Source organism: Burkholderia sp. KJ006 (assembly GCF_000262695.1).
GTDB lineage: Bacteria > Pseudomonadota > Gammaproteobacteria > Burkholderiales > Burkholderiaceae > Burkholderia > Burkholderia vietnamiensis.
Genome location: NC_017920.1, coordinates 2,051,314 through 2,166,656 on the forward strand (window position 1 = coordinate 2,051,314; position 115,343 = coordinate 2,166,656).

Here is a 115,343-nt window from a genome sequence, read left to right on the forward strand (position 1 = left end):
GCAGGTGCGCGCGGAAACCGACTATCAGGTCGAGGTCCAGATGGAAAGCGGCGCGACCCGCACGTTCACGTACCACAACCCGCCGCCGTTCGGCCAGGGCCAGCGCGTGCGGATCGAGAACGGTACGCTGGTGGGCGCGTAACGTCGGCACGTAACGCGGCACGGTCACCCGCGCCGTCGCGCTGAAACGAAAAAAGGCTCGTGAGGATTCACGAGCCTTTTTGCATGGGCGGGCTACGGTGTAACGACTCAGTCTTCGTCGTCGAAGTCGGATTCGTCGATCCAGTGCGCCTGGATCGCTTCGAGAATCTTCTCGCCGGAGTGTGCCGGGTCGTCCGAGAAGCCGTCGAGCTCGATCACCCATTGGCGCAACTCGACGAAGTTGATCCGCTGCGGATCGACGTCCGGATGCTTGTCTGCCAGCGCGATTGCGATTTCGCGCGAATCGGTCCATTTCATCGCCTGCCCTCCCGTATGCGCTGCCGCGGCGACGCGTCAGTGATTTTCCTTCGCGTGGTTGATCGAGTACTTCGGAATCTCGACCACCAGATCCGAATCTTCCGTCACGATCGCCTGGCACGACAGACGCGACGTCGGCTCGAGGCCCCAGGCCTTGTCGAGCAGGTCGTCCTCGTCCTCGTCGGACGGCTCGAGCGCGTTGAAGCCCTCGCGGATCACCACGTGACAGGTCGTGCATGCACACGACTTCTCGCATGCATGCTCGATCTCGATCCCGTTGTCGAGCAGGTTGTCGCAAATACTCTTGCCGGGCGTCGCGTCGATGACCGCGCCGTCCGGGCACAGTTCGACGTGAGGCAGCACCACCAGTTGAGGCATGTCGGTTCCGTCAGTCAAGGTGCGGCGGCTCGCGCCGCACGGTTCAATATCGCACCGGCCGTCGCCGGGCCGGTGCGGTTCGTTCAGATCTCGTCGAGCCGCCGGCCGGACAACGCACGCTTGATGCTCTTGTCCATGCGGCGCGCCGCGAATTCGTCGGTGCCGTCGGCGAGCGCCTTGGTCGCGGTTTCGATCGCGTGGGCGTCGTCGCCCGCGGCGATCGTGCGCAGCGCCGCGACGAGCGCGTCGACCTGCTCGCGCTCGTCCGCGTCGAGCAATTCGCCGTCGGCCGCGAGCGCCGCCTGCGTCGCCTCGATCATCCGCTCGGCCTCGACCTGCGCTTCGCGCAGCGCGCGCGCACGCATGTCGATCTCGGCGGTCTTGAAGCTGTCCTCGAGCATCTTGGCGATATCGTCGTCGGCGAGGCCGTACGATGGCTTTACGACGACCGACGCCTCGACGCCCGACAGCTGTTCGCGCGCGAACACCGACAGCAGGCCGTCCGCGTCGACCTGATAGGTCACGCGGATGCGCGCCGCACCGGCCGTCATCGGCGGGATGCCGCGCAGCTCGAAACGCGCGAGCGACCGGCAGTCGGCGACGAGTTCGCGCTCGCCCTGCACGACGTGGATCGCCATCGCGGTCTGGCCGTCCTTGAAGGTCGTGAATTCCTGCGCGCGCGCGATCGGAATCGTCGAATTGCGCGGAATGATCTTCTCGACGAGCCCGCCCATCGTCTCGACGCCGAGCGACAGCGGGATCACATCGAGCAGCAGCCAGTCGTCGCCGTTGCCTCGATTGCCGGCCAGCAGATCGGCCTGAATCGCCGCGCCGAGCGCGACGACCTGATCGGGATCGAGGTTGACGAGCGGCGGCTGGCCGAAAAACTGCTCCACGGCCGCGCGGATCACCGGCATGCGCGTCGCGCCGCCGACCAGCACGACGCCCTTGATGTCGGCCGGGCTCACCTGCGCGTCGCGCAGCGCCTTGCGGGTCGGCGTCAGCGTGCGCTGCACCAGCGGCTCGACCAGCGCGGCGAACGTGTCGTGCGAAATCGTCTGCACGAGATGCGCGCCGCTCGACAGCGTCACATCGAGCGACGCGTGCGGCGCCGACGACAACGCCTCCTTCACCACCCGCACGCGATCGAGCAGCAGCCGCACGTCCTCGGGCGCGAGCGTGTGCGCGTCGATGCCGGCCTGCGCGAGCACGTGGCCGAACAGCGCGTGATCGAAATCGTCGCCGCCGAGCGCGGAATCGCCGCCCGCGGCGAGCACTTCGAACACGCCCTTGGTCAGCTTCAGGATCGACAGGTCGAACGTGCCGCCGCCCAGGTCGTACACCGCATAGAGGCCTTCCGACCCATTGTCGAGGCCGTAGGCGATCGCGGCCGCGGTCGGTTCGTTCAGCAGGCGCAGCACGTTCAGGCCGGCGAGGCGCGCGGCGTCCTTGGTCGCCTGGCGCTGCGCGTCGTCGAAATACGCGGGCACCGTGATGACCGCGCCGACCAGCTCGTCGCCGAGCGTGTCCTCGGCCCGGTAGCGCAGCGTCGCGAGAATCTCGGCCGACACTTCGACCGGGCTCTTCACGCCGTCGATCGTGCGGATCTGCACCATCCCCGGTGCGTCGACGAATTCATACGGCGCGTTCGCCCCGCCTTCGACCTCGGCCTTGCCGCGGCCCATGAAGCGCTTGACCGACACGATGGTGTTGCGCGGATCGGTCGCGGCCTGCTCCTTCGCTTCGTAGCCGATGCGGCGGCCGCCCTTCTCCAGGTAGCGCACCACCGACGGCAGCAGGACGCGGCCCGCTTCGTCCGGCAGCACTTCGGGCACGCTGTTGCGCACGGCGGCGACGAGCGAATTCGTCGTGCCGAGATCGATGCCGACGGCAAGCCGCCGCTGGTGCGGCGCCGGCGCCATACCCGGTTCGGAAATTTGCAGTAAAGCCATCTTGGTTCGTTCGGGCGCTCGGCCCGTTTGCTGCGCGTGCCGCGAGGCACGCGGTTAAGTTTCGAGACGCTCGATCTGCGCGCCGACTTCCGACGCGACCCGTTCGATGAACATCAGCTGGCGCACGGCCTCGGCGGCGGCCTGGTCGGCGCCGCTGTCGAGCAGCGTACCCAGGCGCTCGATGCGCACGCGCTTTTCGTCGCGCAACTCGGCGAGCAGCACGTCGAGCGCGTCGACGTTGCGCGCGGCCGCGGCATCCTCGATGCCTTCGCGCCATTCCATCTGCTGCATCAGGAACGCCGGCTCCATCGCGGTGTTGTTTTCCGCGCCGATGTCGACGCCGCGCAGCGACAGCAGATAGCTCGCGCGCTGCAGCGGATCGCGCAGCGTGCGGTACGCCTCGTTCGCACGGGTCGCCCATTGCATCGCGATGCGCTTTTGCGCGTCGCCCGCCGCTGCAAAGCGGTCCGGATGCACCTGCGTCTGCACCGTGCGATACGCGTCGTCGAGCGCCGCGTCGTCGAGCGCGAATTGCGCCGGCAGGTGAAACAGGTCGAAGTGGCTGTCTTTCAGCGAAACCATCGTCGCGTTCAATTCCGGTTCGTTGCGCGGCGAACGCCGCACATTAAAAAGGCGGCTCGTGCCGCCTCTTGCCCGCATTGCGCGGAAACCCGCGTCACACGCGGAACGATTCGCCGCACCCGCACTCGTCCTTCACGTTCGGGTTGTTGAACTTGAACCCTTCGTTCAGACCTTCGCGCGCGAAGTCGAGCTCGGTGCCGTCGATGTACGCGAGGCTCTTCGGATCGACGACGACCTTCACGCCATGGCTCTCGAACACCTGATCCTCGGGGGCCAGCTCGTCGACATACTCGAGCTTGTACGCGAGCCCCGAGCACCCGGTCGTGCGAACGCCAAGCCGCAGGCCAACACCCTTGCCGCGCCGGACGAGGTATTTCTGGACGTGCTGTGCTGCTTTTTCGGTCAGTGTAATTGCCATGATGTCCTTGCCGCGGTGCGCGGCCAGCGCGCACCCGGTTCCTTCACAAGCCGCTCGTTGCCGCTCAGGCTGCTGCCTGATCGCCTTCCTTGGTGTCGTGGCGCTTCTTGTAGTCGGCCACGGCTGCCTTGATCGCGTCTTCCGCGAGGATCGAGCAGTGAATCTTCACCGGCGGCAGCGCCAGTTCTTCGGCGATCTGCGTGTTCTTGATCGAGAGCGCCTCGTCGAGCGTCTTGCCCTTCACCCATTCGGTCACGAGCGAGCTCGATGCGATGGCCGAACCGCAACCGTAGGTCTTGAACTTCGCGTCTTCGATCACGCCGTCCGCGCCGACGCGGATCTGCAGCTTCATCACGTCGCCGCAGGCGGGCGCGCCGACCATGCCGGTGCCGACCGCGTCGTCGTCTTTCGCGAACGAACCGACGTTACGCGGGTTTTCGTAGTGATCCAGAACCTTGTTGCTGTATGACATGACTCAGACTCCTTGACTCGTTACGTCTGCGTGCGTAAATCCGCGCGCGAATGTATGCAATGCGGTGTTCAGTGTGCAGCCCATTCGATCGTCGACAGATCGATGCCTTCCTGGTGCATTTCCCAGAGCGGCGACAGCTCGCGCAGCTTCGCGATCTTGCTGTTCAGCAGATCGATCACGAAGTCGACCTCCTCTTCCGTCGTGAAGCGGCCGACCGTGAAGCGGATCGAGCTGTGCGCGAGTTCGTCGTTGCGGCCGAGCGCACGCAGCACGTACGACGGCTCGAGCGACGCCGACGTGCACGCCGAGCCCGACGACACCGCGACGTCCTTGATCGCCATGATCAGCGACTCGCCTTCGACGAAGTTGAAGCTGATGTTCAGGTTGTGCGGCACACGGTGCTCCATGTCGCCGTTCACGTAGGTTTCCTCGATCTGCGACAGGCCGCGCAGCAGCTTGTCGCGCAGCATCCGGATGCGCTCGTTCTCGGTCGCCATTTCTTCGCGCGCGATGCGGAACGCTTCGCCCATGCCGACGATCTGGTGCGTCGCCAGCGTGCCCGAACGCATGCCGCGCTCGTGGCCGCCGCCGTGCATCTGCGCTTCGATGCGCACGCGCGGCTTGCGGCGCACGTACAGCGCACCGATGCCCTTCGGGCCGTAGGTCTTGTGCGCCGAGAACGACATCAGGTCGACCTTCAGCTTCGCGAGGTCGATCTCGACCTTGCCGGTCGACTGCGCGGCGTCGACGTGGAACACGATGCCCTTCTCGCGGCAGATCTCACCGATCGTCGCGATGTCCTGGATCACGCCGATCTCGTTGTTCACGTGCATCACCGACACGAGGATCGTGTCCGGGCGCAGCGCGGCCTTGAACACGTCGAGGTCGAGCAGCCCGTCTTCCTTCACGTCGAGATAGGTGACGTCGAAGCCCTCGCGCTCGAGTTCGCGGCAGGTGTCGAGCACGGCCTTGTGCTCGGTCTTCACCGTGATGATGTGCTTGCCCTTGCCCTTGTAGAAGTGCGCGGCGCCCTTGATCGCGAGGTTGTCCGACTCCGTGGCGCCCGACGTCCAGATGATCTCGCGCGGGTCCGCATTCACGAGCGCAGCCACCTGCTCGCGCGCTTCCTCGACCGCGTGCTCCGCGTCCCAGCCGTAGGCGTGGCTGCGCGACGCCGGGTTGCCGAACCGCTCGCGCAGGTACGGCACCATCTTGTCGACCACGCGCGGATCGACCGGCGTCGTCGCGCTGTAATCCATGTAGATGGGCAGGTGGAGGGTCTGTTGGGTCATCTGTCGCTCCGGGGATTCTGTGCAGGGACTATGTGCGTTATGGGTGTGCGGGGTGCGCGGTGGTGTACAACGCTCACGAACTCGCGATGTTGAACACCGAATTCGGGCCGAGCGGCATCGTGCGAACCGGCTCGGCCGGCGCGGCGGCCGGCTCGGGCGTACGCCGGTCGCGCAGCACGGCCGGCGCGCCCTCGCGGGCGCGCTGCTGATCGACGAGATCCTGCAGCGAAACCGAATCGAGGTACTCGACCATCTTCTGGTTCAGCGTCGACCACAGCTCGTGCGTCATGCAATGACCGTCGGGCTGCTTCGAGCCGTCGCACGCGCCCTTGCCGCCGCATTGCGTCGCGTCGAGCGGTTCGTCGACCGCGATGATGATGTCGGCGACGGTGACGTCCTGCGCGCGGCGCGCGAGGTTGTAGCCGCCGCCCGGGCCGCGCACGGATTCGACGATTTCATGCCTGCGCAGCTTGCCGAACAGCTGTTCGAGATACGAGAGCGAAATCCGCTGGCGCTGGCTGATGCCTGCAAGCGTCACCGGGCCCTGCTCCTGGCGCAGTGCCAAGTCAATCATCGCCGTGACGGCGAAACGGCCTTTGGTGGTGAGTCTCATGGTGTCTAGGGGACTGCAATCTTGACGATTTTGGTCAAGTATAAATATTTGACGTTTTTAGTCAAGTATCCATGTCTTCGAAAGGGTATTCGCAGAACGCTGAATACGGGTCGCGCTTCAGCGTGCGACGTCGCGACGCAGCGTGTCGAGCAGGCCCGCGCAGGCGTGTTCGACCTGATCGAGCACCTGTTCGAAGCCGTGTGCGCCGCCGAAGTAAGGATCGGCCACTTCGGTGGCGGTCGCGCCCGGCGCGAATTCCATCAGCAGCCGCACCTTGTCGCGATGCCGGGGCGGGCAGCGCCGGCGCAGTTCCGCGAAATTGGCTTCGTCCATCGCGAGCAGCAGGTCGAACGCTTCGAAGTCGGCCGCACTCACCTGCCGCGCGCGCAACGTCGAAAGATCGTAGCCGCGCGTGCGGGCGGCCGCCTGTGCGCGCGTGTCGGGCGGCTCGCCGACGTGCCAGTCGCCGGTGCCGGCCGAATCGACCGCGATCCGATCAGCCAGCCCGGCCGCGTCGATCTGATGACGCATCACGCCTTCCGCGGTGGGCGAACGGCAGATATTGCCCAGACAAACGAAACAGATCGCAACGCGGGTCATCGCACTATCGGAAAGCCGCGGCAAGCCGCGTCGGAGAGGAACGCGCCATTATACAAAGGCGCACGAAATCGCGCCGCGGCGCAAAGCGCCGGCCGCCTGTCCTACAGCGCCTTCGGCGCGGCGAGCATCGCGTCGCCGGACGCGCCCGAGATCGGCTTCGCGGCGTCGTCGACCAGGCCGAACGACACGGCGCGCGCGAGTTCCGCCGACGCCTGATGCACGGCGAGCGGGCCCCGCGACGGTTCGTCGCTCATTGCGTGCAGATAGGCGGCCGCGGCGAGCGGAACGACGATTGCCAGCGGCCAGTACATCGATATTGTCTTTCTCATGATGCGGCTCCTTGACCTGATGTCCCGAAACCCGGTTTCGGTGACGATTAGCAAGATTCTATAGACCGCATCTATCAAGATAAATATGCGAATAGCGAACGCACTGTTGTCGCTCGATGAACAGTCCTCAGCCGAGATGGCTTTGCGACGCGGCGTACAGTTCGCGGAACGTGCGGCCGGTCGGCGTCGGCATGTCGCGGGTGTCCATCCAGCCGCCCATCATCGGCAGGCGGCGCAGCGTCCCGCCGCTGCCGCCCAGGCGCTCGAGGATGCGCACCGCGAGCTTGGTCGTCAGCGCGTACAACATCGGGCGCCGCGCGAAGAAGCCCCACGCGGCGAGCCCCGCGCGCTCGCGCCACGGCCGCAGATGGCGCTCCACCTGCTTCTCGCGCAACGTGCGCAGCAGGTGCGACAGCGGGATGCCGGCCGGGCACACGCTGTCGCATTCGCCGCACAGCGTCGCGGCCTGCGGCAGGTCGAGCGCGCGATCGATGCCGACGTAGCTCGGCGTCAGCACCGAGCCCATCGGGCCCGGATAGACCCAGCCGTACGCGTGGCCGCCGACCTTCTGGTAGACCGGACAGTGGTTCATGCACGCGCCGCAGCGGATGCAGCGCAGCATCTCCTGGAATTCGCCGCCGATCAGCCCCGTGCGGCCGCCGTCGACGAGCACCACGTAGTTGTGCTCGGGGCCGTCCTCGTCGCCGGGGCCGCGCGGGCCGGTGAGCAGCGAGAAATAGTTCGAGGTCTTCTGCCCGGTGGCCGAACGCGGCAGCAGGCGCATCGCGGTCGCGAGATCCTCGAGCGTCGGGAGCACCTTCTCGATGCCGGTCACCGCGACGTGCACGCGCGGCATCACCGTACACATCCCTTCGTTGCCTTCGTTCGTGACGACCGCGACCGAACCCGTCTCGGCGATCACGAAGTTGCCGCCCGTCACGCCCATGTCGGCCGACATGAAATGCGGACGCAGCACGTCGCGCGCCTCGCGCGTCATGTCGGTGATCTCGGTCAGCCGCTCGCGGTGATGCGTGCGCGCGAACAGGTCGGCGATCTCGTCCTTGTCCTTGTGGACGACGGGCGCGATGATGTGGCTCGGCGGCTCGTTGTCGTTGATCTGCAGGATGTATTCGCCGAGATCCGTCTCGATCGACTGCACGCCCATCTCGGCGAGCACCGCGTTCAGACGCATCTCCTCGGACACCATCGACTTCGTCTTGATGACCTTCTTGACGTCGTGCCGGCGCGCGATGTCGGCGACGAGCCGCGCGGCGTCCGCGGTCGTTTCGGCGTACAGCACCGTCGTGCCGCGCCGCGTCGCCTCGCGCTCGAACGCCTCGAGCCACACGTCGAGATTCTCGAGCGCACGATTGCGGCGCGTCTTCAGCGCGGCGCGTGTCGCCGGGAAGTCGATCGCGGTCATCGCGTCGGCGCGTGCCGACACGAATTTCGTCGACAGCTTCTTCAGGTTCTGCTGCAGACGCTGGTCGGCGAGTTTCTGGCCGGCGCGCGCCTTGAAATGCATCGATTGGACTTGCATCGCGGGATCGGGAAAAAGTGAGCGGAACCGGGCGTCAGACGTCGCCCGCCAGCACTTGCGCGATGTGCAGCACGCGCGTGTCGCGGTCGCCGGTGCGGCGCAACCGCCCTTCGATGTTCAGCATGCAGCCGAGATCGCCGAGCACGACCGCGCCGGCGCCGGACGCGCGCACGTTCGCGCATTTTTCGTCCGCGATGGCCGCCGAAATGTCGCCGTACTTGACCGAGAACGTGCCGCCGAATCCGCAGCAGTGCTCGCAGTCCTTCATCTCGTTGATCGCCACGCCGCGCTGCGCGAGCAGCGCGCGCGGCTGCGCCTTGACGCCGAGCTCGCGCAGGCCGGAGCACGAGTCGTGATAGGTGACGGGGCCGGTGAATTCGCCGGGCGCGAGCGTGACCTTCGCGACGTTCGCGAGAAAATCGGTGAGTTCGTAGACCTTCTGCTGGAGTCGCCCGTAGCGCGCCATCAGTTCGGGATCGTCGCGGAACAGGTCGCCGTAATGCGCGCGGATCATTCCGCCGCACGAACCCGACGGCGCGACCACGTAATCGAACTGCTCGAACTCGCGCAGCGTCTTCTCAGCGAGGTCGCGCGCGAGCGCGCGGTCGCCGGAGTTGTACGCCGGCTGCCCGCAGCAGGTTTGCGCAGGCGGCACGAACACCTCGTAGCCGGCTTCGCGAATCAGTTTCAGCGCCGAAAAACCGATTTCCGGACGCATCAGATCGACCAGACAGGTCACGAACAAACCGACTCGCATACATGCTCCTTCGAGAAAACGGGTCTCATTATCCGCCGTTTGGCCGGCAAGACCAACGCCGGCGCGCACGCCGTAACCGGCCCGCCGGAAACGAGGGGTTCCTCGAACGGCGTTCGCTTTTTTCACGATACGAGATACAATCGACGCAACCCGCTTGATGCGTCAACCGATTCTCCGCCGATTTTTCCGCCGATATGACCCAACCCACCCCGGATTCCAAAACCTCGATCCAGGTGATCGAACGGATGATGCGGCTGCTGGACGCGCTCGCCGCGCACAGCGACCCCGTCAGTCTGAAGGAACTCGCGCAACGCACGGAACTGCATCCGTCGACCGCGCACCGCATTCTCAACGACATGGTGACCTGCCGCCTCGTCGACCGCTCCGACCCCGGCACCTACCGGCTCGGCATGCGGCTGCTCGAGCTCGGCAACCTGGTGAAGGCGCGGCTGTCGGTACGCGACGCCGCGCTGATGCCGATGCGCGAGCTGCATCGCCTCACCGGCCAGACGGTGAACCTGTCGGTGCGCCAAGGCGACGAAATCGTCTACATCGAGCGCGCCTACTCGGAACGCTCGGGGATGCAGGTGGTCCGCGCGATCGGCGGCCGCGCGCCGCTGCACCTGACGTCGGTCGGCAAGCTGTTTCTCGCCGCCGACGAAACCGCGCGTGTGCGCGCCTATGCGACGCGCACCGGGCTGTCCGGCCACACGCAGAACAGCATTACCGACATCGCGAAGCTCGAACGCGAGCTGGCCATCGTGCGCCAGCAATCGTGCGCGCGCGACAACGAAGAGCTGGAACTCGGCGTGCGCTGCATCGCCGCGGGCATCTACGACGACTCGGGCAAGCTGGTGGCCGGCCTGTCGCTGTCGGCCCCGGCCGATCGCCTGCAGGACGCGTGGCTCGGCCAGTTGAGCCGCACCGCGCTGACGATCTCCGAGGCGCTCGGCTACCGCCCGGCGCCCGCGAAAGAGACGGAAGGACTGCAGCGGCAGGCGTAATCCGCGCCGCGCCGACGGCTGCAACGAAAAAGCCCCGCGATTGCATCGCGGGGCTTTTTCGTTGTTGGGACATCGGTGCGGCAGGCCGGCCGCCGCAGCGCGATCAGGTGCCGCCGTTCGGCGTATTGGCTGCCGTGAGCCGCTCGCCGCCGCCGGCGTCGAGCCAGTTGCGCAGGCGCGACGCGTCGGCAAAGCGCGAATACTTGCCGAACGAATCGAGCAGCACCATCACCATCGGGCGGCCGTGGATCGTCGCCTGCATCACCAGACACTCGCCGGCTTCGTTGATAAAGCCGGTCTTCTGCAGGCCGATGTCCCACGAGCCATTGCCGCGAATCAGCGCGTTCGTGCTGTTGTAGACCAGCGTGCGCTTGCCGGTGTTCACGTCGTACGTACGGTCGGTCGAGAACTGGCGGATCAGCGGATACTGGTACGCGGCGTTGACCATCTTGACGAGGTCGCGTGCGCTCGACACGTTCGAACTCGACAGGCCCGTCGAATTCTCGAAGTGCGTGTCGTTCATGCCGAGCGACTTCGCCTTCGCGTTCATCGCCGCGATGAACGCCGGGCGGCCGCCCGGGTAATAGCGCGACAGCGCCGCGGCGGCACGGTTCTCCGATGCCATCAACGCGATGTGCAGCATGTCCTCGCGCGACAGGACCGAGCCGACCGACAGGCGCGAGCCCGTGCCCTTCTCGTAGTCGCGGTCTTCGTCGGTGACCTCGATCTGGTCGGTCATCGGCGCCTTCGAGTCGAGCACGACCATCGCAGTCATCAGCTTCGAGATCGACGCGATCGGCACGACGGCGTGCGAATTCTTGTCGAACAGCGGCTCGCCGGTGTTCTGGTCGACGACGTACGCGACGCTCGAGCGCAGCGCGAGCGCGTCGGGCGTGTCGTGCAGGCCGAATGCCTGGCCGACCGTCGGACGGCGCGGCTGGAACGCGACCTTGCGCACCGCGCCGTGATGGCCGCGCACGTTGGCCGCGAGCGTCGCCCGCTTGCGCGTGGCGCGCGGCGCTTCGGCCGACGCGACGTTCGCGGATTTGGCGGAGGCGGCCTTCACCGTCTTCTTCTTCGCGGACGAAGCGGAAGCGGCTTTCTTGGCGGCCTGGTGGGTCTTCGCAGTGGCAGCGACGGCGTCAGCGGGCGCGACGGTCGCGGCAGTCGCGAGCAACGCGACGGCGACCGACACAGCCGTGCCGAGCGTCATGCTCTGCAACAATCTGCGCGGTGAAAACGATTCGGCTTTCATTGGGGTCTGGACAAAGCGGGCGGGAGGTTTCCGCAAGTGTAGTTAAAGCTGAAAAAAAGAGCAATATTAGGCACTTACCGATCGTCTTTAAACCGGAATGTAAGGGTCGACCATGATGCGTCGATCGATCCTCCCGCCCCCATCGAAAAAATTCATGGGCCGCGCTGCCCGACAGTACCCGCCTCCCGATAACCACACGGTTAATTGAGATAACGTCACTTTGGCGACAAATTAAAGCGGGGAAAGTACGGATCCGGCGCTCGGCGGGCCAATGGCATCGGTTTCAACCACGGCGGCGGCACGTCGCCATGGTACGCATCGAAACGACGCGCTTTTCGACCGGAACAGAAGCATAACGTTCCAGGTGCCTGTCAGGTTTACCTGTGCTTGCCGATGGTGCACTGCGCGCTGCCGGGGCAGGCCGCGCAACATGTGGGATTGCGACTGAAATCGGTTCCGGACGGGCGAGTTAACTCGTTGTTTTATAGATAATTTGTCCCCATTGTGCAATGCACAAAAAGTGCTTGACAAGACTTTTCTGTGCCCTAAAATAGGACTCATTGTTGCGTTGCACAAAGCACGTCAACACGAAGTTCCCCGTCGTAGTGCCCTTTATCCCTGCGATCGACGCGATCGCTTTTCAGGAGCTTGACATGTCCTTGCTGACCCCCGAGCAAATCGCCGCCGCACAGAAAGCCAATCTCGAAAGCCTGTTCGGTCTGACGACCAAGGCGTTCGAAGGCGTCGAAAAGCTGATCGAACTGAACCTGCAGGTCGTGAAGTCGACGCTGACGGAAAGCCAGGAAAACGCACAGCGCCTGCTGTCGGTTAAGGACGCGCAGGAGCTGATCGCGCTGCAGGCAAGCCTGTCGCAGCCGGTTGCCGAGAAGGTGCTGTCGTACAGCCGTCACCTGTATGAAATCGCGTCGGCTACGCAAGCCGAGTTCGCGAAGGTTGCCGAAGCGCAATTCGACGAGCAGAACAAGAAGGTCCAGGCGCTCGTCGACAACGTCGCGAAGAACGCGCCGGCCGGTTCGGAAACCGCGGTTGCCGCGCTGAAGTCGGCGCTGAACGCAGCAAACACCACGTACGAAACGGTCCAGAAGGCTGCGAAGCAAGCCGTCGAGATCGCCGAGACGAACTTCAACGCCGCTGCTGCAGTCGCGACGAAGGCTGCGACCGCCGCCGCATCGCGCCGTTCGAGCAAGCCGGCCGCGTAAGCGTCAGCTGCTCCGGGAAAGGCCGCGCACTGCGCGGCCTTTTTCATTTTCGGCAGCGGATTCGCGCGTGTGCCCGCGTTCGGCGTTGGCGTGACGCTGCGCCCGCACGAGACAGAACAAAACAAAACGCCGCCGCCCGGTACGACCGGACGGCGGCGTTTTTTCGCGACCGGCGCGAGGCCGGTCGTTAAGGCTGCGTCACTTCTTGCGTTGCGGCGGCAAATCCGTGCAGACGCCTTCATACAATTCGGCGGCCATGCCGACCGATTCGCCGAGCGTCGGGTGCGGGTGAATCGTCTTGCCGATGTCTTCCGCGTCCGCGCCCATTTCGACCGCGAGACACACTTCGCTGATGAGGTCGCCCGCGTTCAGGCCGACGATGCCGCCGCCGATCACGCGATGGGTTGCCTCGTCGAAGATCAGCTTCGTGAAGCCTTCGTCGCGGCCGTTCGCGATCGCGCGGCCCGACGCGGCCCACGGGAACACCGCCTTGCCGTACTTGATGCCTTCGGCCTTGCACTGATCTTCCGTCTTGCCGGCCCATGCCACTTCCGGATCGGTGTATGCCACCGACGGAATCTGCAGCGCGTCGAAGTACGCCTTTTCGCCGTGCGCGGCTTCGGCTGCGACGTGGCCTTCATGCACGGCCTTGTGCGCGAGCATCGGCTGCCCGACGATATCGCCGATCGCGAAGATGTGCGGCACGTTCGTGCGCATCTGCTTGTCGACGTCGATGAAGCCGCGCTCGGTGACCGCGACGCCCGCCTTGTCCGCGCCGATCTTCTTGCCGTTCGGGCTGCGGCCCACCGCGACGAGCACGAGGTCGTAGCGCTGCGCTTCCGCGGGCGCCTTCTCGCCTTCGAACTTCACGTAGATGCCGTCTTCCTTCGCTTGGGCGCCGACCGTCTTGGTCTTCAGCATCACGTTGCCGAAGCGCTTCGCGTTGAACTTTTCCCAGACCTTCACGAGATCGCGGTCGGCGCCCATCATCAGGCCGTCCATCATTTCGACGACGTCGATCTCGGCACCGAGCGTCGAGTACACCGTCGCCATTTCGAGGCCGATGATGCCGCCGCCGATCACGAGCATCCGCTTCGGCAGCTGGCGCAGCTCGAGTGCACCGGTCGAATCGACGACGCGCGGGTCTTCCGGCATGAAGGGCAGCTTCACCGCCTGCGAGCCGGCGGCGATGATGGCCTGCTTGAACTTGACGACCTTCTTGCCGTTGTCGCCCTGCACTTCCATGTGGAACGCGTCGACGAATGCGCCGATGCCGGTCACGACTTCGACCTTGCGCGCCTTCGCCATGCCGGCGAGGCCGGTGGTCAGTTTCTTGACGACGCCGCCCTTGAAGTCGCGCAGCTTGTCGAGGTCGACTTGGGGCTTGCCGAACGTGATGCCGTGCGACGCGAGCGCTGCGGCTTCCTCGACGACGAGCGCCGTGTGCAGCAGTGCTTTCGACGGGATGCAGCCGACGTTCAGGCATACGCCGCCGAGTGTCGAATAGCGTTCGACGAGTACCGTCTTCATGCCGAGGTCGGCGGCGCGGAATGCGGCCGAGTAGCCGCCGGGGCCGGCGCCGAGCACGAGCATGTCGCATTCGATGTCGGCTGAGCCGCCGTAGCTGCCGGCTTGCGGCGCGGGTGCCGAGGCGGCAGCGGCCGGAGCCGGCGCAGCCGCTGCGGGCTTCGGCGCGTCGGGTGCTTTCGCGGGTGCCGGCGCGGCTGCGCCTGCCGATGCTTCGACGAGTGCGATCACGGTGCCTTGCGAGACTTTGTCGCCGGCTTTGACTTTGATTTCCTTGACGGTGCCGGCGATGTCGCTGGGCACTTCCATGGATGCCTTATCGGATTCGAGCGTGAGGAGCGTTTGCTCTTTTTCGATCACGTCGCCGGGTTTGATGTTGACTTCGATGACATCGACGCCGCTGAAATCGCCGATATCTGGAACTTTGACTTCGATGAGACTCATGTACGTCCCCTTCTTGTTGGCTACGGAGAGAGGGAATGGAAACTCGCGCGACGAACCGGCCACGGCCTGACAAGAGAACGCGAACCTGGGCAGAACCACCTTTGCTGTCCGCCCAAGGACGCGCCTTTCTTTTGGTTACTTTTCTTTGGAAGACAAAGAAAAGTGACCGCCGCCCCGCGCAGGGGCGACGCCAGCAGACCGCATGCAAAACAGGTTCAACGACAGTACGGGGCGCACCGACAAAAACGAAAAACGCACGCCCCCGCGAGCCCCTCTTCTCATCAAAGAATGATGCGACGGAAATCCGCGAGCAACGCGCCGAGATACGCATTGAACCGCGCGGCTTCGGCGCCATCGATCACGCGATGGTCGTACGACAGGGAAAGCGGCAACGTCAACCGCGGCACGAACTGCTTGCCGTCCCACACCGGCTTCATCTGCCCGCGCGACAACCCGAGGATCGCCACTTCCGGCGCGTTGATGATCGGCGTGAAGTGCGTGCCGCCGATCCCGCCGAGCGACGAGATCGAGAAGCAGCCGCCCTGCATCTGGTCGGGCTTGAGCTTGCCGTCGCGCGCGGCCTTCGACAGCTCGGCCATTTCCTTCGCGATGTCGACGAGGCCCTTCTTGTCCGCATCGCGGATCACCGGCACGACGAGACCGTTGGGCGTGTCGGCCGCGAACCCGATGTGGTAGTACTGCTTGAACACCAGGTTGTCGCCGTCGAGGCTCGCGTTGAAGGTCGGGAATTTCTTCAGCGCGGCCACCACTGCCTTGATCACGAACGCGAGCATCGTGAACTTCACGCCCGCCTTCTCGTGCTCCTTGTTCAGCTGCACGCGCAGCGCTTCGAGCTCGGTGATGTCCGCTTCGTCGTTGTTCGTGACGTGCGGGATCATCACCCAGTTGCGATGCAGGTTCGCGCCCGAGATCTTCTTGATGCGCGACAGCGGCTTCGCCTCGAACGGGCCGAACTTCGCGAAGTCGACCTTCGGCCACGGCAGCAGGTTCAACTCGCCGCCGCCTGCCGGCGCGGCTGCCGCGCCCGGCGCCGCGCGCTGGCCCGACATCACGCCCTTCACGAAGCCCGTGATGTCGTCCTTGGTGATGCGCCCCTTCGGGCCGCTGCCCGGCACGCGCGCGACGTCGACGCCGAGCTCGCGCGCGAACTTGCGCACCGACGGCGACGCGTGGCTCGCGCGGTATTCGCCCGACGGGGCGGCAGCCGGCGCAGCAGCGGCCGGTGCCGATGCTGCCGGTGCGGGCGCAGGCGCTGCCGCCGGTGCCGGTGCAGCGGCGGCCGGAGCCGGCGCGCTCGCCGGCGCAACGGCCGGTGCAGCCGCACCTGCCGCTTCGAGCAGCACGATCAGCGTGCCTTCCGACACCGCATCGCCGACCTTGACCTTGATGTCCTTCACGACGCCAGCGGCCGGGCTCGGCACGTCCATCGTCGCCTTGTCCGACTCGAGCGTGACGAGCGACTGCTCTTTCTCGACGGTGTCGCCGATCTTCACGCCGATCTCGATCACCGGGACGTCCTTGTAGTCGCCGATGTCGGGCACCTTCACTTCGAGCGTACCGCCCGACGCAGCCGGCGCAGCAGCCGGCGCAGCAGCCGGTGCAGCGGCAGCGGGCGCAGCAGCCGGCGCCGGCGCGGCGGCCGCTGCCGCGGCGCCGTTCGCCTGCGCGGCCGCGCCGCCTTCGAGAAGGATGATCAGCGTGCCTTCCGACACGGCGTCGCCGACCTTGACCTTCACTTCCTTGACCGTGCCGGCTGCCGGGCTCGGCACGTCCATCGTCGCCTTGTCCGACTCGAGCGTGACGAGCGACTGCTCGGGCTCGACCGTGTCGCCCACCTTGACGAGCACCTCGATGACGGGCACGTCCTTGTAATCGCCGATATCCGGCACCTTCACTTCGATCGCTTGACTCATCTTTTTGTGTCTCCATGGCCGCGCGCGCCCCTCCCGGAAGCGGCGCGCGGCGTCACACGGCGCGTGTGCGTTAAACGGTCATCGGGTTGGGCTTCGACGGATCGAGGTTGTACTTGGCGATCGCGTCCGCGACCACCTTGCGCTCGATCGTGCCTTCGTCGGCAAGCGCGTTCAGCGCTGCGACGGCGACCCAGTAACGGTCGACTTCGAAGAAGTGACGCAGCTTCGCGCGGGTGTCCGAACGACCGAAGCCGTCGGTGCCCAGCACGACGAAGCGGCGATCGATCTGGCCGCGGATCTGGTCGACCAGCGCGCGCACGTAGTCGGTCGACGCGATGACCGGACCTTGCGTGTCCTTCAGGCACTTCTGCACGTGCGACAGGCGACGCTCCTCGGTCGGATGGAGCAGGTTCCAGCGCTCGACGTCGTGACCTTCACGCGCGAGTTCGGTGAAGCTCGGCACGCTCCACAGGTCGGCCGCGACGCCCCAGTCGTTCTTCAGCAGATCGGCGGCGGCGATCACTTCGTTGAAGATCGTGCCCGCGCCGAGCAGCTGCACGCGCGGCGCCTTCTTGTCGGCCTCGGCCTTGCGGAACGCGTACATGCCCTTGATGATGTCGGCCGCCACGTGCTCGCCCTGCGGAATCGCCGGGTGCTCGTAGTTCTCGTTCATCACCGTGACGTAGTAGTACACGTCTTCCTGTTCCTGCACCATGCGGCGCAGGCCGTCCTGGATGATCACCGCGAGTTCGTAGCCGAACGTCGGGTCGTAGCTCACGCAGTTCGGCACCGATGCGGCCCACAGCAGCGAGTGGCCGTCTTCGTGCTGCAGCCCTTCGCCGTTCAGCGTCGTGCGCCCGGCCGTGCCGCCGAGCAGGAAGCCGCGCGAGCGCATGTCGCCAGCCGCCCAGGCCAGATCGCCGATCCGCTGGAAGCCGAACATCGAATAGAAGATGTAGAACGGCACCATGATCTCGCCGTGCGTCGAATACGACGTCGCCGCCGCGATCCAGTCGCACATGCCGCCCGCTTCGTTGATGCCTTCCTGCAGGATCTGGCCGGTCTTCGATTCCTTGTAGAACATCAGCTGGTCGGAATCTTCCGGCACGTACTTCTGGCCGTCCTGGTTCCAGATGCCGATCTGGCGGAACAGCCCTTCCATGCCGAACGTACGCGACTCGTCCGGGACGATCGGCACGACGCGCTTGCCGAGCGCCTTGTCCTTCAGCAGGATATTCAGGATCCGCACGAACGCCATCGTCGTCGAGATCTCGCGGCCCTCGCCCGTGCCCTTGAGCAGCGGCTCGAACGCGTCGAGCGCCGGCACCGGCAGCGACGTCGCCTTCTGGCGGCGGTGCGGCAGATAGCCGCCGAGCTCCATGCGCTTCTGGCGCATGTATTCGAGTTCCTTCGAGCCTTCCTCGAACTTGATGTACGGCACGTCGGCGATCTGCTCGTCGGTGATCGGCAGGCGGAACTGATCGCGGAACTTCTTCAGTTGCTCGACCGGCAGCTTCTTCTGCTGGTGCGTGATGTTCATCGCCTGGCCCGACTCGCCCATCCCGTAGCCCTTGATGGTCTTCGCGAGGATGACGGTCGGCGCGCCCTGCGAGTTGCTCGCCTCGTGGAACGCCGCGTAGATTTTGTGCGGATCGTGACCGCCGCGGTTCAGCGCCCAGATGTCGTCGTCCGACCAGTCGGCGACGAGCGCCTTCAGCTCGGGCGTGTTGAAGAAGTGCTCGCGCACGTAGGCGCCCGACTCCGACTTGTACGTCTGGTATTCGCCGTCGACCGCTTCCATCATGCGGCGCATCAGCGCGCCCGTCTTGTCGCGCGCGAACAGCGCATCCCAGCGGCTGCCCCAGATCACCTTGATCACGTTCCAGCCGGCGCCGCGGAACTCCGATTCGAGCTCCTGGATGATCTTGCCGTTGCCACGCACCGGGCCGTCGAGGCGCTGCAGGTTGCAGTTGATCACGAACACGAGGTTGTCGAGCTTTTCGCGGCTCGCCATGCCGATTGCGCCGAGCGATTCCGGCTCGTCCGTCTCGCCGTCGCCGAGGAACGCCCAGACCTTGCGGCCGGCCGTCTGCGCGATGCCGCGCGATTCCAGGTACTTCATGAAGCGCGCCTGGTAGATCGCCATGATCGGGCCGAGGCCCATCGACACCGTCGGGAACTGCCAGAAGTCGGGCATCAGCCACGGGTGCGGGTACGACGAGATGCCGTTGCCGTCGACTTCCTGACGGAAGTTGTCGAGCTGTTCTTCCGACAGGCGGCCGAGCAGGAACGCGCGCGAGTATACGCCGGGCGACGAGTGGCCCTGGACGAACACGAGATCGCCGCCGTGCTGGTCGGACGCCGCGTGCCAGAAGTGGTTGTAGCCGACGTCATAGAGGGTCGCGGCCGATGCGAACGACGCGATGTGGCCGCCGACGTTCGTGTCCTTGCCTGCGCGCAGCACCATCGCCAGCGCGTTCCAGCGCGTGTACGAACGGATGCGGTGCTCGATGTCCTGGTCGCCCGGAATCTTCGCCTGGGCTTCGACCGGAATCGTGTTGATGTACGGGGTGTTCGCGGAGAACGGCAGGTGTTCGCCGTGCATGCGCGCGAATTCGATCTGCTTTTCGATCAGGTAGTGCGCGCGGCCGGTGCCCACGGAGGAGATCACGCCGTCGAGCGACTCGAGCCATTCGACGGTTTCTTGCGGATCGTCGTCACGCTCGGCGGCGACGTATTTCATCACTTCGTTCGGTACAGCGGACATTCTCGTCTCCTGGGTCCTGGAATGTGAGGATCGCTCTCGTGCAGACGACGCGTCGCGGCCGGCTGCGGGCAAGCTCGACGGATTGTAATGAGCGCCTACGGCCGCGCGCAACAAAATTTTCGAATTGTGAGATCTTTTCTCGTAATGCGGAATATTGTTGCGGCGCACCCATGCGTCGGGGCTCGGCGGCACGCGCGGCGCGCACAAATTCGTTTCCGCTCAACATATCCGGTATGGGTTTTCCATGTATTGCGCTGCGCTACAATCCTGCCATGTTGACCGATCGGCTTTTCGCACGCTCGGCGCGACCGTCGGGCCCGCCGGCGGAGTCGCAGCCGTCCCGCTGGCACCACGGACCGTGGTGGTCGAACTCCTATCTGCTGACGCCGCTGCTGTCGATCCTCGTGTTCCTCGTGGTGATGAGCCTGATTTTATGGAGCCTCAATCGCCGCGAACAGCAGCAGCAGGAAGACACGCTGTTCCGTAACGTCGCGTGGGCGCAGCAGCAGATCCGCCTGTCGATGACGGGCGCGCAGGAGCAGTTGCAGGCGCTGTCGCGCGATCTCGCATCCGGCCGCCTCGACCAGAACGCCTTCCAGATGGCCGTCGCGGACGTGATGCAGACCCATCCGGAAATCCTCTATCTGAACTGGTACACGGCGCCCGGCGTGCAGCGCTGGCCGACCGTGCATCCGCCGCTGCTCGGCCAGCGGCTCGCGAAGCCCGGCGACGCGCAGATGGAAGACGCCGTGCGCGGCGCCTACGACGAAGCGCGCAGCACGCGCCGCCAGGCCTATTCGCCGCTGATCTACGACGACTTCGGCAACGGCTTCATCACGCTGCAGACGCCCGTGATGCGCGGCGATCGCGAATACCTCGGCTCGATCGCCGCGGTGTTCTCGGTCGAAGGGATCCTGAAGCACGACATCCCGCAGGAGCTGTCGTCGAAGTACAAGATCTCGATCACCGACTCGAACAATCGCGAGCTGTCGTCGACGTCGACGCGCCCGCGCCTGCCGCGCGACTCCCACTACGACCTGCCGCTCGACCCGCCCGGCCAGGGGCTGACCGTGCGCGTGTACGCGTTCCCGCAGCTGACGAACCTCACCAACAACACGCTCGTGTGGCTCGTGGCCGGCCTGTCGTGCTTCGTGCTGTGGAGCCTCTGGAGCCTGTGGAAGCACACGCGGCAGCGCTTCGAGGCGCAGCAGGCGCTGTACGCGGAAGCGTTCTTCCGCCGCGCGATGGAGAACTCGGTGCTGATCGGCATGCGCGTGCTCGACATGCACGGCCGCATCACCCACGTGAACCCGGCGTTCTGCCGGATGACCGGCTGGGATGAAAGCGATCTGGTCGGCAAGGTCGCGCCGTTCCCGTACTGGCCGCGCGACGCCTACCCGGAAATGCAGCGCCAGCTCGACATGACGCTGCGCGGCAAGGCGCCGAGCTCGGGCTTCGAGCTGCGCGTGCGGCGCAAGAACGGCACGCTGTTCCATGCGCGCCTGTACGTGTCGCCGCTGATCGACAGCTCGGGCCGGCAGACCGGCTGGATGTCGTCGATGACCGACATCACCGAGCCGAAGCGCGCACGCGAGGAGCTCGCGGCCGCGCACGAACGCTTCACGACGGTGCTCGAAAGCCTCGACGCCGCCGTGTCGGTGCTGGCCGCGGACGAGGCCGAGCTGCTGTTCGCGAACCGCTACTACCGCCACCTGTTCGGCATTCGCCCGGACGGCCATCTCGAGCTGTCGGGCGGCGGCTTCGATCGCGCGCAGGCATCGTCCGACTCGATCGACATGGTCGACGCCTTCGCCGGCCTGCCGGCCGCCGCGCTGACCAACAGCACGGCCGACGCGCAGGAGGTCTACGTCGAGAGCATCCAGAAGTGGTTCGAGGTGCGCCGCCAATACATCCAGTGGGTCGACGGCCACCTCGCGCAGATGCAGATCGCGACCGACATCACGACCCGCAAGAAGGCGCAGGAACTCGCGCACCAGCAGGAAGAGAAACTGCAGTTCACGAGCCGATTGATGACGATGGGCGAAATGGCGTCGTCGATTGCTCACGAATTGAATCAGCCGCTCGCCGCGATCAACAACTATTGCTCGGGCACGCTCGCGCTCGTGAAGAGCGGCCGCAGCACGCCCGAGACGCTGCAGCCGGCGCTCGAGAAGACCGCGCAGCAGGCATTGCGCGCGGGGATGATCGTCAAGCGGATTCGCGAATTCGTGAAGCGCAGCGAGCCGAAGCGCCAGCCGGCGCGCGTCGCGGACATCGTCGCCGATGCGGTCGGGCTCGCCGAAATCGAGGCCAGGAAGCGCAGGATCCGGATCGTCACGGAAATCCTCGCAAGAATGCCTATTATTTATGTCGACCCCGTGCTGATCGAGCAGGTGCTCGTGAACCTGATGAAGAACGCGGCCGAGGCGATGGCCGACGTGAAGCCGGCGTCGGCGGACGGCGTGATTCGCGTCGTCGCCGACATCGACGCGGGCTTCGTCGACATCCGCGTGATCGATCAGGGCCCGGGCGTCGACGAAGCGACCGCCGAGCGCCTGTTCGAACCGTTTTACAGCACCAAGTCCGACGGCATGGGCATGGGGCTGAACATCTGCCGTTCGATCATCGAATCGCATCGGGGGCGTCTGTGGGTGGTCAACAATGTCGAACCGGACGGCCGCATTTCCGGCGCGACATTCCACTGCAGCCTGCCCATTGGGGAACCCGCTGATCTCGCCCAAGGGGGGCGCGAGTCATCGGCATCACATACCGTCACGGGAGAACTATGAATAGCCCTGTTACCACCACTCAGGAAACCGTCTTCGTCGTCGACGACGACGAGGCCGTACGGGACTCGTTGCGCTGGCTGCTGGAGGCGAACGGCTATCGCGTGCAGTGCTTCTCGAGCGCCGAGCAGTTCCTCGATGCATACCAGCCGGCGCAGCAGGCCGGCCAGATCGCATGCCTGATCCTCGACGTGCGGATGTCGGGCATGAGCGGCCTCGAGTTGCAGGAACGCCTGATCGCCGACAACGCCGCGCTGCCGATCATTTTCGTCACCGGTCACGGCGACGTGCCGATGGCCGTCTCGACGATGAAAAAGGGTGCGATGGACTTTATCGAGAAACCGTTCGACGAAGCCGAGCTGCGCAAGCTCGTCGAGCGGATGCTCGACAAGGCCCGAAGCGAAAGCAAGAGCGTGCAGGAACAGCGTGCCGCGAGCGAGCGCCTGTCGAAGCTGACGGCGCGTGAGCAGCAGGTGCTCGAGCGGATCATCGCCGGCCGCCTGAACAAGCAGATCGCCGACGATCTCGGCATCAGCATCAAGACGGTCGAAGCGCACCGCGCGAACATCATGGAGAAGCTCAACGTCAACACCGTGGCCGATCTGCTGCGCCTCGCGCTGTCGAAAAAGCAGGCCTGACGTTGCGCACGGCCGTCGGGCGCCCGCCCGGCCGCCTCGCCGTTCCCTCGCGCCGCGCGCTGCGCCCCACTCGCGCGGCACGGCCGGGCGCCTCCTCCCGGGGCGCCGGCCCCGCCGTCATGACGCTTTCCTTGTATTCACTGTCGGACGACGGCAGGCGAACGGTATAATTGCGTGCTTTGCTGCGGCGCTTCGCGCGCCGCACGACCGCATTCCAACTTCCCGGCAGGACCACCACCATGACAGCCCTCCTCATCGACGGCAACGCCCTCTCGAAGACCTTGCGCGCGCAGGCCGCCGAACGCGCCGCCGCCCTGACCGCACGCGGCCACCAGCCCGGTCTCGCGGTGATCCTCGTCGGCGCGAACCCGGCGAGCGAAGTCTACGTGCGCAACAAGATCAAGGCGTGCGAGGACAACGGCTTCTTCTCGCTGAAGGACGCCTACCCGGACACGCTGTCGGAGGCCGACCTGCTCGCGCGCATCGACGAGCTGAACCGCGACCCGAAGATCCACGGGATCCTCGTGCAACTGCCGCTGCCCGCGCATATCGACAGCCACAAGGTGATCGAGGCGATCGCGCCGGAGAAGGACGTCGACGGCTTTCACGTCGCGAACGCCGGCGCGCTGATGACCGGCAAGCCGCTGTTCCGCCCGTGCACGCCGTATGGCGTGATGAAGATGTTCGAGGCGCACGACATCCCGCTGCAAGGCGCGAACGCGGTCGTGATCGGCCGCTCGAACATCGTCGGCAAACCGATGGCGATGCTGCTGCTCGAAGCCGGCGCAACGGTGACGATCTGCCACAGCAAGACGCGTGACCTCGCCGCGCACACGCGGCAGGCCGACATCGTCGTCGCCGCGGTCGGCAAGCGCAACATCCTGACGGCCGACATGGTCAAGCCGGGCGCGACGGTGATCGACGTCGGCATGAACCGCGACGACGCAGGCAAGCTGTGCGGCGACGTCGACTTCGCCGGCGTGAAGGACGTGGCCGGCCACATCACGCCGGTGCCGGGCGGCGTCGGCCCGATGACCATCACGATGCTGCTGATCAACACGATCGAAGCCGCCGAGCGCGCAGCCACGGCCTGAGCGCCGCGCGCTCGCGCCCGCCCCTTCTGCCGCCGCGCATTCGCGCGCCGGCATCTCCCCGGCCGCGGCCATGCCCGCGGCCGTGTCAGCACCGCGCCGCCGCGCCCGCACCGCCGCCGCTCGTCGCGTGTCGTCACAATCCGACCCCGCGCCGCCGCCCGCACGCAATCGCATCGTTAGAAACTAACGATTGGAAACCGCGCCGTGCGCCCCAATAATGTCGGTATCGAGCGCCGCCGCAGCGCGCCCCACCCTTTTCACTCCGGTTCATCCGGCAACAGACAGGGAGTCTTAATGTCCGCCAGCGCCAATACCAATCCGCTCCTCGATTTCTCCGGCCTGCCCCGTTTCGGCGAGATCCGCCCGGAACACGTGACGCCCGCCCTCGACGTATTGCTGGCCGCCGCCAACCGCGCGGTCGACACCGCCAGCGCAAGCGAGACGCCGGCGACCTGGGCTGCGATCGTCGAGACGGTCGAGCAGGCGACGGAGCCGCTCGGGCGCGCGTGGGGCGTCGTCGGCCACCTGAACGCGGTCGCCGATACGCCCGAACTGCGCGCCGCGTACGGCGAAAATCTGCCGCGCGTGACCGAGTTCTGGTCGAGCGTCGGCCAGAACCTCGCGCTGTACGAAAAGTACAAGGCGATCGCGGCGGGCGCCGAATACGCGACGCTGTCCGCCGAACGCAAGAAGATCCTCGATAACGCGCTGCGCGATTTCCGCCTGTCGGGCGCCGAGCTGCCCGAAGATCAAAAACCGCGCTTCGCGGAACTGCAGGAGCAGCAGGCAGCGCTGTCGAAGGCGTTCTCCGATCATGTGCTCGACGCGACCAACGCGTATGCGTATTTCGCGCAGGACGAAGCCGAACTGGCCGGGCTGCCGGGCGACGCGATCGAGGCGGCCCGCGAAGCCGCGCAGAAGGACGGCAAGGAAGGCTGGAAATTCACGCTGCACTTCCCGTCGTACTTCCCGGTGCTGCAATACGCCGAGAACCGCGCGATGCGCGAAACGATGTACCGCGCCTATGCGACGCGCGCGTCGGAACTCGGGCCGCAGTACGGCGGCGGCAAGGCCGAGTGGGACAACACGGCGATCGTCGCCGACGAGCTGAAGCTGCGCCGCGAAGAAGCGCAGATGCTCGGCTACCGCAACTTCGCCGAAGTGTCGCTCGCGCCGAAGATGGCCGAATCGCCGCAGCAGGTGATCGCCTTCCTCGAGGATCTCGCAACGCGTGCGCGCCCGCACGCGGAGAAGGACTGGGACGAATTGCGCGCGTTCGCCGCGAAGGAGCTCGGGTTCACCGAGCTCGCGCCGTGGGACGTCGCGTTCGCGGCCGAGCGCCTGCGCCAGCAGCGCTACGCGTTCTCGGAGAACGAAGTCAAACAGTACTTCCCGGAACCGGCAGTGCTGAAGGGCCTTTTCACCGTCACCGAAACGCTGTTCGGCGTACGGATCAAGCCGGACGATGCGCCGGTCTGGCACAAGGACGTGCGCTTCTTCCGCGTCGAGAACCGCGACGGCTCGCTCGTCGCGCAGTTCTATCTCGACCTGTACGCACGCGAAGGCAAGCGCGGCGGCGCGTGGATGGATGACGCGCGTGCGCGCGCGAAGCGCGACGGCGCCGTGCAGACGCCGGTCGCGTACCTCACCTGCAACTTCTCGGCGCCCGTCGGCGGCAAGCCCGCGTGCTTCACGCACGACGAAGTGATCACGCTGTTCCACGAATTCGGCCACGGGCTGCATCACATGCTCACGCGCGTCGACGAGCTGGGCGTGTCGGGCATCAACGGCGTCGAATGGGACGCGGTCGAGCTGCCATCGCAGTTCATGGAGAACTTCTGCTGGGAATGGGACGTGCTGTCGTCGATGTCGTCGCACGTGGAAACCGGTGCCGCGCTGCCGCGCGAGCTGTTCGACAAGATGATCGCCGCGAAGAACTTCCAGAGCGGGCTCGGCACGCTGCGGCAGATCGTGTTCTCGATGTTCGACATGCTGCTGCACGTCGACTTCGACCCGGCCGGCGCGACCGGCGTGAACGCCTTCGCGCGCGAGATCAACGAGCGCTACCACGTGATCCCGCAGGCGGCCTTCTCGCGCTGGCCGAACACGTTCAGCCACATCTTTGCGGGCGGCTATGCGGCTGGCTACTACAGCTACAAGTGGGCCGAGGTGCTGTCGGCCGACGCGTATGCGGCGTTCGAGGAAGCAGCCGCCGAAAGCGGCAGCGTGCTCGACGCGACGACCGGCACGCGCTATCGCCGCGAGATCCTCGAAGTGGGCGGCAGCCGTCCGGCGATGGATTCGTTCAAGGCGTTCCGCGGCCGCGAGCCGGAAATCGACGCGCTGCTGCGTCACAACGGTATGGCAGCGCCCGCGCAGTGATCGCGCGTTGCCGGGCGGTTCGCCCGGCGACTTCGGCAGGCACCGCTTCGGCGGTGCTTTTTTTTATTGTGCGGGCGTTGGACCGGATGGCTCGGCGGCCGGGTTTGAACCGCTGGTCGGGGCGTCGGTTCGGGCGTTCGTTGAATGGTCGGCTGGGTCATTGGTTGACTCTGCAGTTGAGCCCTCGGCCGGATCCTCGATTGACGCGCCGGCTGCGTTCTCGGTCGGCTCCTCAGTTGACTCCTCGGCTGGGTCCTCGTTCGACTCCTCGGTCAACTCCTCAGCTGCCGCATCGGCGCCCCCCTCAACCGACTCATCCACTGCATCGCCGAACAGCGAGAACTGCCCATGGCGCTCGGCCGTGTTCTCGTCGATGCGCACGCCGACGCCTAATAACCGCACGGCCTGCGCGCGCCGCTGCAGCCCCTTCGCGAGCAACGCGACGGCCGTCTGCGCATTCGTCGCGTCGGCCACGCATTCGACCGTCGTGCGCTGGAAATCGGCGAAACGGATCTTCACGTACAGCTTGCGGATCGATCGCGCGGCGCCCGCGCGCGCAATGCGCGCATCGAGCTGCTCGACGAGACGGCGGATCTCCTGCGCGCATTGCTCGAGCGTCGTCAGGTCGGTCACATAGGTCGTCTCGACGCTGACCGACTTGCGCTCCTGATCGGCCTGCACCGGCCGCTCGTCGATGCCCCGCGCGAGCTGGTACAAACGCCGGCCGAACGCGCCGAACTCGCGATGCAGATCGATCAGCGACCAGTCGCGCAATTGCGCGCAGGTCTGGATGCCGAGCCGGTCGAGGCGCGTGGCCGTCACCTGCCCGACGCCGTGCAGCTTGCGCACCGGCAGCGCCGCGACGAACGCATCGACCTCGTGCGGGCGCACGACGAACAGCCCGTCGGGCTTGTTCCAGTCGGACGCGATCTTCGCGATGAACTTGTTCGGCGCGACGCCCGCCGACACCGTCACGCCGACCGTCTCGTACACGCGCTGACGGATCTCCCGCGCAATCAGCGTCGCGCTGCCGTGGCACAGCTCGGAGCCACTCACGTCGAGATACGCCTCGTCGAGCGACAGCGGCTCGACGTCGCGCGTGTAGTCGCGATAGATCGCCATGATCTGCTGCGACGCCGCGCGGTACTTGTCCATCGCGGACGGCAGGATCAGCAGGTCCGGGCACTTGCGCATCGCGAGCGCCGACGACATCGCCGAATGCACGCCGTAGCGCCGCGCCTCGTAGTTGCAGGTCGCGATCACGCCGCGCTGATCGGGCCGGCCGCCGACGGCGAGCGGCCGATTGCGCAGCGACGGATCGTCGCGCATCTCCACCGATGCGTAAAAGCAGTCGCAATCGCAATGGATGATCTTGCGCACGCGCGGCGGCGCGTCGCCAGGCGGCGGCAGGTGCGAATCGGCAGGCTCGGGAGTGGTCGGCTTCACGGTGCCGATACTGTACAAAAACACAGTGACCGTTTCAACTGCCGCGTGCTGCCACGTACCGGCGAATGCGGACAGTCCGACGCGGCGCCGACCCAGCTCGGCCAGCGGCGCCGTACCGGTCGGCTGCGCACGGATCGTACCGCCGCGCGCGCCGGTCGGCCCCTATACTCGTGCGCCACGACAGATGAAACGCAAAGGTGACGAATGAAGACGATCGGCCTGATCGGCGGGATGAGCTGGGAATCGTCGGCGGAGTACTACCGGATGATCAATCGCTATTCGAAGGCATTGCACGGCGGCCATCACAACGCCAAGAGCGTGCTGGTCACGGTGGACTTCGCGGAGATCGAGGCGCTGCAGCGCGCGCAGGACTGGCGCGCGCTCGGCGAACGGATGGCCGACGCCGCACGCCGGCTCGAAGCGGCCGGCGCCGACCTGATCGTGCTGACGACCAACACGATGCATCGCGTGCACGACGCGATCGAAGCGGCGGTGACGCTGCCGTTCCTGCACATCGCGGACCCGACCGGCAACGCGCTGCGCGCCGCGGGCGTCGAGCGCGTCGCGCTGCTCGGCACGCGCTACACGATGGAGCTGCCGTTCTATGCGCAGCGGCTGCGCGACCGGTTCGGGCTCGACGTGCGGGTGCCGGACGAACCGGCGCGCGCCGACGTGCACCGGATCATCTACGACGAGCTGTGTCACGGCCGGATCGACGCGCAGTCGCGCGCGACCTATGTCGCGATCATCGACGAACTCGCGCGACGCGGCGCGCAGGCGGTCATACTGGGCTGTACGGAAATCACACTGCTGATCGGCGACGCAGACTCGCCGCTGCCGGTGTTCGACACGACCACGCTGCATGCGAAGGCGGCGGTCGAGTGGGCGGCAGGCTGAAAACAAAAAACCCGGCACGGGGCCGGGTTCCTGTCGACGAAGCGCGCATCGGTCAGTTGCGCTGCACATCGTCTGGTGTGCTTGGTTGCGGGGGTAGGATTTGAACCTACGACCTTCGGGTTATGAGCCCGACGAGCTGCCAGACTGCTCCACCCCGCGTCAGAGAAATAAATTATAGGGTGAGGAAGCACTTACGTCAACACTTTTGTCACAATTTATTGGCTGGGCCCCAATATCGCGAGGCTCGCGACGTGCACGGGATGCGCTGCCGATCGCGTGTTGCACGCGTTCGCGCGCCGCGCTCGCGGTAAGATGGCGGCCTTCGAATCCATGCCGCCCGCCTTCCCGTTCATGAAAATCGCCACCTGGAACGTCAACTCGCTCAACGTCCGCAAACAGCATGTGCTCGACTGGCTCGCGCAAAGCGGCGCCGACGTGCTGTGCCTGCAGGAGCTGAAGCTGCCGGACGAAAAATATCCGCGCGCCGATCTCGAGGCCGTCGGTTACCGCAGCTGGTTCACGGGCCAGAAGACGTATAACGGTGTCGCGATCCTCGTGCGCGACACGCTGGCCGTCGACGAATCGGACGTCGTGCGCAACATTCCCGGCTTCGACGATCCGCAGCAGCGCGTGGTCGCCGTGACGGTCGAGGGCGTGCGCATCGTGTCCGCGTATTTCCCGAACGGCCAGGCGCCGGACTCCGACAAGTTTCTCTACAAGATGCAGTGGCTCGACGCGCTGCATGCGTGGCTCGGCGCCGAGCTGCAGCGCTATCCGAAGCTCGCGCTGCTCGGCGACTACAACATCGCGCCGGAAGATCGCGACGTGCACGACCCCGCGAAATGGGAAGGCCAGAACCTGGTGTCGCCGCAGGAGCGCGCGCACTTCGCGAAGCTGCTCGAGCTCGGCTTCGTCGACGCGTTCCGGCGCTTCGAGCAGCCCGAGAAGACCTTCACGTGGTGGGACTACCGGATGTTCGCGTTTCGCCGCAACGCCGGGCTGCGCATCGACCACATTCTCCTCTCGCCGGCGCTCGCGGCCACCTGCACGTCGTGCGAAGTCGACCGCGTGCCGCGCACGTGGGAGCAGCCGTCCGATCACACGCCGGTCGTCGCGGTCGTGGGCTGAGGCCGCTGGCCTGCCGCCCCGCCCGCTCGCTCAGCCGCGCGCGGGCGCCGGCCCCAGATGCGCCCACAGGAAGCCGAATTCCGCCGCATCGGATTCGGCCCGCTCCAGATCGTCGGCGCTGCCGTGGCCGCCGTCGGTGTTCTCCCAGTACCACACGCGCTCGTGCCCGAGCGCGTGCATGCGCGCCGCCATCTTGCGGGCATGCGCCGGATGCACGCGGTCGTCGCGCGTCGACGTCGTCAGCAGCAGCGGCGGATAGACGACGCCGTCGCGCACGCGGTGATACGGCGAATAGGCGGCCAGCGCCGCGCCCTCGCGCGGATCGTCCGGGTCGCCGTACTCGTCGAGCCAGGCGGCGCCCGCATGCAGTTTCGGATAACGCCGCATGTCGAGCAGCGGCACGCGGCACAGCACCGCGCCGAACAGTTCGGGACGCTGCACCATGCACGCGCCCACCAACAGGCCGCCGTTGCTGCCGCCTTCGATGCCGAGCTGCGCCGCGGTCGTCACGCCGGTGCGGACCAGGTCCTCGGCTACCGCGATGAAATCGTCGAACGAACGCTGCCGATGTTCGCGCTGCGCGTCGACGTGCCAGCGCGGCCCGAATTCGCCGCCGCCGCGGATGTGCGCGAACACCGCGACGCCGCCGCGCTCGAGCCACGCGATGCCGAGTGCGTCGCTGTAGCCCGGCAGGTTCGGAATCGCGAAGCCGCCATAGCCTGACAACAGACACGGCCGCGCGACGCGCGTGCCGCCATCGCCGCCATCATCACGGTTGGCTGCCTCGACGGCATCGCGCGGCCCGATCAACGTGTACGGCACGATCGTGCCGTCGCGCGAGCGCGCATTCGCGCGCCGCACGACGAGCCCTGCCGCATCGAAGCGCACCGGCGGCCGGTCGAGCAGCACGCGGCGCGCTTGCGCATCGGCCGCGCGATCGGCGAGATCGGCCAGCCAGCATTCGGGTGGATCGAGATAGGTGTCGACGTCCACGTACACGTCGTCGTTCAGCGTCGACTCGACCGGCTCGACGTCGATCTGCGCATCGCGCGGCCAGTCGAACGCATGCGCGTCCCACGTCCATTCGCCGCCTTCGCCGCCGTCGCTGCCCTCGCCCTTGCGCGGCGTCCACAGCATCGTGCGGTTGTGCACGTCGTCGAGCCAGCTCGCGATCAGCATCGTGCGCGTGTGGGTCCACGTGCACGCCGACGTCGATGCTTGCGGCGCGAACAGCGTCGTGAATTCGCGCGAGCCGGCGAGAAACGCGTGCTCGCGAATCGCGAGCAGCGAGCCGCCCGCATGCCGTACGCCGCCGCAGTCCCAGTCGAGCCGCGGCTCCAGCACCAGCCAGCCTTCCCAGAAGCCGACCTCGACGTGCGTCGGCACGTCGTAGCGCGCCCATTCGCCCGCCTCGGTGAGCCGGTACGCATGCGCGTCGAAGAAGTCCACGCTGCGCCATGCGACATGGCGGCCGTCGATCGGATCGAACCATGCGCCCGCGCTGATGTCGTCCGGTTCGCCGCGAAACACGATGGGCGCGTCGGCGAGCGGCGTGCCGCGCACCCAGCGGCGCGCATCGTACGGATAGCCGGCCGCGGTCGCATGCGCTTCGCCGCGATCCCAGCTCACGTAGACGGTGTCGCGATCGATCCAGCCGACGGTGTGATGCCCTGGCTCGTCGATCGTGAAGCCGCCGTCGACGAAGCGGCGCTGCACCAGATCGAATTCGCGCACGACGACCGCGTCCGCGCCGCCCGGCGACAGCGACACGAGTGCGCGGTCACCGTCCGGATAGAGGATCGCGTCCTGCTCGAACACCCACGATTCGCCCTCTTGCGCGCCGAGCGCGTCGACGTCGAGGAGCGTTTCCCAATCGGGCCGGCCGGCGCGCCAGTCGTCCCAGCGCGCGCGGCGCCACAGCCCCTTCGGGTGCTGATCGTCCTGCCACAGGTCGTACGCCCATTCGCGCCAGCGGGTCGGAATCACCGGCCGCTCGCGCGGCAGGTAGGCCTGCGCGAGCCGCGCGGTCAGCGTGCGGTAGCCGTCGTCGTCACGCAGCGCAGCACGCGTGCGCGCGTTCTGCTCGTCGACCCACGTGCGGGCGCGCTTGCTGTCGAGCGCTTCGAGAAATCGGAAAGGATCGGCCCCGGCGGGCCAGCGAAAGGAATCGGACATGACGGGCGTGCGCGTGACGGCAAACCGCGATTATGTCCGATCGCGGCATGCGCGGCGCGCGCATGCCGCGACGACGGCTTACGGCTCCAGATGCAGTTCCTGGATCTTGCGCGTGATCGTGTTGCGGCCAATGCCGAGCCGCTCGGCCGCCTCGACCTTGCGGCCGCGCGTGAAGTCGAGCGCCTCGCGGATCACGGCAGCCTCGAAGCGGCGTGCGAGTTCGTCCATCACGTCGGCGGAATTTTCGCGCAGCAGTCGCGCGACTTCGGTACGCAGCCCGCTCTCCCACATCGGATAGCCGGCCGGCGCGCCGTTCGATGCGGCCGCAACGGGTGCGCTCGCGAGCGTCGCCGCACCGACCGACGGCTGCACGCGCGACACGTCGCCGCCGCCGAGGGCCGCGGGCGCGTCCGCGCCGTCGACGGCTGCCGTCACCGGCGCGCCGCTCGGCACGAGATCGGGCGGCAAGTCCTTGATCTCGACCGTCTGCGCGGGCGCCATCACCGTCAGCCAGTTCGCGAGGTTCTCGAGTTGCCGCACGTTGCCCGGAAACGGCAGCGACGTCAGATACGCGAGCGCTTCGTCGGACACGCGCTTCGGCTCGACGCCGAGATCGCGCGCGCTCTTCTGCAGGAAGTGGCGCGTGAGCAGCGGAATGTCTTCGCTGCGTTCGCGCAGCGGCGGCAGGCGCAGGCGGATCACGTTGAGCCGGTGGTAAAGGTCCTCGCGGAACAGCCCCTGCCGCACGCGCGATTCGAGGTTCTGGTGCGTCGCGGCGATCACGCGCACGTTCGCGCGCAGCGGGTTGTGGCCGCCGACCCGATAGAACTGGCCGTCCGACAGCACGCGCAGCAGGCGCGTCTGCAGGTCGAACGGCATGTCGCCGATTTCGTCGAGGAACAGCGTGCCGTTCTCGGCCTGCTCGAAGCGGCCCTGGCGGGTCGTCTGCGCGCCGGTGAACGCGCCGCGCTCATGGCCGAACAGTTCGGATTCCAGCAGATCCTTCGGGATCGCGGCGGTGTTCAGCGCGATGAACGGGCCGTTCGCGCGCGGGCTGTGACGGTGCAGCGCCCGGGCGACGAGCTCCTTGCCGGTGCCCGACTCGCCGGTGATCAGCACCGTCGCGGCCGAATGCGACAGCCGGCCGATCGCGCGGAACATGTCCTGCATCGCCGGCGCCTGCCCGAGCATCTCGGGCGCCTCGGCCACGCGTTCGTCCTGCGGTGCGCCGCCGCGCAGGCTTTCCTCCACCGCGCGGCGGATCAGTTCGACCGCCTTGTCGACGTCGAACGGCTTCGCGAGGTATTCGAACGCGCCGCCCTGGAACGCGGCCACTGCGCTGTCGAGATCGGAGAACGCCGTCATGATGATGACGGGCAAGCCGGGCAGACGCTCGTGCATCGCCTGCAGCAACTCGAGGCCCGAGCCGCCCGGCATCCGGATGTCGGATACGAGCACCTGCGGCGACTCGTGATCGAGCGCGGCCAGCGCATCGCGCACGTTCGCGAAGCTGCGCGTCGCGAAGCTGTCGCGGGCGAGCGCCTTTTCGAGCACCCAGCGAATCGATTGATCGTCGTCTACTATCCAGATCGGCTTCATAGGTCGGTCAGATATTGGTGAATCCGGTGAATCGCCATGCCGCCGCTCAGTGATCGAGCGGCAACAGGATCTGAAATTCGGTACGTCCGGGCCGGCTCTCGACCTCGATCATCCCGTCGTGCTGCTGCACGAAGGTTTGCGCGAGCGTGAGGCCGAGCCCGCTGCCGTCGTCGCGCCCGGACACGAGCGGGTAGAAGATGCGGTCGCGAATCTCCTCCGGAATGCCCGGCCCGTTGTCGACCACGTGCAAGTCCAGTGCCAGCCGGTACAGGCGCTTCGCGATCGTCACCTTGCGCGCGATGCGCGTGCGCAATTCGATTCTCGCGTCGCCCTGCGCGATGCGTTCGCGCAGCGCCTGCGCCGCATTGCGCACGATGTTCAGCAGCGCCTGGATCAGCTGCTCCTTGTCGCCGCGCAGGTCCGGCACGCTCACGTCGTAGTCGCGCTCGATCGTGAGGCCGCGCGGAAACTCCGCGAGCATCACCGCGCGCACGCGTTCGCATACTTCATGAATGTTCACGTCGCCGACGATGTGCGGATGCCGATGCGGCTCCAGCAACCGGTCGACGAGCGTCTGCAGGCGGTCGGACTCCTTGATGATCACCTGCGTGTATTCGCGCAACTCGCCACGCTCGCGCTCGCCCAGCTCGAATTCGAGCAGCTGCGCGGCGCCGCGAATGCCGCCGAGCGGATTCTTGATCTCGTGCGCGAGATTGCGGATCAGCTGCTTGTTGACCGCGGTCAGGTCGTGGATGCGCTCCTCGCGATCGGTGCGCGACTGGCGTTCGTTCTCGAACAGCTCGACGAGCACGAAATCGGGCGCGGTCTCGAGGAAGCCGACGATCGCATGCACGTGCAACGCCTCGTGGCCGGGCCGATCGAGCACGGTGTCGAGATGCGTCGCGTGAAAGCGCTCCTCGCCGATCGCGGTGATCGTCGACGCGAGCTCGTTCGCGTTCGGGAAGATCTCGCCCCACGGCCGCTGCGCGAGCTGCCGGCGCGAGATGTCGAGCATCGCCTCCGCGGACGGGTTCGCGAACGCGACCCGCAGCGTCTTGCGGTCGAGCACGAGCACGACCGTCGGCAGCGCTTCGAGCCCGGCAAGCAGCCCGGAGCGCGCGAGCCGCTCGTCTTCCGTCAGTCGCTCGGGCTGCCCCGTCTTCGCCTTGATCAGATTCTTCAGAGCCATCGTGCGTATCGTCGCGCCCCACCGGGGCCGTGAATGAGGAATTTCGGAACAAAAAAGGGACGGCTGGACGCCGTCCCCTTTCAGACTCCGCCGCTCCCGCCGCACACTGCCCGACGGGAACGAAGCGGCGTGACGGCGCTGACTGGAAGCGCCATCGCCACTTACAGCGAGTAGTACATCTCGAACTCGATCGGATGCGTCGTCATGCGGAACTTCGCCAGCTCCTGCTCCTTCAGCGCGAGGTACGCATCGATCATGCCGTCGGTGAACACGCCACCGCGCGTCAGGAACTCGCGATCCTTGTCGAGTGCTTCCAGCGCCTGGTCGAGGCCTGCGCAGACGGTCGGGATCTTTGCATCCTCTTCCGGCGGCAGGTCGTACAGGTTCTTGTCGGCTGCTTCGCCCGGATGGATCTTGTTCTGCACGCCGTCGAGGCCCGCCATCATCAGCGCGGTGAAGCACAGGTACGGGTTGGCCATCGGGTCCGGGAAGCGCGTTTCGATGCGGCGACCCTTCGGGTTCGACACGTGCGGAATGCGGATCGATGCCGAACGGTTGCGCGCCGAGTAGGCGAGCTTCACCGGTGCTTCGAAGTGCGGCACGAGACGCTTGTACGAGTTCGTCGTCGGGTTCGTGATCGCGTTCAGTGCACGGGCGTGCTTGATGATGCCGCCGATGTAGAACAGCGCGAATTCCGACAGGCCGGCGTAGCCGTTGCCCGCGAACAGGTTCTGGCCGTCCTTCCAGATCGACTGGTGAACGTGCATGCCCGAACCGTTGTCGCCGACGACCGGCTTCGGCATGAACGTCGCCGTCTTGCCGTACGAGTGCGCGACGTTATGGATGATGTACTTCGACCATTGCGTCCAGTCGGCGCGTTGCACGAGCGTCGAGAACTTCGTGCCGATTTCGTTCTGGCCCTGGCCCGCGACTTCGTGGTGGTGCACTTCGACCGGAATGCCGAGCTGTTCGAGCAGCAGGCACATTTCCGAACGCATGTCCTGGAACGTGTCGACCGGCGCGACCGGGAAGTAGCCGCCCTTCGTGCCCGGACGGTGGCCGGTGTTGCCGCCTTCGAATTCCTTGCCTGCCGACCACGGTGCTTCTTCGGAGTTGATCTTCACGAAGCAGCCCGACATGTCCGTGTTCCACTGGACCGAGTCGAAAATGAAGAATTCCGGCTCCGGACCGAAGTACGCGGTGTCGCCGAGGCCCGTGCTCTTCAGGTACGCTTCGCCGCGCTTCGCGAGCGAGCGCGGATCGCGCTCGTAGCCCTTGCCGTCGGCCGGCTCGACCACGTCGCAGGTCATCACGAGGGTCGACTCTTCGTAGAACGGGTCGATGAACGCCGCGGTCGGATCCGGCATGAGCAGCATGTCCGACGCCTCGATGCCCTTCCAGCCGGCGATCGACGAACCGTCGAAGGCATGGCCGCTTTCGAACTTGTCTTCGTCAAACGCCGAAACCGGCACCGACACGTGCTGCTCCTTGCCGCGCGTATCCGTGAAGCGGAAATCGACGAACTTGACGTCCTCGTCCTTCACGAGCTGCATGACGTCGGCGACGGTTTTACTCATAACCTCTTCTCCTGATTGAACAATTCCGGCGGACTGGGAACCGCCTCGTTTATCGAGCTGCCCGGAGTCTGGCTTTGGCGCAGCGCGCCCCGGGTCGACCGAATTCTATATAGCAGCTTCCGTGCCAATCATCGCAAATCCGACGCGAATCGCGCCGGCCCGCGCCGCAGCGGGGCCGCGCTGCGCGATTCCGGGGCCACGGGACGCACCGGCATTCGCGCTTTGGCACCTCCATGGTGCAACGAGCGTGTGACAGCATTTTGCGAGCGCCGATTCGGTGCATGCACGCCATTCTGCACTTTTTTGGTGAACCCGTGCGCGGTGCATGCGGCCGGCCAGCGTACCGACGTCCGCGCGGCAGCGGCGCGCTAGAATGTTCGTTTGACCGATACGGAGACCTCCTGCCATGAGTACGCTCGACCAGCTTTACGCGAAGGCCGATCAACGCCGCGCCGAGAGCGCGCTCGACTATGCGGGCGCCCTGCTGCCCGTCGAGGCGTTCGAACTGCTGCAGCTCGACCCGTCCGCCCGCCTCGTCGACGTGCGCACGCGCGCCGAGCTCGACTGGATCGGCCGCCCGCTCGTCGGCGACGGCCAGTATCTGCACATCGAGTGGACGCGCTATCCCGGCGGCGTGCCGAACACGGAATTCGTCGAGCAGCTGAAGGCGGCCGTGTCGCCCGATACGCCGGTGCTGTTCCTGTGCCGCAGCGCTGCACGCTCGAAGCTCGCGGCAGTTGCGTCCAAGCAGGCCGGCTTCACGAAGGCTTTCGATCTGCTCGAAGGGTTCGAGGGCGGCAAGGATGCCGAAGGCCATCGCAAGACGGTCGACGGCTGGTGCTTCCGGAAACTGCCGTGGATCGGCGCCTGAACGCGCATCCGTTCCCGCACGCCCGACTGCGACATCGTCGAGCCGGGCGATGACACCCCGATGACGGGCCGCGTTGCGCGGCCCGCTTCTTTTGCACGGCCCGTTCAGCGGGCCAGGTAGTTGTGCGCGCCGAGAGAATCGTGCGCGATCTACGCGACGCTCACGCCCGCGGCGCATCGGGCTCGACGACGTCGCCGCCGAGCAGATGCACGCCTTCGCGCAGCTTCACGAACGCGGCCGCGACCGCTTCAGGCTCGCCCTTCACGCCGAGGTCGATGTGCCGGCGCGCATAGATGCCGCCGCGCTCGGCGTCGCCGACGCTCGGCAGGCTGAACACGCGCACGCCGGGGAAGTCGCGTTCGATCCGCTCCATCAGCGGCGTCAGCGTCGACTCGGGCAGCTCGAACACGTACAGCGAGCGCTCCGCGTGCGGCGTCGCATGGTGCAGATGCGCGTACTTCGTGTCCAGCACCCATTCGATCATCGGCCACGCCATCACCGGGAAGCCCGGCACGAAATGCAGATCGCCGACGGAGAAGCCGGGAATCCGGTTGTAGCCGTTCGGGATGATCGTCGCGCCGACCGGGAACACGCCCATGTTGAAACGGTGCTGGTTCTCCGGCGAATCGAAGTCGACCGGCGCGCTTGCGTCGGGCTGCGTCTCGCGGATGCGCTCGGCGATCAGCGCGCGCGCTTCCTGGTGCAACTCGAGCGGCACGCCGAGCGCGGCGGCCGCACACTGGCGCGTGTGGTCGTCCGGCGTCGCGCCGATGCCCCCCGTCGAGAACACGATGTCGCCGGATGCGATCGCGCGGGCGAGCGTCGCGGTGATCCGTGCCGGATCGTCGCCGACGTATTCGGCCCAGTCGAGCGCGAGCCCGCGCGCGCCGAGCAGCTCGATGACCTTCGCCAGATGCTTGTCCTGCCGGCGGCCGGAAAGGATTTCGTCGCCGATGATGATGATGCCGATGCTCATGCCTGCCCCATGTCGATTGCGGTGGCGCGCGAGCTCGCGCGCAGGTCGTCCAGCGCGCGCAGGCAGTAGTGCCCGAACCACAGCGCCGAGAAAACGAGAATGAAAGCGTAAACCCAGATCATGGCCGCCGCGACGAACGGAAACAGCACCATCATCCAGACCGACGACACCCACACGAAAGTCGGCACGGTGCCGAGCAGGCCGGTCGCGACGCCGATGCCGATCAGCGGCCAGCGGTGGCGCCGCACGAGCTCGCGGCGCTCGTCGCGGCTCGCGTGCAGCGCGAGCGCGTCGTAGGTCATCACGCGATAGGTGAGCCAGCCCCAGATCACCGGCGGCAGCAGCGCGAAGAACGGCGGAATCAGCCACAGCGGGATCGTCACGACGAGCAGCACGACGCCGACCAGCGCCGCGCCGAGCGAATTGGCCACGCTGCCGAAGAAGGTGCCGCCGCGCTTCGCGTCGAGCGCGGCGAACTGCCGGCTCGCCAGGTGCTTGATCACGACCGGCATCGAGATCGTCGCGATCAGCAACAGCACGGTCAGCACGATCAACGGGATCGCGAGCGACACGACGATGAACGGCGCGATGACCGCATGCAGCTGCGACATCCCCAACGCGTCGAACGCGCGGTACAGCGCGGCGGTCAGCACGAAGCCGTCGAGCGCGCCGCGTGCCGCGTCGATCAGCGTTTGCCACGAGAACCACAGCACGACGCCCCAGAACAGCGCCGACACGACGAACGGCATCAGCGTGAGCCACAGCATGCGCGGATGCAGCGCGCTCGCGAACGCGCGGAGGAAGGAGCGCAGCAGATCGTTCATGCGGACCCTGTATCGACGATGAAAAATGGGGAAAGGATAAACCACGCGGCCCGCATGCGCCAAAGCACATGCGGGCCGCGCAGGCTACCGCTCGACGGGAAACGACGCGTCAGGCCGAGGCCGCACCGCGCTTCGCCGGCACGAGCCGGCGGAAGATCCGCACGAACGCGAGGCCGTGCTGCGCCCAGAAGCCGTCGCCGTAGGACACGCCCTCCATCTGCTCGCGGATGCCGGTCGGCTCGACCGTGCGGTTCCACGACGCGGTGCCGAACATCATGTCCCACCACGGAAACAGCACGCCGAAGTTGCAGCCGTACTTGGTGCCTTCGTGACCGTAGCCGACCGCATGATGACGCCGGTGGAACGTCGGGCTCACGATCAGGCGCTCGCCGAGCCAGCCGAGGCGCAGCCGCACGTTCGCATGCTGGATGCTCTGGATGAAGTTCGTGAACGCGGTCAGCACGACGAACTGCGACGGCGTCACGCCGATCACGAGCGCGATCGTCGCGAAGAAGCACGACTGGATCACGTTGTCGAGCAGGTGGTTGCGGTCATCGCACCACAGCGACATCTGCCGCTGGCTGTGATGCACGGCGTGCAGCTCCCACCAGATCCCGAACTTGTGCTCCCAGCGGTGATACCAGTAGCCGGCGAAATCGAGCACCACGAGGTAGATCGCGAACGCGACGATCGGCTGCGACGTCACGCCCGGCCACAAATAGTCCAGATTGACGTTCGACACGCCGTGCAGCCGCAACCAGCCCTGCAAACGGTCGAACAGCGGCTGCAGCGCGAAGAAGAAGAACAGCGAATAGATGCCGAGCTTCGCGATCGCCGTGTAGATCACGTCGACCCGCACCGCGCGGCGGTTGGTCCAGCGTTCGACCGGCAGCAGCGCCTCGAGCGGGCGCAGCACCGCGAACATCAGGACCATCTGCAGCGCGCCGACGATCACCCAGTACAGCGCGTCGTAGGTGCCCTCGTCGTAGCCCATCAGGTTGAACTTGAACAGCAGCGGCTGCACGACGTCGATGTACAGCCAGGTCTGGATGTCCGACACGAACGCATCGATCAGGTGCAGCATCGTTCGTCTCCGCTCGTCACGCGCCGTTCGCCGCCTTCCAGGGCGCGCGGTCGTAGAAGTAGATACCGTGCGGCGATCGGCCGACGGAAATCGTCTGCACCAGCTTGCGCGACGCGAGATCGATGATCCCGACCTTCTTCGCGAAGCGGAACGTCACCCACAGCGTCTTCCGGTCGGCGGACAGCTCCATGTCGTCCGGCCCCGGCAGCAGGCCGGTGATGTCGCCGACGTTGGTGAGCGTGTTTTCGTCGATGATGCTGATCGTGTTGGCGACGCGGTTGGTGATCGCGACGTGCGTGCCGTCGGCGAGCGAACGGAAGTTGTGCGCGCCGTTGCCGGTGACGATCTGCTTGACGATCTTCTGGTTGCGCCAGTCGACCACCGCGACGTAATCCGAGCCGGTCATCCCGACCAGCAGGTATTTGTCGTCCGGCGTGAGCCACAGGCCGGCCGGCACCTTGCCGACCTTCATCCGCCACTTGAGCGTCTGCGTCGCCAGATCGACCGCCGCGATCTCGCCGGACACCTGCAGCGACACGAGCACCGTTTTGCTGTCCTTGGTGAACGCGAGGTGGCTCGGCATCACCGCGAGCGGCAGGCGCTTCGCGAGATGCACGTCGTGGCCGTCATACGTATAGATGTCGAGGCGATCGAGGCGCAGCCCGGTCGACACGAACCACTTGCGATCGGGCGAGAAGCCGAGCTGGTAAGGATCTTCGATGCCTTCGACGGTGCGCTGCAGCTTGCCCGTTTTCGGATCGACGAACATCAGGCTGTTCGAGACCGAATTCGCGACGATCAGCGACGAATTGTCGGGCGTCGCCATCAGGTGATGCGGCTCCTTGCCGGTCGGCATGGTCGCCACGACTTGACGGGTCTGCTGATCGATCAGGGAAAGCGTCGCCTCGGCCGAGTTGAGGATGATCACGTTATTCGCGTGTGCGGCGGGCGCCAGCACGGCGGCGGCCAGCGCGAGCGTGCGGCCGAAGGAGAGGAAAGTGCGCATGAAGACTCACGTCGTGGAACTACTGTCATTGTAAAACGCCCGACCGGCCCGCCCGGTTGACCGCGGACAGCATTGCGCCATTTCGACGCACGCCGCGACGACCGGCCGTGGCCGCTCGCCGTGACGTGCATCGGGCCGCGGCGGCGCTAGCGCTGCATCGACTCCCACACCTTGTGCAGACGCTTGACAGAGACAGGCATCGGCGTGCGCAGTTCCTGCGCGAACAGCGAAATGCGCAGTTCCTCGAGCAGCCAGCGGAATTCCGCGAGCCGCGGATCGACGACGCCGCCGCGCTGCGACACCGCGCGCTGGTAATGCTGGACGAGCGGGTGCAGCTCGGCGAACTGCTTCGCGTCGCGCGCCGGGTCCGCCTTCAGCTTGTCGATCCGCAGCGCGATGCCCTTCAGATAGCGCGGAAAGTGCGCAAGCTGCACGTAAGGCGTGTCGATCACGAAGCGCTTGCCGACCAGCGCCGCGAGTTGCTGCTGCAGATCGGCGTGCGCTTGCGCGAACGGCTTCGCCTGCGCGAGCTTCTTCGCGAGCCCCGCGTATTCGGCGAGGATCTGCGCGACGAGCCGCGCGATCTCCTGCGCGAGCAGGTTCAGGCGGCTGCGGCCCTCGTCGCGGCGCGCGTGGAAGCTCGCGTCGTCGTCGGGCAGCGGCTCCTGCAGGCACGCGCGGTCGAGCGCCGTGTCGATCAGCTGGTCGCGCAGTTCGTCCTGCGTACCGAGCGACATGTACTGCATCGCCATCTCGCGCAGCCCCGGCAGGTTCTTCTCGAGGAACTTGATCGGCTCCTTCAGCTGCAGCGCGAACAGCCGCCGCAAGCCCGCACGATGGATGCGCGCGGCTTCCTCGGGCGAGTCGAACACCTCGACGTCGCAATGCGTGCCGCGATCGACGAGCGCCGGATAGCCGTACAGCGTCTGGCCGCGCCGGCGGATCTCCAGCAGCTCGGGAAGCTTGCCGAAATTCCACGTCGTCAGGTTCTCGTACAGCGCGGTCGCGCCGGCTTCCGCGGGCGCCGCCGTGTGCGGCGCCGCACCCTTGGCCGGCTTGCCGCCCTTCGCCAGCGCGCCTGGCGCACCCGCTCCGCCCGGCGCCGATGCGCCGGCCGGGGCGTCGCCGGCCGCATCGCCGCTCGCCGCGATCGACGACGCGGCCGCGATCTTCTGGAACTGCTGCTGCGCCTGCGCGCCGAGCTCCTGGCGCAGCTGCGCGAGATTGCGGCCCATCGCGAGCTGGCGCCCGTGCTCGTCGATCACCTTGAAGTTCATGAACAGGTGCGCGGGCAACGTCTCGAGCTTGAAGTCGGCCGTCTTCATCGCGACCTGCGTTTCGCCGCGCACGTCGGCGATCAGCGCGTCGACGAGGCCGCCCGCGCCGAAGCGCTCGCGACCCATGCGCTCGACGAAGCCGGCCGCGTACTCGGGCAGCGGCACGCAGTGCCGGCGCAGCTTCTGCGGCAGCGACTTCAGCAGCAGCTGCACCTTCTCCTTCAGCATCCCCGGCACCAGCCATTCGCAACGGCGCGCGTCGACCTGGTTCAGCGCGTACAGCGGCACCGCGAGCGTCACGCCGTCGCGCGGCGTGCCGGGCTCGAAATGGTAGGTGAGCGCCATCTCGACGCCGGCCATCGTCATGCTCTTCGGGAACAGCTCGGTCGTCACGCCGGCCGCCTCGTGACGCATCAGGTCGTCGCGCGACAGATACAGCAGGCGCTGCTTGTCCTCCGGCTGACCGCCCTTCTTCACCTCGTCGCGATACCAGCGCTCGAACGCCGCACCCGTATGGATGCCTTGCGGAATCGCCTGGTCGTAGTACGCGTAGATCAGCTCGTCGTCGACCAGCACGTCCTGGCGGCGCGACTTGTGCTCGAGCTGCTCGATGTCGGCGAGCAACTTGCGGTTGTGCGCGAAGAACGGCAGCCGCGTCTCGAATTCGCCTTCGACCAGCGCGCCGCGGATGAACAGCTCGCGGGCGCGCGCCGGGTCCTGCCGGCCGAACGCGACGCGCCGCCGATGGTAGATCGGCAGCCCGTACAGCGTCGCGCGCTCGAACGCGCTGACCTGCGCGGGACGCTTCTCCCAATGCGGCTCCGACAGCGACTTCTTCAACAGATGCGCGCCGACCTTCTCGACCCACTCCGGCTCGATCTTCGCGAGGCAGCGCGCGTACAGCCGGCTCGTCTCGACGAGCTCGGCCGCCATCACCCAGCGGCCGGCCTTCTTCGCGAGCGCGGAGCCCGGCCACAGATAGAACTTGATCCCGCGCGCGCCGAGGTAATGCGGATCGTCGTCGGCCTTCAGGCCGAGGTTGCCGAGCAGGCCGGTCAACAGGGCCAGATGGATCTGCTCGTAGGTTGCCTCGGCTTCGTTCAGACGCCAGCCGTGCTCGCGCACGACCGTCAGCAGTTGCGAATGAACGTCGCGCCATTCGCGCAGCCGCAGGTGCGACAGGAAGTTCTGGCGGCACGCATCGATCAGCTGGCGGTTCGATTTCTTGTGCGCGACGGCCTCTTCGAACCACGCCCAGATCTTCAGCCATTGCAGGAATTCGGAGCGCTCGTCGGCGAACCGGCGGTGCGCCTGATCGGCCTGCTCCTGCGCGTCGCTCGGACGGTCGCGCGGATCCTGCACCGACAGCGCACTCGCGATGATCAGCACTTCGCGCAACGCCTGCTGGTCGCGCGCGGCGAGGATCATCCGGCCGACGCGCGGGTCGAGCGGCAAGCGCGCGAGCTCGCGGCCGAGAGGCGTCAGCGCGTTGTCGTCGTCGACCGCGCCGAGCTCGTTGAGCAGCTGATAGCCGTCGGCGATCGCGCGGCCGGGCGGCGGCTCGAGGAACGGAAACGATTCGATCGCGGTGAGGTGCAGCGACTTCATCCGCAGGATCACCGCCGCGAGCGACGAGCGCAGGATTTCCGGATCGGTGAAGCGCGCGCGCGCCTGGAAGTCGCTTTCTTCGTACAGACGGATGCAGATGCCGTCGGCCACGCGGCCGCAGCGGCCCGCGCGCTGGTTCGCGGCGGCCTGCGAGATCGACTCGACCTGCAGCTGCTCGACCTTGTTGCGGTACGAATAGCGCTTCACGCGCGCCAGGCCGGTGTCGACGACGTAGCGGATGCCCGGCACGGTCAGCGACGTTTCGGCCACGTTGGTGGCGAGCACGATGCGGCGCGCGTTCGACGCCTTGAACACCTTGTCCTGGTCGGCCGCCGACAGCCGCGCGAACAGCGGCAGGATCTCGGTGTGCGGCGGATGGTGCTTGCGCAGCGCCTCGGCCGCGTCGCGGATCTCGCGCTCGCCGGGCAGGAACACCAGCACGTCGCCGGGGCCTTCGCGGCACAGTTCGTCGACCGCGTCGACGATCGCGTCCATCAGGTCGCGTTCGGCCTCGCGCGCGGTCTTCACGCGGTCGCGCCCGCCGGTGCCTTCGGCGTTCTTCACGGCCGGGCGGTCCTCGGCCACCGGCCGATAGCGGACCTCGACCGGATACAGCCGCCCGCTCACCTCGATCACGGGCGCCGGGCGCGCGTCGCTGCCGAAATGGCGCGCGAAGCGGTCGGCGTCGATCGTCGCGGACGTGACGATCAGCTTCAGGTCCGGCCGGCGCGGCAGGATCTCCTTCAGGTAGCCGAGCAGGAAGTCGATGTTCAGGCTGCGCTCGTGCGCCTCGTCGATGATCAGCGTGTCGTACGCCTTCAGCAGCGGATCGTTCTGCGTCTCGGCGAGCAGGATGCCGTCGGTCATCAGCTTGACCGACGCGCCCGGCGCGAGGTTGTCGGTGAAGCGCACCTTGTAGCCGACCACTTCGCCGAACGGCGTGCCGAGCTCCTCGGCGATGCGCCGGCCCGTCGACGACGCGGCGAGCCGCCGCGGCTGCGTGTGGCCGATCAGGCCCGTGCCGCCGGCGCCGAGGCCGCGGCCGAGATCGAGGCAGATCTTCGGCAGCTGGGTGGTCTTGCCCGAACCTGTTTCGCCGCAAACGATGACGACCTGATGCGCGGCGATCGCGCGCGCGATCTCGTCGCGCCGGCCCGACACGGGCAGGCTTTCCGGATAGCTGATCTTCGGGACGGGGTTCGGTGCGATCGGCGCGCGCGGCGCACGTTCGCGACGCGGCGTACGCTCGCCGTCGGCCGCGCGCGTAGCCGGCGCGGCCGGCTGGCCCGCATCGCGGCGCCGTTCGTCGTCGCGCGGCGGCTTGCCGCCCTGCCGCGTTTGCTGCTGCCGGCCCGGCTGCTGACGCGCATCGGCTGCACCGTCCGGGTGCTGCGCCGGGTCCGCGTTGGCCCGCGTCGGCGCGGGACTTTTAGGTACATTCGACATGGGGGCGCATTATAATCCCGCCCATGAATTCCCAAACCGACCTCCCTCCCGCCCAGACCGGCGCCACGACGCCGCCGGCTCCCGACGATTCGGCCGTCAGCCACGCGCAGTTCGTCGACTGGATGCGCTCCGTCGCGCCCTATATCCACAAGTTCCGCAACAGCACGTTCGTCGTGGGGTTCGGTGGCGAGGTGGTGCAGCAAGGGCTGCTGAACGCGCTCGTGTCGGACATCGCGCTGTTGCAGGCGATGGGCATCCAGATCGTGCTGGTGCACGGCTCGCGGCCGCAGGTCGAGGAGCAGCTGAGCCTGCACGGCGTCGAGTCGGAGTTCTCGCACGGGCTGCGCATCACCGATGCGCGCGCACTCGAATCGGCGAAGGAGGCGGCCGGCGAAGTACGACTGGACATCGAGGCCGCGATCAGCCAGGGGCTGCCGAACTCGCCGATGGCGCATGCGCACATCAGCGTCGTGTCCGGCAACTTCGTGACCGCACGGCCGGTGGGGATTCTCGACGGCGTGGACTTCGCGCACACCGGCATCGTGCGCAAGATCGACGCCGAGTCGATCCGTCATTCGCTCGCGAGCCGCAAGCTCGTGCTGCTGTCGCCGCTCGGTTTCTCGCCGACCGGCGAGGCGTTCAACCTGTCGATGGAAGACGTCGCGTCGGCCGCCGCGATCGCGCTGCGCGCCGACAAGATCATCTTCCTGACCGAAGCGCCCGGCATCGTCGACGACGAAGGCGAGCTGGTCCGCGAAATGTCGCTCGATGCGGCCGCCGAGCTGCTCGATTCGGGCAACATTCAGGGCGACGATGCGTTCTTCCTGAAGCATTCGATCCGCGCATGCCGCGGCGGCGTGACGCGTGCGCATCTGATTCCGCAATCGCTCGACGGCAGCATGCTGCTCGAACTGTTCCTGCACGACGGCGTCGGCACGATGATCTCGTACGAGAATCTGGAGAGCCTGCGCGAGGCGACGCCGGACGACGTCGGCGGCATCCTGTCGCTGATCGAGCCGCTCGAGTCCGACGGCACGCTGGTGCGGCGCGGGCGTCACCAGATCGAACGCGACATCGACCATTTCTCGGTGATCGAGCACGATGGCGTGCTGTTCGGCTGTGCGGCGCTGTATCCGTACCAGCAGGAAAAGATCGGCGAGATGGCGTGCCTGACGGTGGCGCCGGAAGCGCAGGGTTCGGGCGACGGCGAGCGCCTGCTCAAGCGCATCGAGCAGCGTGCGCGGGCACGCGGGCTCACGCATATCTTCGTGCTGACGACGCGCACGGAGCACTGGTTCCTCAAGCGCGGCTTCGTCAAGGTCAGCGTCGACGACCTGCCGGAAGACCGCCGCAAGCTCTACAACTGGCAGCGCAAGTCGCTCGTGCTGATGAAGCAGCTCTGAGCGCAGGTACGACTGCCCTTCCCCCAGACCGATTACAGGAGAAGTACACGATGGCTCGAATGATCCAATGCGCGAAGCTCGGCAAGGAAGCCGAAGGTCTCGATTTCCCGCCGCTGCCGGGCGAACTCGGCAAGCGCATTTACGAAAGCGTCTCGAAGGAAGCATGGCAAGGCTGGCTCAAGCAGCAGACGATGCTGATCAACGAGAACCGCCTGAACATGGCCGACCCGCGCGCGCGTCAGTACCTGATGAAGCAGACCGAGAAGTATTTCTTCGGCGACGGCGCGGACCAGGCGTCCGGCTACGTGCCGCCGACCGAAGGCTGATGCAATGCGCGTTGCGACGGGGGCGTCGCGGCGCGATGTCGAACGGACGGCACCGTGCATCGCGCGGTGCCGTTTGCTTTTGGGGATGTGCGAGCGGTGCGGTGCGGTGCTTGCGCGCGGTCCGTTCGCAGCGGCCCGCAAAAATATTTGAAGAAAGTACTTTACGAAGCGAAAAAGCTCTGACATAATTTCAGCTTCTTTGGGCGGTTAGCTCAGCGGTAGAGCACTGCCTTCACACGGCAGGGGTCACTGGTTCGATCCCAGTACCGCCCACCAAAGATTCGAAGGGCCGGCAATCGCCGGCCCTTCTTGCTTTCCGGGTCAGCACTTGGCGAAATGTTCGTTAAGTGTCCTCTCGCCCAACCGGATTGTTGGCACATTCTTGTCACACTTCTTCTTCGAGGTGTCTGGTGCCAACCATTCGCAAACGCGGCGACTTCCAATTCCAAGCGATCGTCCGTCGCCAGGGCTTTCCCCCGCATTCCAAGACCTTTACCACCCGGAAAGATGCCGAGGCCTGGGCGGCCCGCATCGAGTCGGAGATGCTTGCCGGTTCATTCTCGGACCTCACCGAGGCAAACCGGACATCCTTCGGCGACCTGCTTGCCAGGTACGGACGCGAAATTTCGCCCCAGAAGAAAGGCGGCGCACTCGAACAACTCCGGATCCAAAGGCTCTTAGCCGACCCGATCGCGCAACTGAAGGTGTCAGCGCTCAGTGGCGTCACATTAGCTCACTACCGCGACAGACGCCTCTCTGGCAGTTCAACGCAGAAAGCCGTCTCCGGATCTACCGTCAACCGGGAATTGACGCTACTGAGCCACGTTATAAGCGTGGCCAGCAAAGAATGGGGAATCCACGTCCCCGTCAATCCCGTGTCCATGATCCGTCGGCCAAAGGAAAACCGGGCCCGAAGCCGTCGGCTGTCGCGCGAAGAAGAACAGCGACTGCTCGCGGAATTGGCGCCCAGTCCACGCGACGAAAGCGGTCGTTTTCGACGCGGCGGCAGCCGAAACGATTGGGTTAGACCGATCGTCATTATCGCCATCGAGACCGCAATGCGGCGAAGCGAAATCCTGTCACTGCGCTGGACAGACGTGTTTCTGGAGGATCAATACGTCCGGCTGCACGATACGAAGAACGGTGAATCGAGAGACGTCCCTCTATCAAGCCGTGCTGTTGCAACGTTATCCGCCCTACCTCGCCACCCCACCGGCCGTGTTTTTCCTATCTCCGCCGACGCGCTGAAGAAAGCGTTTGTGCGCGCTTGCGATCGCGCCCAATTGAACGATCTCCACTTCCATGATCTTCGTCGCGAGGCCACCACGCGCATGGCTGATCTTGTGGGCAGTGTCCTGGAATTGGCGGCAATCACCGGACACCGCACCCTCAACGTACTGCACCGGGTCTACTACAAGCCGCGCGCCAGTGATTTGGCGCGAAAACTGGGCTGATCGCATCAAAAGCGGCGCGCCGGCCGGCTGCTACCGGCCAGCACGCCTGACCACCACCGATCTGATAGGAGATCGATCATGGCTGCTGCCATTGTCGCCGCTCGTCGGCACCCTCTGCAAACGCTCTCGATGAACAGTGACCTCGCGCTTGTGCTGGAGCTTGAAGACCCACTGCTCATGACCGAGGAGCGACTCCAGTATTTGTTACAGGCGTCCAGAATAGGCGAAAACGTCAAGCCCGCAGTGTGGGGATACCTCGTGGCCCTACTCGATCAGAAAATCTACGGGAGGCGCGCATGAAAGTCCACATTGCGTTCGCCATGCTGGTCGCTGCGTCACCGCCGACAGTGGCCCAGACGTCGCCGTCCGACCCACTCGCCGTCGAGCCGACTGGTACGCCTCCAGACATCGTGGCTGTCTGGGAGCAGTACTACAACGAGCAGACCATGGAGGTGCAGGTCGTCAACGGCATCTGCGTGGAAACTCCCATGACACGGCGACAGTGGCTGACGCTGCATCGCGCGAGGTAATCAATGAGCCCCAATCACTTGCTGGACACAACCACGCGGCTGGCACATGGCATGCACCAAACATGCTGCGCACGAAGGAAAAGCCTGCTCACCAGAATGCTGATCGGCTCTCGCGGTCGGCAACGGGGATATTACGACCTGTTGTCGCTCGGCATTGGAGCAAGCATAGCAATCGCGTTCGCGACCGTTGGCCTGTGGCAGAAGCGCGAAGAGATGCTGTCACAGCAAATGGCCGCGCAAGGCGATGTACTTGCCGAAATCGGCAACAGCATTAACGGCAAATACCTGTCCATCTACTACTCGAATCTGGTCAATGGCACAGCCATTCCCGGCGTTGCGAACGAGTACGCACCGACGATGGCTGAGCTTGAAGCAATCAATGTCATCCCCGCCGGCTATTCAACGACGAGCGTGTATGGGGCACCGTACGTCATATCCCTTGCGAAAACGCCCGCCGGGTGCGTCGCTCCCCGTTGTGACATCGCAGGCATGGTGTATATCGACGGCGCCCTTACTGATCCCTCGACCGGCCGCCCATTGACTCTCGATGACGGGGCGGCCGCGATCGGTGGTGACGGCGGCTATTCCGATATCGTGACGCCCGACATCATAGCGGGCCCAGATGGCGGCTGGTCACTGCCAAATCCGAAAGGCAACGTCGCAGGTGTACTTGCGATGCGTGTCGGTTACGGGTCGAGCGGATGGTCCGCGTTTGTTCGTCGCGATGGTTCGCTCCCGATGGAAGGCGACCTGAACTTCAAAGGCACGACCGGAACGCTGCACAGCATCACCAACGGGAACTCGATTACGTCCCAGAGCCTGCAGACTCTCGCGGACGGTGCGTTCGGCGCGCCGTCCGTGTCTTTGGCCAATGGCAAAGTAATCGCCTTCAACCAAGTTCCGGAGGGCGGAGTGCTCGGCCTCGTAGGTGCCAATGGCCAAGCCGTTTATCTGCAGAGTTCGAACGGCAGATTCCGTCTAGTAAACGGTTCGTGGAACGGAGAGCTGTTTTCCGTTGACCAGGCAGGCAACGTGATTGCCAACGGAAACGTACAGATCAACGGCAACACTACGATGGGTGCCAACACCCAAATCTACAACCCCGGCACTCAGTACATTGAGACAGGCGGCGGCAACCTGTACCTAAAGCCATGGAACAGCACGGGAGCGACGATTGTCGGCGGCGGTGGCGGAAGCGGCCAACTGATCACGACGGGGCGGTTTACCTCGAACGAATATATCCAGCCTAACGGATGGGCGGCACCGGGCGGAGCCTGTTCGCCCAACGGGTTGATCGCCAATTCTGGAACCGGCCCACTATTTTGCCAATCCGGTGTCTGGATAACGGCGGGCGACGGCGTGGCCTGGAGATGCATTCAATACGATTCGTTTTGGGCTTCAGGCATCTTGCAAAACCACTACTTCAACGTCTTCAACTCCCCTTCCGATGTTTCGGGCGGCAGCGAGGGCAATGGGTGGGTCACTGTTTGCCGCCAAAGCTAGAAGCGATGCCATGAAACACAACCTCCGTCATTTCACACACGTGATCGCGGCCATTTCCCGTGCGATCCGCCGTCGCCGGGCACGGGGCCGCCTGACCCGCGAGCAATTCAAAGACGCGTGCCTGATCGTCCAGATCTGCGTACTCGTGCATTGCTTCGCGCTCGCCTCTTTATGGTGGGCGCGCAGCCACGACGGTGAGGCCGGAAGCTGGATGAATTGGGTCGGTGTCGCAATGGCCATTGCGTGGGTCGTCTTTTTCTGGGGGTTCCTCTTGAAACAGGCGCACATAGCGGCCGAGAACGCAGTCAAGCGAGAGATCCAACGATGAGCACCACATCGAAGAAAACGTTGACCGGTCACCGCTTGGCTCGGCCCGGAATGTGCTGCGACGATGCCATTTCGCACAGCCGAAGCAAGCAAGCCGCCGTCGCACTGGCGATCTTGCTTGCATCAGCAACGTCGTTTGCACAGTCGCCCGTGTCCATGGGGGACATTCAAAACGCAGCGAACCGCGGCGGCGACAAGTCCATGTCGTTGCTGGAACTCGTCTACGGGTCCGTGGTACACAACCCACTCGCAGCCGGCGGTGGATCGGGCGGCATGATCGCGCAACTGTTCCTGGTAGTAAACGCGTGCATGCTCGCTGTCGGTGCGATATGGGCCATGTACCACTTTGGCTCCGCAATGATCGCAACCGGGCAGGATGGCGAGTTCATGGGACAAAAAAAGTCCTCGCCGTGGTTCATCATACGCATGAGTGTCGGCTTCGCCGGCCTCGTTCCTGTCTTCGGCGGTTACTGTGGCGCGCAGATGGCGATGCTCTGGGGAACGATGCTCGGCGTGGGAATTGCGAACCTGTCGCTCGATGCTGCGGTGTCCGTGCTCAACAGCGGCGGATCGATGATCGCAACGCCAGCCTCGCCGCAGGCGACCACACTCGCGAAGGCTCTCTTTGAAGCGAACCTCTGCGCGCAAGCAGCTAACACGGCGATAGCCAACATGCCGAACGAAAGCGGCGTGTCTGTCGATGCAGGCGAAAATTTCAACGCGATCACGACGAGCAACAAGGTCGTTCTCATGAACCAGCGAGGACTTTCGTGCGGCGGAGCGGAGATCAACATTACGCAACCGCCGACACTGCCGTCGTATGACGGTATGGCCGTCTATTCGCTCGACCCCGGATCGATCTACTCGCAGATGCTTGGCGCGCACCAGAGCGCGCTGACCGCGCTTCAGTCCACGTTGTCGTCCGCTGCGCAGGCTTACGTGTCGTCCGTGAATGGGCAGGCTCAGCCGGCAGATCCTCAGAACACGATCAATCGGGCCGCGCTCCAGTACGAGAAGACCGTTTCAGATGCGATCTCGAATTCCTCGAACGCGATCAACGGATTGGCAAGCGTAATACAGTCGAACCTGCAACGCGACGGCTGGATCATGATGGGGGCGTGGTATCAAACTTTTGCTCAGGCGAACTCGCAGGTAACGAGCCTCGCCAACGCGACGGCCGCCGCGGTACCAGGTACCGATCCCGACTACATGCCCTACCCGCAGCTATACCGAAGAGTAAATGCGGCGTATTTGCAGCAAAACCAGCAGGACGCGTCGGTGTCCACTGCACAAAATGCCAGCGGTATGTTCGGAAGCGGCGTTAGCGGCCTGACGGATGCGAAGAGCATTCTTGGGAAGATCTTCAACGGCCAGGGCATAGTGAAATGGGCGGTCAACCTCAACTCCGGCCAAGGCCCTGGAGGCACGACTAATCCACTGATCGGCATGAAGAATCTGGGCGACTATATCCTTGACGCCGGTTGGGTCGGTCTCGCCGGGTATGCAGCATTGGAAGGGATAGCTGAGGCGAAGGAGACCACTGCAGGCAAGATCGCGTCGGCCGCTGCTGATGTCGCCACCTTGGGCATGTCCGATGTCATTGCAGGTGCAGCGAAAGGGATTCTAAAAGCGCTCGCGCCGTTCGTGGTTATCACGATCATCTCGCTATTCTTCTTCGGCGCGATGCTGTCGATCTACATCCCGATGCTTCCGTTCATCATTTGGTTCAGCGGCGTCGTGTCCTGGTACGCCGTCGTCGGGGAGTCGATGGTCGCTTCGCCGTTATGGGCGATGACACACCTTGATGGCGAAGGCGAAGGCTTGGGACAAAGGCCAACACATGGCTACATCTTTCTGCTGAACGTCATGTTCCGACCAGTCTTCATGGAAATCGGCTTCGTCCTAGCGGGAGCGGGCATTGTGGTGCTCGGGACGCTGCTCAACTCGATGTTCGGCGTTGCCATGCAAAACGCCCAATACGACTCCACGACAGGCCTCGTGAGCATCATTGGCTACATCGTTCTCTACGTCGGTATGTGCCAAACGCTATGCAACAGCACGTTCAGCTTGATACACATCGTGCCTGACCAGGTGTTCTCATGGGTAGGCGGTCAGATGGCGTCTCGCATGCCGGAATTAGAGGATCGTGTGAATCGCCTATTCGGCGCGGGTATCGGGCATGGCGGCAACACCGGTCGGAGCCAAGTTCCTTCTGTACTCGGGCGCGGGGATGGAGACCCGCCGAGGTCTATCGGTCCATCAGGGGGCGTAGGCCGAGACTTAGGCTGATTGAGAGCCAGTTTGAAAGCGCCTTTTCGTATGCGCTACGCGGCGCGACGATTGCCAGAGATCACAGCATCGAACTGCTCATCAAACAGCCGTTGTCGGTTATGTTGAGCCGTCAAAAAATGGGAGGGGTCAGCCTTGGCCAGTTCACGAATTGCGATTTCCTTGAGCACTTTGTGACCGGCAAGGTTGGCCTGGGCAACCAAAAGTTGCTGTTCAAGTTTTTTCGCATACGACTTCCAGTCTGCCGCATTCCGCTCGGCAGCAAACGCTCTGCCAAGCGCGGCTCCGTTGTCGCTCATTCTCCGCCCTCCTTTGAGTTTGCTTCGCGCTTCAATATATCGGCAACGCATCGTCCCTCGCAAGAGTCGTTTTTGCGCGATGCGTCTGCCCCCACAATACGACCTGCGTCTCGATCGACGTATACGGGCCGGATACCTTTCATTTCCAGTTCGCGCACAGCCTTGGCGATAGCAGCGTTCGCGCGCGCAAGGAACTCGGGGCTTGCCATAAAACGACCTAGCTTATCAGCGGACATCGCGTGCTCTCCTTTACTATAAGCATACGCCGAGACCCTCGAAAGCGACGTTTTCACCGCCTGCATCGTGCGGGGCGCGACCAAATAACCTCACTGCCGGCGCGCACCCCCGACGAAATTTGCCAAGGCCTCGGCATCGCTTGGCACTACACCCGTCTCGGGCCACCGTAGCCGAGCAGAATATGCAGGCCCAGCGAGCATGGCTCAAGGAGCTTAGCGTCGAATCCTGACGCGGCTATTTCCGGCGCTCAGTGCCTGGGCCATGATGGACATCGACTAGTACCCGCAACGTGTGCGGGACACGTCGGAGCCGCGGGAGGCCAGCGACAAGCGCGACCAAATACCCCCACTCGGCCGCCGCCTGCTGCGCTCAACACGGCAGGGGTCTTGCGATGCGCCACCATGGTCCGATTCATCACTACGCACAACGTCATCTCCATGACGATCAAGCCACGAAATCTGACATAAGCGCTATTATGTCGGCCGACCGACCGCTCGTGCGTCGCATCGATCGCTACCATCAGAGACCTCGTTCGCTGAAGCCATTGGCGCGATTTGTCAAGGTGCAATCTCGCCAGTCGGGGAACTATGGCGAGCCGCGATCAGGCAAGAAGGTAGCTGGGCGACCCCATCTGCCCCTATAAACATCGATACCCATTGCTCGACCGGCCGCGAAGTCCCTCATTTCTTACAATTTACATACAAATCGTGCCGTGACTGACAACAACTTTAAACGGCTCAGCATACTGCGATGGTCCGGAAGCAAGGCCAAGCTGGTACCGGATCTTCGAAGGCTGCGTCCGAAGAAGTTCAATCGCTACGTCGAACCATTCGTAGGCTCGGCATGTCTTTTTTTTGACGTTGCGCCCGAACGCTCGATACTGGGCGACATTAATCCGTCGGTCATTGATGTCTATAAAGCTATTTCGGCCGACTCTGACCGTGTAGCAGACGCACTCGCGTCTATTCCGCATACCGCTGACGCTTTCTACGCACTTCGTGCAGTTGAACCCAGCTCCCTTGATCTGACGTACCGGGCAGCACGTCTGATTTTTCTGATGAAGGCTTGCTTCAATGGGGTCTATCGAACGAACAAAAAGGGGGAGTTTAATGTGCCAATGGGCAGTAGAGTCTATGCATTGCCATCACGAGAAGATCTTTCCCGCGCGGCGAACATGCTCAAAGGTGCGACTTTGTTCGCTGGAGACTTCCGAGATACAACGTCACATTGCGAAGAAGGTGACTGGGTTTACATGGACCCACCGTACCGTCAGGCAGGGAGATATCGCGGCGAATACGGTTATTCAGCCGAGTTTGATGAACAGGCATTCGGAGAATTTACTTCCTTGGCCGCGAACCTTGCATCGCGTGGAGTAAACGTAATGGTGTCCTATCAGTACGATACTCGTCTCGTGCAGGCACTGCCCGGGTGGTCAGTGCACGCGGTATCGCCTCGGCGTACCGTCGCAGGCAAGGCTACATCCCGCCTACCCGCCCCAGAACTCATCATGACCAGCTATTCATCATGACCATCGACGGGGGACCTATCATCCGTCTGGCCATCGTGAGCGACCTACACGCCTTCGCGTCAGCGGACAAAGCGAGAAATTCCGTGGTGGACCTCTCTGGGTCTACGCCTGGACGGTCAAATCCCCTTAGCGATCTTATTGCGGCAGCATCCAAGCTGAATCTAAGCGCCGACGTGTTGGTCTGCGCAGGAGATATCTGCAATATGGCCGACTTCGCTGGATTGGAACGCGCTTGGGATCAGCTTCAACGGCTTCGCGACGCGCTCCAGGCCAGCGACATAGTAGTGACATGTGGAAATCACGATCTGGATTCTCGCTATCTTTCAGATCAGACGGACCCTGATCCCAAAGGCGCCCTGCTCACCTTAGTTCCACCGTTTCCATTCGCAGACGAACAATTGAATGATCGGTTCTGGGCGCGAAACTACGCGATTACGACATTGCCCAGCGGCGTCGTCATGGTCTCGCTGAATACAAGCGCTTTCCATGGCGGAGCGCAGAACGAAATCGAGCATGGTCGCGTAAGCCAACGAACGATCAATTGTATGGTCAGGGACCTTGAAGCTACTCGAAACGCACCCGCTCATATCCTTGTTTGCCATCACCATCCAATGCCGCTTACGGGTTGGGATGACAAACCGGACGGTGAGGCCATGCTGCGAGGTCAGGTACTGCTTGATGCCCTGACAAAGGCAACCGGTAGTTCATGGCTCGTTATACACGGGCACCGGCATCATCCCCGACTGATTCAAGGCGCGACATCATCAAACGAGGTTCCGTTTGTCTTCGGTGCTGCGAGCCTTGGAGCACGACTTACCGGCATACCGAATCAATTCCATATTATGGAAGTCCGGAGTTGCCAGGAAGCAGATCATGCGCCTCTCGTCGGAACCGTACGGACATGGTCATGGACAGACTCAACGAACTGGACAGTCGCTCGCAGCAGTTCTGGACTTCCACCTCTCTGTGGTTTCGGCTATCGCGGCCAAATTAAGCCATTAGCATTGAAAATTGAAAATATCGTTGGTAGCACCTTTAGAAACTGGAAGGACATACAGTCTCAAGTCCCTTCCGTGAATTTCCTGATGCCAGATTCGATGCGTCAGCTAAACGAACAATTACTCGAACTCGGGCTTGAAATTCTTGAAAATCGAAACGGCGAACCTGCTCAGATCGGGCGTTAACTGATTGCTATATGGATACTTCCATCGGTTTTTTCTCGAGCTTCAACGCCCGCCACTTAGATGCAGAGCAAGTGGCCGGATCGTTCGTGCCAAACAAGAAGTTCATTCAACTTCTGGCTGTGCAAAATTCACTGCTTGTAGGTGCGCGAGGCAGCGGCAAGACGCATATGTTAAAGATGTTACAACCAAAGGCGATGAACGCGTGGTCGCATCCGGAGGCAGACGCGATTCGCAGGAAAATCGCATACTGGGGGGTTTTTGTGCCAGCGGACGAGGCCTGGCAACAGCAAGTCGAGTGCGCCGCCGCGGATCTAGCACCGGAATTTCAATCGCGTTTTCGACTCGCGGTGTTTACCACGCATGTGCAACGATCTCTCGTCGATAGTTTTCTCCAACTTACGCACGATCGTCCCCGCCAAGATCGCGGATTCGCGAAGGTAGACCTCACGATCGAGCAAGAGTCCGAAGTCTGCAAAACGATCGCACAAAGTTGGCAGCTTGCGCCCCGAATTCATTCGCTGCTTGGATTAAGACAGGCTCTGGTAGACCGGGCTGCCGACCTGTACGAGTGCACGGAAACCCCTGAGCGACTCGAACAAATGCTCGCTATTTGTCAGTCTCAGTGTGTGCAAGCGGTGCTGCGAGCGGTCAATGCGTTCGATTCAATCGTCGGCCGTTTTGAGGGGCGATGGTGTCTGATGTTCGACGAACTCGAGATCGCGCCGGCTGAAGTTCAGAAGCTACTGTTTCGCAGTCTGCGGTCAACCGATCAAAAGCTTATCTTCAAGCTCGCCCTCAGCCCGTCAACGGAAGCCTCGAGCGTGTTCCAACAAAGTATGGGACCAAGTTCGGGAAATGATTTTGAAGAAATTTCGTTGTACACGGACCCAAAGGAGTCGGCCATATTCTGCCAAAGCCTTTGGGACCATCTATCCAAGGGAACGTCTGCCGAGCATCTTCCTCCTGCTGCGATCTTGCGTCACTCAGCATTTCATGAGCCGGAGAGTGCGAAGCCATATGGCCCCCGTGGGCACTGGCAAGAAGCCTCAAGTCGACTCGCAAAGAAAGATCCATCGTACGTTGAATTCCTTCAACGGTACGGGCTTGACCCCAACAAGTTGGATGCCGCAAGTCCCCATATGAAGGATGCGGTTGTGCGCAAAATCGGGCCACTAATCGGATTCCGGGACTTCATGCTCAAGCCTGGCCCAGGTGCAGACAATCCGGGTTCAGCGAGCCTGCGGAACGACAAAGGCCGTCCTTCGGTGCTCTTCAGCGGCTGGGAGGCGCTCTGTCTCGTGACAGAAGGAAATCCGAGATGGTTTACTGGGATCGCCAACAACCTACTGATCCATCGGCACGGAAGCCCCTCTGGGCGCGAGTTGTCGCGCGAGAGGCAGTACCAGGTACTTCGCGGCGCCTCGCAAAAATTCATGGATTACATTGCCACGATCCCGAGCCCCGGTCGAAGCTTCGACAACAGCCAAGAAGGAGGACTCAAAGCTGTAGTGGACCGACTAGTGGACACATTCCATAGCGAGGTATTGCTCGGGCCGTTCGTGCTCGACCCGGTGCTTAGCTTCGAAGTCGACGACAACCTGCCGCCCGAGTTGCAGCGAGCGATATTTGATGGGCTCTACGCGGGGGCTTTTGTCCCTGTCAGTGAGGTTGACCGTCAGTTTGCATTTTCCAGGAAGTTGTCTGGGCAACGATTGCGGCTTACCTATCTCATCTCCCCCCTCAAAGTCCTGCCCTTGCGAACTGGAAAGGAGCGCAAGCTGTCAACGTTGTTGAGCCGGACTGGTCACACGACAAGACTGAGATCCCAGCGTGGCCGTCCTAGAGTACGGACGTCCAATATCACGCCAGACGGCCAAGTGAGCCTATTCAATGAGTGAACCGTCCTTAATCGAGCTGTCGTCCGACCAAGCTACGCACGAACGATACGATTTGTTCGTCTGCGCTGCGGGCTTCGAGAGTCGTGCAACAGCGATCGCCGAGAAGATCGGCGAGAACGCGCGTCGATCGGTAGCGATCGGGTTTGACCACAATAGGTGCCTATCCTTCGACTCGAACAAGCAATTCTTCACGAAGAACCACGTACAAGTCGTTGAAGACGTTAGCAACGCTCGGTTCTCAGAGACACTCGCGGACGCACTGCAAGCGACGAGGCATAGTTCGCAGTCTGACAACGACGAGGAACGCCATCGACTTGCGTGCGATATATCGTGCTTTGATCGGTTCAGGTTGGCGGAGATCGTAAATGCGGTTGGCAAATGCCGCGACCTTCAGGCCCCGGTGGTCGATTTTTGGTACAGTATTGCGCAGTTCTCTCCGCCACGACCCGTGGCCGGGCGTAATGAGGTAGCAGGTCCCGTACATAAAGCGTTCGCTGGACGGTTCGCGGACCCTAGCCGTCCGCTAGCCCTGATTGCGGGTCTCGGCTACGAGATGGGCAAGGTAGTCGGTGCCGCGGAATATCTACAAGCCACACGAGTGATCGCCTTTTTCCCCGAGTCGCCAATCGAAGAGTTTGCGGCCGAGGTGACGAATGCGAATAGGCTGCTGCTTCAGGATGTCGCGCCAAGTGATTTCCTCCGTTATCCGGTTGCTGATCCAGTGCGCACCATTGCTATGCTCGACTCGGTCCTCAGGGGACTAAGTGTAGATTACAACGTGGTAATCCTGCCCGGGGGGCCGAAGATCTTCGTTCTTGCATGCTTGCTAGCTCAACGCATGCACCGAAATGCATCGGTCTGGCGCGTCAGCTCCGGCGCATCGATTCGACCCAAAAACGTGGAACCGAGTGGCTTCACCGTGGGTCTGCGCTGGATTCCTGGCGACATGTCATTCCGTATGACCTAAAACTGTCTGCCGCTGTGGTGACCTTTCCCCTCTGAAGTACGCGACCTGGCGCAGCTGCGGCCACGGTTTGGCTCGCCGCGACTGCACGCAACGAGGGCGGTGCCCCAATCTGATTCAGGTGGACAAGGTCACAACCACCGCAAGAAGCGAACGTAATCCTGCTTTGCCGTGCCCATCATCCCTCCAGAGGCTCCGCCCGCTGGGCGGCTTTACTTATCCAAAGGGCAATCAGACATCTACAAAAAGGTGCCCCTTTGACGGTTGCGCGACCAAATAACCTCATGAAGCGGTCTACTGGCTAGATTGTCGCGCTTTTTCACGAGCAATCGGCGTTCGCTCGGCATGCGAGGACTTCCGTGGATCTGGCCCTGCCCCCTATCGCCAAGACCAGCAAGATGGCCTCACCCCGCACATCGAAGCGCGGTGCACCTTCAGTCTACGGCTCCCCGCCGACGACCATATCCGCCGCGCTTCAACACGGTATACTTGCGTGTCAACGGCCGGAGAAGCCTGCTATCTGCTGGGCGTGGCTACGAGGACCGCGCATCGCTCATGCGCGCCTTGAACATTTACGGACCACACATGAAACTAACACTCGAAGGGATCGGCACCATACAAAAAGCATCCGTCGAGCTTAACGGACTGACAGTTATCGCCGGCGAAAACGATACTGGAAAGAGCACCGTCGGAAAAGTGTTCTTTGCGATAGCACAAGCATTTACAAACTTCTCGATCGCAGTAAGGAAACAACAAGCAAATCGCATCAGATCCGATATGGAGCGAATTTACATGGCGCTTCGTCGGGAATTTGACCTAGCGGAACGCCCCGATATCCGGAATTTATTCTCGGTAGTGAGGAGTCACGCACTCGATCCATCCAGCCTTCCGATAGCAGACATTACCGCGCTGTTACGTTCACTCAATGCGGAAAAAGAGAATCCCGAGCGAACCAAAATACTGGAAATTTTGCTGCAAAGAGTTGCAGAGCTTCAACTCTCATTAAATGAAAACGTCGACCAGAAGAGTCAGATCGGAAAACTGATTCATCGAGCCTTGAATTCCGAGTTTGCGGGCGAACTCCTAAATAAGCCAAACTGCCAGAGAGCATACATTTCCCTTTCTGACGGTGCGACCAGCATTCTAGAAATGTGGGCGACGGATACGAAGCTCGAGAACTTTAAAGGCACTGAGCCACTTGGAATACGGGACGCAACACTTATCGACGGCCCAGCAATTCTTCAATATTGCTCGGCAATTCGTGGGTACGACCCGACTGGCGAGACTTACTTGTTCTCGGGCGGCTCTATACCCTATCATGCCGTTGATCTATCCAACAAGCTACAAACAGCTAAGGCGCGACAAAGCTTAAAGGGCATTCCAGTCGACGACTTTGGAGCAATCTTCAAAGGCGAAATGTATTACGACGAAGAACGCAAGAGCTTTGTACTGTCTAGAGGCGGCATTAAGGTTCCAGCAAATAACGTCGCATCGGGCATTAAAGCCTTGTCTATTGTTGACATGCTCAACAAAAGCGACTACTTGCGACCCGAGACGTTGTTGATACTAGATGAGCCGGAGACAAACCTCCACCCAACATGGCAAATTGAGTATGCAAAGATAATTTGCAATCTTGCAGCCTCTGGCGTTAAAGTACTCGTTACAACTCACAGCCCTTACATGCTTGAGGCCTTGAAAGGTTATGGAGACAAAGCGACAGGCATCAAATTTTATCATGCGAGAAAGCAAGAAAACGGCGTTGTAAACTATATTGACACGGATGGCGATATCACGGGGATTATAAAGACACTATCGCTACCGCTGTTGAATCTTCTCGACGACTTGAATAAAAATGACTTCTAAGGCCAAGGATATTTACGACACGCTCGTTTCAGAATTTCCGAATCAGCTCATCGAGATAACGAAATTGAGCAGGAATGACGCTGCAAATAAAGATTTCATCGTATCCCCCGTACAAGCCTTTAATTTCGATCACATTGAAAATTTAGGGACAGCCGATAATAAATGCGAAAAATCTCCCGATGCGCTCTTCTATCACCAAGATAAAGACATCTTGTATTTCATCGAGTTCAAAGAGGGCGGACATAAGAGAGATGACGTTCGCCAAAAGGTTCACGAGGGAATACTTACACTTTTTCAGTACGCCAAGCACCGCCGGATCGCAACGCGCTCGGAATTTTATGAATTAAATATTCGTTTCGCCTTGGTGACCAGAAATAAAGAAGAGGGAACTCCAGGCGAATCGTTTTTGGCGGCACTAGAAGCGTCAGAAGACGTGTTTAATCTCAAAAATATGGAAGGCTTGCTCGTCGAGAAAACTGTCGTCCACTGGAATCCCGAATCAATATATAGCCTATTACATAACGTTAGCGGTGGTGCCGTGGACTCTATCGAATGGGTGAACAAGGCGCAAAGTACGCGCATTGTGATTCCGACTGCAAATTCCGCTACACCATTAACGGCGACTCAGTAAGAAAAGTGAAAGACTCAGACTTCGTGCGGCATACTTGGTGCGTCGCGAACGACGCACTTTTGACGCACTTGGTAGAATTTCCTCTCACTTCTCCGCCGGAGAAGGTCGAAACGACGCAGGAACGACGCAACTTAGCGTCATACCTGCTTCATCGCCCGTCGCTTTGCACTTGCGATCTTGAAGCGTGCAAGACGATCAACCTTCGGCGAATGCTTGATTGGCCGTTCGGCGCTTACAAACGGCACCTTAACCGCCCCGCCGCGGCCTTTCCGACCGTGGACAGCATGCCCATAGGCACCGATAGAGTAATCGCTCAGGTGCCCCATGAACCTCGCCGCCTGCTCTAAGGGAATGTCGGGGTCAGCCTTCAGATCAGACGCCGCTTGATGGCGGAAACAATACGGACTGATCCGCGTCCGCAACTTTGGGAATGCGCTTTTGCCGAGGGCCACTACGCTGTTGTATAGATAATCCTTGTTGTGCGTGATCGTGTAGCTGCCGATCCCGTTCACGGCGTTCCGGCCTGCCAGTCCATGTAGAAAGCGTAATGCGGGATTGGCATTCGCATCGAGGCTAAACCCAATGTGCCGTGTGGGTTGGCCGCGCTCTCTGCCACCTGCGTCTACACATTTCGCACCCGTGATCTTGATTACAAGTCGATTGGGTCCCGTGACAAGATCGATGCCTTGCTCGAGTTCGGCGGGCCGGCATCCAGTGATCCAGAGCACGGCAAGCGCAGGCATTAGCTGCGGCCGTGACTGCTGCCATTCTGGTGTCGATGCCGTCACCCATATCGATTCGCGCCAGTCTGGCGGAAGCTGCCTAAGTGCGGATTTCTTCGCTTTTCCCATCGTTCACGTTCCTATCGGGTTTCTGCCCACGTTTGATTTCGTTGTTGACCGAGACCGTTGGAGTGAGATTTCGGACCATTAGAAATCGGCCTAACACCACCCCCGAGTCGCTACGCGCCTCGACCCCTGAGGGGTTGGGGCTTGGCGTTTTTGGGGCGCAACACGCCATGCCTTCGCATGTCGGTGTTACGCCCCAAAACCACCAAGCCCCCTCTTGTCCGACATGCCGTCCGGACAAGAGACCGACACGATTTCGGCAAGTTGGAAATCAGGATCTGCGTGTATTCCGTTGAGAAGAATTCGCACGAATCGTGGCCTCCGCGGTTGGGTCCCGGGGGTGCCGTTCGCTGCCCACAAACCGGTGTTGTGCTGCTTCTATCATCATTCCCGCGCCCGCCCGTGGACGGCTGCGCTGCCCACACCGCGAGGGTATGGACAGCGCCGGCTCGTTGGCCGGCGTTCCGCAGCCGACCACCGGCTCCCCGCGACGCTTTGCCTTCGGCCTGACGCGCCCCATTGGGGGCTTGCCCTAGCGATAATGACAATCTGACCGCAGCCCCTCCCTGGAAGCCATAGCGGTTGGTGATCCAATCACGCACCTTGCGAGCGCCGCGAGCCCGGATCGAGCCGCACGGGGACCCGCGCCGAAGGCGTGGGGAGAGCGGCGGCCCGCAGGGACGATCCGGCTGAGCGCTAATTCGACCGGCAAGGGGACCCATAAGGCGCGAAGCTCCGTTTCCGCCCTCGCTTGTGGGGGCGCGTTCAAAACTTATACACGTGGGCATGCTGATATCTCCTCGTTGGCACATTGAGGCGAGTTCGCGGAGCATCGCTTCGATCGAGACAGATCCCTTTCCGTAGAACGCCCCCAAGGCTCCCGACTTGTCCACAGGGGACCAAGGTAGGAAAAAGGTAGAAGAAAGGTAGAGGGCAAAAACGCGTCGGAAAAACCAATCTCAACAATGGGTTGCAGACGTGGTGCGCGACGTAACCCCGAAAAGGCGCGATGTAACCCCGATGAGCCGCGACGTAACCCCGAAGACGAAGCGACGTAACCCCGATGGCTTTCATAGCCTTGTCCACACCGTCTGAGGTCGCCCCTTCGTGCTCGTCTCGATCCGGCCGCCGACGATAATGTCTAAGCGCTCAAGCTCGTCCATGGCGCGTTCAAGCGCGTCAACAAAATCACGCATCCTCCCTGTGTATTCCAGCTTGCGTTTTAGCCACTCAAGGGGGTTCCTTTGCACCGAGTCATTGGACGTGGCAACAAGCCGTTGAAGCGCCTTCGCCATGTCCTGTCTCGGCCCGAACCGCAGCCGCTTATCCCAATCGATCAAAGCGAATTCGCGATTCTCGAACATCAATCGCCAACGTGGATCGACTCGCAGCGTGTACGACTCGGCTTCTTCGTCGTAGTCGAATCCATCAATCAGATGCAAAGCGCGCTTCTTGCCAATCTCGTATTTCGGTCGGCCGTCTTTTGTCACGTCGATCACAAGCATGGCGAACGTGAGCGCCTCCATTGTGCGAAGTAGCCATTTATATTCGTAATTACCAACGTGTCGTCCAATGGAGCGTAAGAACCCAGCGCGCTTAACAATCACCGGTGCGCCCAGTGGATGCTTACTCGCCTCGTGCATAGCCTGCATCCACACGTCAGCCTGCGCCTCGTCCAACTGTTCGCCCCAAAACTTGATGACGGCATCTGCGCGACTGATCAGCACCGTGTCCTTATGTATCTTCTTTCGCCCTCGTGCCACAGGCGCGAACAGGCTAGACCGTGCAATATGGTTTGGCATCGCACGCATGAATTCGTCTATGCCGGGCAGGAAAAGCTGCGTCGGCCCCTCTTGCGCACGTCGTACCTCTGTACGCGCTAACGCTTCCGCCTCGCGTTGTCGAAGCAGATCAAGCGTGCGGGAAGGAGTGTCGAATTCAGCGCGTAGCTCGTGGCCGCATTCATCGGCGGCAAACGGATCATCCATCGTCTGCAATCAAGGCTGAACGCGATCCAGTCGTGCCATTTCCTCCGCTTTGGTCGGCCGCCCGCGCCTCGGGGGTCTAGCGGTTGCATTCGAATCGGCGCTGTCGGCAGCCGGACCGCGCATCCACCGCCTGATGTCGCCGAGTCGCCACCGCAACCTGCGGACGCCCGGCATCGGCGACGGCATGGACGCCACCTTGCGCTTACCGATGGTGGATGCGCTCAGACCAGACAATGCTGCGACTTCCTCAGGGCCTACCAACAAATCGTCACCAGCTCTGCTCAACTTGGCTGCGAGGTCGTAGTTTCGCTCTTCCATGTCTCGGTTCCCCCAAAGTTCCTGTAAGGACCTGATCATCCTTCTCGGGCCGTCATAAATGTGAGGACACTTAACGAGCAGTTTGTCGTTGTCAATCGCTCTTGCGCGCGACCAATTCACCTCAAAACGCGACCAAATAACCTCGGAATCGCCAATGTCCCGCGACCAAATAACCCCGCACAACCTCACCGCTCCACACGCAGAGAGTCACGGGAACTGAAACAAAAACTGCTCTTGCGCAGGCCTTCAGTGGTCGCGTAGGATAGTTCGGGAAACGAGCGATTACGGAGGCTAACCAGTGTTGCCCGAACGATATTCTGATATGGATGACATCACTCTCGGGCGCGCGTTTGCGATGGCAACGAGAGAATATGTGCGAGATATACGTAAGAGAAAGCGAGGACTGCCTCCTCTGATAGCGGGTCAGCTGGCTCGTAGGCTACATGAGATCGCAAATACGCAGCTAACAACGGCAGAGTTGTTCTTCCAGTTCAAAAACGGCGAAGATAAACCTGCTGATAGCAGAGTAACGAGACGGCACGAGGCCGATGGCTCTATGTCGTTTTCCAAAGCCAGGGATGCCCTGAGCGGCTTAATGTGGCACGCGATACTTTGGACACGTGCAGACCTCTATGAGGAATCCGTGAACATGTGGATGTGGATCGACTTCCTGGAGGCATCAGTCGAAACTAGAAGGACGCTCAGTCGCCGCAAGGGATTTGATTCGTCGAGTATTCTGACTGTATTTCGGAAACACCTTGTTGCGATAGCTAGAACCGAGATGTCCGTCAATGAAGCCGGCTTTAACCGCCTCCTACGCGATGTGGGAGTGAACCGTGAGGAGTGGGACCGACACGTTGGCACAATCTTGTCACACGGACCACTGCAACATGAGTCAACGACAGTGCACTAGGGGGAACTCAGGCTATTGAAATGTCGGGGATCTCGGGCTACAGTACGGTCCCATAAGCGCCAACTTTCCGATTCACACGGCAGGGGTCACTGGTTCGATCCCAGTACCGCCCACCAAAGATTCGAAGGGCCGGCAATCGCCGGCCCTTCTTGCTTTCCGGGTCAGCACTTGGCGAATTGTTCGTCAAGTGTCCTCTCGCCCAACCGGATTGTTGGCACGTTCTTGTCACACTTCTTCTTCGAGGTGTCTGGTGCCAACCATTCGCAAACGCGGCGACTGCCAATTTCAGGCGATCGTCCGTCGTCAGGGATCCCCCCACTAACCAAAACCTTCATCAGTCGCAAAGAGGCTGAGGCCCGGGCTGCCCGCATCGAATCCGAAATGCTGGCCGGGTCGTTCTCGAGGCCGACCGAATCCAGCAAAACGCCGTTGAGCAAACTGCTGATCCGGTACCCGCCAACGAGCACTCCGAGCAACGCGATAAACGCGGCATTGAGGTCAGCCATGATTTTCCTTCTTCATTTGGCAAAGGCCGGGTGTAGTCCGAATGCGGGAACTAATATCAACTACCAGCCGAGTCCATCGCTACGCGGCCTAACGCGAGAGCGGCATTAAAAAATCGCCCCGATTGAGGGCGATTGCGGTGCTCCTCGTTACATCAACCTTTCACGGTGCTATGAGTGCTCTTGGTGACGACCTACCAGTGACCACTCAACTCTGGCCGAACGATACGAGCAACCGCCGCAAAAGCAATCCGTCTTCGCTCTTCATTTGTCGAAACGCGGCCAAGCATCCGCGCCGAGTCGCCCAAAAAGCGACCTATTGGCACCGCAAACCTGACCGAGCGGTTGATGAAGCCTAGGCGCGGCGAATCAGCTACTACCCGAAGTAGATGACCATCAGGCAAATGAAGGGCTGCGAGCGCACGTGTGAACGGAGGTTGGTATCATGGCGGCGACCAAACGAAGCCACACCCTAAGAGCAAGAAGAGACCTATCCAATGGATGCCAACGCAATAACGTTGCTCGATATCTTCGAGAAAAAGATGCGCCTAGAGATTCCCACTTTTCAACGCCAATACGTCTGGCGACGGGAACATCAATGGGAACCGCTTTGGGAAGACATTGCCCGCAAGTTCTCCGAGTTCATCGAAGATAGAAAAGATGCTCCGGTTCACTTCCTTGGAGCGATGGTTATCGACCAAAAGCAGACGCAAACTGGCAAAGTCGAGCGACGTAGCGTCATCGACGGACAGCAGCGACTCACTACATTTCAAATTTTCCTCGCGGCATTCCGGGACTTTTGCCGTGCCGAAGGCTTGGATGACTTCGCCGAAGAGTGCGATGCCTACGTCACGAATAAAGGGCGCATGGCAGAGTCGGAAGTTGAACGTTTCAAGGTTTGGCCAACACTCTCCGATCGAGCTCAGTTCACATCCGTGATTTTGGCTGGATCAAAGGCAGCACTGGAAGCTGCCTATCCGCTGATTCGCGAGAAGTACGCCCGCAAGCCCTTACCTCGCCCCAGAATGGTCGAGGCATATCTGTTCTTCTATGACCAGCTCGCCGAATTTTTCAAAGGCTCCGAGGGGATACCTGCGGTCGCCGAGAATATGCCGCTTGCCGATCGTGTCGAAGAGTGCTTCGAGGCACTGAAAACCGCCCTCAAAGTCGTGGCCATCGATCTTGATCGCGAAGATGATGCTCAAGTTATCTTTGAGACTCTCAACGCGCGCGGCGAACCCCTTCTGCCGGCAGACTTGCTGCGTAACTACATCTTTCTGCGCGCGGCTCGCCAAGAAGAGGCCCAAGAGAAACTTTATGAACAATATTGGGCAGGGTTCGATCAGATTTTTTGGCGAGAAGAGGTAACACAGGGCCGTCTCAAGCGGCCGCGTAGCGACCTGTTCATGCAGCACTTCCTCGCCAGCAAACAGGCGCGCGACATTCCCATTAAACATCTTTTTGTTGAGTATAAATACTGGATCGAACGTGACAAGCCATTTTTGACGGTCGAAGATGAACTGATAGCGCTTGTTAATCAGCGGGATTCGTATAGACGAATTGCACCGGACAGTGATGACCAGACGTTCAGCAAACTTGCACACTTTCTTGACGTATTCGACGTGAGCACGGTCTATCCGCCGCTGCTTGCCATGTTCGATCGAGGCGCCACAGATGTTGAAGTGTTGCGTGCGGCAGAAATGTTGGAAAGCTATCTGATCCGACGCGCAGTGTGCGGCGCGGAAACGAAAGCATACAACCGTATTTTCATGGGCTTGACCCGTGCGATTCGCGAAAGTGGCCCCACCGCCAAAGTCGTGTATGATTATCTTTCATCCCTCCGCAGTGCAACCGACCAATGGTTAAGTGACGAGGTATTTGCTCGCGCCTGGATGAGCAGCGACATTTATAACGTGCTCAACAACCGACGTCTCACCTACATCCTAGCTCGGGTGAGCGAAACCTATCGATCGGCAAAAACTGAAGTTATTAAATTCGACAGTCAAGTCACGATTGAGCATGTGATGCCGCAAAGCTGGATCGAGCACTGGCCGCTTCAAAACGGGTTACAGGGCGTTAAGGATGCCTGGCTTCGTGACGAAGAAACGCCCGAAATTTTGGCAAGTAAACGTCGAGACAATTTGATACACACGTTTGGGAATCTCACGCTAATCACCGGCAGCCTCAATAGCGCGATAAAGCACGGCGCTTGGGTAGAAAAACGCGCTGGCATTCTGGCCAACTCCGTCCTACCGATCAACGGGAGACTATCGCAATACGATAGCTGGGACGAGGCTACTATCGAACAGCGCGGGCACGAACTTCTTGAGCGAGCACTCAAGATATGGCCGCGCGCCGAACCGCATCTGATCGCAGTGCCGGCAGAAGCGGAATGAACCGCTAACTGTGACTCGAACTCAGCGCACAACGCGGCAACCACATCTGCAAGCGGAAGAGATGAGGAGCAGTCCATCTGCTCCTCGACCATCGTTGAGCAAACGCGCAGATTTCGCGCCGAGCCGTCGTCGAATCAACGCGCGTATCGCCCACGCGACGCGTTCATGAATGCCGCCCCCGCTCATCGACACATGGCCCGACGCCACGCCTTAGCCATCGCGAGCAAGTCCGGTCCGGAGGCGGAATGTAGCTGAGTGAACCATTCGTCGCCGCGCCCGAACCAGCCCATCGCTGCGCCGGCGCTGGCCGCGCTCCGTTCGATCCTATCGACTCCCCTTTCCCCTCGCGCCCCTCACACATGAAGCAGCAAATGACGGCGCTCCCACGAACTGATCACGCGGAAGAACGCCTCGTACTCCGTCTCCTTCAACGCCAGATACGCCTTCACGAACTTGTCGCCGAGAATGCCGGCGAGCGGTGTGCACGCGGCCATCAGCGAGATGCCCTCCTCGAGATTGCGCGGTAGTTGATACGGCAGGTCGTAGCCATCCGAAGCGATCGGCTCGGTCGGCGCGAGCTGCTGCGTGAGACCGAGATAACCGGCCGCGAGCGTCGCCGCGAACGCGAGGTACGGGTTGCAGTCGACGCCCGGAATCCGGTTCTCGATGCGCCGCGCCGCAGGCGCCGACTGCGGAATGCGAAAGCCGACCGTGCGGTTGTCGTAGCCCCACTGCACGTTGATCGGCGCGGCCATGAAGCGCGACAGCCGGCGATACGAGTTGATGTACGGCGCGAAAATCGGCATCAGCGCCGGCGTGTACTTCTGCAGCCCGGCGAGATAGCTCTGGAACATCGGCGACACGTCGCCGCCTTCGTCGGCGAACAGGTTGCGGCCGGTGCGCGCATCGGCGAGGCTCTGGTGAATGTGCATCGCCGAGCCCGGCTCGTCTTCCATCGGCTTGGCCATGAACGTCGCGTACATGTTGTGGCGCAACGCGGCCTCGCGCACCGTGCGCTTGAACAGGAACACTTGATCCGCAAGCGACAGCGCGTCGCCGTGCATGAAGTTGATCTCCATCTGCGCGGCGCCCACTTCGTGAATCAGCGTCTCGATGTCGAGCCCCTGCATCTCGCAGTATTCGTAGATGTCCTCGAACAGCGGATCGAACTCGTTGACCGCCTCGATCGAATACGACTGACGCCCCGTCTCCGCGCGCCCCGTGCGGCCGACCGGCGGCCTCAACGGCAAGTCGGGATCGGCGTTCATGTCGACCAGATAGAACTCCAGCTCCGGCGCGACCACCGGCTTCCAGCCCTTCGCCTCGTAGAGATCCAGCACGCGCCGCAGCACATAGCGCGGCGAGATCTCGACCGGCGAACCGTCGAAGTGTACGCAGTCGTGGATCACCTGCGCGGTCGGATCGACGGCCCACGGAATCAGGCAGATCGTCGACGGATCGGGCACGCACACCATGTCGGGATCGGTCACGCCGGTCAGCGAGCCGTCCTCCGGATAATCGCCCGTGACCGTCTGCACCATCACGGCCTGCGGCAGCCGCATCGACTCGCCGGATTCGAACTTGTTGCGCGGAATGATCTTGCCGCGCGCGATGCCGGCCATGTCCGGAATGATCGCCTCGACCTCGGTGATGCGGTGCTGACGCAGGAATTCGCTCAGTTCGGATTGCATGATCGCTCTCGTTTAGTCGGTGTCGGTGTCGGTGTCGGTATCAGTATCGGTGTCGATATCGCTCGCCTCCCGAGACGGCATCGCGTAGCCGGCCGCATGAAGGCGATGCGTCATGCGCGCGCGGCACGCCGCGCCGAATGCCGCGAAGATGTCGCGCGAAAGCGGCCGTTCCGCGAACCGCCATTCGGGATGCCACTGCACGCCCAGCGCGAACGCGCGCGCGCCGCGCACGCTCACGGCCTCGATCAGCCCGTCCGGCGCGCTCGCCTCGACCGCGAGCCCCGCACCGAGCCGCGCGATGCCCTGATCGTGCAGCGAATTGACCATTGCGTCATGCGCACCGCGCGCGATGCGTTGCAGCAGGCCGCCCGGCGCGAATCGCACGCGGTGTGCGGGGCCGTATTGCCGCTCGAGCGGATCGCCGTCGCGCTCGCGATGATCGTGGAACCCGACGCTCGCATGCAGCCGCTGATGCAGCGTGCCGCCATACGCGACGTTCAGCTCCTGCATGCCGCGGCAGATCGCGAGCACTGGCACGCCGGCGTCGATCGCCGCGCGCACGAGCGGCAGCACGGTCGCGTCGCGCGCGGCGTCGTGCAGCGTGTCAGCGGCGCTTGCCGGGCCGCCGTAGTGATGCGGCTCGACGTTCGAATGACTGCCGGTCAGCAGCAGCCCGTCGAGCGACGCGACGATCGCGTCGACCGGCTGCCGCGCGCCCAGCGCCGGCAACACGAACGCGAGCGCACCGGCGCCGTCGACCACCGCGACCAGATATTTCTCGCCGGCCGTGTGGTTCTGGTGCGCGCCGCGCAGCACGCGGTCGGCGCTGACCGCTACGATCGGCCGCGCGCGCATGAGCGCCTCCGCGTCGAGCGCACAATGCATGCGCATGCGCATGCACCGGCCGATGGACATCTGGTGCTGCGACGCGCGCAGCCGCGCACGTGCGCGCGACGCGGCAACGCTCGCTGCGGCATCAAGAGAAAACGAAAAAGGACGCTAGGGCAACAATGAAGCGCTGCCGTCGCACTGCACTGCGCTGAACACATGCGCGGTGACGACGTTGAAGCGGCGCACGCCGCGGTCGGAGGCGGCGAAAAGACGAGGCGCATGCAGGAGATCGGCGTGCGTGCCGCGCTCAGCATGCCGGATCGACCCGGCCTGAGGCGGCGCGCCCGCCGACGGACTTCGGGTCCGGCGTATCGATGGGCTGGCGGCTTTCACGATCGTACTCGACTGACTTGATTGAGGCAGCACACGGGTCGCGTTCGAGCGAATGCGGCAATGCGGCGTGACGCTGAACGCACCGGCTCGCGTGACGACTGCCTGACATTCAGCTTATATCACCCAAAAATTGCGTCAAATTTTCGGCGGTCGCTCCACGCATCGTACGAATGAAAAACGGCATCGACCGGCGCAGTCGATGCCGTTTTGTGCGGCGCGTCAACACACCGGGCACGCCGCAGCACCATGCAACGACGCACGCCGCGACACGCTATCCGCGATGCGCCAGCGCGGTCTCCACCAGCGTGCGCAGCAACGGCACGACCTGCGCGGCACGCGCGTCGTCGTACGCATACGGGCGCGTCTCGTCCATGTAGGTGATCTGCGACAGCTCGAGCTGCACGGCTTCGACGCCGCTCGCCGGTACGCCGTAGTGACGCGTGATGTAGCCGCCCTTGAAACGTCCGTTCGCGACCGCCGTGTAGCCGCCGTGCGCGTGCACGCAGGCGGCGAGCGCCTCGGCGAGCCCAGGCGCCGCGCTCGCGCCGCTCGACGTGCCGAAGTTGAAGTCCGGCAAGCGGCCTTCGAAGAAGCGCGGCACGTGCGAGCGGATCGAATGCGCTTCCCAGACGAGCACGCGGCCGTGCTCGCCCTTCAGCCGTGCGATCTCGCGTTGCAGCGCGTCGTGATACGGACGCCAGTAGCGGTCGCGACGGCGCATGATCTCGTCGCTGCCCGGCAGCGTGTCGGCCCGATACAGCGGCGCCTTGTCGAAGGTGTCGACCGGCACGAGCCCGGTCGTATCCTGCCCCGGGTAGAGGTTCTCGTCGTCGGGCGGACGATTCAGGTCGACGACGTAGCGCGCATGCGACGGCACCAGGATCGACGCGCCAAGCTGCGCGGCGAATCCGTACAGCCGCTCGAGGTGCCAGTCGCAATCGTCGACGAAGCGCGCGTCCGGCGTCATCGTCTCGGCGATGTCGTCGGGGATGTAGGTGCCCGCATGCGGAATCGAGATCAGCAGCGGCAGCGTGCCCTGCTTCAGCGTGAATACAGCCGGTTGTTCAGTCATGTCGCCTCACCGTAAAAGTGTGCCGGCGCACGCGCGCGGCGTGCGCCGGGGTCGCGCGTCAGCGCAGCAGTTGCGCGAGCGCGGCGCGGTAATCCGCATAGGCCTCGGCCTCGTCGCGATGGCGGCGGCCGCTCACGACTCGCTCGCCGCCGGCATACACGTCGAGCACCGGCGTGTCGCCATGCTCGGCGAACACCGCACCCGACAGCCATGCGCCACTGTCGTGTTCCGCGATCGCCGGATGCGCGGGATCGAGCACGAGCCAGTCGGCGCGGCAGCCTTCGCGCAGCGCACCGATGCGCCGCCCGCTCGCCTGCGCGCCGCCCGCGAGCGCCGCGTCGAACAGCCGGTCGGCCACGCGCGGCTGCGCGTCGCTGGCGAGCACGTTGCGCGCGCGATGCACGAGCCGCTGTCCGTATTCGAGCAGGCGCAGCTCCGCGCGCCAGTCGACCGATGCGTGACTGTCGGAGCCGACGCCGAACACGCCGCCCTGCGCGAGATAGTCGACGGCCGGGAACACGCCGTCGCCGAGATTCGCCTCGGTAGTGAGGCACAGCCCCGCCACCGCGCGCCGCTTCGCGAGCGCCGCCGTCTCGGCTGCATCGACGTGCGTGGCGTGCACGACGCACCAGCGCGCATCGACGTCGAAGCGATCGAGCAGCCATTGCACCGGGCGCGCGCCGTACGCGCGCACGCAGTCGTCGACTTCGGCCGTCTGCTCGGCGATGTGGATATGCACGGGCGCATCGTCGGGCACGCCGTCGAGCAGCGCACGCAGGCCGTTCTCGGACACCGCGCGCAGCGAATGCGGCGCGACGCCGTAGCGCAGCCCGCCATGCTCGGGCGCGACGCGACGCATCGTGTCGAGCAGTTCGAGCAGGCCGTCCGGCGTGTTGATGAAGCGGCGCTGGTCGTCGCGCGGCGGCTTGTTGCCGAAGCCGGCGAACTGGTAGGACACCGGCAGCATCGTGATGCCGATGCCGGCCGCGCGCGCCGCGTCGATCACGCGCGTGCCGAGTTCCGCGATCTGCGGATAGCGCGAACCGTCCTGCGCGTGGTGCACGTAATGGAATTCGCACACCGACGTATAGCCGCACTTGAGCATCTCGACGTACAGCCAGCGCGCGATCGCCGCGAGCGCGTCGGGCGTGATCTTCAGCGCGAAGCGGTACATCAGGTCGCGCCAGCTCCAGAAGCTGTCGGCGGGATTCGCGCGGTATTCGGTGAGCCCCGCCATCGCGCGCTGGAACGCGTGCGAATGCAGGTTCGGCATGCCGGGCAGCACGGGCCCGGCCGCGCGCGCCGCGCACGCCGGCGCGTCGCTATCGGCGCGCACGCCGGTCAGCGTGCCGGTGGCGTCCCAGCGCAGCAGCACGTTGCGGCGCCAGCCGTCGGGCAGGTATGCATGGTCCGCGAACAACGTCGTTTCGGTCATCGTCAATGTGGTCCGTTGCAAGGCTAGCCGTTGATCCGGCGAAACACCGTCGCGCCGCCGCGCACGACCTGCTCGCACAGCGGACGGCCGATCCAGTACGCGAGCTCCGACAGCGAGCCGATCGACCACACCGCGAAATCGGCCGGGCGTCCGGCCTCGAGCACGCCATGCCGATCCGCGCGGCCGAGCGCCGCCGCCGCATGGCGCGTCACGCCCTGCAGCACCTCCGGCACGGTCATCCGGAACAGCGTGCAGCCGAGGTTCATGGTCAGCAGCAGCGATTCGAGCGGCGACGTGCCGGGGTTGTGATCGGTCGCGAGCGCAATCGGCACGCCGTGCTTGCGCAGCAGCTCGAGCGGCGGCAACTGCGTTTCGCGGATGAAGTAATACGCGCCGGGAAGCAGAACGGCGACGGTGCCGGCCGCCTTCATCGCGGCGACGCCGGCCTCGTCGAGGAATTCGAGGTGATCGGCCGACAGCGCGCGGTAGCGCGCGGCCAGCGCGGTGCCGCCGGCGTTCGACAGCTGCTCCGCATGCAGCTTCACCGGCAGCCCGCGTCGCGTCGCGGCGTCGAACACGCGCTCGGTCTGCGCGAGCGAAAAACCGATGCGCTCGCAGAACACGTCGACCGCGTCGACCAGCCCTTCGTCGGCGAGCGCCGGCAGCATCCGCTCGCACACGTCGTCGATGTATGCGTCGGCGCGCCCCGCATATTCGGGCGGCAGCGCATGCGCGCCGAGGAAGGTCGTGTAGACGGCGACGGGGAAGCGCTCGCCGAGCTGGCGCGCGACGCGCAGCATCTTGCGCTCGCTCGCGAGGTCGAGGCCGTAGCCCGACTTGATCTCGATCGCGGTCACGCCTTCGGCGAGCAACGGCTGCAGACGCGCGGCGGCCTGCACGAACAGCGCGGTCTCGTCGGCCGCGCGCGTCGCGCGCACGGTCGACACGATCCCGCCGCCCTGCCGCGCGATCTCCTCGTAGCTGACGCCGGCGAGGCGCTGCGCGAATTCGTCCGCGCGCGTGCCGCCGTACACGAGGTGGGTATGGCAGTCGACGAGGCCCGGCGTCACCCACGCGCCGTGCAGGTCTTCGCGCTGCCAGTGCGCATAGTCTTGCGGCAGCGCGGAGAACGTGCCGAGCCACCGGATCGTGCCGGTTTCGTCGACGACGATCGCCGCATCGTCGATCGTTTCGTCGGGATGGCCGTGCGTACACAGCCTCAGGTGATGCCAGACAGTCGGTTTCATGCGTTCAGTCTCGTGCATCGACGGTGAGCGACACGGCGAGCAACGCGCCGCCCGCGCTCACCACGACGTCAAACGCACGCTGCGGCGCGTCGAGCCGCAGCGTGTCCAGTTCCTGCAGTGCGTAGCGCGCGCCGCCGATCGCGACCTCGAGCGCGCCGGCCGCGCAGAACAGCAGCACGGTGTCGGCGGGTTCGACGCGATGCGTGCCCGCGCGCCACACGGCGAGCGTCGCGCGCGCGGCCGAGCGGCGCGTCATCAGATTGAAGTCGCGCGTCGCGCCGGCGTGCAGCGTCGCGTCGATGGCCGCTTCGCCGGCGAAGTCCGCGCGCGCGAGCGGCGTGTCGAGCACATGGCGCGCACCGCCCGCTTCGGCCAGCGTCATGCCCGCGCCCGACAGCAGCACGAGCGTGCGGTCGACGCCGTCGAACCGCGAGAACGGCCCGCCCGCGCCGACGTCCGCGACGCTCACGCGCCACGCGAACGCATCGAGCGCGGCGCCCGGCGGATAGGCCGCGATCTCGCGCGTCACGCCGCCGCCGTTCTTCCACGGCGACGCGACGAGCGCCGCGCCGCGGATCGTCGCGACGGCGGGCCGCGCGTCGGCCGGCGCCTGGTCGAGCGCCGTCATGCTCAGCGGCCGAGCATCGGCAGCTTCAGGCCCACTTCGCGGGCCGTCTGCTGCGCGAGTTCGTAGCCGGCGTCCGCATGGCGCATCACGCCGGTTGCCGGATCGTTCAGCAGCACGCGGCCGAGGCGCTCGTGCGCGTCGGCGCTGCCGTCCGCGACGATCACGACGCCCGCATGCTGCGAGAAGCCCATCCCGACGCCGCCGCCGTGGTGCAGCGACACCCAGGTCGCGCCGCCCGCGGTGTTCAGCAGCGCGTTCAGCAGCGGCCAGTCGCTCACGGCATCCGAGCCGTCCTTCATCGATTCGGTCTCGCGGTTCGGGCTCGCGACCGAGCCGGTGTCGAGGTGGTCGCGGCCGATCACGATCGGCGCCTTCAGCTCGCCGTTCCGGACCATCTCGTTGAACGCCTGGCCGAGGCGATAGCGGTCCTTCACGCCGACCCAGCAGATCCGCGCCGGCAAGCCCTGGAACGCGATGCGCTCGCGCGCCATGTCGAGCCAGTTGTGCAGGTGCGCATCGTCGGGGATCAGCTCCTTCACCTTCTGATCGGTCTTGTAGATGTCCTCCGGATCGCCCGACAGCGCGACCCAGCGGAACGGCCCCTTGCCTTCGCAGAACAGCGGGCGGATATAGGCCGGCACGAAGCCCGGGAAGTCGAACGCGTTCTCGACGCCCATGTCCAGCGCCATCTGGCGGATGTTGTTGCCGTAGTCGAGCGTGGCCGCGCCGCGCTCCTGCAGCGTCAGCATCGCGCGCACCTGGACGGCCATCGACTGCTTCGCCGCCTTCACGATGCTCTGCGGATCGACCTTCTGCGTCTCGCGCCATTGCGCGACGCTCCAGCCCTGCGGCAGGTAGCCGTTGATCGGATCGTGCGCGCTCGTCTGGTCGGTCACGCAATCCGGCGTGATGCCGCGCGCGACGCATTCGGTGAACACGTCGGCCGCGTTGCCGAGCAGGCCGACCGACACCGGCTTGCCGGTGCGCTTCGCTTCGTCGAGCATGCCGAGCGCTTCGTCGAGCGTCGTCGCCTTCTTGTCGACGTAACGCGTCTTCAGACGGAAGTCGATGCGCGTCTCGTCGCATTCGACCGCGATCATCGAGAAGCCGGCCATCGTCGCCGCGAGCGGCTGCGCGCCGCCCATCCCGCCGAGGCCGCCGGTGAGGATCCAGCGGCCCGACGGGTCGCCGTTGAAGTGCTGGTTCGCGACCGAGAAGAAGGTTTCGTAGGTACCCTGCACGATCCCCTGGCTGCCGATGTAGATCCAGCTGCCGGCCGTCATCTGGCCGTACATCATCAGGCCCTTGCGGTCGAGCTCGTTGAAGTGGTCCCAGGTCGCCCAGTGCGGCACGAGGTTCGAATTGGCGAGCAGCACGCGCGGCGCATCCTTGTGCGTGCGGAACACGCCGACCGGCTTGCCCGACTGCACGAGCAGCGTTTCGTCTTCGTTCAGATCCTTCAGCGACGCGAGGATCTGGTCGTAGCATTCCCAGTTGCGCGCAGCGCGCCCGATGCCGCCGTAGACGACGAGCGCATGCGGATGCTCGGCGACTTCGGGATCGAGGTTGTTCTGGATCATCCGGTAGGCCGCTTCGGCCAGCCAGGTCTTGCAGACCTTCTCGCTGCCGCGCGGCGCGCGGATCGTGCGGTTCGGATCGAGACGGGGATCGATGTGTTTCGGATGGTTCATGACGACTGCTCCCGAAGGAAAATGAATATCAATGGGGGAATCAGAAATGCCCGGTGAAGCGATACCGGCTGCCGGGGTGCCACAGATTCGCGACCGATGCGACCACGCCCTGCGACCACGTGCGCCGATGTAAAACCAGACACGGCTCGACGTCGTCCATCCGCAGCTGCTCGCGCAACTCGGCGCCCGGCGCCGCCGCCTCGATCCGGTACTCGACGCGCAGCAGCGGCGCCGCGCGCATCAGGTACTGGTTCGGCGTCGTGTTCGTGAAATCCTGCTTGGCGTAATCCGGCGCGACCGCCGGATTCACCCACCGCTCTTCGAGCTGCACCGGCTCGTCGTTCTCGAAGTGCAGCACCTGCGAATGAAACAGCCTGGCGCGCACGGCCACCTGCATCTCGTCGGCGAGCGCCTCGTCGGCGCGCACCGTGTCGAGGCCGAGCACGCTCGCGCGATACGCATGCCCGCGCGCGCCGACCTCCTCCGAGATGCTGCGGATCGCCACCAGCGTCGACTCGTACTTCGGCCGCGCGACATAGGTGCCCGCGCCCTTCATGCGCGTGAGCACCTGCTCGGCCGCCAGCTCGCGCAGCGCCCGGTTGACGGTCATGCGCGCCACCTTGAACTCGCGGGCCAGTTCGTTCTCGGAGGGCACCTGATCGCCCTCCGCCCACTCGCCGGCGTGAATGCGACCCAGGATGAAATCCTTGATCTCCTGGTAGACCGGCGCGCTCATCGACTCACTGTTCCGAGGCGAACGAGAACGGTGCGATCTTCGCGAACGCGCGCTCGCCGACGAGCTGCGCGATCACCGCGATGTCCGGCGCGAAGTAGTGATCGAGCTCGTAGTGCGCGACCTTGCTGCGGATCGTCTCCATCACCGGCGCGAGCTTCGGGCTCGTGTGATGCGGCGCGCGCAGGTCGACGCCCTGGGCGGCGGCCAGCAGCTCGATCGCGAGGATGTGCTTGGTGTTGTCGGCGATGTCGGCGAGCTTGCGCGCGGCGAACGTCGCCATCGACACGTGGTCCTCCTGGTTCGCGGAAGTCGGCAGCGAATCGACCGACGCCGGGTGCGCGAGCGTCTTGTTCTCCGACGCGAGCGCGGCAGCCGTCACGTGGGCGATCATGAAGCCCGAATTCACGCCGCCGTCCTTCACGAGGAACGGCGGCAGGCCCGACAGCGTCGCGTCGATCAGCAGCGCGATGCGGCGCTCGGCGAGCGCGCCGATTTCCGCGGCCGCGAGCGCGAGGTTGTCGGCGGCGAACGCGACCGGCTCCGCGTGGAAGTTGCCGCCCGACAGCACTTCGCCGGTATCCGGGAAGATCAGCGGGTTGTCCGACACCGCGTTCGCCTCGACCAGCAGCACGTCGGCCGCGTGGCGCATCTGGTCCAGGCACGCGCCCATCACCTGCGGCTGGCAGCGCAGGCTGTACGGGTCCTGCACCTTGTCGCAATCGCGATGCGACTGGTTGATCGGCGAGCCTTCGAGCAGCTCGCGGTACGACGCGGCCGCGTCGATCTGGCCGCGATGGCCGCGCAGCTCGTGGATGCGCGCGTCGAACGGCTTCACCGAGCCGGCGGCCGCGTCGACCGACAGCGCGCCCGCGACCAGCGCGGTGCGGTACAGGTCTTCGATCGCGAACATGTTGTCGAGCGCGAGCGCGGTGGACGCCTGCGTGCCGTTCAGCAGCGCCAGGCCTTCCTTCGCCTGCAGCGTCAGCGGCGCGAGGCCCGCGACGCGCAGCCCGTCGAGCGCGCTCGCGCGTTCGCCGCGGATGAACACTTCGCCGACGCCGAGCAGCACGGCCGACATGTGCGCGAGCGGCGCGAGATCGCCCGATGCGCCGACCGACCCCTTCACCGGGATCAGCGGCAGCACGTCGGCGTTGAACAGCGTGATCAGCGCGTCCATCACCTCGCGACGGATGCCCGAATGACCGCGGCCGAGGCTCGACAGCTTCAGCGCCATCAGCAGCCGCACCGACGAGCGCGCCATCGGCTCGCCCACGCCGACCGCATGCGACAGCACCAGGTTCTTCTGCAGCAGCTCGAGCTGGTCGTGCGGGATGTGCGTGCTGGCCAGCCGGCCGAAGCCCGTGTTGATGCCGTACGCGGGCTCGCCCTTCGCCGCGATGTCGGCGACGGCCTTCGCACCCGCGTCGATCTTCGCGAAGCTCGCGGGATCGAGCTGCAACTGCACGGACTCGCGTGCGATCCGGCGCAGTTGCGGGAGGGTCAGGTGGCCGGGGGTCAACGTAATCATGGGTGCAATCCTGTCTAGACAAGTTCGGGATGGATTGAAGTGTAGCGATCGCGACTTGTCTAGACAACCCGAATTTCATAATTCCGGCTCGGGAGTTTCCCTGAGGCGCGACACGGCCGGCCCGAGCGCGGCGGCGCCTCGGTGAAATGACGCTGGCGACGTCGCGGAACCGCATTCCGCTCGTGCGGAACGGCACCGTCGACTTCGAAAGCGGCGTCACGACCACACCTCGCCGCCCGTCATGCGCAGGTCGCGTTCTCGGTCACCTTCTTCGTCGCGACGAGCGGCCTGCTCACGCGCACGCGCGCCGGTATCCACGACTTCGCCGAGCTCGCCGGCAAGACGGTCGTGATGAATCAGGGCGCGACGGCCGAGCGGCTGCTGCGCAAGATGAACGAGGAAAGGAGGATGAACGCGCAGATCATCAGCGCGAAGGATTACGGCGAAGTGAGCCTCGCGCTCGAATCGGGCCGCGCGGTCGCGTAGATGATGGACGACGTGCTGCTCGCCGGCGTGCGCCAGCTCGCGGCGAAGCCGGCCGACCGGGCGATCGTCGGCACGCAGCAGTCAGCGCAAGCGTACGGTTTCATGCTGCGCAAGGACGATCCGCCGTTCAACGCGCTCGTCGACGGCGTACTCGTGCCGCTGATGAAGCGCGGCGAGATCGGCGAGATCGTGGGCCGTACGACAAGTGATTCACGAAGCCGATGCCGCCGAACGGACTCGCTTGCGACTTCCCGATGAGCGACGCGATCCGCGCTACGCGGCGCCGCTCGACGGAGCGTCCTCGGCTCGGCGCGCCCACGCGACGCACGCCACATAGCCGGGCGCCGCGTCGAACCAGCCGGCGTCGAACGCCGCCACGCCGGCAGCAGGCGCAGCAGGCTCGACGATGGTGGTGGCTGGCGTCACCGGGTCGTGGGGCGGCACGACCGCGAACGCGCGCAGTCCGCCGACGATGCCGGTGCCCAATGCCTTCAGCAACGCCTCCTTCGCGCACCATACGCGCATGAAGGCGTCGGCGCGCGCGGCGAGCGGCAGGCCGTCGAGGTAGGCGGCTTCGGCCGGCGCGCAGACTTCGGCCGTCAACGCGCGCCAGTCGGCCGGGCGTTTGCAGCTTTCGATGTCGACCCCCACCCGGCGCGCCACGGCCCACGCGATCAGCGCGTGCGCGCCCGCGTGCGACACGTTGAAGTCGAGCGCGGCGCGATGCACGGGGTCCAGCGACGGCCGGCCCGACGCGTCGACGACGAGCGCGACCTCGCGCGGCGCGATGCCGAGCGCCGCGCCGAGCACGTCGCGCAGCGCGGCACGCGTCGACGCGCTGCGTATCGTGTCCTCGTGGCGCAGATAGCGCGCGGCGCGCGCACGCTCGACGTCGCTCAATGCCGCGTAAGCGGGCGACGCGAGCGGCACGCGCCAGTCGAAATCGACGCGCGCGACGCGCACGCCGGCATGCGCTGCGGCCGGCGGCAGATCGAGCATCTGCACGCGCCACGCGCGGCACGGATCGGCATCGGGGGCGGAGTCGGAGGCGGAGGCGGAAGCGGGCGAACAGGACATCGGCACGTAGGGGGTGGTCGAATCAAACGTCCGATGTTAATCGAATGCGCGCTCGAACATCGTCACGGTGCGCGCCCGGTCGCGGGCGTATTGGGTTCATATCGTGTGCATATCGCGGGCTTGGGGCGATGGCGTCGCGCGGCTGCAAGTGCGTGGCGCGTCACCCCTGCGCCGCGGCGCCCGGCATGCCGCTTGCCGCGACCGTCGCGCGACGGCGTGCGTGGACGCGGCCCGGCGCATCGGCCGGCAACGCGCCGTGCTGCAGCCAGTGCAGCGCGAGCGGCCACAGCGTCTCGGCGAAGCGGCTGTGGAAGAACGCGAAGTGCCCGATCTCGGCGACGCCGATGTCGTGCGGTGCAAGCCGCAGATGCGTGACGTCGCTGCCCGTGTAGTAGCCGGCCAGTCGTTCGATCGCGTCGATCGTGCCGAATGCGTCGTCGTCGAGTCCGATCGCCAGCATCGGCGCCGACAGCCGTGCGAAGCGGCCGGGCAGCGCGGCGCGGCTCGCGGCGGACTCGGCGAGCGGGCCGCGCGTGTATGCGTCTTCGAAGCGGGCCTGCGAGCGCACCCACGACAGCGCGACGCCGCGCGGCGTGTCTTCCATCCAGCCGAGCCGCTTCGCGGGCACGTAGCCGAACACCGCGGCGAGCGCCGGCATCGCGACGTGCCACTTCCACCACATGCGGCGCCGCTGCTGCTGCCGATAGTCGCGCCAGTACGCGTACTGCGCGCCGACCGTCACCACGCGACGCACCGTTGCGTTCGACGCCGCGAGCCCGAGCACGCAGCCGCCGATGCTGTGTGCGACGACGTCGATCGGCTGGCCGGGAAACGCATCGCGCGCGTACTGCAACGCGGCCTCGCAATCGAGCCGCCCCCAGTCGAGCCAGTTCGCGCGCAGCGTCGCGAGCCGCGCGGGGCGCGACCCGCCGATCCCGCGGTAGTCGTAGACGAGTACGTCGCGGCCATGCGCGAACAGCCACGCGGCGAAGCGGAAGTAATAGTCGCAGCGCACCGACGTCGCGCAATTGACGACCGTCACCGGCCGGCCGGCGCTCGCGCCGCCGCGATGCCGCCACACGTGCGCGCGCAGCGTGTAGCCGTCGGCGGCGGTCAGCGTCACGGCCTGCGGCGGCAGCGCATCGGCCGTACGTTGGTCGGCCGGCGCGGCGTCGTGCACGGCCTCGCGTGCGTGGTTCGAATTCGTCATCCCGTCTCCTGTGCCGCCGCGGATGCGGCGGCGCTCCATCTGCTCGACCGGCTTCCATTGAACTTGACGCTTGCGGCGTTCTCAACCAATCTTGCTGCTCCGTTCGCATGAGCCATACGCATGTCAACGCCGCTCGTCCGCCTCCCGTCGCTCGACCTCGTGCGCGGCTTCGTCGCCGTCGGCCGCCGCATGAGCATCACGCTCGCCGCGCAGGATCTCTGTGTCACGCAGTCGGCGGTCAGCCGCCAGGTGCATGCGCTCGAAGCGCATCTCGGCGTCGCACTGCTGCAGCGCGGCTATCGCAAGATCGCGTTCACGCCCGAGGGCGAGCGACTGTTCCGCGTCGCGGACGCCGCGCTGCTCAGCCTGCAGGACACCGTTGCCGCGTTCGCCGCCGCGCGCGAGCGCCAGCCCGTGACGATCACCGCGAGCATCGGCGTGACGGCGCTGTGGCTGCTGCCGCGGCTGGGCAGCCTGCAGGCGCGCCTGCCCGACATCGACTTGCGCGTGGCCGCGAACGACAAGGTACTTGATTTGCGTGCGGAAGGCATCGACCTCGGCATCCGCTACTGCCCGCGCGAGCGCGCGCCGGCCGGCGCGCTGCATCTGTTCGACGAGATCGTCGTGCCGGTCGCGCACCCGGCGCTCGCCGCGCGTCCCGTCGCCGATGCTGCGGCGATCGCCGACCACGTGCTGCTCGAATTCGACGGGCCGCCGCAGACGCAGCTGCAGTGGCGCGCGCACCTGCACGCGGCGGGCCTCGACGACGCGCGGCCGAAGGGCGTGCTGCGCTTCAACCAGTACGATCAGGTGATCCACGCGGCGATCGCGGGCCAGGGCATCGCGCTCGGACGGCTCGCGCTCGTCGCGCCGATGCTCGCCGACGGCCGCCTCGCGGTGGTCGGCCCGCACTCGCACGTGCGCTCGAATGCGTATGGCTACTGGTTGTTCTGGCACGATGCGGCGCCGCGCCACGAAGTGGCCGACGTACGCGACTGGATTCTCGCGGAAGCCGCCGACTGCGCGGAGGCGATGCGCGCGTACGACGTCGCGCAGAGGTGATCGCGGCGGCGGGCAGCGAGCCGGGGCACGCCGCCCAATCGTTGGCGCGCGCCGCGTTGAGTTGCTGCGCGCGGAACGCTTGCGGCCTGTCCCGTCTGCATCGCCGCGCTCAGCTCAGTCGCATCGGCTCGCATTCCCGTCACGTTGATCCGCTTCGCGCCGAGTGCTGTCGGCCTGTCCCGCTTGCATCTCCGCGCGCGGCGCACTTGCAGCCGAACCGGCTCACCCTCCTCTCACGTCGATCCGATTACACGCCGACCGCTTACGCCCCGTCCGCGTCTGCATCGCCGAGGCCGACCGCCTTCGCCCCGGCCGGGTTTGCATCGCCGCGCCCGGCGCACCCGTAGCCGCCCGGACTCACATTCCCGCCATGCATGCGAATCCGACCGAATGATCGCTTGAGCGACGACGCGGCGCGATCGTCTAATCGGTTCGAACGCGGCCGTCGCGCCGCACGCCTTCATCCGGAGACACGCATGACCCCGATCGAACAAGACACTCGCCGCCGCTGGCTGCCGGTGCTCGCGGGCGGCCTGATCATGGGCGCCGCGCTCGGCATCCGCCACGTGCAGGGGCTGTTCTTCACGCCGGTGACGCTCGAGCACGGCTGGTCGCGCGAAGCGTTCGGCCTGGCGCTCGCGCTGCAGAACCTGGTCTGGGGCGTCGCGCAACCGTTCACCGGAATGATTGCCGACCGCTTCGGGTCGGTGCGCGTGATCGTCGTCGGGATGCTGCTGTATGCGGCCGGGCTCGTCACGATGGCGCTGGCCGCATCGACCGGCACCTTCACCGTGGGCGCCGGGCTCGTGATCGGCATCGCGCTGTCGGGCTCGGCGTTCGCGTCGATCTACGGCGCGCTCAGCCGGCTGTTTGCGCCCGAGCAGCGCGGCTGGGCGCTCGGCGTCGCCGGCGCGATCGGCGGGCTCGGACAGTTCTGCATGGTGCCGGTCGCGCAGGTGCTGATCGGCGGGATCGGCTGGCAGCATGCATTCGTCGCGCTCGCGCTCGTCGCGGCATTGCTCGCACCGCTCGCCGTGCTGGTGCGCGACCGGCCCGCAGCGGCCGCCGCACGAGCGCACGGCGCCGACCAGTCGATCGGCGCGGCGCTGCGCGAGGCATTCGCGCACCGCGGCTTCTGGCTGCTGAACATCGGATTCTTCGCCTGCGGCTTCCAGCTCGCGTTCATCGCGACCCACCTGCCCGCCTACCTGCTCGATCACGGCCTGCCGGCGCGGCACGCGAGCGTCGCGCTCGCGCTGATCGCGCTGACCAACGTGGCCGGCACGTACGCGTGCGGTCATCTCGGCGGGCTGCTGCGGCGCAAGTATCTGCTGGCGGTGCTGTATCTCGTGCGCGCATTGGTGATGACCGTGTTCGTCGCGGCGCCGTTGTCGCCCGCGAGCGTCTACGTGTTCGCGGCCGTAATGGGGTTCACGTGGCTCGGCACCGTGCCGCTGACGAATGGCGTGATCTCGCAGGTGTTCGGCGTGCGCTACATCGGGACGTTGTTCGGCTTCGTGTTCTTCGGCCACCAGCTCGGCAGCTTCTTCGGCGTATGGCTCGGCGCACGCGTGTACGACGCGACGCACTCGTACCTGCCGCTGTGGATCGGCTCGATCGCGCTCGGCGTGCTGGCCGCGCTGCTGCACCTGCCGATCGACGATGCGCGCATCGTGCGCGCCGCGCCGCGCGGGGCCGCATGGGCATGATGCGCGCGGCCTTGGCCGCAGGCGTGCTCGCGTTCGTCGCGTGGTGCGGCGCGGCCTACTTCGACGCGGGCGTCGCGCTCGCGCTGCTCGAGCGCGCGGCGTCGTGCAACTGATGCGGCAAGCCGGCGTGTGTGCAGCGGCTAACGACGCTTCGGCAACGTGGCGAGGCATCGAGCGCTGGCGACGCGCGTCGTCGTGATCGACGATCGGCGCCGGATAGTCGACGCCGAGCCGCACACCGGCCGCCGCGCGCGCGAGCGGCGACGCGTGCCACGGCGCATGGAGCGTCGCCGCGTCGAGGCCCGCGCGTTCCGGCGCCCAACGGCGCACGCAGGCACCTTGCGAATCGAACTTCCGCCCCTGCGTGACCGGGTTGAAGATGCGGAAGTACGGCGCGGCGTCCGCGCCGCAGCCGTCCATCCACTGCCAGTGCGCCGGATTGTTCGCCGGCCGCGGCGGGCGTGTCACATGAGCGTCACATGCGCGTCGCGCGCGTCGGTCAGTCGAGGCGAAACGCGGCTTCAAAGCGCTCGACGAACGCGTCGAACTCGGCTTCCGGCAGATGGTTGATGCCCGCCGCGCGCTTGCGTCCGCCGCCGGTCGGGAAAGCGCGACAGAAGTCGTCGGCCCCGAGCGGCCGGCCATCGGGCACGCGCACGCTGACCACCAGCCCGCCCTGCGCACACGGCGACAGCACCGCAAGCGCCGCATGCGGTGCATGACGCATCCGCTCGTTGGCGAGCATCCCGGTGGCGCGGCGCGCCCAGGGCTGAGCGGGCATCCGGATCACGGTCGCGCCCGGCACGTCGCGCAGCGGCACGAGCGCGCGGGCGCGCGCCATGTCGTCGCGATAGCCGTCGCGCAGCGCCGCGAACACCGCCGTGTCGCGCACGAATTCGAGCGGATCGACACACGGCAGCATCGCATCGGCCAGCGCGGCCGGATCGAAATGCAGATCGTCGACGCAGTCGCCGTACGCGTTGTAGTTCAGGTACAGCCCCAGCTCGGCGAGCGTGCGGCGGTCGGCTTCGTCGATCCCGCAGTCGCGCGCGAGCGCGCAGCCGAGCGCCGGCAGTTCGTCGCCGAACGCGGCGACGATCGCCCAGCGCACGTACCGCCCGGCGAGGTAGCGGTTCACGAGCGCGCTCGTGCATACGTCGGCCGACGTGTCGATATGGGCGTCGAAATGCGGTGCGCCGGGCAGTTCGCCCGCGAAGTGATGATCGAAATAGCGCACCGCCGCGCCGTCGCGCAGCAACCGTGCGCAGGCGTCGCGGTTCTGGTCGTGCGACACGTCGAGCACGGTCACGCAGTCGCCCGCCCGCGCGTCGATGCGCTCGAGCAGCCTGATGTCGCGCTTCACGCCGGTCACCAGCGTGCCGCACTCGCCCTCCGCGAGCCGCAGTTGTTGCAGCGCGCACAAGCCATCCGCGTCGCCGTTGAACGCGAAGAAGTGCCGCCCCTGTCGTTGTTCCTGCATGATCCGTTGTTCCTTCGTCGGCGCGTGAAATCGCTGGCGTTCGCATGGCGCGTCGCTCCTTGCCCATCATCTTCCGGCACGCGAACCGCGCCGCGCAATAGCGCCGCCGATGGCGCGCGGTTGCGGCGCGTATTTTGCCGCAACCGCTTGTGGGTACGCCGAAAAGCTGCGCGGGGGCGACCTTCGCCGCGGCCTCTCGGGTAAACCCGTGACGCCACCTCGAAGTCAACGTCGTACCATGTCATACGACGACATACCACAAATACCCGTCCGCTACTCGATACACCACCGCTGACGCCACCCAAGGCCTTCGCCCCGCGCGTCGCCCGACTGGAGACTCCTTGACCTCGCCCGCTCTGCCCGCCCGCGCCGCCTGCGCACCGGCCGTCCCGAAAGTGAAGTCGCACGTGCGCCCGCTCATGCCGACCGCGCGGCCCGCCGACCCCAGCCTCATCACACCCACCACGATGCTCCGCCATGCCGAACACTGATCGCCTGACCGTCGTCGTATCGAATGCCGCCGACGGCGAGCTCGCCACCTTCTCGCTCGCGTCCGACGGTGCGTTGGCGCCGCTCGCCCGCTACCCGGCCGGCGACGCCGTGATGCCGATCGCCGTGCAGCCCGATCGCGCGCGTCTGTACGTCGCGACCCGCGGCGAGCAACCGGCCATCGTCGCGTTCCGCATCGCGCCGGCGAGCGGCGCATTCGCGCGCGTCGGCGCGACCGCGATCGACGCGAGCCATGCCTATCTGTCGCTCGACCGCAGCGGCCGCTGGCTGCTCGGCGCGTCGTACGGCGGCAGCTCGTTGAGCGTCTACGACGCCGCGCGCGTGCGCGACGGCGACGGCACGCCGCTGCAGGTCGTGACCGACCTCGCGAAAGCGCATGCGGTCGTCGTGTCGCCGGACAATCGTTTCGCCTACGTCAGCTCGCTCGGTTCGGACCGGATCTTCACGTTCGCGCTGGTCGAGGATGCCGACGGCCTGCGTGTGCTCGAACACGGCGAAACCCGCGTGCCGGGCGGCTTCGGGCCGCGTCACCTGCACTTCGCGCGCGACGGCCATGCACTCGTCGCGGTCAGCGAATTCCAGGCGACGCTCGCGACCTTCACGCGCGACGCGGCGAGCGGCCGCCTCGGCGACGCGCAGGTCAGCGCCCATCACCCGGCCGTCGCGGGGCTCGCGCACGGCCATGCGCGTCCGCCGGCGCCCGCCGTGCCGTCCGTATGGGCGGCGGATCTGCACCTGACGCCCGACGAACGGTTCGCCTATGTCAGCGAGCGGACGTCGAGCCAGTTGCTGTGCTATCGCCGTACGCCCGACGGCACGTACGCGCCCGCGCATGCGACGCCCACCGAAACGCAGCCGCGCGGCTTCGCAATCGATCCGTCGGGACGCTGGCTCGTCGCGTGCGGCGAGCTGTCGGAATACGTGTCGGTGTACGCGATCGCGCCGGACGACGGCACGCTCACGCCGCATGCACGCGTGGCGGGCGGACGCGGTGCGAACTGGATCGCGATGATTTGAACGATCGGACCGCCGACGGGCCGCGCCGCCGGCGCGATCAGCGCCGCGCGCTTGGGGCCACGCCGGTCCAACGCTTGAACGCGCGCGTGAAATTCGCGCGGTCGGTGTAGCCGACCCGCGCCGCGATCTCGTCGACCGGCAATTGCGTGCCCTCGAGCAGCCGCAGCGCGTCGCGCAGCCGGATTTCGTCGAGCAGCGCCGAATAGGTTGCGCCGAATTCCGCGAGCTTGCGCTTCAACGTGCGCGTCGACACATGCAGCTCGCGCGCGACGTCGTCCACCGACGGATAGCCGTGCGCGCCGCAGATCAGCAGGTTGCGCACGCGCTCGACGATGCTTTCCGCATAGCCGAGCCGCGCGAGTTCCGCGTCGCATTGCTGCACGATCATCTGCGCGGTCGGCGCGTTCGCCGTGCCGATCGGCTCGTCGAGCAGCGCGGCGTCGCAGCGGATGCGATTCGCGCTCGCATCGAAATGGCAGCGCGGCAACCGCGCGCGGTAGCGCTCGAACCACGGCGGCTCCGACCATTCGAAATGCAGCTCCGCGCGCGACTGCCACGTGCGCGCCGGCGCCGGGTCGAGCAGCGAGTTGAACAGCATCGCCGTCTCGACGAGGAAATTCTCGACCGCGAACTGACGCAGCCGGCCGAGCGGAAACGCGTCGTACACGTCGATGTCGACCGTCCCGTCGAGCTGCACGAGCCGCACCGAAAAGAACGGCACACGTGTCGGCAGATAGCGGATCCCGAGCGCGATGGCCTCGCCGAGCGTTGCGCAGCTCATCAGCCCGAAGCCGATCAAGCCGGCTTTGGTCAGACTGCTGCGCAGGCCGATCTCGATCGCGATCGACGGGTCGTTCGTCGCGTCGAGCAGGTTGAACACGATCGCCGCCTGCTGCAACGGCGTGATGCGCGCGTCGGGTTGCGCGAGCCGCTCACGCTCGACGCCCGAGCCGGCGAGGATGCGATCGCCGTCGATGCCGCGCTCCTCCGCCAGCATCAGCATGAACAGCGCATACGCGGAGGACACCGTCGCCTTTTGCAGCTGGCGCGCGGCATCCGGGACTGACTGGGCCATGCGGCGGACTCCCGGGCGGTTTCGGCGGATTGTAGCGTCGGCGGCCCGTGATGACACCGCGGCGCGCCTCTAGGGCCTGTGGCCTGCTGCCTGCGGCAATGGCGGGCGCCCCGCACGCGATGGCCCGAAATGACACCGCAATTGGCACCGGCGGCCCTCGCGCGCGCGGCTCGTGCGGCCTATCCTGCCGGGATCGGCATTGCGCCTCACTTTTTCCACATGGATTCCGGTCGATGAGCCAACCCGCACCACCCGTTTTTCGCGACGACGCGGACAAGGTCGCGTACGTGCGCCGCGAGGTCAATGCGGCGAGCGACGCGCTGCGCGCGCGCTTTCCGTTGCTCGACCAGCAGAGCCTCGTGGGCGCGACCGTGATGGCCGTATCGGTCGCCGCGATGCTGGCGATCGCGTGGCTGTACGCGCGCGGCGCGATCGCGTGGTACGTCGCGGTGCCGGCCGTCGCGTTCGTCACGTCGCTGATTCACGAGCTCGAACACGACCTGATCCATCTGATGTACTTCAAGAAGACGCCGTGGGCCCATCACCTGATGATGGCGCTCTGCTGGCTCGCCCGGCCGGGCACGATCAACCCGTGGACGCGCCGCCGCATGCACCTGCATCATCACAAGGTGTCGGGCGGCGAATCGGATCTCGAGGAATTCGGCATCACCAACGGCGAGCCGTGGGGTATCAAGCGGCTGCTGATGCTCGCGGACGGAATGCTCGCCGTCGTGCTGCGGCCGCAGGCGATGCGCCGCAAGGTCCGCCGGTACGTGGCCGCGCAACCGGTGCGCGACGCGGCGGAGCGCGCGCAATTGCGCGTCGAGCAGGTGTCGTCGTACATGCCGCTCGGACACCTGTACTACGCGCTGTGGCATGCGTTCATCGTCTACCACGCCGGGTCGTTCGTGCTGCATGCGTTCGGCTACGCGGCGAGCGTGCCGGTCGTCATCGCGCGCGCGATGCACGTCGTCGATTTCGTCGCGGTCGTGTGGCTGGCGCCGAACTTCGTGCGCAGCTTCTGCATCAACTTCGTCAGCTCGAACATGCATTATTTCGGCGACATCGATCCGCGCAACGTGATCCAGCAGACCCAGGTGCTCAACCCATGGTGGATGCTGCCGTTTCAGCTGTTCTGCTGCAATTTCGGCAGCACGCACGCGATCCATCACTTCGTGGTGCGCGATCCGTTCTATATCCGGCAGCTGACCGCGCGCACCGCGCACGCGGCGCTGCGTGACGTCGGCGTGCGCTTCAACGACGTCGGGACGTTCAAGCGTGCGAACCGATGGGGTGCGCGTCGCGGTCCGGCCGGCGGCGCGCCGCACTTGCAGCAAGACGCGTGAGCACGGCACGCGCCGATCGCGTCATTCGGCGATGGGCGGCAGCGGGCCTTGTCCGCGGATCCATGCGTGGTTCGCGAGTTCGGCCATTTCCTTGTCGCCGCGGCTGTCGCCGTACGCGAACAGCGTGGCGGGCGGCCGGTTCCCCCACCAGCCGCGCAGTCGCACGACCTTCTGCGGCCCCCAGCAGTTCTCGCCCGCGAGCCGGCCCGTGAACCTGCCGCGCTCGAAGGCAAGGCGCGTGGCGAGCACCGTATCGATGCCGGCCGTCTTCGCCCACTTCTCCAGATACAGCGACGGCGATGCGCTGACCAGCACGACCTCGTGACCGCGCGCGCGATGCTCGCGCACCCGCTCGAGCATGTCGGCGCGCACGAGCTGCGGCAGATAGTCGGCGACGAAGCTGCGCGCGAGCGCGTCGAGCGCGGCTTCGCCGGCCGGTCCGAGCGCGAACCATGCGAACTTCGCCTTCGCGTCGCCGCGCGACAGCAGCCCCGCTTTCATCGCGACGATCCACGGCAGCGCGCGCAGGCCGGCCCACGCGAATCGCCGCGTGCCGACCGCGTAGCGAACGAAATGACGGAAGCTGTCGGAGGTCGTGATGGTGCCGTCGAAATCGAATGCGGCGACGATGCGGTCGGTCATGGCAACGGGATAACGATGAAATGCCGGGGAAGATAGCAGACTCTAGGCAAGACACGTGAAACCGGATCGCGTGCGGTGGAGCATGCGGGCATGGTGGGGGCGCTGCTGGCGTCGATCGTGTTGCTGGCGTTGCTTGTGTCACCCGGCGTTGTGATCGGTGCTGTCGGTGCTGTCGGTGCGCTCACCGCCGCCGCTCAGCGCTGCGGCCGCGCCGCCAGCGCCGCCGGCAGCACGACGTTCATCAGATGATCCGCGCGCGACAACAGATCGGTCACGCGTTCGTCGAGCGCGCGCAGCTGCGCCGGTTGCATCCCGATCTGCCGAACCGTCTGCGCGACGATGTTGCGGCGATCGTGCAGCGTGCGTTCGACGCCCGCGTCATCCGGCGCGCGCACGACGTCCGCGACTGCGCTCAACGCGGCGAGCACGATCACGAGATGCTCCTCCGCGTGACGAACCTTCGCCGCGAGTTCTTCGGTGCGGCGCGGAAAGAAGCCGAGCGAATGCTTGAGCGCGCCGAGCGCCGCGCGGTAGTCGACCTCCGCGGACGCCGCGCCGAACCAGCGCTCGAACCTGCCCGCCTTGCGCGTCGCCTGCGCGAGCATGCCGGCCATCATCTCGGCCGCGCCGAACGCGTTGAACTCGCGGGTCGTCGCCGCGACGGCCTCGACGAGGTTGCCGGCCGTCTCCAGCGCAGAGTCGCCGATCGTCGCGACCGTCGCGAGCTTGAGCGGCACCAGTTGCCGGATGTGCCGCTCGATGCGCGGCGCGCAATCGGGATAAAGATTCGGGAAGCGCGCCTGCGCCGCGCGAAAGCACGCGTCGAGCTGCGGGTGATTCGATCCGCCGAACAGCGCGCGGCCGGGCGCATCGACGTGCGCCGCGCGCGGCGCACGCTGGGGCACCGGCCCGAACTCGAGCGCTTGCGGCACGGGCCGCGCGGGCGCGCGTTCGCCCGACGCGCCCGCGGCGGGCGGCGGGTCGAACAGCGGTCGCCCGACCGTGCGCACGGGCGTCGTGTCGAATTCGAGCGGCTTCGGCCGGTCGGACGGCTTCTTCATCGCGTGTGTCCTGCCCCGCGGCGGTTCGCTTGGCGCGGCCGCCGGTCAGACGGCGCCGCCGTATGCGCGCACGAAGTCGCCGAGCCCGCGGTTGTAGCCCGCGCCGACCGCCTTGAACATGAACTGGCCATCGCGCCGATAGAAGCTGCCGACCTGGACCGACGTCTCCATCGAGAAGTCTTCCTCGAGCGCGTACTTCGCGATCACCGCGCCGGACACTTCGTCGGCGATCTGGATGTAGCTGTTACGCACCTGGCCGAAATTCTGGCGGCGCGCTTCAGCCTGATCGATCGTCACGATCACCGAGATCTCGTCGATGTCGGCCGCCAGCTTCGTCATGTCGATGAAGATCACTTCGTCGTCGCCGTCGCCGCTGCCCGTGCGGTTGTCGCCGCTGTGCACGACGCCCAGACACTTCGACGCCGGCATCCCGCGCTTCGGAAAGTCGTCACCGGGCTGGATGAACGTTTCGTTGCGATCCATCGTGCGCACCTCGCTGTTGTAGAACACGAAGTGCTGATCCGAGATCAGCTTCGGATTGCTCTGTGCGTCGTACTTGCAAAGAAACACCGACACGTCGAGATCGAAGTCCGTGCCCGTGTCCGTCCCGTTCGCGTCCCAACCGAGACCGATGCGGAATTTCTGCGTGCCGGGCGCTTCCTTCGACAGGTTGACGCGACCGCCTTTCGACAAATTGATCATCTGAACCTCTTCTGCTGGAACCGCCGTTGCGCCGGCGGCAATGCCGGGCCGCACCGCGCGGCCCTTCGTTTGATCGCTTGCGCGCCGCGCGCTCACTCGCCCACGACGGCGGCCCGGTCTTCCTTGCGTTGCACGACGATCGACGACCCCACCGCCGCTGCGATCGTCGCCGCGCCGATCAGCCCGGTGACGATCTCGGGCACGTCGAGCTTCACGCCGACGAACATGATCGTCGCGAGCGCGCCGATCGCCCAGAACGCGCCGTGCTCGAGATAGCGGTACTGCGCGAGCGTGCCCTTCTTGAGCAGCACGAGCGTCATCTCGCGGATGTAGGCCGCGCCGACGCCGAGGCCCAGCGCGATCAGGAAGATGTTGTTCGACAGCGCGAAGGCGCCGATCACGCCGTCGAAGCTGAACGACGAGTCGAGCACTTCGAGATACATGAAGCCCGCGACGCCTTCGCGCACCACGCGCGTGCCCGTATCCTCGCCGCCGACCAGGTCGCCCACGCCATGCGCGATCACGAAGCCGATCACGCCGAACGCGCCGGCGAGCAGGAAGCTGACCTGCTCGGCCGCGGGCACGTAGAATGACGCGACGATCACGATCGCGAGCGTCAGCGCCACTTCGAGCGCCGTGATGCGGCCGAGATGACGCATCGGGCCTTCGAGGAAGCCGATCCAGTGTTCGTCCTTCTCCTTGTCGAGCATGAACTTGAAGAACACCATTAGCAGGAACGCGCCGCCGAACGCCGACACCTCGTGATGCGCGGACGTCAGCACCGCCGCGTACTTCTCCGGCGCTTCGATCGCGAGCGTCAGTGCGTCGAGCAGGCCGATATGGCCGATCACCGCGACGATCAGCAGCGGGAACACGAGCCGCATGCCGAACACCGCGACCGGCAGGCCGAACACCATGAAGCGGTTGCGCCACTTCTCCGACCAGTTCTTGAGGACCGATGCATTGACGACCGCGTTGTCGAGCGACAGCGAGATTTCGAGCACCGACAGCACGGCGACGATCAGCATGTCCTTCACGCCGCCGAGCAGATAAGCGGCGACCAGTGCGAGCACCGTAAGGGCCAGCGGAATCTTGAAGTCTTTCAACATGATGGAGTAATCGGGTTGGGGAAAAATGGGCGGGCGGGTCGCGCTTACTTCGCGCGCACCCAGTCGCAGAATTCCTGCGTGATCAGTTGCTCGTAGATCTGTTCGTCGCTGACGTCGAGCGATTCGAGATGCAGGAAGCCGACGTTCGGCATGTCATCGGCGACTTCCGCGAGAAAGTCGAATTCGCTTGGATCGCCGACGCCGACGAGCGACCAGTACAGCGGGAAGTGCTGCGATTCGGCCAGCAGCTGACGTACGCGCTTGCGGTCGTTCTTCGGGTTCTGGCCGTCGGTGACGAACAGCACCCATGCGGGCAGGTGTCCGTTCGCGGGCGTCGACGCGGCCGGCGCCGCCTCCTCTGCGGCGCCGAACAGCCGGCTCAGGAAGCCGCGTTTCGCTGCGCGCTTCGGCTCCGGCGCCCTGAAGAAGAAGTCGACGATGTCGTTCATCACCGGCGCGTACTGCGTGCCGCCCCACTTGTCGATCCGCGCGTTCAGCACGTGGTCGGAGATGTACGCGCCGTAGTTGTCGGGCGTCGCGGTCGGCAGGCGGTCGTAGCCTTCGGTGAAGGTCCACGTATCGACTTCGCCGTTGTCGTCGAACTTCAGCGCAATGCCGAGGATCCGGTCGTGCGTCTCCTGGATCACGCCCGATTCGTACAGCGGCTTCGCGGAGCCGGAGATATCGAGCGCGGCGCCGACGCGCACGACGGGCGGCTTCAGCAGCTGACGTTTTTCGAGGACGATCGCGACCTTCGCCGCGCGTTTCTCAAGCGTAATCATGCGGGGTTCTCTCAGTTGTGCTTCGGAGCGAATCGGGTGATCAGTTCCTGTTCGAGCTGGCGCAGGCGCGGTGCGTCCTGCTCGCGCTGACGCTTGCCGTCGGCGATGATCTGCGTGACGTCGTCGAATGCGCCGAACAGTTGTTGCTGCGCGTATTCGAACGTGTCGGTCGAGATCACCGGACGCTGGCCCAGCTTCGCGATTTCCTGCGCGTTCTGACGGTTCAGGTCGGCCTGGGCGCGGATCGCCTCGTCGGCCGCGTCGTAGGTCGCGTTCGCCAGCGCCGCCGCGCGCTTCGTGCTCAACTGCTCGAGGTAGAGCGCGAACGCGTTGGTCCATGCCGGGATCAGCACGGTCTTGATCGTCATGAACTTCGACGTGAGCGTGCGTTTCTGGTCCTGCTCCATCCGGATCTGCGGCGCAAGCTGCTTCGACATCAGCATCGCGCGATCGAGGTCGTCGAGCTTGCTTTCGAGCGCGTCGATCTTGCGTTTCACGTCGAGCAGGCGTTGCGCGGCGAACGCGTCGTCCGCAGGATGGCCTGCCGCGGCGTGCGCGCGCAACGCCGCAAGCGCCGCTTCGCCGCGCGCTTTGGCCTGTGCGAGATCCTGATGCAGCGCGTAGTTGTCGTTGTACATCCGCTCGAGCTCGTCGATGCCAGCCTTCTGCCGCTGTGCGTGGTGTTCGAGCTCGACGACGAGCGTGTCCATGCGCTTGCTCACCGACTCGTACTGCGAAAGAAGTTTCTCCTTGGTCGAGCGGAACAGGCGCGTGACCTGCGTGAGGAGGCCGCCCTTGTCAGCGCCGCGCGGGTCGAGCCCCTTCGCCGTCGCGATCAGTTCGTTGAGCTTGTCACCGAACTGGTCGGCGTCGGACGCGCGCACGCTCGCCAGGATCTGCTGCGAGAAGGCGGCGATGCGCGCGCCCTGCGTGGCGCCGAGCTGATCGATTTCGTCGACGGTGATCAGGCGCGCGGGCTCCGTCGGATGCGCCGGCGGCACTAGAACGTTGGCTGTGTTGGCTGCATCGGCCGCGGCGGATACTACGACGGGCGCCGAAGACGGCATGGAAGGACGATCGCTGACCGCATCGGATTTCTTGTCGTCGAATAGCGGCTTCATGTGGCAACCACGTTTCCTTTTCTGCTTTTTGCTACGCGTTGTGGTGTGCGCAGATGCGCGCATCTGCGATTGACGTACGTGCTCTCTCACGTACGGCAGACGGACAATAAATGCCGACGCGCATCGCGTCAAGCGACGTGATTTTTACACTTTCCATTCGTTTTGTAAGGTCTTGTGCGGGCCTGGTGGTGAAAAGGCCGCGGTTATTCCGCTATCGGGGCAGGCTTCGGGACTGCGGAAGGCGCACAACCTTACACGCGCGACGAATGCGAAAGAGAAATGAAATGTCGGGGTTCGAAGGGGTGGCGCGACGGATCGGTGGGCATTCGATGCTCGGAAGATGGAATGCTCGGCGGCTGGCTTGATTGACCGTGATCGGGCAATAAAGCGCGGCAAGCGGGCCGTGATGAACCGCGTAGTACGTCGAATTGCTCGTCACGATGAAGGCGGGCTTCATGCGCAGTAGAGCGAATGGATTGCATTGGTCTGCGTGCGCAATGTGCAGTGGATGTCGGCCGGCGTCGGGGGTGTCGACTTGGAGGTGTGCGACGCGCGATTGCATGCGTGTTCGCGTCTTCGCCTGGATGCGATCGATGCGCATAGATCGCCTGATCCAAGAGAGCGCCGATGCCCGGTGGCAGGCACGACTTCCCTGGCGGGCCGAAGACGCATGACCGACCCCGGCAGCCGCGCCAGCGTCGGACGCTCCGCCGGGAAATCGAGGGGCTGGCGGGCCGCCGCCAGAGTTTGCTATACTCTCGGTCTTCCGGAGAGATGGATGAGTGGTTTAAGTCGCACGCCTGGAAAGCGTGTATAGGTTAATCGCCTATCGGGGGTTCGAATCCCCCTCTCTCCGCCAGAACACCCTAAAAGCCCTTGAGTCTTCAAGGGCTTTTTTCATTGGTTCACGACACTCGTTTCGCCGAGCGAGCCTGAGTTTTTCGTGGATCAACCCGCCTTCGCGCTACCTTCTTCGTACGTCGCTACATCGCAGCTCGGCGTTCTCTACTTCCGCCCAAGCCTCCGTGGCAGGCGTCACCGGCGAACGGTCAATTTCGTTACGCACGGGTGATCGCCGGACAAACTGGTAGTCCCCGACGGTTCGTGGGCATACGTGTTCGAGCGCTCGCCCCGTGCGCCGGCGCATGCAGGGAGAGTTTTTGATTGCAGTAAGCCAGGCACGAATGGCGAGCATCTCTCATTTGTAGAAACCGAGAACTGCTCAAGCTGGATGCAACCGTCAATCGTGGCTACGTCGCGATGCGCCAAGCCGATTCGAAAGAAATCTCATATCACGACCCGATTCGGCTGGATCAAATCGAATGGCTCAGGACGGTCCGCAATTCCTGCGCAGACAGTGCGTGCTTACTCGACGCATATCGCAACCGAATCGCCTATATCAAAGGCAGGATATCAAGCACCCATCCGTCTTATCCGGATGAAAACTCCGGTCAGGAAAGTGACTGATGCTGGCGTACGTCCAGGTAGGGGGCGCGTGCGCACTCGTGCTCGACGTTGCCGACGGAAAGACGATGTGCCCCTTATCATCCGGTGACGGGATATGACGCCGCATCGAAAATCGGTAATTATTTACTCACCACATAACGAGACAGCCACAAAATAGTAAAAATTACATGCCCGATGGTTTCGAGAAGACTTTCAAAAATGGTTACCGGACATTTACCGTATTGAATTCCCTTTGATATGATCTTTCGCGCGATCAGCCGAGGCGCGGCTTATAGGATTTCCGCACCAAAATGAAAGCAAATCCAAATAAATCGTTATGTGTTTGAAAGATTCATTTGGCACTGACACAATTCCGGCGCCGGGATGTCGGATAACGATCGCGTTCTCGAGAAACGGGGTAATGGCATGAGCGGGGAAGTATTGCTGAAGGTGTTGCGCGGCGGTTACGCGCAGTTCGATCGCATCGTCAAACTCGACACGCCGCTCGGCGAGGACTGGCTCACGCCGCTGTACGTCAAGGTCAACGCGCGACTCGGGCGCAATTTCGAAGTGACCGTCGACGCGTCGTCCGTCATGGGCGACAAGATCAAGCTCAGCGCGCTGATGCTGCAACCCGTCACGCTGTGGATTCGCCAGACCGACGGCGGCTATCTGCCGATCCATGGCTATGTGCAGCGGGCTCGCCGCCTCGGAAACGACGGGAGCGTCTCGTATTTCCAGCTTCAGTTTTCTTCGTGGCTGAGCTTTCTGAAGCTGAGCAGCGATCGGCGCGACTGGCAGGAAGCGAGCGGCTGGCAAATTCTCACCGACGTGTTCGACAAGCATTCGCAGGCTTCCGGTAACTATGGGCAGGAACTGCGCGCGGCGATGCGCTCGTATTCGCACCGCGTGCAGTGGGAAACCGACTGGAATTTCGTGCATCGCAGCCTGGAGGAAGTCGGCGTATTTGCGCGCTTCGATTTCGCGAAGGATGGCAAGTCGCACAAGGTCGTGATGATGGACGACCTGTATTTCGGGCCGTCACTGCCGAATTCGGAGATGAAGTTCAGCCACGCGGGTACCGACGAGGATTTCGATGGCCTCACGCAGCTGAGCGAGCAGCAAGATGCACAAAGCGCAACGCTTGCGCTCGGCACCGTCGACTACAAGCGCCCGGATCTCGACAAACAAATCAGCATGCCGGCGGCCGACCTGGAAGATCTGCCGGGCCAAGGCGAGGATTATCTATATACCGGCTCACAGACCTGGGCCGAATCCGATGCCGGACAACAACAGGCGCGTATTCGAACCGAGGAATGGGCGTCCAGGGCAAAGCGCTATTTTGCGATCGGTAGTCCCCGCTACGCGCTGCCCGGCTACTGGTTCAAAGTGTCGGGGCATCCCGTCCTCGACGCATTGCCTGACGAAGAGCGCGAACTGTCGATCATCGCGAGCGATTGGCTGATTCAAAACAACTTGCCAGGAATGGACGCCCTAACCCGCTTCCCGCGCAGCCTGCGCAGCGAGATCGAACAGGTGAAGGCGGCCGGGGCCGGCGCGACCGTGAGCCACCGCGATGGCAGTATCGGATTCTTCCACGTCGAGATCGAAGCGCAACGCCGCAAGACGCCGTTCCGCAGCCCGTTCGAGCATCAGAAGCCGGAGATGCATTTGCAGACGGCGATCGTCGTAACCGATAGCGACGAAGAAATCGCCACGGACGATGGCAATCGCGTGCGGGTCCGGACGTCGAACAGCCGGAACGATCGCAATACAAAGTCGACGTCGTGGATTCGCGCGGCGATGCCGGACGCAGGCTCGAAGCGCGGCGGCTACTTCCCGTTGCGCAAAGGTGATCAGGTGCTCCTCGGATTCGTCAATGGCGACTGCGACCGGCCCGTCATCGTGTCGCGTTTGCATGGGGGCGCAACGATGCCGGTGTGGCATACGCACGGCCTGCTGTCCGGGTTTCGTTCGCGTGAGTATGGCGGCGACGGCTTCAACCAGCTCGTCATGGACGATGCGACGGGGCAGAACCGGGTTCACCTCTACTCGTCTAGCTACAGTTCTCACCTGCATTTGGGTTACCTGATCGAACAATCCGATAACACGCGCGGCTCGTTCCTTGGCAACGGGTTCGACCTGAAGTCCGGCGCGTACGGCGCTGTGCGCGCCGAACAGGGCCTCTATGTATCGACGCAGCCGGCCACCGCCCAGCCGCTGAACGTAACGGCCGCCACCGATCCGCTTGCCGGCGCGGAAGCCGTGCTCGAGACCGTGTCGAAGGCCAGTGAAACGAACCGCGCCGAAAGCCTCCAGGACGGTCAGGCCGCGCTGAAGTCGTTCACCGACGCAACGCAGCACACGGTCGCGGGTTCTGCCAGCGGCGGCCGTACTGCCGGCGGCGGCACGGGCAATGCGAACGGTTTTTCGAAACCGGTGATGCTGCTGTCGAGTCCTGAAGGTATCGCCGCGTCGACGCAGCAATCGGTGCATGTGACCGCGAACCAGCACGCGAACGTTGTTGCAGGCAAGAACGTTAACTTGGCCGCCGGTAAAGCGTTACTGGTCAGTGTGCTCGACAGAATCAGCCTGTTCGCGCAAAACCTCGGCGTCAAGATTTTCGCGGCAAAGGGACCGGTAGACATTCAGGCGCAAAGCGGCTCGGCCTCGCTGGTGGGGCTGCAGGACGTGAAGATCGAAAGCGCGGACGGACGGCTGATTCTGACGGCCGCGAAGGAGGTGTGGATCGGCGCGGGCGGCTCGTATATCAGCATCAAGGGCGGTTTGATCGAGAACGTGACGACCGGACAGATTCTGGAAAAATGCGGGAATTGGGACAAGTCGAGCGGCGCGAGCGGGACGATTCGCGATCCGTTGCAGGCAACACCGGTGTCGACTGACGGCGGGCGGGGTTCGCTCTTCTCCGGCTGACGCCTGGCCTGGCAACCCCGTAGCGACAAAAAAGAGAAAACGAGAGATTCCGAGAAACATGAGCAAAAAAAAACCTTCCCAGAAGCCAGCCGCGCCGGCCAACCCCGCAGCCGCGCCGAGCACACCCGCAACACCGCCTTACACGCCGCTGAACTGGGCCTTCCCATTCACTCCCGCCGGCAAGGAGGACGCATCCGATCCGATGACCTACATGAAGGCTCTTGCGGTCGCTGAGGATGGATCCTATCCACTAGCAGGCTGTTGAAAAGCGCCTCGTTCCGACGATCGGGGCACTGTTTAAAAGGGTTTCGTATGCGATTGGCCGCTGAGTTGCTGACGAATCGTGCCGGATGCCCCGCTTGCGAGCGGGCCGGCCGGCGCGTTGCCGCGCAACAGCTACGGTTGGGCGGCTCATCGCGCTGCTCCCTGCGGCACCGCTGCCAGTATTCGAGCCATTCGAGTCAGGTTGCTCGCCAGCATCGTCAGCTTGAAGTGCTGGTCGACTCGCTTGATGCCGCGATACGCGGTCTGTCGGATCCTGCCGACGGTCTTGCCCCAGCCGAAGTGCTCTTCGATGCGCTTGCGAATCACCTGGCTGATGCCATAACCGGCGTGCCGCGAGGTGCGGCCATCGATCGCGCTGCCGCCTTGATGCGCGTCGTTGCGCGCGACATGCGGCGTCACCTTGCGCGCACGACAGTCCCGCACAAAGTCGCGCATGTCGTAACCCTTGTCGGCGCCGAGCGTCTTGGCGTGACGGCCCGGCACGCAATCGAGCAAGCGCAACGCACTTGCGCGTTCGCCGAAACCGTCAGCGTGGCTGACCACCGCGCCGACCACCAAGCCCGAGCGGTTCTCCATCAGGATGTGCCCCTGATAACAAAGGATGGCTCCGCTTTGCCGCCCCTTGCGGAACAGGCGCGCGTCCGGATCGGTGCTCGATTCATGCGTATCGTTGCTGCGCCGCTTGCCCTTCCAGTCGGTGTCGACATTGCGACCACCGCCGGCTGGTGGATCGTCCGAGCCGTCCTTGGGCCGGAAGCTCTTGTGGCTGGCCCAAGCCTGGATCAGCGTGCCATCGACCGAGAAGTGTTCTCTGGACAGCAGCCCTTGCTTGTCGGCCAAGCTCATGACTTCGGTAAAGAACGCTTCGACCACTTCGTGCTCGAGCAGACGATCACGGTTCTTGGAGAACACCGAGTGGTCCCAGACGGCGTCTTCGATCGCCAGTCCGACGAACCAACGGAACAGCAGGTTGTAGCGCATCTGTTCCATCAACATGCGCTCGCTGCGCACCGAGTACAGCACCTGCAGCAGCAATGCACGCAGCAGTTTCTCCGGCGCAATCGACGCACGGCCGCTATCCGCGTAGATCGTGCCAAACAGCCCATTGAGCCGCTTCAGCGCTTGATTGACCAGCAGCCGAAGCGGCCGCAACGGGTGATCGGCCGGCACGAAGTCTTCCAGCTTCACCGTCGTGAACAGCGGTTCTTGCATCTCGTCCATTCCGCGCATCGCTCTCGTCTGCCCAAGATCATGAACACGATATCTCTAACGCACCGCTCGCAACGCCCGTTTACACCGTATCCAATTTCAACAGCCTGCTAGGCGCGAACGGTATGTGGCACGGCGGCATCCACTTCGACCAAAACACGAGCGCGCAACTGAAGCAAGGCGACGGCATTCGCGCGATTGCCGACGGTGAAGTCGTCGCGTACAGACTCGACAGCAAATATCCGGAGCAGGATTACCAGGACGGCCGGCACGCGCTATATTCGACGGGCTTCGTACTGGTCCGCCATCAACTGCAATTGCCACCGCCTCCGCCGCCGAAACCGGCCCCCGCGAAAAATTCTGATGGGGAGCCCGTACCAGCGTCCAATTCGACGCCGGCACAGAACAAACCGGCGCCGGATGAGACGCTCACACTCTTCAGCCTGTACATGCATACGATGGACTGGAATAGCTACCAGTCGGCAGCGAAACAGGCAAAGGTCGCTCAAGTCGACCTATCCAAGCTGAACATAGCGCCGATGCCGTATTGGGAAGGCGACCGTTACTACCGGGTCGGCGAAAAAGCGCAGGACAAGCAAGATGGCCCATTGCCGAAGGCACCTATGCCGCCGCAGCGAAACAGTGCCGATAGTGATCCGCTGGGCGACCTCATCCGAAACAATTTCGAACCGCCGGCCGAACCGGATCAAGCAGGGAACGACGCGACACCGCTCCCCTCCCCGATCATGGGGCTCCGCATCCGTGATCTGCCGAACGGCAAGATCATTGGCATCTTGCCGAAGGGTGCGGAATTGATTGTCTCGGATACGGACGAACAGGCAAAGGCAAAGCCCGGTTGGGCGAAGATCAAGACGATCAAAACCGGTACCGCGGTCGCAGCAACCGTCGGTCAGCCTGTATCACCGCACGCACCGTACGGATACGTCTTCCTGGGGGAGCTTGATCCTATAGTGGACACGAAACCGCTGGACACGGTCGTGGTGCTCAAACAACCATACGCAGTCAAGGCAGGCGACGTGATCGGCCACCTCGGTCATTATCTGCGCTACCCGGATGCGAAGCTGTTGCCAGCGAAACCGACTCGGCCACTGCTGCACTTGGAGGTGTTCGCCGGCCCCGAGCTCGAAGCGTTTATCCAAAGGAGTCGAGAGCGAGCCAAGCAGTTACCTGCGTCCAAAGCGTTTCTGGAAATCTCGCCGGGCGCGCGGCTGGTCAGCGATCTGCCGGAACCGGACCAGAAGTTGCAACCCGGCGTCAAACTTGCACCTCTCGCCGGCGACTCGAAGGGCAAGTGGGTCAAGGTACAACCGAAAACGGCCGCCCCCGTACATGGCAGCCGCCACGCGAAACCGGCATTCAACGACGCCGGTACGCCTGTCTGGGTCGACGGCAGCCTCGCCGACACGACCACTACCGCAATCGTACCCGGTTGGAAGGATTTCCCGTTGAGCTTCTCGAACGCAAAGGGGCCGGGCGCGGATTTCCGTGACGTGTTCCGAACTGCCGACCTGGAGAAGAACGGCGCGGGGAGCATCGCGAAAGACGACAAGGGGCGCCGCTGGTATTACGTGACGATCGGCGCCAAGGACGGCAAAACACGCGATGGATGGGTATGCGAGCGAGACCATCCGCTCGTGCGAATGTGCGGGCCGTGGGACTGGCCGGGCTTCGAACTGATCGATAACAGTAGCATCATGCCGATCGACATGCTCAAGCGCTACATCCACGTCGCAGAACTGTTTCTGGCCGACGAAGATAAAACCGAATTCGAGACGAGCGCGGCCACGGTCAACGGAAGTCCGCTTATAACGACGCTCGAGAAGGCCATTGACGCGAACCACGATGGGAAAGTGACGGCTCAGGAACTGAAGCACGCGCAGGAAACGCGGTGGATGGCAGAAGCCCTCTCCCACCTCGTCGTGCGCTGCGAAAGTGAATGGGGCGGCGGCCTGGGTAAGTGGGAAGCGCTGTCGCCGCTGATGAAGAAGCTGCTGTGGCTGTGGAAGACCGAAATCGAACGAATCGGTAAGTTGCAGTGGTGGGAGCAGGTCACCAGCGTGAAGGGTTTTCCGAAGGACCCTAACCCGTGGCATCTCCATCCGATCGGGTTGATTGGAAACTTCGCCCAAAAAAGCGAAGAGGGTTGTGGCGATTGCGCCGCTCGCTTCAAGAAGATATCTAAAATTATTCTGAATCACGAGGGTGGAATTGTGAACAACAAAAACGATAAAGGTGGGTTCACAAATAGAGGGATAGCTTGGCCGACGTGGCAGAAATATGCCAAGGAAGATCTTGGGGTTGAGCCAACCGTCGAAAATCTAAAAGCGCTTACAGAGAGTCAAGCGGAGGTAATTTATTTGAAGAGATTCTGGGAGCCTAAAGGATTTTGCCAATTCCGTGACGACCGCGTTGCTCTTATGACATACGACTGGACGATTACATCTGGCGGCGCCGTTAAGCAAATTCAGAAAATGCTGAATTCTAAATACGGAGCCGGGGTGGGTGAAGATGGCGGTCTTGGCCCCAATACAATCAAAGCGATAAACGCGGTTCAAGATCAGGACCAGTTGCTCCAGGATATCGCAGAAATTCGCCGGAAATATTACAAGATGCTGGTCGACAATGATTCTAGCCAAGTCGTTTTTTTGAAGGGCTGGCTTGGCCGTGTTGACGATTGCCTTCAGGTAAAACTATGAATAGATTGATGCGCATTTTTATTGGTCTGTGCCTTCTTATTGGATTCGAGGCGGCGATTGCGCAAGTGCCTCAAACTGAGGTGAGCCCACTTCTTGGGGAATGGCGGTATGTGTCTGCTCAACACGAAGGCAAGAAGCCTTATTCCACTTTTGTCATTAAATTACACAAATCCTCAGGCAATCAAGTCGCAGGGAGCTATTGCTTTATCACCGATGAAGGGCGAAGAATTGATTGCGACCCAGAAGGAACGAACAATCTGGATGGAACGATGTCGCCCGACGGCTTGCACGCCACGATCAACTTCTTCTCGTTCTTTGGCGCAAAAAATGGAGTCTCGGATATTTCATTAAATAACGGAGAGCTACACTGGAAGGTGACAAAAAATCCAGATGGTGATTTTTTTTACGGCCCATTCGACGTTTACCTGACCAAGGACAGCAAAGCATCCAAGAATAGGCAGGTGATCGCGAATCGAGCGTACCTATACGCAGAACCATTCAGTAAAAATAAATCAAAATCCTACATAATAAAAGGGGATGTGGTTGAATTGTTGAATATTTCTGACGACCTCAAGTTCTGGAGGGTTAGATATACTGCGAAAGACGGAAGGATTATAGAGCGCTGGATTGAGTGCGGCACAGTTAACGCATGCCCATAGCCCGGAACGAAGATGATCAATTTGATTCGGGTAGGTGACGACACCGACCACGGCGGCAAGGTCGAAACAGGGTCAACTTCGATGCGCTTCGATGGCCGCTTTGTCGCCCGCAAGGGCGACCGCGTATCGTGCCCGCAGCATCCGGATGTCTCACCGAACCTCATCGAAGAAGGCGATCCGTCGATGACGGACGACGGCATCCCGATCGCACGGCATGGCCATCGCGCCACGTGCGGCTGTCATCTGATCTCGAGTCTTGCATAATCCAGAGTTCGAACAGCCTATACGTCGTCCACGACAATCCGCGCTCTCGGAGGAGCCGCTCCGCGGGCGCTGGAAGCCGTCAGCCGCGCCGTTGCGGCGACACCCGCTCATATTGCTCGAACGCGTCTTCCATCGATCACTAGCACTGAGCTGACCGCATGACGCCGCCCCTCCCTCCCCCTCAAGGATGCCGAATATAATCCACCAACGACCGCGTATACTCATCCGGCTCCCGATCGACCAAACTGACCGCGATCGCCACCGCAAACCCGGCCGGCACGCCGAACACGCCCGAACTGATCGGCTCGATACCGAACCAGGTCGGCCCCGCAAACCCGGTAAGCTGCGTGAAAAGCGGATACGTCGACACGATGTAATACACGCACACCGCGAGCCCGGTCACCATCCCGGCGATTGCACCGCGCGTGGTGGTCCGCTTCCAGAACACACCGAGCACGAGTACCGGAAAGAAACTGGACGCCGCGAGCGAAAACGCCGCGCCCACCAGAAACAGAATCTTCCCCGTATTGAGCGACGCGACATACGACGCGAACAGCGCCACGCCGAGCAGCAGCACCTTCGAGATCGTCACACGCCGCTGGCTCGTGGCGTGCGGCGCGACCATGCAGTAATAGACGTCATGCGACAACGCGTTCGCGATCGTCAGCAGCAACCCGTCCGCGGTCGACAGCGCCGCCGCCAGCGCGCCCGCCGCAATCAGCCCCGACACGACGTACGGCAGGCCCGCGATCTCCGGCGCAGCGAGCACGACCATGTCCGGCTGCATCTGGATCTCCGACCACTGGACGATACCGTCGCGTATCACCTCGACCACGCTGATCAGGTCCGGTTCGAAGTGATGCCACTGCGTGACCCACGCCGGTAGCTCCGCGATCGGCCGCCCGACGAGGTTCGTCAGAATCTCGTACTTGATCATCACCGCGAGCACGGGCACGCTCAGGTAGAACAACGCGATGAAGAACAATGTCCAGCCGACGGAGCGCCGCGCGGATGCCACCGACGTCGTCGTGTTGTAGCGCGTGAGGATGTGCGGCAGGCTCGCAGTCCCGAGCGACAGGCACAACAGCAGCGCAAGAAAATTCCGCTCGCGCGGCTTGCGCGCATCTTCGCTCGCCGCGGGAAACGGCGCGTGCATCGGCACCGGCGGCTCGGCCCGCGCGAGCAGGTCGTCGCGCGCCTGGCCCCACGCCACGCGCGCCGCCGTCGGGTCGCGCGGAAAGTCGGCAAGCTCCCGTTCCCGCTGGTTGATCTCGCGCAGCGGCCCATTGTGACGCCGCAGGTCCGCCAGCTGCTCGACGAGTCGCCGGCGCGCGTCCGCATACGACGCCGGCAGGCGATCCAGTTGCGCCTGCACGAGCGCGGCTTGCCGCCGATACTCAGCGCGCACCTGCTGCTCGTCGGCGGCGTCGCGCACCTGCGCCTCGCGCGCCGCGATGCGCTCCATCAGCTTGCCGTAATTGAACTGCGGCACGGGCCCGAGCCCGTTCTTCATCGCGATCAGCGACACCGGAACCAGAATCGCACTGATGAGAATGACGTACTGCGCGACCTGCGTCCACGTGACCGCACGCATGCCGCCGAGAAACGAGCACACGAGAATGCCGGCGAGTCCGCAGAAGATCCCGATCGCGAAATCGACGCCGATGAAGCGCGTCGCGATCAGCCCGATCCCCTGGATCTGCGCGACCAGATAGACGAACGAGCACAGGATCGCCGCACCCGCCGCGAGCGCCCGCACCGCGGTGCTCGAAAAGCGCGTGCCGAGAAAGTCCGGGATCGTGTACCGCGCGAGCTTGCGCACGTACGGCGCGAGCAGGAACGCGACCAGACAGAAACCGCCCGTCCACCCCATCACGTAGGCGAGCGCGTCGTAACCGGTTGCATAGAGCGAGCCGGCCAGCCCGATGAACGACGCCGCCGACAGCCAGTCGGCCGCCGTCGCCATCCCGTTGAACGCGGACGGCACGCGCCGCCCGGCCACGTAGTATTCGACGAGATCGGACGTGCGCGACAGCAACCCGATCACCGCATACACGGCGATCGGCACGAACAGGAATACGTAGCCGATCCACACGCCGGAGCCGGTCGCGCGCTCGATGCGCCACAGCAGCAGCACGAAGCCGAGAAAACCCAGCGTGTAGAGCGCGTAGGCGCGAATCAGTCGATGCGTGAGCATGGATCAGCGCCCGGTTCCGGTTCCGACGTCGTCGGCATGCGCGGCATGCTGGTCGTACGCGCGCCGCAGCAAGCGATCGGCGCGCTGCATCAGGCCGATGTACACGACGATCAGCACGAGGTACACGAGGATCGCCCCCTGCGCGCCGAAGTAGAACGGCAGGCTGAAACCGGCGAAGCGAATGCCCGCGAGCGCGGGTGCGAAGAACGGCACGACGAACGACACGGTGAAGCCGATCGTCATCAGCACCGCGATCAGCGCGACGTTGAAGCGCCAATAGCGCGCATGGGCGCGCGCGAGCGGCTCTGGGACGGGCGGCGGCGCAGCGCGCGCCGGACGGGACGAAACGGTCATGCCGTTATTTAGCAAAAAGCCCCTGCGCGGAGCAATCGGGATTGCCGCGCAGGGGCTCGTGCGCGCAACGCGCGCGACAGGAACGTTTACCGCACCTCGGTGAGCTGCTCCAGAATCGCCGGATTCTCGAGCGTGGAGGTGTCCTGCGTGATCGCCTCGCCCTTCGCGAGCGAGCGCAGCAGGCGCCGCATGATCTTGCCCGAGCGCGTCTTCGGCAGGTTGTCGCCGAAACGGATGTCCTTCGGCTTCGCGATCGGCCCGATCTGCTTGCCGACCCAGTCGCGCAGCGCCTTGGCCAGCGCCGCGGCCTCGTCGCCTTCAGGGCGCGAGCGCTTGAGCACCACGAACGCGACCACCGCCTCGCCCGTCGTGTCGTCCGGCCGGCCGACCACGGCCGCTTCCGCCACCAGCTCGTGCGACACCAGCGCCGACTCGATCTCCATCGTGCCGAGCCGGTGGCCCGACACGTTCAGCACGTCGTCGATGCGCCCCATGATCGTGAAGTAACCGGTGTCCTTGTCGCGCACCGTGCCGTCGCCCGCCAGATACAGCCCGCCGCCGAGCTCCTCAGGGTAGTAGCTCTTCTTGAAGCGCTCCGGGTCGCCCCAGATCGTGCGGATCATCGACGGCCACGGACGCTTGACCACCAGGATCCCGCCTTGCCCGTTGGGCACGTCCTGGCCCGTCTCGTCGACCACCGCGGCCATGATCCCCGGCAGCGGCAGCGTGCACGAACCGGGCACCGTCGGCGTCGCGCCCGGCAGCGGCGTGATCATGTGGCCGCCGGTTTCGGTCTGCCACCAGGTGTCGACGATCGGGCAGCGCTCGCCGCCGACGTGCTTGTGATACCACATCCACGCGTCCGGATTGATCGGCTCGCCGACCGTGCCGATGATGCGCAGGCTCGACAGGTCGTAGCTCTTCGGGTGGACCTTGTCGTCGGCGTCGGCGGCCTTGATCAGCGAACGGATCGCGGTCGGCGCGGTGTAGAACACGCTGACCTTGTGGTCGGCGATCATCTTCCAGAAGCGCCCGGCGTCCGGGTAGGTCGGCACGCCCTCGAACACGACCTGCGTGCCGCCGCATGCGAGCGGCCCGTAGGTGATGTACGTGTGGCCGGTGACCCAGCCGATGTCGGCCGTACACCAGAACACGTCGTCGGGCTTCCAGTCGAAGGTCCACTTCATCGTCTGCGCGGCCCACAGCAGGTAGCCGCCGGTGCTGTGCTGCACACCCTTGGGCTTGCCGGTCGAGCCCGAGGTGTAGAGGATGAACAGCGGATGCTCGGCGCCGACCCATTCTGGCGGGCAGTGGTCGGACTCGGCGTCGGCGAGCTCGTGCATCCACAGATCGCGCCCGGCATGCCAGTCGATCTTGCCGCCGGTACGGCGATAGACGATCACGCTCTTGACCGCGTCGCAGCCGCCCATCGCGATCGCCTCGTCGGCGATGCTCTTGAGCGGCAGCGTCTTGCCGCCGCGCGCCTGCTCGTCGGCGGTGATCAGCGCGACCGCGCCGACGTCGACGAGCCGCTCGTTCAGCGATTTGGCGGAGAAGCCGCCGAACACGACCGAGTGCGTGGCGCCGATGCGCGCGCAGGCCTGCATCGCGACGATGCCTTCGATCGACATCGGGATGTAGATGACGACGCGATCGCCCTTGCCGATGCCGCGTTTTTTCAGCGCATTGGCGAAGCGCGACACGCGCGCGAGCAGCTCGGCGTAGGTGACGCGCGTGACGGTGCCGTCGTCGGCCTCGAAGATCACGGCGACGCGCTGGCCGTTGCCGGCTTCGACGTGACGGTCGAGGCAGTTGTACGACGCGTTGAGCTCGCCGTCGTCGAACCACGTGCAGAACGGCGCGTTGCTCTCGTCGAGCACCTTGGTGAACGGCTTGTGCCAGCTCAGGTTCTCGCGCGCGAGGCGCGCCCAGAAGCCCTCGTAGTCCTGCTCGGCCTCGGCGACGAGCGCGCGGTAGGCCGGCATGCCGGAAATGGTCGCCGTCTTCTCGAGCGCCGCGGGCGGCGCAAACTGACGGGTTTCGTGAAGAACCGATTCAATCGCAGACATCGACTACCCCTTGGTGAACATGAATCCTCTGCATGGCGGCGCGATCGTGCGCGCCGCGTCTTGGCCGGCGCTTGCGCGCCGCTGTCTCCCACTCACCCGCGCGCGGCCCGGAGGAGGCTGCGCACGATGCTGCGCCGCACCACGTCAAACGGCGACGCGCGTGCAGCCCGGCGGTTTCCACGATAAGCGTTCGAACTTACCCATCACTTACGCGGCCGTGCGCAGCACACACGTGCACTGCGTAGCGGACGGCCGCTTTACGCTGTTACAAACGCGACCCTACAATCCTAACTGAACTCGCCCCCCGGACTCCAGCTTGAATCGCTACGCCTTCTTCCTGATCCTGTCGATGCTGCTCGTCGGCAGCAACGTCGGTATCGGCAAATCCATCGTCGTGTTCGTTCCGGTCGCCATTCTCGCCACACTGCGCTTCGTGATCGCGATCGCCGTGCTGTGGCCGCTGTTCAGCCCCGTGAAGATGCGCGCGGTGCGCCGCGCCGAATGGCTGAACCTGTTTCTGCAGGCGTTCTTCGGCACCTTCATGTTCACGCTGCTGATGCTCAACGGCGTGCAGCGCACGAGCGCGGTCGCCGCCGGCGTGATCACCAGCACGATTCCCGCGATCGTCGCGCTGTTCGCCTGGCTGATCCTGCGCGAAAAACCGAACGGCCGTGCGCTCGTATCGATCGCGCTCGCCATCGCCGGCGTCGTGACGATCAACCTCGCGAACGGCAACTCCGGCAACGCAGGCAGCGCCTCCGCCGGCTCGCTCACCGGCAACCTGCTGATGCTCGGCGCGGTGTGCTGCGAATCGATCTACGTGATCCTGTCGCGTCGGCTCACGCAGACGCTCGCCCCGATCGACATCTGCGCCTACACGCACCTGTTCGGCCTGTTCCTGATGCTGCCGCTCGGCGCCGGCGCGCTGTGGCATTTCGATTATGCGAGCGTGCCGGCCGGCACGTGGGGGCTCGTCGTCTGGTACGGGCTGTCGGCCAGCATCTTCTCGTTCTGGCTGTGGATGAAGGGCATCCGCCACGTGCCGGGCAGCCTCGCGGGCGTGTTCAGCGCGGTGCTGCCGGTCGCGGCCGCCGCCTACGGGATCGCGTTCCTCGGCGAGCGCCCGACGCTCGCGCACGGCGTCGCGCTCGCATGCGTCGTCACCGGAATCGTGCTCGCGAGCCTGCGCGTGAAGCGCGCGCCGAGCGCCGCGGCCTGATCCGTCCCCGCCCCGTCGGCGCGTCGCTGCAGCCGCGCCGGCCAACGCGTTACAATAGCGCGCCGTTTCATCGCGTTTCATCGTTACCCCCGATACCTGCGCCCCGCGCCCGCACCGCCACCATGTCCGCCCCGCATTCGCCCGGCCCCGGCCGCCGCTCGCTGCGCCCGCTGCCCGCGCTGATCTTCATGAGCCGCTGGCTCCAGGTTCCGCTTTATCTGGGTCTGATCGTCGCGCAGGGCATCTATGTGTTCCTGTTCCTGAAGGAAGTCTGGCACCTGCTGTCGCACGCGAGCGGCCTCGACGAGGTCACCGTGATGCTCGCGGTGCTCGGCCTGATCGACGTGGTGATGATCTCGAACCTGCTGATCATGGTGATCGTCGGCGGCTACGAAACGTTCGTGTCGCGCCTGGGCATCGAAGGCCATCCCGACGAGCCCGAGTGGCTCGACCACGTGAACGCCGGCGTGCTGAAGGTCAAGCTGTCGATGGCGCTGATCAGCATCTCGTCGATCCACCTGCTGAAGACCTTCATCAATCCCGATCAGCACACGACGCACGCGATCATGTGGCAGGTGCTCATCCACCTGTCGTTCCTGGTGTCGGCGCTCGTGATGGCGTGGGTCGACCGCCTGACGACGCACACGCACCCGGCCCATTTCCACGAGGCGCACGCGTCAGCGGCGTCCCGACCGGCGGCCTGACGGCCGCCCATGCATTCCCCACTGTCCCACAGAGTCTCAGCCATGACCGTCATCAAACAGGAAGACCTGATCCAGAGCATCGCGGATTCGCTGCAGTACATCAGCTACTACCACCCGCTCGACTACATCCAGGCGCTCGGCCGCGCGTACGAGCTCGAGCAGAGCCCGGCCGCGAAGGACGCGATCGCGCAGATCCTCACGAACAGCCGCATGTGCGCGGAAGGCAAGCGCCCGATCTGCCAGGACACCGGCATCGTGACGGTCTTCGTGAAGGTCGGCATGGACGTGCGCTGGGACGGCGCGACGATGAGCGTCACCGACATGATCAACGAAGGCGTGCGCCGCGGTTACACGCACCCGGACAACGTCCTGCGCGCGTCGATCGTCAATCCGCCTGAGGGCGCCCGCAAGAACACCAAGGACAACACGCCGGCCGTGATCCACTACGAGATCGTGCCGGGCGACAAAGTCGACGTGCAGGTGGCGGCGAAGGGCGGCGGCTCGGAGAACAAGTCGAAGTTCGTGATGCTGAACCCGTCCGATTCGATCGTCGACTGGGTGCTGAAGACGGTCCCGACGATGGGCGCGGGCTGGTGCCCGCCGGGCATGCTCGGGATCGGCATCGGCGGCACCGCCGAAAAGGCGATGCTGATGGCGAAGGAATCGCTGATGGAGCCGATCGACATCCAGGAAATCATCGCGCGCGGCCCGAAGGACTGGATCGAGGAACTGCGTGTCGAGCTGCACGAGAAGGTCAACGCGCTCGGCATCGGCGCACAGGGCCTCGGCGGCCTGGCGACCGTGCTCGACGTGAAGATCATGGCCGCGCCGACGCACGCGGCGTCGAAGCCGGTCGCCCTGATCCCGAACTGCGCGGCGACGCGCCACGTGCACTTCGTGCTCGACGGCTCGGGCGCGGCGAAGCTCGAAGCGCCGTCGCTCGACGCATGGCCGAAGGTCCAGTGGGAACCGAACACCGAGACGAGCAAGCGCGTCGACCTGAACACGCTGACGCCGGAAGAAGTCGCGAGCTGGACGCCGGGCCAGACGCTGCTGCTGTCGGGCAAGATGCTCACGGGCCGCGACGCTGCGCACAAGCGCATCGCCGACATGCTCGCGAAGGGCGAGAAGCTGCCGGTCGACTTCACCAACCGCGTGATCTATTACGTCGGTCCGGTCGATCCGGTGCGTGACGAAGTGGTCGGCCCGGCCGGCCCGACGACGGCCACGCGGATGGACAAGTTCACCGAGATGATGCTCGCGCAGACGGGCCTGATCTCGATGGTCGGCAAGGCGGAACGCGGCCCGGTCGCGATCGACGCGATCAAGAAGCACAAGGCCGCGTACCTGATGGCGGTCGGCGGCGCGGCATACCTGGTGTCGAAGGCGATCCGCGGCGCGAAGGTGCTCGCATTCGAAGACCTCGGCATGGAAGCGATCTACGAGTTCGACGTGCAGGACATGCCGGTGACGGTGGCGGTCGATTCGTCGGGCACGTCGGTGCACCAGACCGGTCCGAAGGAATGGCAGGCGAAGATCGGCAAGATCCCGGTCGCAACCGCTTAAGCGGCGCGAACCCGCTCGCGCACAAGGCCGGACGCGAGTCCGGCCTTTTTACTTGTCGTGGCCGACATCGGCCGCGGCACGCGCACGACGGCCGCCGCGCATCGCGTGCAATGGCCAGCCGCGGCCAGGCTTCGACGCTTGGCTTTTCCCGTTCGAGCGATTATCGTTCGGTTTCTGAAGCCCCACCGATCAAGGAACAGCCATGCAAGGCGACAAGAAAGTCATCGAATATCTGAACGCCCAACTGAAGAACGAACTCACCGCGATCAACCAGTACTTCCTGCATGCGCGCATGTACAAGCACTGGGGCCTCGAAAAGCTCGGCAAGCACGAATACGACGAATCGATCGGCGAAATGAAGCACGCCGACTGGCTGATCGAGCGCGTGTTCATGCTCGACGGCCTGCCGAATCTGCAGGACCTGCACAAGCTGCTGGTCGGCGAGGAAACCGAAGAGATCCTGAAGTGCGACCTGAAGCTCGAGCAGATCTCGCAGGCGACGTGCAAGGAGGCGATCGCCTACTGCGAATCGGTGCGTGATTACGTATCGCGCGAGATCTTCGAAAAGATCCTCGACGACACCGAAGAGCATATCGACTGGCTCGAAACGCAGATCGACCTGATCGGCAAGGTCGGCCTGCAGAACTATCAGCAGACGATGATGGGTTCGCCGGAGTAACCGGCACGCTCGCCAGGATCGCCCGCTTCGCCCGCGCATGACGACGAACCGTTCCACCGCTTCCGCAGCCCGCCCCACCGCGCCGATCGGCATCTTCGATTCGGGGCTCGGCGGGCTGTCGGTGCTGCGCGCCGTGCGCGCGCAGCTGCCCGGCGAATCGTTCGTCTACGTCGCCGACTCGCGCCATGCGCCGTACGGCCCGCGCGACGAGGCGTTCATCACGGAGCGCACGCTGGCGATCTGCGAATGGCTCGCGCGCGACGGAGCGAAAGCGCTCGTCGTCGCATGCAACACGGCCACGGCACGCGCGATCGCGGCCGTCCGCGAACGGCTGTCGATCCCGCTCGTCGGCGTCGAGCCGGGCATCAAGCCGGCCGCCGCGGTGTCCGCGACCGGCGTCGCCGGCGTGCTTGCCACCCAATCGACGCTGAACAGCCCGCGCTTTCAGGCGC

94 protein-coding genes, 3 tRNA genes and 3 pseudogenes (2 of these 100 only partly in view) are annotated in these 115,343 nt (G+C 64.5%); 42 read left to right on the forward strand and 58 right to left on the reverse strand.

Features of this window, described 5'->3' with window-relative positions:
• A protein-coding gene (locus MYA_RS09260; protein WP_014723279.1) for a glycine zipper 2TM domain-containing protein crosses the window boundary here: on the forward strand, positions 1-142 show its 3' end. 587 nt of this gene lie to the left of the window's left edge; 142 of the gene's 729 nt are visible here — the last part of the coding sequence; its start codon lies beyond the left edge, outside the window; its stop codon occupies positions 140-142.
• 107 nt (positions 143-249) lie between these two features.
• Here MYA_RS09260 and iscX read toward each other — a convergent pair whose 3' ends face one another.
• The 12 genes from iscX to MYA_RS09320 form a co-directional block, all read right to left on the reverse strand.
• The gene (gene iscX / locus MYA_RS09265) at positions 250-459 is read right to left on the reverse strand and encodes a Fe-S cluster assembly protein IscX (protein ID WP_011885409.1); all 210 of its coding nucleotides are present in this window, start codon (positions 457-459) and stop codon (positions 250-252) included.
• 36 nt (positions 460-495) lie between these two features.
• The gene (fdx, locus tag MYA_RS09270) at positions 496-837 is read right to left on the reverse strand and encodes an ISC system 2Fe-2S type ferredoxin (protein WP_011885410.1); all 342 of its coding nucleotides are present in this window, start codon (positions 835-837) and stop codon (positions 496-498) included.
• Between the two features lie 83 nt (positions 838-920).
• On the reverse strand, positions 921-2,789 hold the full coding sequence (hscA, locus tag MYA_RS09275) for a Fe-S protein assembly chaperone HscA (protein ID WP_011885411.1): 1,869 nt from the start codon (positions 2,787-2,789) through the stop codon (positions 921-923).
• 54 nt (positions 2,790-2,843) lie between these two features.
• Entirely contained in the window at positions 2,844-3,371 is a 528-nt protein-coding gene (gene hscB, locus MYA_RS09280) for a Fe-S protein assembly co-chaperone HscB (protein WP_041493968.1), read from the reverse strand.
• Positions 3,372-3,465: 94 nt separating this feature from the next.
• On the reverse strand, positions 3,466-3,789 hold the full coding sequence (gene iscA / locus MYA_RS09285; RefSeq protein WP_011885413.1) for an iron-sulfur cluster assembly protein IscA: 324 nt from the start codon (positions 3,787-3,789) through the stop codon (positions 3,466-3,468).
• 64 nt (positions 3,790-3,853) lie between these two features.
• A complete protein-coding gene (iscU, locus tag MYA_RS09290) occupies positions 3,854-4,261 on the reverse strand; it encodes a Fe-S cluster assembly scaffold IscU (RefSeq protein ID WP_009691729.1) in 408 nt (135 codons plus the stop codon).
• A 68-nt stretch (positions 4,262-4,329) separates the two neighbouring features.
• Positions 4,330-5,553, reverse strand: a complete 1,224-nt coding sequence (locus MYA_RS09295) for an IscS subfamily cysteine desulfurase (protein ID WP_014723281.1) — start codon at positions 5,551-5,553, stop codon at positions 4,330-4,332.
• A gap of 73 nt (positions 5,554-5,626) precedes the next feature.
• Complete coding sequence (iscR, locus tag MYA_RS09300) at positions 5,627-6,166, reverse strand: Fe-S cluster assembly transcriptional regulator IscR (protein WP_011885415.1); 540 nt, start codon at positions 6,164-6,166, stop codon at positions 5,627-5,629.
• Positions 6,167-6,283: 117 nt separating this feature from the next.
• Complete coding sequence (locus MYA_RS09305; protein WP_011885416.1) at positions 6,284-6,766, reverse strand: low molecular weight protein-tyrosine-phosphatase; 483 nt, start codon at positions 6,764-6,766, stop codon at positions 6,284-6,286.
• 101 nt (positions 6,767-6,867) lie between these two features.
• Entirely contained in the window at positions 6,868-7,095 is a 228-nt protein-coding gene (locus MYA_RS09310; RefSeq protein ID WP_014723283.1) for a hypothetical protein, read from the reverse strand.
• A 127-nt stretch (positions 7,096-7,222) separates the two neighbouring features.
• Positions 7,223-8,635: a lactate utilization protein B gene (locus MYA_RS09315; RefSeq protein WP_014723284.1), complete on the reverse strand. Its 1,413-nt coding sequence runs from the start codon at positions 8,633-8,635 to the stop codon at positions 7,223-7,225.
• 34 nt (positions 8,636-8,669) lie between these two features.
• Complete coding sequence (locus tag MYA_RS09320; protein ID WP_011885419.1) at positions 8,670-9,392, reverse strand: (Fe-S)-binding protein; 723 nt, start codon at positions 9,390-9,392, stop codon at positions 8,670-8,672.
• A gap of 194 nt (positions 9,393-9,586) precedes the next feature.
• On the opposite strand from MYA_RS09320, the gene MYA_RS09325 reads away from it, so the two are divergent.
• Positions 9,587-10,396: an IclR family transcriptional regulator gene (locus tag MYA_RS09325; protein WP_011885420.1), complete on the forward strand. Its 810-nt coding sequence runs from the start codon at positions 9,587-9,589 to the stop codon at positions 10,394-10,396.
• Between the two features lie 103 nt (positions 10,397-10,499).
• Here the strand turns inward: MYA_RS09325 and pbpG are convergent, their stop codons facing one another.
• Positions 10,500-11,651 carry a D-alanyl-D-alanine endopeptidase gene (pbpG, locus tag MYA_RS09330; RefSeq protein ID WP_011885421.1) on the reverse strand — a complete coding sequence of 384 codons (1,152 nt, stop codon included), beginning with the start codon at positions 11,649-11,651 and terminating at the stop codon, positions 10,500-10,502.
• A gap of 653 nt (positions 11,652-12,304) precedes the next feature.
• Here pbpG and MYA_RS09335 point away from each other — a divergent pair.
• Positions 12,305-12,871: a phasin family protein gene (locus MYA_RS09335; RefSeq protein ID WP_011885423.1), complete on the forward strand. Its 567-nt coding sequence runs from the start codon at positions 12,305-12,307 to the stop codon at positions 12,869-12,871.
• A gap of 198 nt (positions 12,872-13,069) precedes the next feature.
• On the opposite strand, the gene lpdA is transcribed toward MYA_RS09335, so the two are convergent.
• The 4 genes and pseudogenes from lpdA to MYA_RS32575 form a co-directional block, all read right to left on the reverse strand.
• Entirely contained in the window at positions 13,070-14,842 is a 1,773-nt protein-coding gene (gene lpdA, locus MYA_RS09340; protein ID WP_014723287.1) for a dihydrolipoyl dehydrogenase, read from the reverse strand.
• Between the two features lie 281 nt (positions 14,843-15,123).
• On the reverse strand, positions 15,124-16,776 hold the full coding sequence (aceF, locus tag MYA_RS09345; protein WP_014723289.1) for a dihydrolipoyllysine-residue acetyltransferase: 1,653 nt from the start codon (positions 16,774-16,776) through the stop codon (positions 15,124-15,126).
• Positions 16,777-16,846: 70 nt separating this feature from the next.
• Complete coding sequence (gene aceE, locus MYA_RS09350) at positions 16,847-19,543, reverse strand: pyruvate dehydrogenase (acetyl-transferring), homodimeric type (protein WP_011885426.1); 2,697 nt, start codon at positions 19,541-19,543, stop codon at positions 16,847-16,849.
• 135 nt (positions 19,544-19,678) lie between these two features.
• Positions 19,679-19,896 (reverse strand): annotated as a pseudogene (locus tag MYA_RS32575) (hypothetical protein); the annotation flags it as partial.
• Here MYA_RS32575 and fixL point away from each other — a divergent pair.
• From fixL to MYA_RS09370, 4 genes are all read left to right on the forward strand, one after another.
• Entirely contained in the window at positions 19,816-22,332 is a 2,517-nt protein-coding gene (fixL, locus tag MYA_RS09355) for an oxygen sensor histidine kinase FixL (RefSeq protein WP_011885427.1), read from the forward strand. The pseudogene MYA_RS32575 and the gene fixL overlap by 81 nt on opposite strands.
• Positions 22,329-22,967, forward strand: coding sequence for an oxygen response regulator transcription factor FixJ (gene fixJ, locus MYA_RS09360; protein WP_006493245.1), 639 nt, complete (start codon positions 22,329-22,331; stop codon positions 22,965-22,967). Before fixL ends, fixJ begins: the two co-directional genes overlap by 4 nt.
• Positions 22,968-23,206: 239 nt before the next feature.
• Positions 23,207-24,061, forward strand: coding sequence for a bifunctional methylenetetrahydrofolate dehydrogenase/methenyltetrahydrofolate cyclohydrolase FolD (gene folD, locus MYA_RS09365; protein WP_011885428.1), 855 nt, complete (start codon positions 23,207-23,209; stop codon positions 24,059-24,061).
• 294 nt (positions 24,062-24,355) lie between these two features.
• The gene (locus MYA_RS09370) at positions 24,356-26,443 is read left to right on the forward strand and encodes a M3 family metallopeptidase (RefSeq protein WP_014723292.1); all 2,088 of its coding nucleotides are present in this window, start codon (positions 24,356-24,358) and stop codon (positions 26,441-26,443) included.
• 63 nt (positions 26,444-26,506) lie between these two features.
• Here MYA_RS09370 and dinB read toward each other — a convergent pair whose 3' ends face one another.
• Positions 26,507-27,913, reverse strand: coding sequence for a DNA polymerase IV (dinB, locus tag MYA_RS09375; protein WP_014723293.1), 1,407 nt, complete (start codon positions 27,911-27,913; stop codon positions 26,507-26,509).
• Between the two features lie 180 nt (positions 27,914-28,093).
• Between dinB and MYA_RS09380 the strand changes: the two genes are divergently transcribed.
• Entirely contained in the window at positions 28,094-28,786 is a 693-nt protein-coding gene (locus MYA_RS09380) for an aspartate/glutamate racemase family protein (protein WP_014723294.1), read from the forward strand.
• Between the two features lie 82 nt (positions 28,787-28,868).
• Here MYA_RS09380 and MYA_RS09385 read toward each other — a convergent pair.
• A tRNA-Met gene (locus tag MYA_RS09385) sits at positions 28,869-28,945 on the reverse strand.
• Between the two features lie 192 nt (positions 28,946-29,137).
• On the opposite strand from MYA_RS09385, the gene xth reads away from it, so the two are divergent.
• A complete protein-coding gene (xth, locus tag MYA_RS09390) occupies positions 29,138-29,914 on the forward strand; it encodes an exodeoxyribonuclease III (protein WP_059462111.1) in 777 nt (258 codons plus the stop codon).
• Positions 29,915-29,944: 30 nt separating this feature from the next.
• On the opposite strand, the gene MYA_RS09395 is transcribed toward xth, so the two are convergent.
• The 4 genes from MYA_RS09395 to glnA form a co-directional block, all read right to left on the reverse strand.
• Positions 29,945-32,089 (reverse strand): prolyl oligopeptidase family serine peptidase, encoded by a 2,145-nt coding sequence (locus MYA_RS09395; RefSeq protein ID WP_011885433.1) that lies wholly within the window; start codon positions 32,087-32,089, stop codon positions 29,945-29,947.
• Between the two features lie 78 nt (positions 32,090-32,167).
• Complete coding sequence (gene ntrC / locus MYA_RS09400) at positions 32,168-33,688, reverse strand: nitrogen regulation protein NR(I) (RefSeq protein WP_011885434.1); 1,521 nt, start codon at positions 33,686-33,688, stop codon at positions 32,168-32,170.
• Positions 33,689-33,734: 46 nt separating this feature from the next.
• Positions 33,735-34,877, reverse strand: a complete 1,143-nt coding sequence (gene glnL, locus MYA_RS09405) for a nitrogen regulation protein NR(II) (protein WP_014723296.1) — start codon at positions 34,875-34,877, stop codon at positions 33,735-33,737.
• Positions 34,878-35,038: 161 nt separating this feature from the next.
• A complete protein-coding gene (gene glnA, locus MYA_RS09410; RefSeq protein ID WP_011885436.1) occupies positions 35,039-36,454 on the reverse strand; it encodes a type I glutamate--ammonia ligase in 1,416 nt (471 codons plus the stop codon).
• Between the two features lie 406 nt (positions 36,455-36,860).
• On the opposite strand from glnA, the gene MYA_RS09415 reads away from it, so the two are divergent.
• Positions 36,861-37,325, forward strand: coding sequence for a rhodanese-like domain-containing protein (locus MYA_RS09415; RefSeq protein WP_011885437.1), 465 nt, complete (start codon positions 36,861-36,863; stop codon positions 37,323-37,325).
• Positions 37,326-37,485: 160 nt separating this feature from the next.
• Here the strand turns inward: MYA_RS09415 and MYA_RS09420 are convergent, their stop codons facing one another.
• The 5 genes from MYA_RS09420 to hrpA form a co-directional block, all read right to left on the reverse strand.
• On the reverse strand, positions 37,486-38,301 hold the full coding sequence (locus tag MYA_RS09420) for a competence/damage-inducible protein A (protein ID WP_011885438.1): 816 nt from the start codon (positions 38,299-38,301) through the stop codon (positions 37,486-37,488).
• Positions 38,298-39,125, reverse strand: a complete 828-nt coding sequence (locus MYA_RS09425) for an EI24 domain-containing protein (protein ID WP_014723297.1) — start codon at positions 39,123-39,125, stop codon at positions 38,298-38,300. The genes MYA_RS09420 and MYA_RS09425 overlap by 4 nt, the downstream gene beginning before the upstream one ends.
• A gap of 109 nt (positions 39,126-39,234) precedes the next feature.
• Positions 39,235-40,209, reverse strand: coding sequence for a sterol desaturase family protein (locus MYA_RS09430; protein WP_011885440.1), 975 nt, complete (start codon positions 40,207-40,209; stop codon positions 39,235-39,237).
• Positions 40,210-40,225: 16 nt separating this feature from the next.
• Positions 40,226-41,215: a YVTN family beta-propeller repeat protein gene (locus MYA_RS09435; protein WP_011885441.1), complete on the reverse strand. Its 990-nt coding sequence runs from the start codon at positions 41,213-41,215 to the stop codon at positions 40,226-40,228.
• A 146-nt stretch (positions 41,216-41,361) separates the two neighbouring features.
• Positions 41,362-45,546, reverse strand: coding sequence for an ATP-dependent RNA helicase HrpA (hrpA, locus tag MYA_RS09440; RefSeq protein WP_014723299.1), 4,185 nt, complete (start codon positions 45,544-45,546; stop codon positions 41,362-41,364).
• Between the two features lie 23 nt (positions 45,547-45,569).
• Between hrpA and argA the strand changes: the two genes are divergently transcribed.
• The 9 genes from argA (at position 45,570) to MYA_RS09485 (ending at position 53,378) form a co-directional block, all read left to right on the forward strand.
• Positions 45,570-46,949, forward strand: coding sequence for an amino-acid N-acetyltransferase (gene argA, locus MYA_RS09445; protein WP_014723300.1), 1,380 nt, complete (start codon positions 45,570-45,572; stop codon positions 46,947-46,949).
• Positions 46,950-46,999: 50 nt separating this feature from the next.
• A complete protein-coding gene (locus MYA_RS09450; protein ID WP_006478357.1) occupies positions 47,000-47,275 on the forward strand; it encodes an oxidative damage protection protein in 276 nt (91 codons plus the stop codon).
• A gap of 201 nt (positions 47,276-47,476) precedes the next feature.
• Positions 47,477-47,551, forward strand: a tRNA-Val gene (locus MYA_RS09455).
• Positions 47,552-47,685: 134 nt separating this feature from the next.
• A complete protein-coding gene (locus MYA_RS29530) occupies positions 47,686-48,729 on the forward strand; it encodes a site-specific integrase (protein ID WP_083854880.1) in 1,044 nt (347 codons plus the stop codon).
• Positions 48,730-48,807: 78 nt separating this feature from the next.
• Positions 48,808-49,029: a hypothetical protein gene (locus tag MYA_RS09465; protein ID WP_041493852.1), complete on the forward strand. Its 222-nt coding sequence runs from the start codon at positions 48,808-48,810 to the stop codon at positions 49,027-49,029.
• Positions 49,026-49,259, forward strand: a complete 234-nt coding sequence (locus MYA_RS09470) for a hypothetical protein (RefSeq protein WP_041493853.1) — start codon at positions 49,026-49,028, stop codon at positions 49,257-49,259. The genes MYA_RS09465 and MYA_RS09470 overlap by 4 nt, the downstream gene beginning before the upstream one ends.
• 3 nt (positions 49,260-49,262) lie before the next feature.
• Positions 49,263-50,762 carry a hypothetical protein gene (locus MYA_RS09475; protein ID WP_014723302.1) on the forward strand — a complete coding sequence of 500 codons (1,500 nt, stop codon included), beginning with the start codon at positions 49,263-49,265 and terminating at the stop codon, positions 50,760-50,762.
• Between the two features lie 10 nt (positions 50,763-50,772).
• Positions 50,773-51,090: a hypothetical protein gene (locus MYA_RS09480; protein WP_041493855.1), complete on the forward strand. Its 318-nt coding sequence runs from the start codon at positions 50,773-50,775 to the stop codon at positions 51,088-51,090.
• Positions 51,087-53,378 carry a DotA/TraY family protein gene (locus MYA_RS09485; protein WP_238539576.1) on the forward strand — a complete coding sequence of 764 codons (2,292 nt, stop codon included), beginning with the start codon at positions 51,087-51,089 and terminating at the stop codon, positions 53,376-53,378. The genes MYA_RS09480 and MYA_RS09485 overlap by 4 nt, the downstream gene beginning before the upstream one ends.
• Before the next feature lie 35 nt (positions 53,379-53,413).
• Here the strand turns inward: MYA_RS09485 and MYA_RS09490 are convergent, their stop codons facing one another.
• Positions 53,414-53,677: a hypothetical protein gene (locus tag MYA_RS09490; RefSeq protein WP_041493856.1), complete on the reverse strand. Its 264-nt coding sequence runs from the start codon at positions 53,675-53,677 to the stop codon at positions 53,414-53,416.
• Positions 53,674-53,913 carry a hypothetical protein gene (locus tag MYA_RS29535; RefSeq protein ID WP_148278550.1) on the reverse strand — a complete coding sequence of 80 codons (240 nt, stop codon included), beginning with the start codon at positions 53,911-53,913 and terminating at the stop codon, positions 53,674-53,676. The genes MYA_RS09490 and MYA_RS29535 overlap by 4 nt, the downstream gene beginning before the upstream one ends.
• A 713-nt stretch (positions 53,914-54,626) precedes the next feature.
• On the opposite strand from MYA_RS29535, the gene MYA_RS29540 reads away from it, so the two are divergent.
• From MYA_RS29540 to MYA_RS30985, 6 genes are all read left to right on the forward strand, one after another.
• A complete protein-coding gene (locus MYA_RS29540; RefSeq protein ID WP_158333094.1) occupies positions 54,627-55,442 on the forward strand; it encodes a DNA adenine methylase in 816 nt (271 codons plus the stop codon).
• Positions 55,439-56,626: a metallophosphoesterase family protein gene (locus tag MYA_RS29545; RefSeq protein WP_083854883.1), complete on the forward strand. Its 1,188-nt coding sequence runs from the start codon at positions 55,439-55,441 to the stop codon at positions 56,624-56,626. The genes MYA_RS29540 and MYA_RS29545 overlap by 4 nt, the downstream gene beginning before the upstream one ends.
• A gap of 11 nt (positions 56,627-56,637) precedes the next feature.
• Complete coding sequence (locus MYA_RS30980) at positions 56,638-58,524, forward strand: ORC-CDC6 family AAA ATPase (protein WP_014723304.1); 1,887 nt, start codon at positions 56,638-56,640, stop codon at positions 58,522-58,524.
• A complete protein-coding gene (locus MYA_RS09505) occupies positions 58,517-59,491 on the forward strand; it encodes a hypothetical protein (protein WP_041493859.1) in 975 nt (324 codons plus the stop codon). Before MYA_RS30980 ends, MYA_RS09505 begins: the two co-directional genes overlap by 8 nt.
• Before the next feature lie 582 nt (positions 59,492-60,073).
• A complete protein-coding gene (locus MYA_RS29550) occupies positions 60,074-61,351 on the forward strand; it encodes an AAA family ATPase (RefSeq protein WP_158333095.1) in 1,278 nt (425 codons plus the stop codon).
• Entirely contained in the window at positions 61,341-61,982 is a 642-nt protein-coding gene (locus MYA_RS30985) for a hypothetical protein (RefSeq protein WP_148278551.1), read from the forward strand. Before MYA_RS29550 ends, MYA_RS30985 begins: the two co-directional genes overlap by 11 nt.
• Positions 61,983-62,119: 137 nt before the next feature.
• Here the strand turns inward: MYA_RS30985 and MYA_RS29555 are convergent, their stop codons facing one another.
• The 3 genes from MYA_RS29555 to MYA_RS09515 all read right to left on the reverse strand — a co-directional run bounded on the left by MYA_RS29555 (position 62,120) and on the right by MYA_RS09515 (position 66,555).
• On the reverse strand, positions 62,120-62,833 hold the full coding sequence (locus tag MYA_RS29555) for a site-specific integrase (protein WP_193373722.1): 714 nt from the start codon (positions 62,831-62,833) through the stop codon (positions 62,120-62,122).
• A 1,067-nt stretch (positions 62,834-63,900) separates the two neighbouring features.
• Positions 63,901-64,818 (reverse strand): plasmid-related transcriptional repressor protein, encoded by a 918-nt coding sequence (locus MYA_RS09510; protein ID WP_234620615.1) that lies wholly within the window; start codon positions 64,816-64,818, stop codon positions 63,901-63,903.
• 1,392 nt (positions 64,819-66,210) lie between these two features.
• Entirely contained in the window at positions 66,211-66,555 is a 345-nt protein-coding gene (locus tag MYA_RS09515) for a hypothetical protein (RefSeq protein WP_041493860.1), read from the reverse strand.
• A gap of 494 nt (positions 66,556-67,049) precedes the next feature.
• Between MYA_RS09515 and MYA_RS09520 the strand changes: the two genes are divergently transcribed.
• Positions 67,050-68,948, forward strand: a complete 1,899-nt coding sequence (locus MYA_RS09520; RefSeq protein WP_041493861.1) for a DUF262 domain-containing protein — start codon at positions 67,050-67,052, stop codon at positions 68,946-68,948.
• A 353-nt stretch (positions 68,949-69,301) separates the two neighbouring features.
• Here MYA_RS09520 and MYA_RS09525 read toward each other — a convergent pair whose 3' ends face one another.
• The 10 genes from MYA_RS09525 to hutH form a co-directional block, all read right to left on the reverse strand.
• Positions 69,302-70,639: a glutamine synthetase family protein gene (locus tag MYA_RS09525; protein WP_011885444.1), complete on the reverse strand. Its 1,338-nt coding sequence runs from the start codon at positions 70,637-70,639 to the stop codon at positions 69,302-69,304.
• A gap of 12 nt (positions 70,640-70,651) precedes the next feature.
• Positions 70,652-71,494, reverse strand: a complete 843-nt coding sequence (locus MYA_RS09530; RefSeq protein WP_014723308.1) for a gamma-glutamyl-gamma-aminobutyrate hydrolase family protein — start codon at positions 71,492-71,494, stop codon at positions 70,652-70,654.
• Positions 71,495-71,638: 144 nt separating this feature from the next.
• Positions 71,639-71,863, reverse strand: a complete 225-nt coding sequence (locus MYA_RS29560) for a hypothetical protein (protein ID WP_080938748.1) — start codon at positions 71,861-71,863, stop codon at positions 71,639-71,641.
• A 271-nt stretch (positions 71,864-72,134) separates the two neighbouring features.
• The gene (gene hutG, locus MYA_RS09535; protein ID WP_014723310.1) at positions 72,135-72,935 is read right to left on the reverse strand and encodes an N-formylglutamate deformylase; all 801 of its coding nucleotides are present in this window, start codon (positions 72,933-72,935) and stop codon (positions 72,135-72,137) included.
• 58 nt (positions 72,936-72,993) lie between these two features.
• Positions 72,994-74,370, reverse strand: a complete 1,377-nt coding sequence (locus tag MYA_RS09540) for a formimidoylglutamate deiminase (protein ID WP_034194570.1) — start codon at positions 74,368-74,370, stop codon at positions 72,994-72,996.
• 23 nt (positions 74,371-74,393) lie between these two features.
• A complete protein-coding gene (hutI, locus tag MYA_RS09545) occupies positions 74,394-75,617 on the reverse strand; it encodes an imidazolonepropionase (protein WP_014723312.1) in 1,224 nt (407 codons plus the stop codon).
• A gap of 4 nt (positions 75,618-75,621) precedes the next feature.
• On the reverse strand, positions 75,622-76,245 hold the full coding sequence (locus MYA_RS09550; protein WP_014723313.1) for a HutD/Ves family protein: 624 nt from the start codon (positions 76,243-76,245) through the stop codon (positions 75,622-75,624).
• Between the two features lie 2 nt (positions 76,246-76,247).
• Positions 76,248-77,936, reverse strand: a complete 1,689-nt coding sequence (gene hutU, locus MYA_RS09555) for a urocanate hydratase (RefSeq protein ID WP_014723314.1) — start codon at positions 77,934-77,936, stop codon at positions 76,248-76,250.
• 40 nt (positions 77,937-77,976) lie between these two features.
• Positions 77,977-78,672 carry a histidine utilization repressor gene (hutC, locus tag MYA_RS09560; RefSeq protein ID WP_011885452.1) on the reverse strand — a complete coding sequence of 232 codons (696 nt, stop codon included), beginning with the start codon at positions 78,670-78,672 and terminating at the stop codon, positions 77,977-77,979.
• 4 nt (positions 78,673-78,676) lie between these two features.
• A complete protein-coding gene (gene hutH / locus MYA_RS09565; protein ID WP_014723315.1) occupies positions 78,677-80,200 on the reverse strand; it encodes a histidine ammonia-lyase in 1,524 nt (507 codons plus the stop codon).
• Positions 80,201-80,358: 158 nt separating this feature from the next.
• Here hutH and MYA_RS09570 point away from each other — a divergent pair.
• Positions 80,359-80,988 (forward strand): annotated as a pseudogene (locus MYA_RS09570) (transporter substrate-binding domain-containing protein); the annotation flags it as partial.
• Here the strand turns inward: MYA_RS09570 and MYA_RS09575 are convergent.
• Positions 80,960-81,763: a 4'-phosphopantetheinyl transferase family protein gene (locus MYA_RS09575; RefSeq protein ID WP_011885454.1), complete on the reverse strand. Its 804-nt coding sequence runs from the start codon at positions 81,761-81,763 to the stop codon at positions 80,960-80,962. The pseudogene MYA_RS09570 and the gene MYA_RS09575 overlap by 29 nt on opposite strands.
• Positions 81,764-81,923: 160 nt before the next feature.
• The gene (locus MYA_RS09580; RefSeq protein WP_014723317.1) at positions 81,924-82,973 is read right to left on the reverse strand and encodes an alpha/beta hydrolase family protein; all 1,050 of its coding nucleotides are present in this window, start codon (positions 82,971-82,973) and stop codon (positions 81,924-81,926) included.
• 120 nt (positions 82,974-83,093) lie between these two features.
• Here MYA_RS09580 and MYA_RS09585 point away from each other — a divergent pair, with 120 nt between their 5' ends.
• The 3 genes from MYA_RS09585 (at position 83,094) to MYA_RS32405 (ending at position 85,857) form a co-directional block, all read left to right on the forward strand.
• The gene (locus MYA_RS09585) at positions 83,094-84,035 is read left to right on the forward strand and encodes a LysR substrate-binding domain-containing protein (RefSeq protein ID WP_014723318.1); all 942 of its coding nucleotides are present in this window, start codon (positions 83,094-83,096) and stop codon (positions 84,033-84,035) included.
• A 476-nt stretch (positions 84,036-84,511) separates the two neighbouring features.
• The gene (locus tag MYA_RS09590; RefSeq protein WP_011885457.1) at positions 84,512-85,744 is read left to right on the forward strand and encodes an MFS transporter; all 1,233 of its coding nucleotides are present in this window, start codon (positions 84,512-84,514) and stop codon (positions 85,742-85,744) included.
• Positions 85,735-85,857: a hypothetical protein gene (locus MYA_RS32405; protein WP_014723320.1), complete on the forward strand. Its 123-nt coding sequence runs from the start codon at positions 85,735-85,737 to the stop codon at positions 85,855-85,857. Before MYA_RS09590 ends, MYA_RS32405 begins: the two co-directional genes overlap by 10 nt.
• A gap of 27 nt (positions 85,858-85,884) precedes the next feature.
• Here MYA_RS32405 and MYA_RS32580 read toward each other — a convergent pair.
• Positions 85,885-86,194 (reverse strand): annotated as a pseudogene (locus MYA_RS32580) (FAD-binding domain-containing protein); the annotation flags it as partial.
• A 49-nt stretch (positions 86,195-86,243) separates the two neighbouring features.
• A complete protein-coding gene (locus MYA_RS09600) occupies positions 86,244-87,224 on the reverse strand; it encodes a hypothetical protein (RefSeq protein WP_011885458.1) in 981 nt (326 codons plus the stop codon).
• Positions 87,225-87,701: 477 nt separating this feature from the next.
• Between MYA_RS09600 and MYA_RS09605 the strand changes: the two genes are divergently transcribed.
• Positions 87,702-88,751, forward strand: coding sequence for a lactonase family protein (locus MYA_RS09605; protein ID WP_014723321.1), 1,050 nt, complete (start codon positions 87,702-87,704; stop codon positions 88,749-88,751).
• Between the two features lie 37 nt (positions 88,752-88,788).
• On the opposite strand, the gene MYA_RS09610 is transcribed toward MYA_RS09605, so the two are convergent.
• A complete protein-coding gene (locus tag MYA_RS09610) occupies positions 88,789-89,826 on the reverse strand; it encodes an AraC family transcriptional regulator (protein WP_014723322.1) in 1,038 nt (345 codons plus the stop codon).
• A 233-nt stretch (positions 89,827-90,059) separates the two neighbouring features.
• Between MYA_RS09610 and MYA_RS09615 the strand changes: the two genes are divergently transcribed.
• Positions 90,060-91,172, forward strand: a complete 1,113-nt coding sequence (locus MYA_RS09615) for a fatty acid desaturase (protein WP_014723323.1) — start codon at positions 90,060-90,062, stop codon at positions 91,170-91,172.
• Between the two features lie 21 nt (positions 91,173-91,193).
• Here the strand turns inward: MYA_RS09615 and MYA_RS09620 are convergent, their stop codons facing one another.
• The 6 genes from MYA_RS09620 to MYA_RS09645 form a co-directional block, all read right to left on the reverse strand.
• Positions 91,194-91,814, reverse strand: a complete 621-nt coding sequence (locus tag MYA_RS09620) for an HAD family hydrolase (protein ID WP_014723324.1) — start codon at positions 91,812-91,814, stop codon at positions 91,194-91,196.
• A gap of 194 nt (positions 91,815-92,008) precedes the next feature.
• The gene (locus MYA_RS09625) at positions 92,009-92,875 is read right to left on the reverse strand and encodes a hypothetical protein (RefSeq protein WP_014723325.1); all 867 of its coding nucleotides are present in this window, start codon (positions 92,873-92,875) and stop codon (positions 92,009-92,011) included.
• A gap of 45 nt (positions 92,876-92,920) precedes the next feature.
• Positions 92,921-93,577, reverse strand: coding sequence for a TerD family protein (locus MYA_RS09630; protein ID WP_034194585.1), 657 nt, complete (start codon positions 93,575-93,577; stop codon positions 92,921-92,923).
• A 92-nt stretch (positions 93,578-93,669) separates the two neighbouring features.
• Complete coding sequence (locus tag MYA_RS09635; protein ID WP_011885464.1) at positions 93,670-94,686, reverse strand: DUF475 domain-containing protein; 1,017 nt, start codon at positions 94,684-94,686, stop codon at positions 93,670-93,672.
• 44 nt (positions 94,687-94,730) lie between these two features.
• The gene (locus MYA_RS09640; RefSeq protein ID WP_011885465.1) at positions 94,731-95,468 is read right to left on the reverse strand and encodes a VWA domain-containing protein; all 738 of its coding nucleotides are present in this window, start codon (positions 95,466-95,468) and stop codon (positions 94,731-94,733) included.
• Positions 95,469-95,479: 11 nt separating this feature from the next.
• A complete protein-coding gene (locus MYA_RS09645; protein WP_041493862.1) occupies positions 95,480-96,589 on the reverse strand; it encodes a toxic anion resistance protein in 1,110 nt (369 codons plus the stop codon).
• Between the two features lie 768 nt (positions 96,590-97,357).
• On the opposite strand from MYA_RS09645, the gene MYA_RS09650 reads away from it, so the two are divergent.
• A tRNA-Ser gene (locus MYA_RS09650) sits at positions 97,358-97,448 on the forward strand.
• Positions 97,449-98,461: 1,013 nt separating this feature from the next.
• The gene (locus MYA_RS09655; RefSeq protein WP_041493863.1) at positions 98,462-100,969 is read left to right on the forward strand and encodes a type VI secretion system Vgr family protein; all 2,508 of its coding nucleotides are present in this window, start codon (positions 98,462-98,464) and stop codon (positions 100,967-100,969) included.
• A 411-nt stretch (positions 100,970-101,380) separates the two neighbouring features.
• On the opposite strand, the gene MYA_RS09660 is transcribed toward MYA_RS09655, so the two are convergent.
• A complete protein-coding gene (locus MYA_RS09660; RefSeq protein WP_009961431.1) occupies positions 101,381-102,475 on the reverse strand; it encodes an IS5 family transposase in 1,095 nt (364 codons plus the stop codon).
• 113 nt (positions 102,476-102,588) lie between these two features.
• On the opposite strand from MYA_RS09660, the gene MYA_RS09665 reads away from it, so the two are divergent.
• From MYA_RS09665 to MYA_RS09670, 3 genes are read left to right on the forward strand one after another with little or no spacing between them, the layout of a single operon-like run.
• A complete protein-coding gene (locus tag MYA_RS09665; protein WP_014723329.1) occupies positions 102,589-105,180 on the forward strand; it encodes a glycoside hydrolase family 108 protein in 2,592 nt (863 codons plus the stop codon).
• Positions 105,177-105,839, forward strand: a complete 663-nt coding sequence (locus MYA_RS29570; protein WP_081059467.1) for a hypothetical protein — start codon at positions 105,177-105,179, stop codon at positions 105,837-105,839. The genes MYA_RS09665 and MYA_RS29570 overlap by 4 nt, the downstream gene beginning before the upstream one ends.
• Before the next feature lie 12 nt (positions 105,840-105,851).
• Positions 105,852-106,103 (forward strand): PAAR domain-containing protein, encoded by a 252-nt coding sequence (locus tag MYA_RS09670; protein WP_011885477.1) that lies wholly within the window; start codon positions 105,852-105,854, stop codon positions 106,101-106,103.
• 181 nt (positions 106,104-106,284) lie between these two features.
• Here MYA_RS09670 and MYA_RS09675 read toward each other — a convergent pair whose 3' ends face one another.
• From MYA_RS09675 to acs, 3 genes are all read right to left on the reverse strand, one after another.
• Positions 106,285-108,300, reverse strand: coding sequence for a sodium:solute symporter family protein (locus tag MYA_RS09675; RefSeq protein ID WP_014723330.1), 2,016 nt, complete (start codon positions 108,298-108,300; stop codon positions 106,285-106,287).
• Positions 108,301-108,303: 3 nt separating this feature from the next.
• A complete protein-coding gene (locus MYA_RS09680; RefSeq protein WP_011885479.1) occupies positions 108,304-108,654 on the reverse strand; it encodes a DUF4212 domain-containing protein in 351 nt (116 codons plus the stop codon).
• Between the two features lie 86 nt (positions 108,655-108,740).
• A complete protein-coding gene (acs, locus tag MYA_RS09685; protein WP_011885480.1) occupies positions 108,741-110,723 on the reverse strand; it encodes an acetate--CoA ligase in 1,983 nt (660 codons plus the stop codon).
• Between the two features lie 316 nt (positions 110,724-111,039).
• Here acs and MYA_RS09690 point away from each other — a divergent pair, with 316 nt between their 5' ends.
• From MYA_RS09690 to murI, 5 genes are all read left to right on the forward strand, one after another.
• Positions 111,040-111,942: a DMT family transporter gene (locus tag MYA_RS09690; protein WP_011885481.1), complete on the forward strand. Its 903-nt coding sequence runs from the start codon at positions 111,040-111,042 to the stop codon at positions 111,940-111,942.
• Positions 111,943-112,064: 122 nt separating this feature from the next.
• Positions 112,065-112,646 carry a TIGR00645 family protein gene (locus tag MYA_RS09695; RefSeq protein WP_011885482.1) on the forward strand — a complete coding sequence of 194 codons (582 nt, stop codon included), beginning with the start codon at positions 112,065-112,067 and terminating at the stop codon, positions 112,644-112,646.
• A gap of 42 nt (positions 112,647-112,688) precedes the next feature.
• On the forward strand, positions 112,689-114,212 hold the full coding sequence (locus MYA_RS09700; RefSeq protein WP_014723332.1) for a fumarate hydratase: 1,524 nt from the start codon (positions 112,689-112,691) through the stop codon (positions 114,210-114,212).
• A gap of 202 nt (positions 114,213-114,414) precedes the next feature.
• The gene (gene bfr / locus MYA_RS09705; RefSeq protein WP_011885484.1) at positions 114,415-114,891 is read left to right on the forward strand and encodes a bacterioferritin; all 477 of its coding nucleotides are present in this window, start codon (positions 114,415-114,417) and stop codon (positions 114,889-114,891) included.
• 37 nt (positions 114,892-114,928) lie between these two features.
• Positions 114,929-115,343, forward strand: partial view of a glutamate racemase gene (gene murI, locus MYA_RS09710; protein WP_014723333.1) — the beginning only. It continues 446 nt past the right edge of the window; only the first 415 of its 861 coding nucleotides appear in the window; it begins with the start codon at positions 114,929-114,931; the stop codon falls past the right edge of the window.

What these genes read in the sequence shown, in the direction of transcription:
- iscX (WP_011885409.1), bottom strand. Translation starts at nt 459, where the DNA reads ATGAAATGGACCGATTCGCGCGAAATCGCAATCGCGCTGGCAGACAAG.
- fdx (WP_011885410.1), bottom strand. Translation starts at nt 837, where the DNA reads ATGCCTCAACTGGTGGTGCTGCCTCACGTCGAACTGTGCCCGGACGGC.
- hscA (WP_011885411.1), bottom strand. Translation starts at nt 2,789, where the DNA reads ATGGCTTTACTGCAAATTTCCGAACCGGGTATGGCGCCGGCGCCGCAC.
- hscB (WP_041493968.1), bottom strand. Translation starts at nt 3,371, where the DNA reads ATGGTTTCGCTGAAAGACAGCCACTTCGACCTGTTTCACCTGCCGGCG.
- iscA (WP_011885413.1), bottom strand. Translation starts at nt 3,789, where the DNA reads ATGGCAATTACACTGACCGAAAAAGCAGCACAGCACGTCCAGAAATAC.
- iscU (WP_009691729.1), bottom strand. Translation starts at nt 4,261, where the DNA reads ATGTCATACAGCAACAAGGTTCTGGATCACTACGAAAACCCGCGTAAC.
- MYA_RS09295 (WP_014723281.1), bottom strand. Translation starts at nt 5,553, where the DNA reads ATGACCCAACAGACCCTCCACCTGCCCATCTACATGGATTACAGCGCG.
- iscR (WP_011885415.1), bottom strand. Translation starts at nt 6,166, where the DNA reads ATGAGACTCACCACCAAAGGCCGTTTCGCCGTCACGGCGATGATTGAC.
- MYA_RS09305 (WP_011885416.1), bottom strand. Translation starts at nt 6,766, where the DNA reads ATGACCCGCGTTGCGATCTGTTTCGTTTGTCTGGGCAATATCTGCCGT.
- MYA_RS09310 (WP_014723283.1), bottom strand. Translation starts at nt 7,095, where the DNA reads ATGAGAAAGACAATATCGATGTACTGGCCGCTGGCAATCGTCGTTCCG.
- MYA_RS09315 (WP_014723284.1), bottom strand. Translation starts at nt 8,635, where the DNA reads ATGCAAGTCCAATCGATGCATTTCAAGGCGCGCGCCGGCCAGAAACTC.
- MYA_RS09320 (WP_011885419.1), bottom strand. Translation starts at nt 9,392, where the DNA reads ATGCGAGTCGGTTTGTTCGTGACCTGTCTGGTCGATCTGATGCGTCCG.
- MYA_RS09325 (WP_011885420.1), top strand. Translation starts at nt 9,587, where the DNA reads ATGACCCAACCCACCCCGGATTCCAAAACCTCGATCCAGGTGATCGAA.
- pbpG (WP_011885421.1), bottom strand. Translation starts at nt 11,651, where the DNA reads ATGAAAGCCGAATCGTTTTCACCGCGCAGATTGTTGCAGAGCATGACG.
- MYA_RS09335 (WP_011885423.1), top strand. Translation starts at nt 12,305, where the DNA reads ATGTCCTTGCTGACCCCCGAGCAAATCGCCGCCGCACAGAAAGCCAAT.
- lpdA (WP_014723287.1), bottom strand. Translation starts at nt 14,842, where the DNA reads ATGAGTCTCATCGAAGTCAAAGTTCCAGATATCGGCGATTTCAGCGGC.
- aceF (WP_014723289.1), bottom strand. Translation starts at nt 16,776, where the DNA reads ATGAGTCAAGCGATCGAAGTGAAGGTGCCGGATATCGGCGATTACAAG.
- aceE (WP_011885426.1), bottom strand. Translation starts at nt 19,543, where the DNA reads ATGTCCGCTGTACCGAACGAAGTGATGAAATACGTCGCCGCCGAGCGT.
- fixL (WP_011885427.1), top strand. Translation starts at nt 19,816, where the DNA reads ATGTTGACCGATCGGCTTTTCGCACGCTCGGCGCGACCGTCGGGCCCG.
- fixJ (WP_006493245.1), top strand. Translation starts at nt 22,329, where the DNA reads ATGAATAGCCCTGTTACCACCACTCAGGAAACCGTCTTCGTCGTCGAC.
- folD (WP_011885428.1), top strand. Translation starts at nt 23,207, where the DNA reads ATGACAGCCCTCCTCATCGACGGCAACGCCCTCTCGAAGACCTTGCGC.
- MYA_RS09370 (WP_014723292.1), top strand. Translation starts at nt 24,356, where the DNA reads ATGTCCGCCAGCGCCAATACCAATCCGCTCCTCGATTTCTCCGGCCTG.
- MYA_RS09380 (WP_014723294.1), top strand. Translation starts at nt 28,094, where the DNA reads ATGAAGACGATCGGCCTGATCGGCGGGATGAGCTGGGAATCGTCGGCG.
- xth (WP_059462111.1), top strand. Translation starts at nt 29,138, where the DNA reads ATGAAAATCGCCACCTGGAACGTCAACTCGCTCAACGTCCGCAAACAG.
- MYA_RS09395 (WP_011885433.1), bottom strand. Translation starts at nt 32,089, where the DNA reads ATGTCCGATTCCTTTCGCTGGCCCGCCGGGGCCGATCCTTTCCGATTT.
- ntrC (WP_011885434.1), bottom strand. Translation starts at nt 33,688, where the DNA reads ATGAAGCCGATCTGGATAGTAGACGACGATCAATCGATTCGCTGGGTG.
- glnL (WP_014723296.1), bottom strand. Translation starts at nt 34,877, where the DNA reads ATGGCTCTGAAGAATCTGATCAAGGCGAAGACGGGGCAGCCCGAGCGA.
- glnA (WP_011885436.1), bottom strand. Translation starts at nt 36,454, where the DNA reads ATGAGTAAAACCGTCGCCGACGTCATGCAGCTCGTGAAGGACGAGGAC.
- MYA_RS09415 (WP_011885437.1), top strand. Translation starts at nt 36,861, where the DNA reads ATGAGTACGCTCGACCAGCTTTACGCGAAGGCCGATCAACGCCGCGCC.
- MYA_RS09420 (WP_011885438.1), bottom strand. Translation starts at nt 38,301, where the DNA reads ATGAGCATCGGCATCATCATCATCGGCGACGAAATCCTTTCCGGCCGC.
- MYA_RS09425 (WP_014723297.1), bottom strand. Translation starts at nt 39,125, where the DNA reads ATGAACGATCTGCTGCGCTCCTTCCTCCGCGCGTTCGCGAGCGCGCTG.
- MYA_RS09430 (WP_011885440.1), bottom strand. Translation starts at nt 40,209, where the DNA reads ATGCTGCACCTGATCGATGCGTTCGTGTCGGACATCCAGACCTGGCTG.
- MYA_RS09435 (WP_011885441.1), bottom strand. Translation starts at nt 41,215, where the DNA reads ATGCGCACTTTCCTCTCCTTCGGCCGCACGCTCGCGCTGGCCGCCGCC.
- hrpA (WP_014723299.1), bottom strand. Translation starts at nt 45,546, where the DNA reads ATGTCGAATGTACCTAAAAGTCCCGCGCCGACGCGGGCCAACGCGGAC.
- argA (WP_014723300.1), top strand. Translation starts at nt 45,570, where the DNA reads ATGAATTCCCAAACCGACCTCCCTCCCGCCCAGACCGGCGCCACGACG.
- MYA_RS09450 (WP_006478357.1), top strand. Translation starts at nt 47,000, where the DNA reads ATGGCTCGAATGATCCAATGCGCGAAGCTCGGCAAGGAAGCCGAAGGT.
- MYA_RS09465 (WP_041493852.1), top strand. Translation starts at nt 48,808, where the DNA reads ATGGCTGCTGCCATTGTCGCCGCTCGTCGGCACCCTCTGCAAACGCTC.
- MYA_RS09470 (WP_041493853.1), top strand. Translation starts at nt 49,026, where the DNA reads ATGAAAGTCCACATTGCGTTCGCCATGCTGGTCGCTGCGTCACCGCCG.
- MYA_RS09475 (WP_014723302.1), top strand. Translation starts at nt 49,263, where the DNA reads ATGAGCCCCAATCACTTGCTGGACACAACCACGCGGCTGGCACATGGC.
- MYA_RS09480 (WP_041493855.1), top strand. Translation starts at nt 50,773, where the DNA reads ATGAAACACAACCTCCGTCATTTCACACACGTGATCGCGGCCATTTCC.
- MYA_RS09485 (WP_238539576.1), top strand. Translation starts at nt 51,087, where the DNA reads ATGAGCACCACATCGAAGAAAACGTTGACCGGTCACCGCTTGGCTCGG.
- MYA_RS09490 (WP_041493856.1), bottom strand. Translation starts at nt 53,677, where the DNA reads ATGAGCGACAACGGAGCCGCGCTTGGCAGAGCGTTTGCTGCCGAGCGG.
- MYA_RS29535 (WP_148278550.1), bottom strand. Translation starts at nt 53,913, where the DNA reads ATGTCCGCTGATAAGCTAGGTCGTTTTATGGCAAGCCCCGAGTTCCTT.
- MYA_RS29545 (WP_083854883.1), top strand. Translation starts at nt 55,439, where the DNA reads ATGACCATCGACGGGGGACCTATCATCCGTCTGGCCATCGTGAGCGAC.
- MYA_RS30980 (WP_014723304.1), top strand. Translation starts at nt 56,638, where the DNA reads ATGGATACTTCCATCGGTTTTTTCTCGAGCTTCAACGCCCGCCACTTA.
- MYA_RS09505 (WP_041493859.1), top strand. Translation starts at nt 58,517, where the DNA reads ATGAGTGAACCGTCCTTAATCGAGCTGTCGTCCGACCAAGCTACGCAC.
- MYA_RS29550 (WP_158333095.1), top strand. Translation starts at nt 60,074, where the DNA reads ATGAAACTAACACTCGAAGGGATCGGCACCATACAAAAAGCATCCGTC.
- MYA_RS30985 (WP_148278551.1), top strand. Translation starts at nt 61,341, where the DNA reads ATGACTTCTAAGGCCAAGGATATTTACGACACGCTCGTTTCAGAATTT.
- MYA_RS29555 (WP_193373722.1), bottom strand. Translation starts at nt 62,833, where the DNA reads ATGGGAAAAGCGAAGAAATCCGCACTTAGGCAGCTTCCGCCAGACTGG.
- MYA_RS09510 (WP_234620615.1), bottom strand. Translation starts at nt 64,818, where the DNA reads ATGGATGATCCGTTTGCCGCCGATGAATGCGGCCACGAGCTACGCGCT.
- MYA_RS09515 (WP_041493860.1), bottom strand. Translation starts at nt 66,555, where the DNA reads ATGGCTGACCTCAATGCCGCGTTTATCGCGTTGCTCGGAGTGCTCGTT.
- MYA_RS09520 (WP_041493861.1), top strand. Translation starts at nt 67,050, where the DNA reads ATGGATGCCAACGCAATAACGTTGCTCGATATCTTCGAGAAAAAGATG.
- MYA_RS09525 (WP_011885444.1), bottom strand. Translation starts at nt 70,639, where the DNA reads ATGCAATCCGAACTGAGCGAATTCCTGCGTCAGCACCGCATCACCGAG.
- MYA_RS09530 (WP_014723308.1), bottom strand. Translation starts at nt 71,494, where the DNA reads ATGCGCGCGCGGCCGATCGTAGCGGTCAGCGCCGACCGCGTGCTGCGC.
- hutG (WP_014723310.1), bottom strand. Translation starts at nt 72,935, where the DNA reads ATGACTGAACAACCGGCTGTATTCACGCTGAAGCAGGGCACGCTGCCG.
- MYA_RS09540 (WP_034194570.1), bottom strand. Translation starts at nt 74,370, where the DNA reads ATGACCGAAACGACGTTGTTCGCGGACCATGCATACCTGCCCGACGGC.
- hutI (WP_014723312.1), bottom strand. Translation starts at nt 75,617, where the DNA reads ATGAAACCGACTGTCTGGCATCACCTGAGGCTGTGTACGCACGGCCAT.
- MYA_RS09550 (WP_014723313.1), bottom strand. Translation starts at nt 76,245, where the DNA reads ATGACGGCGCTCGACCAGGCGCCGGCCGACGCGCGGCCCGCCGTCGCG.
- hutU (WP_014723314.1), bottom strand. Translation starts at nt 77,936, where the DNA reads ATGAACCATCCGAAACACATCGATCCCCGTCTCGATCCGAACCGCACG.
- hutC (WP_011885452.1), bottom strand. Translation starts at nt 78,672, where the DNA reads ATGAGCGCGCCGGTCTACCAGGAGATCAAGGATTTCATCCTGGGTCGC.
- hutH (WP_014723315.1), bottom strand. Translation starts at nt 80,200, where the DNA reads ATGATTACGTTGACCCCCGGCCACCTGACCCTCCCGCAACTGCGCCGG.
- MYA_RS09575 (WP_011885454.1), bottom strand. Translation starts at nt 81,763, where the DNA reads ATGTCCTGTTCGCCCGCTTCCGCCTCCGCCTCCGACTCCGCCCCCGAT.
- MYA_RS09580 (WP_014723317.1), bottom strand. Translation starts at nt 82,973, where the DNA reads ATGACGAATTCGAACCACGCACGCGAGGCCGTGCACGACGCCGCGCCG.
- MYA_RS09585 (WP_014723318.1), top strand. Translation starts at nt 83,094, where the DNA reads ATGTCAACGCCGCTCGTCCGCCTCCCGTCGCTCGACCTCGTGCGCGGC.
- MYA_RS09590 (WP_011885457.1), top strand. Translation starts at nt 84,512, where the DNA reads ATGACCCCGATCGAACAAGACACTCGCCGCCGCTGGCTGCCGGTGCTC.
- MYA_RS32405 (WP_014723320.1), top strand. Translation starts at nt 85,735, where the DNA reads ATGGGCATGATGCGCGCGGCCTTGGCCGCAGGCGTGCTCGCGTTCGTC.
- MYA_RS09600 (WP_011885458.1), bottom strand. Translation starts at nt 87,224, where the DNA reads ATGCAGGAACAACGACAGGGGCGGCACTTCTTCGCGTTCAACGGCGAC.
- MYA_RS09605 (WP_014723321.1), top strand. Translation starts at nt 87,702, where the DNA reads ATGCCGAACACTGATCGCCTGACCGTCGTCGTATCGAATGCCGCCGAC.
- MYA_RS09610 (WP_014723322.1), bottom strand. Translation starts at nt 89,826, where the DNA reads ATGGCCCAGTCAGTCCCGGATGCCGCGCGCCAGCTGCAAAAGGCGACG.
- MYA_RS09615 (WP_014723323.1), top strand. Translation starts at nt 90,060, where the DNA reads ATGAGCCAACCCGCACCACCCGTTTTTCGCGACGACGCGGACAAGGTC.
- MYA_RS09620 (WP_014723324.1), bottom strand. Translation starts at nt 91,814, where the DNA reads ATGACCGACCGCATCGTCGCCGCATTCGATTTCGACGGCACCATCACG.
- MYA_RS09625 (WP_014723325.1), bottom strand. Translation starts at nt 92,875, where the DNA reads ATGAAGAAGCCGTCCGACCGGCCGAAGCCGCTCGAATTCGACACGACG.
- MYA_RS09630 (WP_034194585.1), bottom strand. Translation starts at nt 93,577, where the DNA reads ATGATCAATTTGTCGAAAGGCGGTCGCGTCAACCTGTCGAAGGAAGCG.
- MYA_RS09635 (WP_011885464.1), bottom strand. Translation starts at nt 94,686, where the DNA reads ATGTTGAAAGACTTCAAGATTCCGCTGGCCCTTACGGTGCTCGCACTG.
- MYA_RS09640 (WP_011885465.1), bottom strand. Translation starts at nt 95,468, where the DNA reads ATGATTACGCTTGAGAAACGCGCGGCGAAGGTCGCGATCGTCCTCGAA.
- MYA_RS09645 (WP_041493862.1), bottom strand. Translation starts at nt 96,589, where the DNA reads ATGAAGCCGCTATTCGACGACAAGAAATCCGATGCGGTCAGCGATCGT.
- MYA_RS09655 (WP_041493863.1), top strand. Translation starts at nt 98,462, where the DNA reads ATGAGCGGGGAAGTATTGCTGAAGGTGTTGCGCGGCGGTTACGCGCAG.
- MYA_RS09660 (WP_009961431.1), bottom strand. Translation starts at nt 102,475, where the DNA reads ATGGACGAGATGCAAGAACCGCTGTTCACGACGGTGAAGCTGGAAGAC.
- MYA_RS09665 (WP_014723329.1), top strand. Translation starts at nt 102,589, where the DNA reads ATGTGGCACGGCGGCATCCACTTCGACCAAAACACGAGCGCGCAACTG.
- MYA_RS29570 (WP_081059467.1), top strand. Translation starts at nt 105,177, where the DNA reads ATGAATAGATTGATGCGCATTTTTATTGGTCTGTGCCTTCTTATTGGA.
- MYA_RS09670 (WP_011885477.1), top strand. Translation starts at nt 105,852, where the DNA reads ATGATCAATTTGATTCGGGTAGGTGACGACACCGACCACGGCGGCAAG.
- MYA_RS09675 (WP_014723330.1), bottom strand. Translation starts at nt 108,300, where the DNA reads ATGCTCACGCATCGACTGATTCGCGCCTACGCGCTCTACACGCTGGGT.
- MYA_RS09680 (WP_011885479.1), bottom strand. Translation starts at nt 108,654, where the DNA reads ATGACCGTTTCGTCCCGTCCGGCGCGCGCTGCGCCGCCGCCCGTCCCA.
- acs (WP_011885480.1), bottom strand. Translation starts at nt 110,723, where the DNA reads ATGTCTGCGATTGAATCGGTTCTTCACGAAACCCGTCAGTTTGCGCCG.
- MYA_RS09695 (WP_011885482.1), top strand. Translation starts at nt 112,065, where the DNA reads ATGTCCGCCCCGCATTCGCCCGGCCCCGGCCGCCGCTCGCTGCGCCCG.
- MYA_RS09700 (WP_014723332.1), top strand. Translation starts at nt 112,689, where the DNA reads ATGACCGTCATCAAACAGGAAGACCTGATCCAGAGCATCGCGGATTCG.
- bfr (WP_011885484.1), top strand. Translation starts at nt 114,415, where the DNA reads ATGCAAGGCGACAAGAAAGTCATCGAATATCTGAACGCCCAACTGAAG.